We start from the raw sequence: 115,343 nt of genomic DNA, 5'->3' as shown, positions 1-115,343 counted from the left end.
TGAATGAAGCGCTCGATGAGGCGATCAAGCAGGACGATGTGAAGAAGCGTTTCGCCGAGCTCAACATCGGCATCGCAGGTGGTTCGCCCCAGCAGTTCGCTGACTTCATAGCCACCGAAAACGACAAGATGAAACAGCTCGTTGAAGCCTCCGGCGCGACGAAAGACTGACAGGTCTCGGAGTATCATGAAACACACCTATCCGGAGGACAGACCGGCTCGGCCCAATGTCCTCTTCGTGACCGTCGATCAGTGGCCGGGCAATCTGCTTGGCTGCGCGGGCCATCCGGTGATCGAGACGCCGACGCTTGACCATCTCGCTTCCATCGGCACGCGGTTCTCGCGTGCTTACGCGGAATGCCCGATCTGCATTCCGGCTAGACGCTCGATCATGACGGGTACGAGTCCGCGCCGGCACGGCGATCGGGTATTTCAGCCGTCGCTGCGCATGCCGGCCGATCTACCCACACTTGCCGCCACCTTCGGCAGCAACGGTTATCAGACCCAGGCGATCGGCAAGCTCCACGTCTATCCCCAAAGGGACCGTATCGGCTTCGATGACGCCCTGCTAGCGGAAGAAGGGCGAGGCGCTCTTGGCGGCACGGACGACTACGAAATGTTCTTGGCCGACAGAGGACATGCCGGCCGGCAATTCATGCACGGCATGAGCAACAACGAATACAGTTGGCGCACCTGGCATTTGCCGGAAGAGCTGCACGTCACCAACTGGACCACGTGGGCGGCCGCCCGCAGCATCAAGCGGCGCGACCCGACRCGCCCCGCTCTCTGGCATGTTTCCTACACGCCGCCGCATCCGCCCCTGATACCGCTCGCGAGCTACCTCGAACGCTACAGAGCGCGCGATGTCGACGAGCCTTTCGTCGGTGCCTGGGCGGAAGATACAGACACGCTGCCACATCCGCTGAGGCTGACGCGCGAGTACTGGGCAAAGCTGCCGGGGGCTCAGCTCGCCGATATGCGCAGGGCATTCTATGCGCTTTGCACGCATATCGACCACCAGATCCGAATCCTCATCGGGACGCTGCGCGAGGAGCAGATTCTCGACGATACGGTTATCTTGATCACCAGCGATCACGGCGACATGCTGGGCAATCATGGTTTTTACGCCAAGCGCCTGATGTATGAGGGGTCGGCGAACATTCCGATGATCCTCGTCGGGACCGCGGCAGACGCGCGGGTCGGTAGAGGTGCCGTGGATACCCGTCTTGTCGGTCTGCAGGACGTCATGCCGACACTGCTCGCGCTCTGTGATCTGGCGATACCGGATACCTGCGAGGGGCGCCCCATGGTGGGCAACGAGCGCCGCGACTTTCTTTACGCCGAGGCTCTTTCGGGAGCGAAGGCCATGCGGATGGTCCATGACGGTCGCCACAAACTGATCTGGTATCCGGCAGGCTCGCACTTCCAGCTCTTCGACCTCGAAAATGACCCGCGGGAAATGCACGATGTGTTCGAGGACGCTTCCTATGCGGAAGTCGCTTCAGCCCTGCAGCAGCGTTTGCGGGAAGAGCTCTATGGCGATGATCTGCTTGCCGTCGACTTACAGGAATTCAAAGGTGTGCCCATCCCGGCTCATCAGGTGGAGCCGAACCGCGGCCTCTCGGGACAGCGCGGCCTCCACTTTCCGGCGCCGCCTCTGCAGGATCCCTCGAAGGTAGTCGGAGGCGTCTGAAGGGTTCAGTGCTGTCATTGTTTATGGGAGGTTTCGAACATGCACGCCTTTATGGGCATTGACCGTTTGGCGGGGCTGATCTTTATCCTGCTGGGTGTGATCTTCCTCTGGCTCGGACTTGATTTCGGCTTCGGTTCCATGCTGCGCATGGGGCCGGGTTTCTTTCCCGTCATCCTTTCCGGGCTGCTGATCGTGGCCGGTCTCGTGATCTCGGTGAAAAGTTTTGCCGCTGACGAGCCAGTTACGATACCTCGTCTTGGTCCGATGGCGCGAGTGCTCGGTGCGATGATCGTTTTCGCAGCCTTCATGCAGCCTCTGGGCAGTTATCTGACACTGCCCGTCGTCGTAATTTTGGCGGCGTCTGCGAGCCCGGCGTTTCGATGGAGGCCCGCCCTGCTGCTCGCGGCCGGCCTGACGCTCTGTTCCGACCTGATCTTCCGCCTCGCCCTCGGTCTGCCGCTTCATCCGGTCGGCACCTGGATCGGAGGCTGATACAATGGAATTGCTCTCCCACCTGGCCCTTGGTTTCGAAACGGCGCTCACGCCTCTCAATCTCTTTTATTGCTTTGCCGGTGTGCTGATTGGAACCTTGATCGGTGTCCTGCCCGGACTGGGGCCGGCACCGACCGTGGCCATGTTGCTGCCGCTGTCATTCGGCCTGCCGCCGGTTTCCGCTTTCATCATGCTGTCCGGCATATTCTACGGCGCCCAATACGGTGGATCGACCACCGCAATCCTTATCAATACACCTGGAGAGTCCTCCTCCGTTGTCACCGCGCTCGACGGCTATCAAATGGCTCGCAAGGGGCGGGCGGGGGAAGCTCTCGCGATGGCGGCCATGGGATCGTTCGTCGCCGGGACCATCGCCACCTTCATCATCGCCCTGCTTGCCCCGCCTTTGGCGAGAGCTGCACTGCTGTTCGGACCGGCGGAATATTTCTCGCTGATGGTCCTCGGCATCATAGCAGCCATAGCGCTCGCTCACGGCTCCATTGTCAAAGCGATCGCAATGGCGATCCTCGGTCTGCTGTTCGGGCTCGTCGGCACGGATATCACCTCCGGCGTGCGACGGTACACATTCGGAATGCTGGATCTTTATGATGGTATCGCGATCGTGGCTTTGGCTATGGGATTGTTCTCCATAGCCGAAGTCCTGCGCAATCTCGATGACCGCTCCGAACAGGAGGTAGGCGCTGCGCAGATTACTGGCCTGTTGACGGGTTTGGCGCGCTTTCGCGAAGCTCTGGGATCGATCTTGCGAGGCACGGCCATCGGTTCCGTGCTCGGGATTTTACCCGGAGGAGGGGCGACCCTCTCTTCATTTGCTTCCTACGCAATCGAAAAGAAGATTTCCGGTGAGCCGGAAAAGTTTGGCAGCGGGGTGCTGCAGGGACTGGCCGGGCCTGAAGCGGCCAATAATGCCGGCGCCCAGACTTCGTTCATTCCGATGCTCACACTCGGCCTGCCGTCCAATCCGGTCATGGCCTTGATGATCGGCGCTCTGATGATCCATGGCATCCAGCCAGGGCCGAACGTGATCTCGGAACAGCCGGCGCTATTTTGGGGTCTCATCGTTTCGATGTGGATCGGAAACGCCATGCTGGTCGTGCTTAACCTTCCGCTGGTCGGACTGTGGGTGAGGCTCCTCACATTTCCCTATCATCTGCTTTTTCCGACGATCATCGTCATCACTTGCATAGGCGTGTTCAGCTTCTCCAATTCAATGTTCGACGTGTGGATGCTGATCATCTTCGGAGCGGCGGGCTACTGCTTTGTCAAACTGCGATGCGAGCCTGCACCGATGCTGCTCGGTTTCATCCTGGGGCCGATGATGGAAGAGCATCTTCGTCGCGCGCTGCTGTTATCGCGCGGTAATGCGATGGTACTGATTGAAAGGCCGATCAGCGCGGCCATGTTGCTCCTGGCCGCACTGTTGCTGATAGCGCCGGCTCTTTCGATCGTACGCAGAAGACGGGAGGAGATATTCGCGGAAGAAAGTTAGGTCCCTGACGAACAATGCTGGGTCGACCTCGTTCAAGAACTGCGTTCCTTCCGTTTGGAAGATCAGTCGGCTGGCGGTGCAGAACTATGCACAGATGCTTTCGCCTCGCTTCTGATCAGGTAGCACTCCGTTGAGGGCTCACTAGGTCAGTTCCGCGACAAATCAGCGAAAGATTCAGCAGCGCCTGCGTGACCTTTTTCCGACCCCATGCCGCCATCTGGCATGTCGCCTACTTTGAATCAGCCGCCTGCGTGATTTCAAACGGTCACGCCTCGACTTTCAATCAGTCGGCGTCGTAGTTTCAAATGGTCATCAAAGGAATGAAGCTGTGGCGCTGTAGAAAGGCTGTTGAGCGACGCGTTGCCGACGCCATGTCAGACACGCGAGTGGTATTGATCGTAGGTCCTCGACAATCAGGAAAAACCACGTTGGCCAAGAAGATGGCCAACCTGGGGATGGAGTATTACACGCTAGATAATGCGACAACCTTGGACGCAGCGCGACAGGATCCAGCTGGCTTTGTAAGATGTATGGATCGCGCCATTGTCGATGAAATTCAGCGCGCCCCCGAGTTGTTGCTGGCCATCAAGGAAAGCGTGGATACCGTCGATATCGTTATCGAAGACAGAAGAGGGAGAGTTGTCGGTATCGAGATAAAAGCGGCAGCGGCGGCAGCCGATGGCGGCGCTTGCTTCCGCCTGAAGTATGACGGACGGAAATTGCCTTTCCTGCAGACCTTGCGCAATGCCCACGAAGGGATAAACGTGTTCTGCATCGAACCTGCGACCCACGACCGCCTGCCGCGAAAGGAGTTGCGCGAGATGGAAGCCCTGGCATCAACGCCGCGTGGCGGCTCGCACATGTTCCATCTCGAAATGCTTTTCGACAGCGGCAAGTAGCTCTTGTAAGCACAGTTCGCCGGAATGGTAAAGTTCGGAGATATGATGAGCGGATGCTGTTCGGCAATCAGCCGAGACAATGGAAGTGAAGGGGCGGAGAAAACTGCGAAGATTTCATCGCGGGGCAAGGGCGGTGATGTGATCGCGGTCAAGGGTGGCGAAACCTTCGTTGGAACCAACGATCCGGCCCTTGTCATTGATGGCGAAGGCCCGGAACGCAAAGTCAACGTCAACGATTTCTTTCTTGAATCCGAAACCGTCACCGTCTCACGCTTCGCAGAGTTCGTCGAGGCTACGGGATACATCACGGAAGCGGAGAAATTCGGCTACACTGCGGTGTTTGCCGGCCTTCTACAGGATAAGATGCGCGTGGCGGAAAATGTCGCGGGCACGCCCTGGTGGGCGCGCGTTCACGGCGCAATCTGGAATGCGCCGGAGGGCCCTGGGAGTTCCATCGAGGAACGTATGGATCATCCCGTGACCCAGGTTTCATGGAATGACGCCATGGCTTTCGCGCAATGGGTCGGCGGGCGTCTTCCGACGGAGGCTGAATGGGAGCACGCGGCCAGAGGCGGAAACCGCCGCCGGCGCTATCCCTGGGGTGACGAAGAGCCCACCGACGAAAAGGTTTTCTGCAATATCTGGCAAGGCAGGTTTCCCCACGAGAACACGCTGGCGGATGGCTTTTTCGGTACTGCGCCCGCCCGCAGCTTCAAGCCTACCGAAGATGGTTTTTACAATCTTTGCGGCAATGTGTGGGAGTGGACGAGCGAGCCATTCCGAGTGAGATCCCTGTCGCGCCACGCGAAGATCCGCAACGAGCAGGCGAGAAAAAATAGCGACAAGGTGCTCAAGGGTGGCTCGTTCCTTTGCCATAAGAGCTACTGCTATCGATATCGGATTGCTGCCCGCATGGGCCTGTCGCCGGATAGTGCCTCCAACAATACCGGCTTTCGGATCGCCTATGATGTCCGTCCCGATGCGAGCAGCAACTCCGGTATGTGACCGAGGATAGTGCGGAGGCGGGCTTGCATTGCCATCACCAGGGAAGAATCTGACCATTGTAATTGTAGAATGTACCGGTTTGGTGAGGACCGGCTTCGGCAATGACTTCCCGCATGCGGGAGACGCTTGCGCAAGCCGTCAGGCCGGCATCGCCTGCTGTTGCAATATTTCCGGGATGAATGCCGAGTACGCAGATCTGTCGTGGCGCGAGATCGATCGCGAAGCTCTTCATGATCATGTTCAGGCCCGCCTTGCTTGATCGATATGCGTAGGAAATGCCTGTATTGTTGAGGCCGATCGAACCCATGCGGCTGGAAACGAAGGCGATCACCTTGAGGTCACTCCGTGCCACATGCTCGATGAACGCTCTGGAGACGACGAAGGCGCCGATGAGGTTCACCTCGAGCATCCGCCGCCAGAGGCCAAGATCGGTATCGGCAAGGGAAAGATGAGGGCCCGGAATGCCGGCATTGTTGAGTAGGATGTCTATTTTCGCGGAGTGTAGCTCGTTCGCCAATTCCAAAACCGTGTCCGTATCGGTGACGTCGAGTTTCATGACCTTGACGTTCGAGCCGAAGTCATGTCGGGCGAGAAGCTCTTCAGGGTTAAGGCAGGTGGCGATCACGCGATCGCCTCTTGACGCATATTGAAGGGCGAACTCTTCGCCCAGACCGCTGTCGCAGCCGGTAATTAGCACAGTGGCCATAGTTGTTCCTGTTCAAGAACAGTTTCGGAGGAGCGTCCGAACGCCCCAAACGACACGAATTTCCGATCTGCCCGGGTTTGACGAAAAAATCATTTGGTATCGTTTTCAGGAAAACGTCAAGGCGCAATTTAAGATTTGACATTACACTGGTTTACCTCTCTCCTTCAGTTATGAAAACGCTACCATGTGAAACTTAAAAGCCTGCATGAAAAAAGCCATAACCCGCCGTCCGAAAATGGCCGACGTCGCGCGCATGGCGGGCGTCTCGATCACAACCGTTTCGCGTTCCTATAACGAGCCGGATGCCGTTTCCGAGAAGATCCGACTGCGGATCGCGGAGGCGGCGCGATCGCTCTCCTATATCCCCAACGTGATGGCGGGCAGCCTTGCGGCCACCCGCAGCAAGACGGTGGCGGTGGTCGTGCCGACTCTCAACAACTCGGTTTTCGCCTTGACGCTGGAAGAGATGACTGGCGTCCTCAACCGCCGCGGCTATCAGGTCATGGTGTCATCCAGCGACTACGTTCTCGAACGCGAGGAAGAACTCGTCAAATCGCTGCTCTCCTGGTCACCCGCCGGCATCGTGCTGGTTGGCCGGCACCACACCCGCGGCACGCTACGCCTCCTGGTCGAGGACGGCCTGCCGGTGGTGGAGGTCGGCGAATATCTGGAAGGCGCGATCGACAGCAATATCGGTTTCTCGCATCGCGAGGTCGGGCGGCGCATTGGTCGTCATTTCGCGGATCTTGGTATCCGCCGTCTCGGACTTGCCTTGGTGGCATTGCCAGGCGACCACAGGGCCGCGGATCGCGCCGCGGGCTTTCGCGAGGTCGTGCACGAGGCAGGGCTTCACCTGGAGGAATTCGTCCTGTCCGAGCGGGCATCGTCGAAGGGGGGCGCTACGGCATTTGCTGACCTGATGGGGCGGCCGGACCGCCCGCAGGCCATCTTCTTTTCCAATGACATGCTTTGTTTGGGGGCGCTCTTCGAAGCTGGCCGGCTTGGCATTCGTGTCCCCGATGACGTGAAGCTCTGTGGTTATGGAGATTTCGACTTTGCGGCTACCTCATCGCCTTCGCTGAGTTCTGTCCGCCCACCCGACCGGGAGATCGGCCGGCAGGCGGGCGAGCTTCTGCTGGAGAGGTTTCGGGGTGAAGGAGCACCCTTATCAATCAATCTTGGCTTCGAGCATATCGTGCGTGCCTCCGGTTAGGTGGATGCCGGCAATGCTCGAAGCCTTAGGCACGAGAAACAGATGGCAAAATCTCAAAAGCGCCCCAACATCGTCTTCGTCATAACGGACCAGCAGCGTTTCGACACGATCGCTGCCGGCGGTTTCCCCTATATGAAGACGCCAACCTTCGACCGCATGGTCAGAGAAGGAACGTATTTTCGCAAGACCTACGTGACCTCGCCCTCCTGCGCGCCGTCGCGTGCGAGTCTCTTCACAGGCGTTTATCCGCATACCAACGGGGTTTTTCGCAATGACGAGCCCTGGGTGTTCAGCTGGGTACAGCAGCTCGCCGAATCCGGCTACCGCTGCGTCAACGTCGGTAAGATGCATACTTCTCCTTTCGAGGATTCCTTCGGTTTTCACGAACGGCATGTGGTGGAAAACAAGGATCGTGCGACGGCTCGCCTGCCGTTTTTTCTCGACCAATGGGACAAGGCGATCTGGGCACGCGGTTTAGAGAAGCCAACCCGCGTCACCTATCGCAGGCGGGAGGATTACCGATCCTCGCTTGGTGCGTTCGTCTGGCCGCTCCCCGAGGATCTTCATTCGGACAATTTTGTGCCCCACCTCGCTCGGATGTGGCTGGATTCCTATTCTGGCCAGGAGCCGTTTTTCCTGCAGATCGGCATTCCGGGGCCACATCCGCCTTACGATCCGACGCAGGAATATCTCGATCTCTACGCCGATGCCGATCTGCCCGAGCCGATCTTGAGCGAGGAAGATATAGCAGCTCAGCCTTCTGCGCTCCGCAAGCTGCGTGAGCAGCATCTGACGGTCGATCACGACGCTGTCGTGCATCTTGCGCATCCCACCAAAGAACAGCTGCGGCGCCAGCGGCAGCATTATTTTGCGAATGTCTCGATGATCGATGCCCAGATGGCAAAACTGATAGAGGCGGTCGAGCGGCGCGGCGTGCTCGAGGACACGATCTTCATCTTCACGTCCGATCATGGCGACAGTCTCAATGACCATGGCCACAGTCAGAAATGGTCGATGTACGAGCAAAGCGTTCGGGTGCCTGCCATAGTCTGGTCTCCCGGCCGCGTGACGGAGGGCAGGGTGGTCGACGATCTGGTATCGCTCTTCGATTTTGCACCGACCATTCTGGATCTCGCCGGCTTGCCGGTCCCGAACTGGATGGAGGCGCAATCGCTGCTGCCTTATCTCATTGGCGACGAGTGCGAGCCGCGGAAATTCGTGTTTTCGGAGCATGCCGGCGACCGGATTTTCAGCGGCACCGAATTCATGACGATGATCCGCAGCCAGCGCTACAAGCTCGTGCATTTCGTCGACAGCGACGAGGGGCAATTATTCGACATGGATAACGACCCGAAAGAGATCGACAACCTCTGGAACGATCCGGCGCATCAGGCGACCAGGGAAGAACTCATTTCGGAAATTTTGAAATGGCGGATAAGAAGCTCGCTCAAAACGCAGAGCTGGACACTGGCGAGTGTCAAACTGGGGGCGAATTCGGGGCGCACGCCAGCCGGCAATGCCTGGCAGGGCGGCGAATGAGTTTGCAAAAGAGAGGTCGCCAAGACAAAGGCAGTGCCGTTTTGTTGGCAGGTGAGAGAACGACCTGAGGCTCGGGCGAGCTGCTCAGATGGCCTCACCCACCGCCTCGCGACGCCGTCGATCGAGTTCCTCGCTATATCGTCTCAGGGTGTGAGCCTCGCTCAATAGGCCTACGACCCGGCGCTCGATAAGATTGTTGACGACTGCCAGCGCGTCACTGCGTGTTTTGTCAAAGATCGCGGCGGCCTGTTTGGCATTCATCCGCGGCTGGAGGAACTCGTTGCGATAGCGAATGAACTTCTCAAGCGTCGCCTCCTGAACAGTGACTTCCGCGCCGTATACTTCCGCAACGAGGACGATGCCGACATAACGATCATCGTCATCGACCAGGATTGCTCTTTGGGTCGAGCCGAGGGGAAAAGTCTCGCGGAACTGCTGGAGCGAGAGATTTGCATTTGCCTTTTTGACGTCCGGCCTCATCAGCTTGTCGACTGTCAGATTGCGTATCCAGCCGATGTCGTGCGCGCTTCGTATGCTTTCGCCGCGCAGGTGGAAGCGCCACGTGGCGAAGGAGTAGCCGAATGTGGTCCTTACCACCACCGAGGAGCTGATGGTCGCCGCAAGCACCAGCGCGGTGATGGGGAAGTCTCCGGTGATCTCGAGAGCAAGGAATGTCATTGTCAGCGGTCCTCCGATCAGCGCAACCGCCAGCGAACTCATGCCGACGACGGCATAGACAGTCGGCGTCAGTGAGCCGCTCATGATGGAATCAACGGGGAAAGCGAAGATTTTCCCAAGTAGTGCGCCCATGAAAAGGGAGGCGAAAAAGAGGCCGCCGCGGAAGCCTGAACCGATCGACACGGCCGATGCCGTCGCCTTCAGCAGGAAAATCATCGCGAGCGCTATCAGGCTGTTTTGCGTGTCGAGATTTAGATGCAGCGCCCCATGACCGGCCGACAAAACCTGCGGGGTGATCATCGCCAACAACCCGACGACGATACCGCCAAGTGCCGGACGCAGTGCCGGAGGGATGGAACTCTTGCGCGCCAGCTGTTCAGTGAAGGTCACCCCCTTCATGATGGCGATACCTATCATCGCGCACAAGGCTCCGAGCAGGATCGCCGGCAGGAAGTCATGTGGCGCGACAGCGCCGATCTCGCCAACCTCGATCAGGAAGGTATCGCCGGACATTGCTCTGGCGACGAAGGTGGCAAAAATGGCAGCGACCACGACCGGCGCAAGCGCAACGGTGCTGTAGGTACCGATGATCAGTTCGAATGCATAAAAGGCACCGGTCAGCGGCGCATTGAAGGCGGCTGCGATGGCGCCGGCGGCGCCGCAGCCGACAAGGATGCGAAGATCTTCCCTTCGGAAGTTCAGTTTCCCGCCGAGCTTCGATGCAATGCCCGAGGACAGCTGGGTATAGCCGGCTTCCAGGCCGACCGATGCGCCAAAACCGTTGGATACGAGATTCTGGACGGCTACGATAATGCTGTCGGTCAAGGATATACGGCCACCGTAGAGCGCATTCGCCTCGATCGGATCGACGATCGGCCGGTTGCGCCTTTTTCGCAGCAGCAGGAAAACGATGCCCATCATAACGCCACCCGCGATCGGCGCGGCGAAAACCAAAAGCTGGTTGTCAATTGAAGCGGCACTCAGCCACTCRCCATCGGATATGCCGAAGATCAGGTGATGGAGAGCCTTCGAGATCCAGCTCATGCCGCTTACCACGCAGCCCGAGGCGACCCCGACCAGTGCAGCGCAGGCGATCAGTCCAATTTCGCTACCGCGCGCGAGAGCCTTCTTCTTGAAGAGCTTAAAGCGTATTCGAATAGCGTGGAGGAATATGGAGATCGTGGTGGAATGCATGTGTGCAGCACTACTGGGTTGATGGCATCTGCGAAGACCTGGCCGAGATCGACGCTTCACAGGCAGGGGCTTCGGGAAACGACAGTTCGCGGCACGATCGTATTACCCTTTTGATGTCATCGGCGATGTCGAAGGGGTCGCCGAAGTCAAATACAGCCGACATCGCGGAAGTCTAGGCATTCTTCTTATGAGTGCTTTCGCGGGCGACGAGTTCCCATTCGACGATCGTGGTACATGGTTCCGCCCCGTTGATGCGCGCCAGGATCGCCTCGGCGGTCAGTTTGCCGATGCGTTCCCGGTCCGGACGTACGGTTGTCAGCGGCGGGGTAACGCAGCCGGCTGCTTCGTTGTCACCAAACGCAATCACACCAATGTCGTCCGGGACGCGCTTGCCGAGCGTCTTCAGTGCGCGCAGGACGCCAAATGCCACGACATCGCTGTTGCAGGCTATCGCGTCGATTTCGGGGTGGCCTTCGATCAGTTCGAACGCCAGTCGTTCCCCGAGTGCAGGGCTGCCACCCTGTTGTGCAGTGTGCTTTAAAACTTGGGGCAGGCCAGCTACCGCAGCGGCAGCTTCCAATCCGTTCAAGCGTTTCTGGGCGCGCCTGTCGTTCTCGCGAACGCTGCCGATAAAAGCAATCCGCCGGTAGCCTCTGGCAATTAGGTGATCCGCCTGTGCGGCGCCGACGCGCGTATGATCAAAACCAACGGCGGTGTCGATCACCTCGCCATCCGTGTCCCACATTTCGATGATTGGGATAGCTGAGGCCTTGAGGAGTTCCACGACTTTTGGAGGATGATCGACGCCGATGATGGCAATCGCAGCCGGACGCCAGCTGAGGATAGACCGAACAAGCTTCAATTCCTGATCGGCATTGTACCGGGTATTCGCCAGCATGACCTGCAGGCCGCTCTCCAGGAGGGCGGATTGAAGTGTATCGATGATGCTGGCGAATTCTGAGTAATAGAGTGAAGTCACGACGACGCCGACGATATCCGATCTCGTGCCCGAAAGTCCGCCGGCGAGCCGGTTAGGCACGTAATTCAACTCCTCCATGGCCGCGTTGATGCGCCGGCGCAGCTCGGGGCGAACCGTGTTGGGTGCGCGCAGAGCCCGCGAGACGGTGTTGACCGAAACGCCTACCCGCTCTGCGATCGAGGCAAGGGTCGGGACCGGGCGTGCGCCCCTGTCAGTGATTTCCGTTTCCATTTCGAGCCTGTATTTCGCTAAAGTGAGCGTTGCGTTACCGTTAACTTTATGCCATCGTTTCAGATATGAGGCAAGCGAAAGAGGCGGGAATACCGGTCTTTCGCCGGATGGCGAGCTCGAAATCGGCGCCGCGGAGGAGCAGGACATATGGCTGAAAGGCCAAATATCATTTTGATCATGACTGACCAGCAACGCTACGATTCGATCGCAGCGCTTGGATTTCCATATGCGGTGACACCTAATATCGACCAGCTTGTCGAGAAGGGCGTGGCGCTGACCAATTGCCATATCACGGCGCCCAGCTGCGTTCCCTCACGCGCCAGCCTGTTCACCGGTTATTATCCACACACAACCGGCGTTCTGGCCAATGGTCAGAAATGGCAGCGGACCTGGGTCGAGCAGCTTCGTGAAGCGGGTTACCGCTGTGTCAATATCGGCAAGATGCACACGATCCCATACAATTCGGACTCGGGTTTTCACGAACGCTATGTCGTGGAAAACAAGGACCGATACATGGAAGGGCGCTGGTATTTCGACGAGTGGGACAAGGCACTCGCTGCCAACGGCCTTGTCAAGCAGCAGCGCGAAACCTACCGCGAGCGTGACGATTACGCCAAGCGCCTCGGTGCTTTTGATTGGGAGCTGCCGGAGGATCTGCACTCCGATGCCTTCGTCGGCAATATGGCGAAGTGGTGGGTCAACACCTATCCGCCCACCGAGCCATTGTTCCTTCAGGTGGGCTTCCCCGGTCCGCATCCGCCGTTCGATCCGCCGGCCCGTTACTCCGATCCTTATTTGAGGCGCAACGATCTGCCGCTGCCRCAGCCGACGAAGGAGGAATTGCAGTCGCTTCATCAGGAGCTGAAGGACAAGCGCAAGCATGATGTTGAGGTCGATCATGACTCCGTCGTCTGGAGCCTTGATCCGACCCCCGAGCAGATGCAGCGGCTCTGGGCCCATTATCTTGGCAATGTCACGCTGATCGACGAGAAGGTCGGCGAGCTGCTCGAGGCGCTCAAGGCTCGGGGTTACCTGGAAGATGCGATCGTCATCTTCACGTCTGATCATGGCGAATGCCTCGGCGAGCACGGTCTGATCCAGAAATGGTCCATGTATGACATCGTCACACGTGTGCCGACCATCATCTGGTCGACCGCGGGACGGTTTAAGGGTGGACGTTCCATCGACGGTCTGTGCCAGCTCTTCGATCTCGGTCCGACCATTCTCGAATATGCCGGTATCACGCCGCCGGGTTCGTTTGAGGCCAAAAGCCTAAAGCCCGCTTTGGAAGGGGGAGAGTGGACGCCACGCAGCCATGTTTTTTGCGAACAGATCGGCGACGTGGCGATGGCTGGCGGCGTGGAGTTCATGACGGGGGTCAGAAGCGCCAGGTGGAAGCTGGTGCATTTCAAAGGCTCGAAGGATGGTCAGCTATTCGATCTAGAGAACGACCCGCAGGAGGTGAGAAACCTCTGGAGCGATCCGGCCCATGCCGAACAAAAGCGAGAACTCCTGGATGTCATGCGGGACTGGCTGATCGAATCGAACTTCAAGACGCGTGATGTCATGGCGGATGCGCGGTGAGCCGCCGCGGTCGAGAAACAGGCAAGCTTTCGCGGGAGGCATGATCTTGTCAGTTGCAACAACCGAAGAAAAACCCTCGCCGGCGCAACAGCCTTCCAGGCTATCGCGACCGATGGGTATGCTCGCGATCAACATCGCAGCCGTCATCGTCGGCATAATGCTCTGGGCCACGGTGACGGCTCAGGGCATCGTCGGCCTTCCCACACCGCTGGCGGTAACCAAACAGGCTCTTGTCCAGGCCCAAAACGGACTTCTCTGGTCCGATGCACTGGCAAGCCTTGGCCGCGTTTTCACCGGTTTCGCACTTGGCATTGCCGTAGCTATTCCGGTCGGCTTCCTGATGGGCTGGTATCGCATCGCTCGCGCGATTATTGAACCTTATGTGCAGTTCTTCCGCACGATCCCGCCGCTCGCCATCATTCCACTGGCGATTGTTACCATGGGGATCGATGAAACGCCGAAGGTTTTCGTCATCTTCCTGGCCTCCTTTCTGTCCAGCGTCGTTGCGACCTATCAGGGCGTCGTCAATGTGGACAAGACGCTGATCAATGCTGCCCGCGTGCTTGGCGCCAATGACTTCACCATCTTCCGCAGGGTCATCGTTCCCGCGTCGCTGCCCTACATCATGGTCGGGGTGCGTATAGGCCTTGGCTCGTCCTGGGCAACTGTCGTGGCGGCCGAACTGATCGCCGCGCAATCCGGTCTCGGCTTCCGCATGCAGCAGGCGCAACTCTATTACGACCTTCCGACGATATTCGTCAGTCTCATCGCAATCGGCGTCCTCGGTCTCATCATGGATAGGATCGTTATGGCAATCGATGGCGTGCTGACCGCCTGGCAGGAAAAACTATGAACACCAAGATCTCGTTCCAGAACGTTACCAAGACGTTCAATATCGCCGGATCAGCGTCCTTCAACGCACTCCAGGGCCTCAATCTCGATATCGAGGATGGCGAGTTCATCACTGTGGTCGGCCCGTCGGGATGTGGCAAGTCCACTGCTATGAACATCGCGGCCGGGCTTACTGGGCCGACATCCGGCCAGGTTCTGGTCGACAACGTGCCTGTGCGCGGCCCGGGGCCTGAACGCGGTGTGATCTTTCAACAGTATGCGCTTTTCCCTTGGTTGACGGTCCGCCAGAATGTCGAGTTCGGTCTGCAGATAGCCGGGCACCCGAAGGCGGCGCGCCGGAAGATCGCCGATCATTTCATCGGACTTGTAGGCTTGAGTGACTTTGCGGATTCGCTGCCGAAAACACTGTCCGGCGGGATGAAGCAGCGTTGCGCGATTGCCCGAGCTTATGCGGTCAACCCGAAGATCCTGCTGATGGATGAGCCATTTGGCGCGCTCGATGCTTTGACGCGCGTCCAGTTGCAGGATCAGCTTCTTGCGACATGGAGCAAGGAGCGCCGCACGGTGATGTTCATCACCCATGATGTCGATGAAGCCGTCTACCTGGCCAGCCGTGTCGTTGTCATGGCTGCTCGGCCGGGGAGGCTTCATAAAATCGTTCCGGTGAACTTGCCATATCCGCGTACGGAAGAGATGCGTCTTTCACCGGAATTCGCGACCTTACGCAATGAGGTCTGGCGATCGGTCTACCACCCCGCCGCTGCCTGACCCTTTGCTCCCCAACAGCTGTCAAAAGGAGGAATTGTACATGCTGACGAGACGAAATCTCATGAGGACCACAGCGGCCGTGGCTGCTGCCAGCGCCTTTTCGATCGGGGGAAAGGCGGCTGCCCAATCCGCTGAAATGACCATTGGTTACATCGCCGACTTCCCTAACGCGAGCGTGTTGGCGATCGCCCAGGACCAGAAGCTATGGGAAGCCGAAGGCATCACGCCATCGGTGAAAGTCTTTACCAATGGTCCAATCCAGATCCAGGCAATGGGCGCCGGTAGTCTGAACTTTGGCACGATCGGCCCTGGCGCGCTGTGGCTTCCGGCCAGCGGCCGCGCCAAGGTGGTCGGTGTCAATGACATCGGCTTTTCCGACCGCGTCATCGCTCAGRGCAATATCGGTTCGATTGAGGATCTCAAGGGCAGGAAGGTCGGCGTGCCGCAGGGCACATCCGGCGACATGATCCTGCGTATGGCGCTGGCGAAGGCGGGAATGACGATCAACGACATCCAGATGGTTCCAATGGATCCGCCAACCGTTGTCTCGGCCTTTACCTCGAAGCAGATCGACGGGGCGGGCATCTGGTACCCGCTGATCGACACGATCAAGCCTCGTGTTCCGGATATGAAGGAGCTGGCTTCCAACCAGGACTTCTTCCCGCAGACCTCGTTTATCAACACCTTCGTCGCACGCAACGAAATCGTCGAGCAGAACCCGGAGCTGGTTAAGACATTCCTGCGCGTCATGAAGAAGGCAATGGACTATCGTGCCGCGAACCTCGATCGGTCCATTCAGATCACCACGGCCTTCCTCAACGCGCCGGCAGACGCGACCGAAAAGGTCGCCCGCAGCCGCAAGATGCTCACGGCTCAAGAACTGGACGACTTCACCAAGGATGGCACCGTCAACAAGTGGCTGGAGGATTTCAACAAGATGTTCCAGGAATTCGGCACGGTTCAGACGCCGCTGCCGCCCGAGCAGATCTATACCGGTGATCTGTTCACCGGGGCGTAAACCCCATCCGCTCCGCGATAACCATCGGGGAGCGGAAATATGCGCGCCTAGAACGTAGCATCCAGCGCGCCGGCAAATGGATTCTATGGGCTTTCTGGTTCCACGGTTGTCGGCTTATGGGCGCTTCCAGCAGGGTCTGGCATTCTGCATGGGGTCGACGATCCGCCGGATGCGGCGAGGATGCGCCAATGCATTACCGGGGCGAGGGGCAGGGTGCCGGTAAAGCCCGTCGAAGATCACCTGACCTTCGAAGGGGATGGCGAACATAAATATCAGGCAGTTCGAGCAGGGTGTAACTGGCCCAGATGTGATGCTGCCAAGAATAGCTGGTTCGCGTATTGCCGTTTACTCCAAATATCACAAGGTAACCAGCGAGAACGCAATCAGTCCCAATCGCCGCCCGTAAAATCCTTCCATTGACCAAGGGCAATCTGGAACGAGCAAGGGACAAACTTGCCGCACGTCTAGACTATTCGCGTGGCAGTCGCTATTTGCGGCGCTTGTCGCGATTCTGAGCACATCGCGGAAACATCATCACGGTTTCTCCAAGGCTTTTACAGTGAAAAAAGTTCAACGCAGTTTTGCCGTCGAGTACAAATTCAGTCGCCGCAAAGCCGATCCCAAATCGAACTCCATTTGGGGCAATATGGATCTTAGGTCTGTAGCACAAGATGTGCAGGAAGTGGAGATGACACGTCTATCGAAGGAGCCGCGGAGCGGTAAGCCAGGCAGCCAACCGTCTTTATCTGCAGAAGAACAGGCCGGACCGTTGTTGACTCTTCCGACCGGACAGCAGACAACTGCATCGGCTTTACAGGAGATCAAAATGGCCGATGAAAAAGATACGATGACGAATGCTGACCCGGCGGCCGTAGCAGCGTCGGATGTACCTAAGAAACAGCGTAAGCCGCGCGCCAAGAAGGCGACACCCGAAATTGCGTCAGCCGAGGTCGCGGCGGAGCCTGTAGGCGGAAAGCAGAAGAGAGCGCGCAAGCCGAAGTCGACCGGCAATACGGGCAGCGCCAAGCGCACGCCTGTGAGACGCGCTTCAAAGGTTGCCAAGACGGCAACTGTCGTGCCAGCGGCGGCGATTGACGAGATGGCGGACCTTCTGCAGCTGGAAGAGGAAAACCAAAAACTGCGCAAATTGCTTGCTGAAAAACTTCGTGCTGAAAATGCCGATTTGCGAAAGCGGCTGAAGCTCGATTGATAGGCAGCACACGGTCGATCCCGACCGCGTTTCATAATGCCGATCGCGATGTTCAATTCGGCGGTTATTGTTGCCGCCGAAGTCTGAACTCGTATCCTGCATTCCGGTAGAACATGAGGTCAATAAAATGGCGTCTCCATGGAAACTCCTTGCTCGCTGGGTTTCACCGCGACGGGAGCCTAAGGAAGAAAACCGTTCGACCAATGACGTTAAGCCGGACGTGCGGGACGACACCGAGCCACTTGAAACAACCATCCACGACGGATTAGTTTCCACGGAGCTTCGGGTACCGGAGCAGCCCCAACCTCACGATCAGATCGGTACGCCAATAGAGGATCTTGAGCACGCCCGAGAAACGGGAAGCAGAGTTCAGGCGATTGCTGACGTCGAACGCGATACCGGAGTTGAGGCCGCTCACATGGCCTTATCCAAGGCCGGAGGTGCCGGTGCTTCCGATACTTTGAAGGTCACGCGGACGAGTGAAGGCGCAAAGCGCACACGGAGCAAGCGTGGCAAGAAAGCGGAAGCAGTCGAGGTCGCTCCCCTCCAGTCTACCATTTTTGATGACGTAGTAAGCCTTGATGAAGAGATCGGGTTGCTCCGGGACCAGTTGGCTCGCAAGCTTCACCTGCAAAACATGCAACTGCGGACGATGCTGAAGCGCTTCGAACGCTGAACGCACGTGATTTGGACACCCAGGTGGGCCAATTGGCTAAGGGGTGCAGCCGTCGCCCTTACCGAACCGCTCAGTCATCCTTGGTCGCCTGATAGTCGGCAGAATCCTGTTCAAGCTGCGTTAGGAACATATCAGCCAAGTCGCCGGGTATTTCGCCCTGACCATAAGCGCGGCGTGGATCACTCTCCCGCTTGCTCATACGCTCATAAAGTTCTACCGGCATAACGACCACGGAAGCACGACCATGCTTGGTCAAAACGATCGGCTCACGCATAGCCTCATCGTGATAACGTCCGAAGTGCCTAACGAACTCGACAGAAGAAATTGTCCTGTCCTTCATGGTTTTAGCCTTCATCACCTCGTTTTCTGGAAATTCTGTAATACACAGATTTTACAGAAAAATTAAACCTTTTTCGTGGTCTCGCAGGTCAATCACGAATGAATCCCGGTGGCGCGGCTGAGTTAGGGGAGGGGCAAGGAACCCATAAAACTCCGACGCACCAAGCCTCGATATAAGCGTTTGCTGATATATTGCGCAACCTTCCGGTTGCTCACATCTTCACGGCCGCCGCTGAAGGACTTGACGACGCAAGAGATGGCGAGGATGGAGGAGTTGATAGCGGCACAAACGGTGACATCTCGCTCCGCTATTTCGGTTTGGACGAAAACGGCATGATTTAAGTTTGTGGTGAAGCGTTGGGACCGGAGCCGGCGCTTTCTGGCCATCTGGCGCGGTTGAAGGGCTTGCGCTACTTCATGCGTGCGTCAAATTCGATCCAACATTCCGATGCCGGGAAATTTGGCTTGCGAACGTTGATGGCTGGTTTGAACCTCGATAGAGGCGTCTATCGCCTGAACCGACCTCGCATTCCATCCCCTCAGATCATGGCCTTCGAAGTGGGAGGTCGAAGGCATTGGTCCAACGTGCCGTTGCCATTTCGTCCGGAAATCGCTCGCTGCGGAGAACCGAGCAGTTGCCGCCGGGGTCAAACGTGAATGATTATCCAGGTCACGCCCAGCGCCGCACACATGATGAGAAATGGTCACGAAATCCAACCATGTTCGCTGCCATAGATCCTTCATAGCTCCTGGCCCCGCGATCTTCATAGTTTGTGAAACGCTACCCAACGCGAATGAGGCATTTTTTTCCCTCTCGCTAGCCGTGGGGCAGATTTTGGAGCTTTTGGGGGCCGAGCTTTGACGCCGTTTCAGGCCTCGGCCCCGTTGCCGGGGAGCGACAGGGGAGGCTGGAAACTGAGGGCTTCCTTTGGTCGAGCAGACACGTTCACGAAGATCGTACCGGAGATGGGGCCTGGCGGGGGACCCTGCTCCCCTCTCATTCAATTTATCTTCGAGATTCAAAGTCTCCGAAGCCAATTCCTGCCAGAAGCCGGCCTAATTTACCCCGTGAATAGACAAGACCGTGATAGCTCGCCAGTGCAACGCGAGCCCAGGCGAAATACAGTTGGGGCCATTTCAGCCAGCGCGCCAGCCAGAAGACCCTGTGGCTCCAATGGCTGATTGCGTATCGCATGGTGTAGATCGTCTTGCGTTGCACGCTCAAAGCATGGCTGCCCGGCACGACCCGTTTGCGCGGACGAATGCCTAACCGAGGCCAGGTGAGCCGGAAGGACAGACCTTCGCGCCGCTGTCGGAAACCGGCCGCCTGGGTGGCAATGATAAAGCTTGGCTCGACCGGCACCAGAGATAGCTGCTGCGCGTCAATACCAGCTTGAATGAGTCGGAGCAGGGAAGGGGAGCGGACGATGATCACGTTGGTTCCCCTTCCATCGGAAGAATAGGGTTCCTGCCAGGCGTCGCCGAATGCGATGTCGGCAGTCTCGGCCACCACATCATCGCAGAAATTGCAGGCCGGGTTCTGGAAGAAGCCGGCTCCCCAGTCGCCATCGGCCATATGCCACCAATCGAGGGCCGCTGTGCTTCCATCCGTCAGCGTCATCTGCGCCCGATACCAGTTGGCGGGCCGATCAGGGGATTTCGCCCGATAATCGAAATGTTCCGCCTCGCGGAGGTCCCGATGCATTTGCCATGCGAAACTTTCCGCCATGCGGGCGCTTTTCATGTGCCCGCAGAAAAGGCCGAACGTGAAGGAGATCCGCTCCTTCAACAGGGGTTCGGCGGCGCAGGAAAGTCGAACGGCCTTGATGAAGCAGGGTATACCGATAACGGCATATCGGCCGGGGGTCTTGCGGATTTCATCGAGCACTCCCGACAGCTCCACGGGATAGTAGCGGGACTTCGCACCGGCGCGAAGATCCGCAAGCGTCCGCGAAAGCGTGTAGCGAAACAGCGGCTCGTTTGCCTGCGGGTTCATGTTTTCAGTTACGTGTGCCACGCCATCAACCATGCCGCGGATGAGAAGCTCCTTGGCGACCCATGTCACGAGCCCGCCCGAACTTCCGTTTGTCCGATAATCCGCTTCCTCTACATGGCCAACGAAGGCCGTTTCGTAACGGCCAAGCAGCGGGTTCTTATGCGCTGCTGCGGGGAAATGCCGGAGAGCCAGTTCGTCTTCATCGTCGGCGGTCGGAGAGAACGGACAAATAGCGGAGAATTCACGGCTCGGTTGTCGAAGCCATGCGGCAGATCCGGACGGCTTTAACTGGCCATACCGATCGAAGGTCATTTCTTGATCCTCTCGCCCGGAACCGGCCAGGCAGGCGCCGCAGCCGATGCAGAGGCCGGAGCGCAGGATATCTTGGCGGGCGCATGGGCGTCCTTCCATGGGCTTCCGGAGAGCTCTACCGGGTGACATGGAGGAGATAGTCATTCGAATTGCGCCTCAGTGCCGCGATGCGCTCCGAAATCGCCTGTTCGGGCGGATACTCGAGCGCCTTAGGTAAATCCATGGAAGCGTTTTCCTCTGTTACGAGACGGCGATCCGCGCCGATGAGGGTGGTAAGGTCGCGGATCTTGTTGGAGCGGTAGTCGGAAAGCACGCAGGCAAAGGGCCTTCCATGCACGAGGGCGAAGACGCAGCCATGGAAGAAATTGGTTGCGACGGCGCGAGCTCCGGCGATGAAGCCCGCGAATTCTTCAGGCCCGGCATCGATCCATTGCCGATCGGCCCAATCGTTCCTGTAGCCGATGCTGACGAGAGGATATCCCTTTTCCCGCGCCCAGGCCCGCACGGACCTCTGGAACCAGAGTGGAAAACCGTGTCCGTAAAGGGCTATATAATCCCGTTCGGGATCGACTTTTTCCGTCGCGGCGATCACCTGCGGGAACTGAAGGCATGGATCCAGAACAAGCTCCGGCTCATAGCCTAAAAGATCGCGAATGAGCCGTGCGGAATTAAGGTCGCGGACGGATATGTCGGCAAAGCTCAAGAGCTTGTCGGTCCACAAGCCGTCCATGCCGACGGAAGATGTCTGGTTGCCGAAACTCGCGGCATAGGAGGCGAGGCGCGAGGAGCGAAACCCCTCGCCGTAAAAAAGCAGGGAACCTCCGTACCATGGATGCTTGAGATTCCAGACTTCATCGCTGCCGATGAGGACGAGATCGAAATCTTCCGTTCGTGGAGCCGCCTCCAGAGGGAAGGGCTCAGACAAAGGCAATGCGGCAATCGAACGGAAGAATTTCCGGATCTTGGCCCTATAGAGCGCGTGATCGCCATTCTCGTTCGGGACCGGCCGAAGAGCGCATTTCCACTCCGCCCGATCGACGCGGCGGGACTGGTATTCGAGAAGCATGGCATCGTGGCCCATGGAGCCGAGCCCTTCGACAAGGCAGCGCGCCTGCCAATAGGAGCCGTAGTTTATGCATCGATGAAAAGTAAGAACCCCGATCTTGCGCACGGAAATACCCAGACGACACGTGTCGAGCAGTAACCGAATAGAAGCGGCAGAGTTCCATGGTTTTTCGCCTGCAAGACTCATGTCGGCTTGCCGGCATTAAGCCTCGATTCAACGGACTCAGCTGGGTTCTTCGAGCCCAACGACGAGGGCGAAGAGGGTGCGATCACGACCGTGACCTGCGAGAACCCAGGAGGGAAGGGCAATAGTGAATTTCCACGAAGTCTAACCGTCCGGGGAGGCGCTTGAAGAAGCGCTACAGGGTTCGGTGGCCGCGTTGCCGGAGTAGCTCGACGAATTGCTTTCCAGGATAGGCGAGTAGCGCGGGTCAGGAAATTCACCTCGAGGGAACGTCCGCTCTTGGCAAGTGACCCCATTGACCTTCTGGCCGGGTCGGGGCGGTTCTGGACAGGTCGCTTTTGCGCCGTTGGCCGTGAGAACGAACATTCACGGTTTGTCCGTTGAGGGCGGGCTCCCTCGCCGATGTCAGTGTCAATCCGTTAGACGGCACTGAGCCTGCCGCGGAACTCAACCCAGACCGATGGAAAGCATGAAGGTGCCGCCGAAGCTGCTGATTAGACCGCCCGAACCTGCGCCAGCCGCTTGACGGCGTATTCGTCCTTCCAGCAGACGGCGGCCTCCCATGCGGCGTATGCCTGTTCGGCAATGTCCAATGCTTGGGCATCGAGATCAGCGGCATTGTGGGGCAGTTCAAGGTCGAGATCGGGAACGTCGACATGTGACTCGTCCCAGTCGATGAGCGCGACCCGGCCGGCGCTCATGAGGATGTTGCGTGGATTAGCGTCACCGTGGACGACGCATGTCTGACGGCCTGCAAGCCGCGCCCAGGCCGCCCGGCATCGAGCAACGCCTTCGGGTGGCATTGCGGTGAGATCGATGCGCGTCCCCCGGTCAACTTGCAGCAGGTCGGTTGAGGATCGCCAGCCCGGACGCTGYGGCCAGCCCTGCGTGAGCCGGTGCAGTTGACGCAGCGTGTCGGCCACGCGACGCCAGTCGCCCTCTGTCTCAGGCGGTCCGCCCTCTAGGTATCGCATCACCAACAGGCCGTCGACGAACATCCGGCCATCCATCGTCGGGATAGGTAACGGGACCGTCATGCCGTTTCGGTCTAGGTGCTGGAGGAGCTCTGTCTCCCATTCCAGATCGGCGTCGCTGCGGGTGCCAAGGCGGGCGACGGCAAGCTGCCCACCAACCTGCACACTCCAAACCTCATTGGCGACTCCACCAGTGAGCCGTTGCAGGCGGCTAGCGTCTTTGCCCCAATACTCGAGTGCATTCCATCGCATTGGCGACACTTTGAAGGCTTCAGGTCAATTGAGCAAGGATATCGTCGACGATGCTCAAAACGGCGCTGGCCGCGTTGACAATGATCTTGGCGGGTCGGTCTTCGCGGAGACTATGATAGCGGAGTACCAACGCGCTCGTCTGGTTCGAAGTCCGGGTCATCGGCCGCCCATCCAATCGTCCGCTCAATGTCTCGACATCTGTGTCAAGCATGCAACCTTGTTGAAGGGGCCGGGAATTTATGGAAATGGCGAGAGCCACCGCGGAGAGATAATTGGGTGTGCGGTGTGGGCGATCAAGGATCGAACCTTGTCGACTGGCCAAATCCAGTGTGCGTCGCTCCAAACGATGTGGCCCGCGACGCCTTCAGATGGTCCGGGCCAATGTTCGGTTTGTCACAAAGGCGCCGACATAGGCCAAGACCGCGCCGTTTCAGTTCGGCAGCCACGACGTTTCGCCAACAGGCTGCCCTCTAGGTTGACCGATGTGCTTTGGCGGCCCATGCCCGCGCGACAAGGCGGATAGGACCGTCCACTCCGAGAGTGTCAGCGAGACGAGCCTTGAGCGCTGCCCGGTGGTCGTCGGGAAGGCTGACGCAGTAGCCGGGCGCCGGCCCTGTCCCGAGCGTGAACGGCTGCCAGAACGCCTCGAAGTCGGGGAACACGGTCTCGAATTCGATCGGCTCGATGGAAAGCCCCCGCAGCCCGGCTGAGCGGCAGATTTCGGCCAGTCCACTCCGGGTGCAGAACGGAAACTGTTTGCCTTCGTCCAGAGCAGCGGCATGCGGATCGACTTCGGTAGCGGCTTTCCAGAAAGCGTCGATGAAGCCGATGCCGCCGCCGGGATAGTCCCAGACATAGAAGGATAGAAGTCCGTCCGGTTTCAGGACCCGATGCATTTCAGCGAGGGCAGATAACCGGTCGGGGACGAAGTTCAGCACAAGTGCGGAGACGACGACGTCCGCGCTCGCATCCTGCGCCGGGAGCCTTTCCGTGCTTGCCACCTCGAAGCGGGCGCGCCTGTCGCCGATCGCTGCGCGGGCATGCGAAAGGAAAGCTTCCGATGGATCGGTCGCCAGGATCGACTGCGGCGCGCATCTGGCAAGTATGGTCGCCGTCAGGGCACCGGTGCCACAACCGACCTCAATCCAGTCGGCATCGCGCCCGGGCGCCAGCCATTCGAGGAATTGCGTTGCTATCCGCCGGCTCCAGCGACCCATGTACTGTTCGTAGTTTTGTCCCGCGCTCCACGCGTCGAGTTCGGTAGTTTTGCTCATCTTCTTCCTCGCGTGTGATTGGCGGATCGGGGGCATTGTCGTGGTGCATTGCAACGACCCGACGTCAGCAACAATGACGCGGCCCGTTTTGGAAGAGTTCTATTCTCCGACATTGCGGTTGGGCCGCGGGATGATCATTCCCACCTGCTTGCGATAGCGGCGATACTGATCGCCGAACAGGGCGACGAGGTCCCGCTCCTCAAGGAAAATGCCGAGCAGGATATACCCGGTGGTACCGACCGAAAAGAGCAGATGCCCCCAGGTCATCGATGGCGTCGCCCAGAAGGCCAGCAGAAAGCCGACATAGATCGGATGCCGAACCCATTTGTAGAAGAACGGCGTCTTGAAAACGGGAGCCGGCAACTGCCTTTTGCGCAACGCGGCGAAGGCCTGTGCCAAGCCGAACAATTCGAAATGATCGATCAGGTACGTACTGATCAGCAGGATGGCCCAGCCCAGCCAGAACACACCAGTGATCACAGCAATCGAGGCTGGGCTTTCGACTGTCCAGACCGATCCAGGGATCGGCCGCCATTGCCAGTAAAGCAACAAGAGGACAAGGCTCGCCAACAGCACATAGGTGCTGCGCTCAACCGATTTTGGTACGATCCGAGTCCACAGCTGCTTGAAGGCCGGTCGCGCCATGACGCTGTGCTGCACGGCGAAAAGACCGAGCAGCAAGAGGTTGACGATCACCRCCTCGACGGGGTTCCCGACGATGCCGGAGTCGATGGATTTCGGGACGAACAAATTGYCGACAAAGCCGATTGCATAGAGAATCGAACCAAGGAACACGACATATGCGAGGACGCCGTAGAACAGCGCGACGATACCTGCCATTACACCCTCCCATTTTCTAAGACCTGCCCGTCATCGTGATGGTGCAGTTACGGTTGTTCAAAGAGCCTAGGACCTTCATCCCGCCGAACGGGTGGTTATACCCAAGACTTGTGTGCCTGATGGATGCCGGCTGGCATGCCTGCCAACGGTCAAGGCTTCCGTGAAGACTGGCCCACGTTGATCAGGGTCTGATCGCGGTTGATAAATTCGACAATTGCGGGAACCATCTCGGAGACCGCGGAAAATGCGGTGAAGTGATTGCGGCCCTTGATCGCCTGGAACTCTCCTCCCGCCAGCTCGGCGAACCGTTGGACTGCAGCCGAGGCAGGATCGAGGCTTCCGGCAATAGCGAGCAGAGGCGAGTGCAGCCTGCAGACCAGGGCCGAGGAATCCGTCCTGTCCTTGCCGACGCAGGCGCGAAGCGCGTCTAAATCGTTTGCCATGATCCGCTGCCGCGCCTCGGCTGAGAGTTRCAGGCCATTCGCCTCCAATAAGTCGATCCAGCCTCGGATGCCGCCCGAAAGCACTTGGCGGAAGGGTGTCATGTCTTGCGCAAACGGGTGGGCCGCAATCACCACCAGCCGGGAAACTCGATGTGGAAAGAACCCGGCCGTTGCCAGCGCGATCCCCCCACCCATGGAAAAGCCAACGAGGTCTGCCTTCTCAACGCCGACGGCGTCCAGGACCGAGACTACATCTTCGGCGCGGCGGCGCGGTGCATAGGCAGCAGCGTCATGAGGTTTGCCGCTGTCACCATGACCACGGCAATCCATCGAGATTACCTGTCGTCCGGCAGTAAGCAACGGCTCGACGTATCCCATTTCGTGCCAGGAGTGGCGGCTGTCGCTGAGCCCGTGCAAAAAGACGACCGGCCTGCCGGTGCCGATGCATTCATATGCGATGCGCTGCGCATCGCTGGAGATCGCCAGCATGCGGTGCGGCCTGCGGCCTGATGCTTGTGTGGTGTGATGGCTGTCGGACATCGTCAATGGCTCCGGTTGGTTCTGTGCTGGTGGCGCTAGCTGCGTTATAAGCAACTGGTATCCRGCAACCGTCCCCTGTCCGTTCCTTGGCTGAGCCTTCGTTCGATGCGCGTTGAACTTCGTCTATTGGGCTATCCCCGGTTGGAAATCGACGGTCGTGAGGTCGACTTCCGCCTCCAGAAGGGGCTGGCGTTGATTGCCTTCGTTGCGCAAGCGCGCGCGCCGATTGCGCGCGATGCGGTCTCGGCACTGTTATGGCCTGATCTCGATGAGGATGCCGCGCGTGGCCGATTGCGGCGTACCCTTCACGGGATTCGGCAGGCCTTCGGGACGGGGCTCATCGCCGCCGATAGAATATCCCTGCGACTCGATCCCGGGGTGCGGTTCTCGATAGACGCCGCCGCCTTCGAAGCGGCCTGTGATGAGGGTAGGTTTACCGCGGCGGTCCAGTTGTACCACGGTGACTTCCTGTCGGGCCTGTCGCTCGCAAGCTGCGAAGAATTCGAAGAATGGGCTTTCTTTCGCCGGGAAGCGCTTCGCAGCCAGCTCGTTCAGGCACTGGAGCGTTTGGTCGAAAGAAGTCTTGCGGCAGGCGATGCTCGTGCGGCACTCTCCTCCGCAATCCGCTTGGCGGGACTCGACCCCTTTTCAGAGGCCGCACATCRCCACATCATCCGGGCGCACCTGATGGCCGGGGATCGCTCTGCCGCCGAGCGCCAGTACGAGGCCTGCCGCAAGTTGCTTGCCGAAGAGCTCGGCGTATCTGTGAATTTCGAAACGACGGCACTGCTTGCTGCTCCCAGCCCGGGGGCGGCCGCGGCCCCCGCTCGGACTCGATATGCCGCCCGTCACGGAATTCATCTCGCCTATCAAACGGTGGGGAATGGTTCATTCGACATTGTGTTCGTGCCGGGTTTTCTGTCGCATGTCGAACGCGGCTGGGATGAGCCGCGCTGCCGGCAATTCCTGACGAAGCTTTCCAAGTTCGGCCGGCTCGTCATTTTCGACCGGCGTGGCGTCGGCCTCTCGGATCGAATCGGCGCTCCACCGACCGTTGAGGCGACAGCCGAGGATATTCTGGCCGTTCTTGACGCGATCGGCAGCCGCAGCGCCCTTCTTATTGGTGCCTCGGAAGGAGGGCCTGGTTGCATCCGCTTCGCCGCGGCATGGCCGGAGCGCCTTATCGGCCTTGTTCTCTACGGTTCACTGGCGCGGGGCAGTTGGTCCGAAGACTATCCCTTCGTACTGACGTCAACCCAATATGATGCTTGGCTGAGGCGGCTCATCGCGCAATGGGGCGGGCCGTCGGAGATCGAGACATTTGCCCCGAGCCTGACTGATGACCGGCAGGCACGAAGCTGGTGGGCCGGCCTACTGCGTGCAGCCTCGAGCCCGGGCGCAATCAAAGTTGTGCTGGAGGCGTTACGCGACACCGATGTTCGCGCGATGCTACCTTCGATCCAGGTGCCGACACTGGTCGTTCATCGGCGCGGCGATCGCGCTGTGCGTGTCGAAGCCGGCCGCCACTTAGCTGGCGCCATCCCCATGGCGCGTTTGATCGAACTAGAGGGAGACGACCATTGGGCCTGGGCCGGCGATCAGGATGCTCTGGTCGAACAGATCCGCTCGTTTGCTGCACAGTTGTGATAGGGCTGTCTTTTCCAAAGTAATCCGCTCGGCCTGGATCCATCGGACGTTTCTGATTTTGTGGAATGCTTGAATGAATTCGGCGAACCGGTCACCAGAGGCATCGAAGCTGGCACGGCCACGCAGTGCCCCGACCTAGGGCTTGGTAAAGGCTCGGCAAGTCATTGCAGCTCCTTCTCTGCACGACCGCCCTCAATGCCTAAGTTGATAACCGGCTCGAGAACAACATAGCTGGAACAGGAGGCCTGGCAGCTCCTCCTCCGCCAGGCCTCGAGGCTGCAAAGAACATGCTTCGGGGCGCTATAGGGTTCGCGGCCTCGCACCATAGAACAGAGAAGGGTGCGATGGTAGAAAACCACCCCGGAACGGTTCCGGCAGCGATCATGTAGTCGCCCGTCGCCAACCGGCGGCGGTAGCTTCGTCTTCCGAGCAGAACCATCTTTCGCCTCGCCACCATCGCACGTCGGTAGCCCTATAAAATTCCTGCCCAGGTAAATGATAAATGCGCTCGCCCGTAAGCCAGCTGATGTTTCCCTTAATTCGGCACTTGGCCGTCGCCGAAAAGCTGCCCGAGTAAACCCCAACCATTGCCGCTAAGCAGACTGCTCCAAAAGCGAAAAGCCCTGCATTCCGACGAAGCCGCAAGAGACGAGGCTATGGCGGCGCTTTGGCATAAAACCATCGTGGCGGTCACTGATTGAGCTTCCGTTTCGAAGACCGATCAAATCTTAGCAAACCGAGAGGATTATTTGCGATCACCGCCGCACAGATGAACGCTTCCAATGGCGCGTAAAGGACCGGCAAGTTGGACGCCTGCCGGTCCCACGGTCGCGGAGGAGGTCGTTTGATGATGGCGAACCGCGACCATCTCAAATCCTCTTGTGTGGAAGAAGTTCCTGTCTCGCCGGGGTAGAGCATAGGGCCGGCGCCCCCAGCATCGCGCCGGCCCTACAGTCACGGCTGTGTTCGGGTCAATTTGCCGCAACGGGGGCCAACGGGAATGCGCAACCGCGAGTTCCTACCACCTTTGGGGAATAGGGACTGTTGAGAGGTCCGCAAGCGGGCTGGTGGATCTTGCGGGACCGCTCTCCACCGCGGCGGGATGGGTTGCCGTGGCAATCGAGATGTGGAGCCCTACCGGAGCCTGGCAAACCAATCGATCGGATTAGCTAGGACATGAAAAAGGCCTGGTGGCTTCCACTCCACCAGGCCTCCTGGCTGCGATGTATATGATCGGGGGACAACGGACGTCGCAGCCTCGCACCGTTCGGGGAGGTCTAGGGCGGTGCGATGGCAGATAAACTGAGCATCCCCTGAAACAGTTCCCAAAAACCAGCTTCTCGATCGCTGTCGGTATGAGAATGCGCCGCGATCGCCTGCACTCTGCAAGCGCAGGGCACATCAATTCGGCCGGAGGACAACTGCGAGTCTTACGGCGAAGGTCCGGCATGACGCGTTCTCGCTCGGGCCGATGCCTTTGGTCCTGCTTAGGCTTCAAGGGCGTGATGCGCGGCGGATGTCCCATTGCTATAAGCCGAGTTCTTGATCGTTCTCGTTAGAATGGACTGGCCGAATATCCATAAATTTGATATTCGGATATCCATAAAGGAGATATCCAGATGCCGCTCTATGTTCGTGATGATGAGGTATTGTCTCTCGCCGTGGAATTRCAAAAACTTACTAATGCACCGAGCAAGACTGAGGCGGTCCGGCGGGCCCTGCGCCATGAGATTGAGCGCACCCGGAACGCCATGCCAATTCGCGAAARGCTCGCCCGCGCGCGCGCCAAGGCGCAAGAGATTGGCCTTGGCGATCCCGATTTCGACATGAAGAAATACACCGACGAAATGTGGGGTGATATATGATGTTCATCGACGCCTCAGCTATCGTCGCTATTCTGAAGCCAGAAGCGGATGCGGATGAGCTGCTGGACAGGCTCGAGAAAAGCGACGGCCCCTTTTTTGTTTCGCCGTTGGTTCGCTACGAGGCGACTGTGTCGCTTGCTCGTGCCCGGACGCAACAGGCAAAGAAGTCGACCGCCCCCACCCCGGAGATGCTCGAGATCGCCCGGGAGGCGGTCGACCTATTCGTGCAAGACCTTGAAGCGCGCGAGATCGCGATTTCCAGCGACATTGGGGAACGCGCTCTCGATGCGGCCACAATCTACGGAAAGGCAATTGGCCATCCGGCAGCTCTAAATTTTGGAGATTGCTTTGCGTACGCCTGCGCCAAAGCGTATCGGCTCAAGCTGCTGTACAAAGGCGACGATTTCGCAAAAACCGACCTCGCGCTCGTTTAGCGGATGCATTCACGCCAGAGCACATAGATGTAGCCGCTTGCCAACATAACGCCCGCAATGCCTGGATGACGACCGAACACATGAACTTAGCCATGAATTCTCCCTTGCCTGGGAGTGAGACTCACGGTTCACTCTCCGGGAAAGGGCAAGGGGTAAACGGCAGATGGCTTACATCGACCAGATCATCATGTTCTGCGCCGGTATCTGGATGACGGCGGCAGGCCTTGGCTACATGCAGGTCAATACTCAAGTTCCGTGGGTCGCTAAAGTCACGCGGCATTTCAAATGGATGGGACCGTTGTTGACCGTCCTGTCCATTTTACTGTTGTTTGAACCGCGCTAATTTTCCAATTGACACCATTGGCGATGATGCCGTGGAACTTTGTACGGCAATGCGGACGCCGCTTGGAAGAAGCGGCGTCGCGAAGGATTATCTTAGAACGAGGTACTGGTCAGACTGCTCTGACGTTTTCCGCTTTCGACTTCCCGGTCTTGCGGTCCTGACCCAGCTCGTAGCTGACTTTCTGACCGTCTCTAAGCGGTCCCGAATCCTGCACCGCCGACACATGGACGAACACATCTGCTCCACCATTGTCGGGCGTGATAAAGCCAAAACCCTTGTCCTGATTGAAAAACTTAACCGTGCCGGTAGCCATAAATATCCTCGTGAGCTGAGCGGCATTCGTGCCGCCGGGGGAGCTTATTCATCGCGACGCTTGTCTGCAATCCCTTCTTGTCCAGTTCGGTGATGCAAGCTCTCCTAAACGGTAAGAGCCCTGCGCGACCGCAGTCGTGCAGAGCTCTCCCGGAGGTAGGCAGAAGGAATATCCTTATCGGGTGGCGACTAGCGGATCAGATATTGGYAAGCAGGTCGTTGATCCGGCTTTCTGCGCCGGAAAGCGCATCCTCGATCGACTTGTCGCCGTTCACGGCCGCGCCGATTTCGTCGCCGATAATGTCCTGAATGGCGAATTGGCGCTGGACAGCGGCGGGCAGCGAGYGGCCGGTCTCGGCGATTTCCGCGATATTCTCACGATGCGGCAGGCTCTTGAACTCCGGCATGTCGAACACGGCCTTCACGGCGGGCAGGTGGCCGGTGCGTGCCCATTGGAAGTCGTTGTCGGCCAGGAACTTGAACAGCTTGCCGATCGCCACGGCCTGCTCGGGGGAGCGGTCCTTCTTCGGCATGACCCAGCTGTGGCCATCGGCATAGGTGCTGTCTTGCGCAGGGAACAGTTGCGGCACCGGGTAGACGGTATAACCGCCGGAAAGCGGGGTATCCGCCTTTTCCGATTGGGCAACATAGTCGCCGATCAGCCAGGTGCCGTTAATCGAGATGCCACCATCCCCATTGGCAAAGGCGGAAACCGCCGCCGCATAATCGAGCCCCAGCGTGGTAATTCCCTCGTCCTTGGTGCGCTTGATCAATTCGACCACGGCCTTGGCTTCAGGCGTGTTCAACTTGATCTTGGTCGGGTCGGCGAAGAAATCGGCCTTCTGCTGCTGCAGCAGGGTATAGAGCATGCGAGCATAGGAAGCCGTCTCGTTTGCAAGGATCTGCACGAGATAGGGCTTGCCGGTCTTTTCCTTGAACTGCTTGCCCTGGGCGATCAGCTCGTCGGCGGAGGTAGGCAGGATCGGCGTGCCATCCGCGTTAACGAGGCCCGCCTCTTTCATGAGGTTGAGGTTGACATGGAACAGCATGGTCCAATTGTCGAAGGGAAGCCCGAATATCTGCCCCTCTTTGGTCACGCCATCGCGCGCCGCATCGGTGAAGCTGTCAGCCGAGATGCCCTGGCTTGCGAGAACCTCATCAATCGGCTCGATCAGGCCCCGAGACTGATAGTCGGAGATCGCCGAATAATGCATCGAGACGATGTCGGGGGCCGCCCCCGAGGCGAGCTGCGCGTTCAATTGATCGTAGCCCGGCCATTCGACGGTCGTGACATTCACATCTATATCCGGATTGTCAGCCTCGAACTTATTGATCAACGCGGTGATGATACCGCACTCACCGACCGCCGAGGACACGTCCGTGACATTGCCGTAATCGGCGTCGCATGCGCCAAAGAAGCGCTGGAGTTCGATTGTCGTATTTGCCTGGGCCGCGGAGCCATATGTGAGGGCAATCAGTGCTGCAGTGCTTAAAAGGATGCGTCTCATGGCAGTCTCTCTCCCTTCGGTTTCAGGCGCTCAGGCCCGTGGATTGAAACTGGCGCGGCCGAACTCCTCCCGGCCGCGCCAGGGCTACTTCACAGCACCGCCCGACACGGCGGTGACGATGTGGCGCTGGAAAATCAGGTAGACGACAAGCACCGGCAGACTTGCGAACACAGCTTGCGATGCTAGGAAGCCCAATCCCTCGCTTTGCGCGAAATTCGTCTGGGACGATGCGATGCCCACCGTCAGTGTGAACATGTCTTTCTTGGTCGCCGAAATTAGCGGCCACCAATAGTCGTTCCATCCGTGCAGAAAGGTGAAAATGCCGAGCGTGGCCTGCGCGGGCAGGGTAAGCGGCAGCATGATCTTCCAGAAGATGCGAAACTGGGAAGCGTTGTCGAGCAGCGCCGCCTCGTCGATCTCCTTCGGAATGGCGCGGAAGAACTGCGTCATCAGGAAGACGCCGAAGRCCGACGACATTCCCGGTAGCATGAGGCCGAGATAGGTGTTGTGCAGCCCGAACCAGTTAAACATCTGGTGGCGCGCGATGATCACCGCCTGTTCGGGGACAGCAAGCCCGAACAGCACGATGATGAACAGCGTGCGGCGAAACGGAAATTCCAGCCGGGCGAAGKCATAGCCCGCCAGCGAGGAGAGCACCAGGACACCGAGGGTCTGGCCGCTCGCCACGACGAGGCTGTTGAAGAACCAGCCGAACACCCGCGAGGTTTGCAGGATGTTGAGGTAGTTGACGGCGGTATAGGGAAACCGGAACACGGAATCCGTACCCAACATCAGTTCCTGGTTGTTCTTGATCGACAGTCCGACCAGCCAGGCCACCGGGGCCATCATGACCACCGAAAGCGCACCGGCAATCCATAGCAGCTTGGCGTTGGCAGTCAGCGCGTCGGGTTTGTAAGTCCTGTTGTCCGCCGCCATGATCAATTCTCCGTCTTGCGCGTCGAGACGACGTATTGGGCCATGGCCGCGCACAGGATGATGAGGAACAGGATTTGCGAGGCTGCCGCGCCCTTGCCGATATCCCAGCGCACGAACCCGGCTTCATAAATGTACATGACAAGCGGGCGGGAGGTGCCGTTGGGGCCGCCATTGGTCATCAATTGTGCCTGGCCGAACAGCTGGAACTGCATGACGATCTGGATGATCGTCACGAGCATGATGGTGCGGGCGATGGATGGCAGGGTGATGCGTGTCAGCACCCGCCACGGGCTGGCATTGTCGAGCGCCGCGGCTTCGTAAAGATCCGCCGGTATTTGCTGGAGCGCGGCAAGAAACAGCATCATCGGCAGGCCGAGGCACCACCAGACGGTCGCCACGCCGACCGAAAACAGCGACCATCCGCTGGTCGACAGGAAGTGGATCGGCTCTGCCCCCAAATATTTGAAGATCACCGACATCAGGCCGTCGCCCGGAATGAACACGAAGCGCCAGATCAATGTCACGATGGTGACCGACAGGACGGAAGACGAGAAGAACAGCCCGCGGAAGAAAGAAGTCGTGCGGGTCGTCCTGTTGAGCGCAAGCGCGAGGAAAAGCCCGAGCGCGACCAGCGATGGAACGCTGAGGGCCACGAAGACGATAGTGTTGCGAAGTGCCTGGAGGAAGACCGGATCGGCGAACACCCGGACATAGTTGGCCAATCCCACGAAACGACCGGGGCCGAAAAGATCCACTTTGTGCAGGCTGAGCCATATACCCCAGAACAGCGGAAAGACGAGCAGCAGGGCAAATGCCGTAAGATAGGGCAGAATGAATAGTCCGTGGCTCCACCGGCTGCGGCTATAGGATTTTGCCATCAGTCGCCCTCCGTGCGGTGGGCGTGGCCGCTTGCATCGAAGAGGTGGAGGGTGGYTGGATCGAAGCCGATATGGAGCCGGTCTCCGATGGCAAGYGCGCTGCGACCGTCTGCCTCAACGGTCAGTTTCGTGCCGTCTTCGAGCACGCCATAGACGAGTGATCTATCCCCCAGCCGCTCGATGACTTCCGCCTTGAGCGGTGTGCCGGTTTGACCCTGCGGCAGCACCACGATGTCTTCGGCGCGAATGCCGAGAGTGGCACCCTGTGGAGAGAACCCGGGCTGGGAATSGATTGCGGTTTGCAGCGTGCCGATGCCGGCTGCCGTAACGGCGAGCCCTCCCGGATTGCTCTGCAAGGCTGTGACAGGCAGGAAGTTCATGGCGGGCGAACCGATGAAGCCCGCCACGAACCGCGTCGCCGGCTTCTGGTAAACCTCCATCGGCGTGCCGATCTGCTCGATCTTGCGGTCGTGCATGATGACGATGCGGTCGGCAAGCGTCATTGCCTCGACCTGATCATGCGTGACGAAGATCATGGTGCTGCCAAGACGGGCATGAAGCTGGGCGAGCTCCAATCGAGTGCGGCCGCGAAGCGCCGCATCGAGATTGGAGAGCGGTTCGTCGAAAAGGAAGGCTTTCGGCTCCTTGACGATGGCGCGTCCGATGGCGACACGCTGGCGCTGGCCGCCCGACAATTTCTGCGGCTTGCGCTCCAGAAGGTGGCCGATCTCCAGGGTTTCGGCCGCCGCCTTGACCCGGCGCTTTATCTCCTCCTTCGGCATCTTGATGTTCTCGAGCCCAAAGGACATGTTCTGTGCCACCGTCATATGCGGATAAAGCGCATAGGACTGGAAGACCATGGCAACGCCCCGCTGTCCGGGAGGAAGCGTGTCTACCCGTGCACCTCCGACCGAGATCGTTCCCTTAGAAACGTCCTCGAGCCCCGCGATCATGCGGAGCAGGGTCGACTTGCCGCAGCCGGAGGGGCCAAGAAAGACGACGAACTCTCCCGCCCGGATGGCCAGCGATATGTCATCGAGTACGGTCAATGCGCCGTAGTGCTTGGTGACATTGCTGATTTCGATCGATGCCGACATGGTTCCTCCTCCCTGCCGTGGCCGCGTCAGGCGCCGAGCCGGATCATCCGATAGCTGAGAGGCGAAATTCTTGCCCGCAACCGGCCGTCTGAAACGTCGGCTCCGGCGCCGTCTCGCGGTACGACTGCTTGGATTCCAGGACCGTTCGTCGCGCGCAGACCGTGCCCTTCGATCACCTTGTCCATCACCACCTGCCGCTCACCGAAGCCTTCCAGCGAGAGGTCGAGATCGATGCTTTCGCCTTGGTGGCGGTTGACGATGAAGAAGGTCAATGCGCCATCCGTCTCCGTCTCCACGGCGGAAATGTCGAGATAGGCGACATTGTCGGCGAAATCCGTCGCATAGCCGGGGCAATCCAGCGCCAGCTGCAGCGCCTTGCCGCGCCCGTACCGCGAGGCGAAGAGGTAGGGATAATAGGTCGTCTGGCGCCAGGCCGGACCACCCGGGACGGTCATGATCGGGGCGATCACGTTGACGAGCTGGGCAAGGCAGCCGACCTTCACCACATCCGACCGGCGGATGAAGGTATTGAGGATGCAGCCGACCTGCAGCACGTCCTCGAAATTGTAGATGTCTTCCAGAAGCGCCGGGGCGTGCGGCCAGCCGTCCTTGCCCTCCAGAACCTTCCGGTCCTGCTCGCGCGAGTGATACCAGACGTTCCACTCGTCGAAGCTGATATAGACATCCTTCTTCGAGCGCTTCTTCGCTTTGGTGAAGGCGATGACACCGGCGATGGTGGCGATGTAATCGTCGAGCCGTGCGTTCTGCGCGAGATAGGCGGCCGTGTCGCCCGCGTGATTGTCGAAATACATGTGCAGGCTGATGTAGTCGACGGAATCGTAGGTGTAATCGAGCACAGTCGCTTCCCATGCCGGATAGGTTGGCATCTTCGGCGAGGACGAGYCGCACACGACAAGCTCGACCGACTTGTCGAAGGCCCGCATGGCTTTTGCGGTTTCAAAGGCCAGCCGGCCATATTCGTCCGCCGTCTTCTGGCCGATCTGCCAGGGACCGTCCATTTCGTTGCCGAGGCACCACATCTTGACGCCCCAGGGCTCCTCGCGGCCGTTCTTACGCCGCAGGTCCGACCAGTAGCTACCGCCGGGATGATTGACGTATTCGAGGAAGGCCCGCGCCTGGTCCAGCCCGCGGGAGCCGAGATTGACCGCCAGCATCATCTCAGTGCCGGCGGCTTTCGCCCAGTCGGCGAATTCATGGATGCCCACATGATTGCTTTCCGAGCTGTGCCAGGCGAGATCGAGGCGCACGGGGCGCTCTTCGCGCGRCCCGATGCCGTCTTCCCAGTTATAGGCGGAGACGAAATTGCCGCCGGGATRGCGCACGATCGGCACGTCCAGTTCGCGCACCAGGTCGATGACGTCGCGGCGCATGCCGTTCTCGTCTGCGGTCGGGTGATCGGGCTCATAGATGCCGCTGTAGACCGCGCGGCYGAGATGCTCGATGAACGAGCCGTAAAGTCGCGCGTCGATCGTGCTGACCACATAACCGCTGTGGACGGTCCCGGCTGCCCGCATTCTATTCCTCCCATGTATATCGTAATATCAGATATATATCTGAATTAAGGATAAGATACACGGGTCCGGTCGGGCGTCAAGCCGGCTGCCGGAATTTTGCGGACGTGATGTCGTTCAGGTCTTCAGGCGCAGGACGATGTCCTGGTCGTAATTGCCGAAGCCGCGGCCGAAGATGTTGATGCCGCCGGGATGTTCCGCCGTCTCGGGCACTTCTATGCGCAGCCGGATCGAGCGGTGCTCCAGTAAGGCCAGATCGCCAAGGCAGGTGTCGGAAACCCGCACGCCGTCGATGAAGGTGCCGCTCGGCGTGACGCGAAAACTCTTCAGCACGCCATATTGGCTGCCGCGCAGCTTCCACCAATCCGGGGTGTACTTGCCGCGTCGGTCGCCGAAATCGCCGGGCGAAGTCCAGGTGGCAACCGACTTTCCATTGATCGAGATGGTGATATCCGACGGCCAGTTGTCGGATGTTCCGGGCACTTCCGACGACAGTTCCAGGAGCAGTTCGAGTTCCCGGATTTCCGCGCCCTTGATCCTGGCATTGTTGGGAAACTGGTAGTCCACATAGCCTCGAGTGAACCACAGGAGGCCCGCCTTCATGCGGTCCGGTGCCAGGAAGGTATCGGGATTGTCGAGATAGCCGATAATGCCCTCCTGCGAGCACATGCCGCAGGGCGCAAACACGTCATACCCGCTGTAAAGACCGACCGGCATGGCCACCTCTATTGCCTCGTCCGCCGTCTCCTTCGGGCTGGAAAAGCTTATGACGATCTCGTCGTGGACGGCACGGCAGATCTTCTGGCTGCCCTTGCGCGCCTTCTGGACCTCGGTCCGGATCAGCCCGGCCTCTTCCATCTGGTTCAGATGCGTCGACGTGGTGGATTGCGGCAGGTCGAGCTTTTCGGCGATATCGTTCACATTGAGTGGACCATTCGCATGCAGCAGCTCCAGTATGGAGAGYCGGGCGGGAGCTGCGAGACATTTGAGCACCTCTTTGCCGTCTTCAGGCGTGATCATCAGAAATCGACTGCTCAAAATGTGCTCCCTCGATGTATTCCTGATTTGTATCTGATTTACTGATCTAATCAAGGTGAAAGAGGTGCTTACGTCGTGAGGTACATTGTGGGTTGGCTGTCATATCGGCCGATATGGCAGCGATGGGAGAAAATCTGAACGGCCATCCGGTTTGGCGATGCGGGAACTCCCCGGTGCTTTGCGGGTTTGCAGAGACAACCTGCGGAGATTCACATGGGCAAGCGCACCATTCTACTGGCGAGCATTGTCGTCCTGGTTCTGATCGCCATGCTGGCGTCAAGACCGTTCATGGCCTCGGTAGACCAGGAAAACGGGCCAGCGTCACCGCATGCCATCGACCAGTAAGCGTCAGAATCATCGGTTGAGCGGCAACGATCTTATTCGTGGCCCAATGGAGGCCGCGGCATTGGCGACGGCGGCGCCGGCCGGCCCTTGCGCGGCTTCTCCGACACCCAGCGGCGGCTGACCCGGCCGGTCGATCAGATTCACCTCGACCTCCGGCGCCTCGGTGATACGCAGAATGGGATAGGCATCCCAGTCGGCGCTCGTGACGCGGGTCCGGTCAAAATCGACCTTTTCCATGAGCACCCAGCTTGCCGCCTGCACGATCCCACCCTCGATCTGGTTGCGGACGCCGTCGGGGCTGACGACTTCGCCGCAATCGACCGCCGCCACCGCGCGGATGATCTCGAATCGGCCGTTCGCATCCCGCTCCATCTCCACGGCAACCGCGACATAGGCTCCGTAATTGTTGAGGCGAGCAAATCCAAAACCCTTTCCACGGCCAGCCTGTTCGGTGAATCTCGACCAGCCGAAGTGGTCGGCAACGGTCTCGATGACAAGCCGAGCCCGAGGATCGGAAAGGTGGTCAAGCCGGAACGTCACCGGATCGATCCCGGCTTCCGCCGCCAACTCGTCCATGAAACTCTCGATCGCAAAGACATTGGCGAAGGCGCCAAGTCCTCGCAACGCCGAGGAGCGCAAGGGTGCGCGTCGCACGAAGCGGACATCCACCTGGGCTGGAATATCGTAATAGGGCTCGGCATTGTAGCTGCCGCCGCCGGCCCATTGGGTAAACCCCGCCAGGAAGGAGGGCGCGATCGGAGGTTCGACATGGCGGGCGGCCAGCAGCCGCGTGGCTCCGCCTGGTCGTGAGGAATGGGCAGGGCTCGCCACTATGTAGCCCCAATCGCGGATACGCCCGTTTTCCACGCGTCCAGAGACCTGGGCCACCATCGCCGGGCCATAAGGCTCCCAGAGATGTTCGTCCTCGCGCATCCATTGCAAGCGTATGGCGCGGCCGGGAATGGCGCGGGCGATCAGGGCCGCATCGGCTGCGGCATCATCCGCTCCGTTATGGCCGTAGCAACCAGCGCCCTCCATATGGATGCAGCGGATGTGCTCCTGGGGCAGATCGACAAGGTCGGCAAGCGAGGAACGCAGCGGATACATGCCCTGCGCATGGCTCCATACCGTGAGATTTCCATCCTCGAAAAAGGCGATCGCGCAACTCGGTCCGATGGAGCCATGCATGCGGTAAGGCACTTCGTAGGTCGCCGAAAGACGAGCCCGTGAACTGGAAGGCGAGAGTTCCGGCACATTCGCCTCGCGCCTCAGATAGGCGTAGAGATCACCCGGTTCCGGCATGGTCTCGCTCTCGCGCCACGTCGCCGAGCTCCGCAATCTTTCGAGTGCTCGAACGGCCTCCTCTTCGCACTCGGCGACCACCGCCAGGAAGCTGCCATTGCGGATCAGGCGGACGTCCGGCATGGCGGAGAGGAGAGCGCTGTCGAGGCTCGCCAACCTGGCCTCGTAGCTGGGCGGGCGAAGCACGCGGGCATGCAGCATGCCGGGCAGACGAAGATCATGGAGGAAGACGGCCTTGCCCATGACCTTGGCCGGCAAATCGATACGGGGCATGTCGTGGCCGACCAGGCGACGGTCGGCCGTGGCTTTCAATCTAGGAGGGGCGGTTGTGACCAGGGAACCTTCCGCGACCAATGCCCAGTAGCTGATACTGCCCGTGGCTGAACGGACGGTGCCGTCATCCACGCGCAATGTTGAAAGCGGCGCCGATAGCCTCCGGGCCGCTGTCCCCAGGAGCATGGCGCGAGCTTCGGCGGCGGCACGGCGCACCGCCATGCCGGACGATCGGATCGAGGCGCTGGAATCGGTGAAGCCCTCATTGGGTGAGATGGCGGTATCGACCGGCAGGATTCGGATGCGCGCGATATCCACATCGAGTTCCTCCGCCGCCAGTTGGGCCATGGCGGAATTAAATCCCTGTCCCATCTCGATGCGCCCGACACGGAGGCGGATCGTACCGTCTGCATGGATTTCGATCCGCTCGTTGAGCGACTGCCTTGCCCGGGCAGGGGCGCTGCCGAGCATGCTGATCGCAACGGCCAAGGCACCGGACCCGAGCATGAAGACGCGGCGGGAAAGATCACTCATCGCGCCATCTCGCGCGCGGCCCGGCGGACGGCTCTGATGATGCGGTGATAGGTGCCGCAACGGCACAGATTGCGCTCCAGCGCCTCACGGATTTCGTTGTCGGATGGATCGCGGTTCCGATCGAGCAGCGCTTTTGCCGCCATGATCATGCCGGCGGTACAATACCCGCATTGCGCCGCCTGCTCGGCAAGGAACGCCTCTTGCAGGGGATGCAATCGCCCGGGCGTGCCGATCCCCTCCAGGGTCTCGATGGTTTTCCCCGCGACCGAGGCCAGGGTGATGCTACAGGATGGAGCCACATCCCCATCCACGATGACCCTGCAGGAGCCACACTGGGCGAGGCCGCAGCCGTATTTCGGGCTGTTGAGCCCCATGTCGTTGCGCAGGATATAGAGAAGCGGGGTGTCATCATCCGCTTCCGCTGTCACCTCCGCCCCGTTCAACCGAAACGCGGTCTCCAATCTGGCTCTCCGTCACGCCAGGCCGGCCAAGAGCTTGTCGAGCGTGATGGGGAATTCCCGCACCCGCACGCCAGTCGCGTTGTAGATCGCGTTTGCCACGGCGGCGCCCGTTCCGCAGACGCCCAGCTCTCCGATGCCCTTGCTGCCGAGCACGTTCGCCTTGTCGTCATGCTCCTCCAGAAAGACGACGTCGAGGGACGGCACGTCCGCATTCACCGGCACGTGATATTCCGCCAGGTCGTGGTTGACGAAGTGCCCGTAGCGCGGATCAAGCACGCTTTCCTCCATCAAGGCGGCGCCGATGCCCCAGACCATGCCGCCGATGACCTGCGAGCGGGCGGTCTTCTGATTGAGGATCCGGCCCGCGCCGATCGTGCTCAACATGCGGCGTATCCTGATTTCGCCGGTGTCCATGTCGACGCCGGCTTCCACGAAATGAGCGCCATAGGAATGCTGGGAGAAATTGCGGTAGTCGTCTCCCCGCTCCACCTGGCCCTCCGCCTCGATGCCGGAAGGCGCAAGCCGACCGACGAGTTGACCGAGCGGTTCTCCCCGTCCGGCCCAGCGGATTTCGCCATTGGCAAAGATCGCATCTTCAGCTTTGAGGGATGGATCCGCTCGCCGGGCTTCGGCGACGATCCGGTCGCGAAGGACGAGACAGGCATTGTGAACCGCCGAGCCGGAACTTGCAGCCCCCCATGAACCGCCGGATCCGGCGGTGCGGGGAAAATTGCTGTCGCCCAGTTCGACCGTGATCGCCGAGGGTGGCAGGCCGGTGGCATCGGCCGCGATCTGCGTCAGGATCGTATAGGTGCCGGTACCGATATCGGTCATGTCGGCCTGAACGGTGAGTTGACCGTTTCCGCTAAGGCGCACTCTGGCGCGCGTCGTGCCGATATAGTTCGGCCGCATGGCGGCGGCCATCCCGTAGCCGACCAGAAACCGGCCGTCCCGCATGGCGCGCGGCTGAGAGCTGCGCTTTTCCCAGCCGAAGCGCATCGCCCCTTCCTGCATGCAGGCGACGAGGTTGCGGGTGGAGAAGGGCACGTCCCGTTCCGGGTCACGCGTGGGCTCGTTGCGGATACGGAATTCGATCGGGTCGAGGCCGAGCTGCTCCGCCATCTCATCGATCGCGCATTCGAAGGCAAGCATGCCCGGCGCCTCGCCCGGCGAACGCATCCACTCACCGCGATTGGTGTCGAGGCCGATCAGGCGATGGCGCGTGCGCCGGGTTTCGGAGGCATAAAGCGCGCGCACGAAGACGGCGGTCTGTTCGCAGAACTCCTCGAAGCCCGAAGTCGCCGAGAAGACATCGTGAGAGGTGGCGACGAGCCTGCCGCTCCTGTCGGCGCCGAGGCGGACGTCATGCTTCATCTTCGCCCGATGCCCGGCATTGGCGAACATCTGCTGGCGCGTCAGGGCGATCTTGACCGGCCGCCCCACGACCCTCGCTGCCAGTGCGGCAAGAACGGTGTCGGCATGAACGATGAGCTTGGCGCCGAAGCCGCCCCCGATGAATGGGCTTACGATTCGCACCCTTTCGAGCGGAAGTTGAAGCGTGTTGGCGATGCCGGCACGGAAATTGGCGATCGTTTGTGCTCCGGTATAGATGGTGAGGTTATCGCCCGACCAGACGGCCGTGGTCGCGTGCGGCTCCATTGGATTGTGATGCTGGTAGGGCGTCGTGTAGGAGACGTCGAGCTTAACTTCGGCGGCGGCGAATGCGCCTTCGAAATCGCCGATGGCGCTGTCGGTCTCGAAGCCCGCATTGGTGCGCGGCGGCGCGTAGGCCTCGGCGAGGTGAGCCTCCATGTCGTATCGGCCGGGCTCCGTCTCGTAACGAATTTGGATGAGGCTAGCCGCTGCCCTTGCCGCCTCGAAGGTTTCCGCCACGATCAGGGCTACCGGCTCGTCATAGAACCGCACCCGGTCGTCAGAAAGCATCGGCCGCGCCCGAGTAAACACTTCCGGCACGGTCGGGGTCACCGGCGGACCGAAATCCGGCTGGGCCGGCGCATTGCGATGGGTCATCACATGGAGCACGCCCGGCGCGTTTTCCGCCTCTGCCGTGTCGATCCTGGCGATGCGGCCCTTCGCGATAGCGGCCCCCAGGATATAGCCGTGGACCGTATTGGGAATTTCGACATGCTCATGCGCATAGGTCGCGCCACCGGTGACCTTCAGCCGTCCGTCCACCCGGTCGAGGGGCCGGCCTACGTAAGTTGCGTTCGTTGGATTTTCCGACATGGTGTCCCTCATGCAGATCGGGTTGCGGCGGCAAGCGTGGCGCGGAGCGTTCGCCTGGCGAGCATTATCTTGAAGTCGTTGCTGCCCGAGCCTCTTGCCTCAGCGAAGTCGGCTTCGCCCACCCGCTCGAAGGTCTCCTCRGAAGGTTCCGCTCCGCTCAACAGCCGCTCGGCCTCGGATAGCCGCCAAGGCTTCGGCGCGATACCTCCCATCGCGATGCGGGCGCTCGATACGCGACCCGCCCCGGCATCGACTATGGCTGCGACGGAAACGAGCGCGAAGGCATAGGAAGCCCTGTCGCGCACCTTGCGGTAGATCTGTCGGCCGGGCGGTGGGGACGGCAGGACGACCGCCGTTATCATCTCRCCATGCCGAAGCGCCGTTTCCACGTCCGGCGTCTCGCCCGGCAGGCTGTGAAGATCGCTGATCGGAATAACCCGCGTTTCGCCTTCCGGTGTGACGGTTTCGATTTGAGCGTCCAGTGCAGCCATGGCGACGGCCATATCGGAGGGATGCACCGCGATGCAGGTCGAACTCGTGCCGAGGATGGCGTGCATGCGATTGAAGCCTTCAAGCGCGGAGCAACCGGAGCCCGGCTGACGCTTGTTGCAGGGCATACTGGGATCGTAGAAGAAATAGCACCGCGTGCGCTRCAGAAGGTTGCCCGCCGTCGAGGCCTTGTTCCTGATCTGCGCCGATGCGCCGGCAAGCAGCGCCTGCGTCAGCACCGGATAGCGGGTCCGCACCCGAAGATCGGCGGCGAGATCGCTGTTGCGCACCTCGGCGCCGATCCTTAGTCCTCCATCCGGAGTGTTCTCTATTTCGGCCAGCGGCAGCCGGCTGATGTCGACGAGATGCGACGGATGCTCGATCCCGAGCTTCATCAGGTCGAGGAGGTTGGTTCCGCCGGCGATGAATTTGGCGTCCCGGTTGGCGGCAACTATGGAGGCTGCCTCTTGTGGACTGGTTGCCCGCTGATAGGTGAAAGATCTCATGCCTCAAGCCTCTTTACTGACATCGCGGATTGCCGCGACAATGTTCGGGTAGGCGGCGCACCGGCAGATATTGCCGCTCATGCGCTCACGGATCTCCGTTTCCGTCAGTTYGACCGTCTCGGCCGCTACGTTCTCGCTGGCATGGCTCGGCCAGCCGGCCGCCGCCTCCTGCAGCATGCCGACGGCGGAACAGATCTGGCCGGGTGTGCAGTAGCCGCACTGGAAGCCGTCCCTTTCGACGAAAGCTGCCTGCATCGGGTGCAGCTCGCCTTCCTCGGCCAGACCTTCGATCGTGGTGATCTCATCTCCCTCATGCATGACGGCAAGCGTCAGGCAGGAATTGATCCGCCGCCCGTTGACGAGCACCGTGCAGGCGCCACACTGGCCGTGGTCGCAGCCCTTTTTCGAGCCGGTCAGCCCGAGGCTGTTACGAAAAGTATCGAGCAGCGTTGCCCGAGGATCGAGATCGACGGTGAAGTCGCGCGCATTGATGCGCAAGGTCAGGGGAACGGTCTCTACCGGAGTTGAGGCGGTTACCGCCATCGCCGCCGGCTGCGGCTGGGCCCTCGCGGGCAATCCCGTCACGAGGAAAAAGCCCATTGCGGTCCCGGTTTCGAGAACGGTTCGCCTGGTGACGCCAGGCTGTCTGTCATCTGTCATCGGATCGTCTCCGTATTCGGCGACAAGGGCATGATTGCCGCGTTCGCCGTCCTTCAGAACGATCCTAGTATGGGAATTCGAGCCGGGCGGTTCTTCCACGATCCCGGTGGAACTGTCACGATCCGGGAAGAAATTCGGCGCGATAGGCTCTTGGCGTCGTGCCTTTCAGGCGGCGGAAGGTCGAGGTGAAATGGCTCTGGCTGGAAAAGCCGAGCGCAAGCGCGAGATTGCCAATCGGTGAACAGGTCGTCTTCAGTAGCATCTCGGCACGGGCGACGCGCCGTTCGAGGACATATGCATAGGGCGCCATCCCAGTCGCCGCCTTGAAACGACGCGCGAACGTATCCGCCGGCATGTTGGCTGCGACTGCAAGGTCGCGAAGGGAAATGTCCCCCTGAAGATGCGCGTCGATGAACTCGTCCACCCGCGCCAGTGTAGGCCGGCTAAGAGGGGCCGGACGGTTGACGGAGAGAGCGTTTCCGTCGAGCACGGCGATGCGCATGGCAAGGAGAGCGGCCAGATGCTCCACATAGGCGGTATCGGGCCGGATGCCGCCGGCCAGATCCATGCAGAGCGAGGATAGGAGCGTGGCCATGACCGGGTCGCTGCCGTTCACTGTCGTCGGCATTTGCGCCAGCCGGTCGATGCCGGGGATCTCCGCCGAAGGGTCTATCCAGACCGCCGAGTAGTTGAGGTCGGCCTCGCGGTAGATGCCGTGGCGCTCGACGCCGGCGGGAACGAAAGTCACGGCGCCCGGCCGGTCCTGCCCGTCATATACGAGGGTACTGCCGGATGAGACGCGCGTTCGTGCGGTACGCCCACGTTCCGTCAGCACGATCACATGGCGCGGCGCATTCCAGCAAAGCTCCACGTCCTTGCAGACCCAGTGCCGGTGGTCGAAGGTGACGGCGCCATCGAGCCAGGAGGCTTGGTGGAGCCCTTGGGAACGATCGTCCCGCGTATGGATACGGCCCTCGCCGAAAAGCGGCTCGCTCGACATGGATGAAACCTCGCTGGGACGGTGTTCGACGCCAATATAGGGAGGATCGCTCCGCCGTCTGATAATAACCGCGTGTGATCGCCGTGAGAGCGATCAACAGGATGTGAGGCTGCGGCCGATACGAGGTTCGGGTGAAGGCCGGATGATACCGCGGGCGGCATRGAAGAGGGGCGGCGCAACGTTTCTTAACGCGATGACACACCGATAGACTGCGCGATCGCTACGGTCTGATCCGGTCATCTGGAATGCAAACTCCAGATCAAGCGGAAGGTCGTTTTATGGCTGGGATAGCCCAATCACCAACATCGTATGCACGCCTGGCATTCGGCGTGGTTTTCCTTTGGTTCGCTTTTCTAGCTGCAGCTCAGGCGCAGGACCAGATGCCGGTCACGGTTGTTGTTGCCAGACAGACCGACGTGACGGAGCGGCTTCCTGTCGTAGGGTCGCTCGCCGCCAGGGAGGAGGTACAGGTTTACTCCTCCGTCCAGGGGCAGGCGATAGAGCAGATACTGGTGGAGGTGGGGCAGCATGTCGCAAAGGGAGAGGCACTGGCCGTGCTCGATATGACAGTCGCCCGCATGCTGCTTGACAAGAATTCGGTCAGCATCATGAGGGCCAAGACCGCCGTCTCAGTGGAAGCCAGCCGGCTCGATGTGGCGCTGGTGAGCGAAGCCGAAGCCAGAAAGATACTGGAACGCAGCCGCGCACTGCAGCCTAAGGGCGCAGTCTCGCAGCAGGTCCTTGATGAACACCAAAACGCGCATGCGCGAGCGGTTGCAGAACTCGGCCTTGCTCGACAGTCGCTTGCTCTTGCCGAAGCGGACGCGGAGCTTGTCGCCCGCGAGCGCAAGGAAATCGAGTTGACGATCGAGCGGAGCACGGTCAGGGCACCCGAGGCCGGACTGGTCTTGAAGCGGACGGCGCGCATCGGCGCCATGACGTCCGGCTCGGCCGATCCTCTCTTCGTCATCGCCAGGGATGCCGTGATGGAGTTCGTCGCCCAGGTGACCGAAACGAGTTTCGTGCGCCTTCAGGAAGGCATGCGCGCGGTGGTCACGCTGCCCGGCCGCGACCGGCCGATAGGCGGTACGCTCAGGCTGAGTGCGGCGCAGCTCGACCCGGCGACGCGAAGCGGCGAGGTACGTATCGAACTCGACGACGATCAGGGTTTGCGTCCCGGCGTCTTCGCTCGTGGCAGCATCAACGCATCCTCGCGCAACAACATTCTTCTGCCCGGCAGTGCGGTGAAGACGTCGAGCGGTCAAAATAGCGTCTTCATCGTCAAGGACGGGGTGGTGGGCGTCCGCAAGGTGACCGTCGGTGCGCGCCAGGACGGCTTTGTGGAGATCGTCGGCGGCGTCAGCGACGGCGAGATGATCGTCCTCAAATCCGGCGGCTTCCTCAAGACGCAGGAGAGGGTGCGGCCGGTCATCACCGCGTCCGACCGGCCTTTGGCAGGCAACATGGCAGCGCACCTTCAGACGACGGATCACGAGGGAACGCTACAGTGAAGAACGGTAACATCTCGGCCTGGGCTATCCGCAATCCCCTGCCGTCCCTCCTGCTTTTCGTGGTGCTGATGGTCGTCGGGCTCTACAGTTTCTCCCGGCTTCCCATCACCTATTTCCCGACCATCGTCACGCCCGCCGTCAAGGTCACCGTTGAGCAGTCGGGTGCGGCGCCGGTCGAACTCGAGACCGAAGTCACACGGCCGATCGAGAACGCGATTGCATCCCTGCCTGACATCAAGGAACTCTCGTCGACGATTGACGAAGGACGCTCGGTGACGACCGTCGAATTCGAGCTGGGCCTCATCTCCCCGGACCGCRCGATGAACGACGTGCGGGATGCGGTAGCCAGAATCCGAGGCGACCTGCCGGGCACGATCGACGAGCCGGTGATCGAGCGGATCGAAGAGGAAGCGCAATCCGTCGTCACCTATGCGGTTTCCAGCCAGGACATGACGGCGGCGGAGCTCTCCTGGTTCGTCGACGACATCGTTACCCGTGATCTGCAGGGGCTTGCCGGGGTCGGTCGCGTCGAGAGGATCGGCGGCGCCGACCGGGAAATCCATATCGAAATCGACGCCGACCGGCTGCAGGCGCTGTCGCTCTCCGTCAGCGCGGTGAACGAGACGATCATGCAGACCCAGCTCGATCGCTCCGGCGGGCGAAGCGACATCGACGGCGGCGAGCAGGTGCTGACCACCGCGGCGGCGGCAAGAACCGTGATGGAACTCGCCGACCAGCGTCTTGCACTCGCGGGCGAGAATACCGTGCGGCTGGCGGATGTCGCGGATGTCCGCGATACGGTTGCCGAACCGCGCACCTTCGCGACCCTGAATGGCACCGATATCGTCGGCTTCGCCGTTTATCGCTCCCAAGGCGCAAGCGATGTCACGGTTGCCGAAACAGTCGCTGAGGCCGTCGAAAGACTGGGAGCAACCCATTCCGATCTCCGCTTCAGCCTCGTCGACGACACCGTATCCTATACGGCCGGCAACTATCACTCCGCGATGGACACCCTGCTTGAGGGTGCTGTTCTATCGATCGTCGTTGTCTTCCTCTTCCTGCGCGACTGGCGGGCAACCGTCGTCGCTGCCGTCGCCCTGCCGCTCGCCATCATACCGACATTCTTCGCGATCGACCTTCTCGGTTTTTCACTCAACATTCTCAGCCTGCTCGCCATCACGCTGGTGACCGGCATCCTCGTCGATGATGCCATCGTCGAAATCGAGAATGTCGTGCGCCATCGTAACATGGGGAAATCGGCGTACCGGGCGGCACTCGATGCTTCGGACGAGATCGGTCTCGCGGTCATTGCGATCTCCGCCACGATCATCGCCATCTTCGCGCCGGTCGGCCTAATGAGTGGCGTCGTCGGCCTGTATTTCCGCGAGTTCGGACTGACGGTTGCGATTGCGGTGTTCTTCTCCCTCCTGGTCGCGCGGCTGATCACGCCGATCATGGCCGCCTATTTCATGACCGGCCGGCCACCGGCCGAACAGCGGAAGCGGCGACTGTCAGTCGCCTACGAAACCTTGTTACGGACCACACTGCGCTGGAAATCCGTGACGACAATGTCCGCCTTCGGCCTGTTCGCTCTTGCCGTTGTTTCGCTGATGTCGATGCCGACCACGTTCCTCCCCGCGGAAGATACCGGACGCCTCATATTGACCGTCGAACTGCCCCCCGGCACGAAGCTCGATGAAACCCGCTTGGTGACGGATAAGATTTCTGCAGAGATCAAGACCTTCGATGAGGTCGAAGGCGTCCTCGTCCGCGCCGGGTCGAGCATGACCGGCCGGCAGGACGTGCGCCATGCCATCGTCTATGTCGATCTAAAACACAAGACAGAGCGGGATCGGTCGTCCTTCGCCRTGGAGGCGGAACTTGAAACGGCGCTGGCCGATATTCCCGACGTCCGTCTGCTCTTTCTCAACGACCGTGGTGGCCGTGACATATCCTTCTCCGTGCTAGGCAGCGACGGTGAGGCGGTACAGCAGGCAACTGACCATATCCTGCGCGAGATGATTACCGAAGGGAGCTTCGTCGATCCGGCAAGCGACAACCTTGCCATGCGTCCGGAACTCAGGATGACGGTGGACACCGACAAGGCGTCGACGCTCGGTGTTTCTGCCGCGGTGATTGCCAGCACGATGCGCATCTCGACGATCGGCGACGTGGATTCGCGGCTGGYGAATTTCATTGAAGACACCCGGCAGATCCCGATCCGCGTTGTTCTCGATCGTGAAGCGCGGGGCCGATTGCCGATCTTCGAAACCCTCACCCTGCCGCCCACCAATGGGACGCAGGTGCCTCTCTCGGCGGTCGTCAGGATCGGCTTCGACGAGACAGTCGCCGCGATCGACCGCTTCGACCGCCAGCGTCGGATCGAGATCGGTGCCGACATGGCTGGAGGCCTGACGTCGGGGCAGGGACTGGAAAGATTGCTGCAGTTGGACAGCGTGAAGAACCTGCCGGATGGCGTGCGAATACAGGCCACCGGGGACTCCGATACGGAAGCCGAGGTATTCGAGAGTTTCGCCGCCGCAATGGGGGCAGGCATCATGCTCGTCCTGATCGTGCTGATCCTTTTGTTTAGGAGTGTGCTGGCTCCCTGGACAATCCTCGCTTCCCTTCCGCTGTCGATCGGCGGCGTGGCGGCTGGCCTTGTCCTGAGTGGCAACGCGATATCGCTTCCCGTGGTGATCGGCATACTGATGCTGATGGGTATCGTGACCAAGAATGCCATCATGCTCGTCGACTTTGCCATCGAGCGTGAAACACACGGACTTGGCAGAACCGAGGCCATCGTGGAGGCGTGTCTCGAGCGCGCACGACCGATCATCATGACGACCTTGGCGATGATCGGCGGGATGCTGCCGTCTGCTTTTGGCGTCGGCGACGGCGGTGAATTTCGGGCTCCGATGGCCATATCCGTCATCGGTGGACTTTTCGTGTCCACGGTACTGTCGCTGGTCGTGATCCCCTCGTTGCACCTCATTCTGTCGGGTTTCGGCGACCGCCTGAGCCGGCTCTTCAGCCCTTTCCTCCAGTCGGCGGATGCAAACCTCGAGCGGCGTTGATGACAGGGGGATCAGTCTGATTGATCCCCCTGTCATGTTTCTCAGCAGGTCTTAACAGGCGGAAACATATCATTAAGCGAGGCCAGCCTCGGCTGTGACAAGAAACCATAAGATCCTTCGAGATGAGGTTTCAACGCATCATGGGCAATATCCAGGCTCCGTTTCGGCAGCGCTATCGTATCAATGCACTTCGGGGGGCCGGCGGCCTCGCGTTATGCCTGCTTGCAGTCACCTCGGCGCCGCCGGCACCACCCTTGGTGAGGGTTATTTTTGAGGTCATGGGAACGCTGGCGATCTTTATCGCGATTGCCGGTCGAGGTTGGTCGCTATTTTACATCGGCGACCGCAAGAATTCGGAACTCGTCACCTATGGCGCCTATTCGATCACGCGCCATCCGCTCTATTTCTTCAGCCTGATCGGCATCGCCGGAGTTGCGGCACAAACCGGCAGCCTATTGCTTATCGGCGTCATCACGCTGACGGCATATCTGGCGTTCGACATGGCCATGCGAGGCGAGGAGGCCTACCTGGCTAGCCGCTACGGCCAACGCTTCCACGAATACCGGAGGGCGACCCCGAAGCTTTGGCCGGACCTTTCCCTGTGGCGGGAATGCGATGATACGCTCCTTCGCTCGGCGAAGGCCCTTAGCAGTTTGAGGGATGGAGTAGTCTTCCTTGCCGCATGGGTTGGTGTAGAGCTTATCGAACTCGGCCAGTCGGCCGGCCTTTTGCCAGTATTCTGGACCCTGCCGATCTAGGAGTGCGCGGTACGGCCGGTCAGGGACCTGCTAGCCTTTCCAATCCTCGCAACAAATCTTAATAAGGCGAAACATTTGCAGTCTGCATCACATGCATTATGCGCGAGTTGAGGCAAGGAAGACGAAATGCAATCGGGCTCCGCGAACGCGAAAATTCTTATCGTGGAAGACGATCCGGAGATCGGCAAACTTCTCGCGCTCGCGGTGCAGGAAAATGGAATGATCCCCACCGTCGCTGAAGACGGTCACATGATGCAGTCCTTGCTACGCAACAACGAGTTCGACCTCATCATTTTGGATGTTATGTTGCCGGGCGAAGATGGCCTGAGCATCTGCAGGCGGATTCGCTCCCAAGAGACGACGCCGATCATTCTCCTGACGGCGCTCGGGGAGGAGGTCGACCGCATCGTTGGACTGGAAGTCGGCGCAGACGACTACGTGACCAAGCCGTTCAGCCCCCGTGAGGTCGTGGCCCGCATCCGCAGCCTCCTTAGGCGTGCATCCTACGGGCTGGTCAATACAGCGGCCCAGCGGAAGCTACGCTTCGAGGGATGGCAGATCGACCCGCTGCGTCGGCAGTTGCACGATCCAAGCCACGCTCGGGTCGCGCTGACGACGACGGAATTCGACTTGCTGCTTGCCTTCTGCCGCAATCCCGGCCGCGTCATCACCCGCGAGGAGCTACTTTCGCTCACCCATACTGGCCTTGCAGGGCCGATTGAACGCAGCGTCGACGTGCATATCAGTCGGCTGCGCCAGAAGATCGAAGCGGATTCGAAAAACCCGGTTCTGCTGCAGACGGTCAGGCTTGGCGGGTATATGTTCACCGCTAATGTCGAGCAGGGCTGACCGCTGCAACAAAAAAAGCCAGGTGTTTGCCTGGCTTTTCTCGTTGTCGCATTCTTCCGGTTCAGAACTTGTAACCTACAAACACAGAGGTGGAGGGCTGCAGCTTCTCCTCTACGATCGGGCTGTCGGCGGCATCGCCCGTCAGGATGCCAAGGCTCGCTTCGCCGCGGATCAACCAGCTCTCGCTCAGCATATAGGTGGCGGAGGCTGAGACGTTGACGCGCTTGAGACCAGCGTCCGGCTTGTATTCGGAGAGACCGGATCGTGCCGCTTGCGCAGCGTTCACACCGAAATAGGCTTCCATGTGCTTGCTGTTGGCTAGGACAGCTTCGACACCGGCGCCAAGGATCAGGCGCTCGGTGACGGGTGCCTGATACTCGGCACCGAAGGTTCCGATCAGACTCTCGCTGCCATCGATCGTCTGGTCGACGCTGGCATAGAACTCGAAGCCTTTCCAGCTATAGGAGGCCTTGGCGCCGATTGTTGCGGCGAAGTCGATGTCGCCCAGTCCATCGAGACGGTCCGCGTCGTCCTCGTCCCTCCCGCCTTCGTAGCCGACCTTGGCGGCGAGCGCGAACCCGTCATTCTGGAACGCGGTCACGGTTAGACCTCTTGGATCGATCTGCAACCATTCACCGTAGGTGAACACGATGAACGGTAGGGCCTGGACTTCAAACTCGTCGCCGCCTTCATATTCCGGTTCGTAAATTGCGCCGGCGCCCACGATAAGGCTCCAGTTGCGTTGCGGATACTCGTTGTTGAACCGCTCCTGATCGAATGGCGGTTCCGGGGGCTGTCCTGCAAGTGTCGGGTCGGCGGCGAGTGCACTCGACGCCGTGCCGGCGAGCACGAAGGTGAGGCCTAGGGCGCTTGATCGAAGTCGCCGATCGGTCCATTGGATAAAAGACATGGGTGCTCCAGTGATCTGACACGGAAGCCGTCGGCACGCGCCTAGGACCGTGTTTGCTACACCTTCGTCCTGCCATGGGCCGAGCCTGGCCGGCGTGTCTTTGTGTTACGCTTTGTTGCGGGCAGACCTGGCGGGGCACGGTTCCTGTGGGCATTTGCGGYCGATCGACACAAAACTTAATCTCGGATTTCCGCGGAACGCCTTATTCTCCGTCGGATCGGGTCTGCCATGGAGCCGTTCAAGTCAACCACCGGGCATGGAGCCCAAGGAGGCGTTTTGGGATTTCGGATATCCCGGTTGATCTCGACCATTCACGGCCAGATCACCGCCGTCATTTTCGCCTGCCTGATCATTGCCTTCGTCATAGGTTCGACCCTGGAAGCCTGGGTGCGGGACGAATATAGCGCGCCTGATCTCGAAGGTATGTCTGCCCGTATTTCTGCGATTGCCTCGGTCTTGGCAACGGCTACGTCCGAGGAGAGAAGCTCGGTCCTGGCGGCGGCCAATCGCGGTGGGCAGCGTTTCGTCCTGCGCCCGCTCTCATATTTCGACGATTTCACCACGACTTCGCCGGACGAGCCCTTCATCCAGGTTGTGATCGATCGGCTCCTGCCTCCTGAAGACCGACCCATACCATTCGGAGGCTGGAGAACCTTCGTTGGCGGTAAACGCGTCCTCGCCGCAAAGATCGATGACGAAACGCTGCTCGTCATGGAACTGCTGCCCGAAAGCTTTCTTCGCAACGATGCGCTGCGATTTGGCTCGAACTACCTAGTGGCGACGGTTACGCTGATCATCCTGTTCTCCATGTTTGCCGTCTGGGCGATCACCCGTCCGCTGCGCCGGATTGCCTCTGCGGCGATGAAGGCGGATATTTCTCTCGGCGCAGCACCGTTCGAGGAGCGCGGCAGCGTCGAGATCGTGACGCTTGCGCGGGCTCTCAACGGGATGCAGCGACGCATTTCGACCATGGTCGAGGCCCGCACCCGCATGCTTCGCGGCATAAGCCATGATCTGCGAACCCCACTGACGCGATTGAGGCTTCGCGCCGAGAGAGTGAACGAAAACGAAGTCCGAGAAGCCTTGCTCACCGATGTAGAACGAATAGACCGGCTCTTGAAGGAAAGCTTGAGCTATCTACGGGACAATCACCAGAGCGAGGCATTCCAGCGTGCCGATCTCGGCTCGATATTGCAAACGGTGTGCAATGAGTTTGCGGATATGGGGCATGAAATCACCTATCGCGGTCCCTCGCGGTTGGTCGCAAGCTTCAAGCCACTTGCCATAACGCGCGCGGTGACAAATCTGTGCGACAATGCGACGAAATTCGGAAGGCGCGTCCAGGTGGAGCTGCGGGCGGCTGCGGGTGAAGCCATCATTGATGTCAGTGACGATGGCCCGGGGATTCCCGCTGAGCATCGCACCCGAGTACTCGAGCCATTCTTTAAGGCCAATCCGGCTCGGGGAGGTCCAGATACTGGTTTCGGTCTGGGGTTGTCCATCGTCGCCGAGATTGTGCAGTCGCATCACGGGAAACTGGAGCTGAAGGACCGCGATCCGCAGGGATTGACCGCCAGGCTGGTGATACCTCAGGAGCAAAGTGCGGCCGATTTAAGCTAGGTGATCGACCTATTGAGTACTCGTACAGGAATTACGACACATGAGGCTTTGGTAGCCGCTTGGCGCGTGCAGCTTCTGGCGCGCTCGGAGGCTCTTTTAAGCGAAATCTCACAAGCTAATGCCTTAAGATCGAACTCATCGCGCCGCACGCCGAAAATGCACGAGTAGTTGAAGGCGACCGAAGGGGAGCGGATGTCCAAAGTCACGAAGAGCGCCACTTGACCTACTGTCGGCTTCCTCCATTTCGTGTGAGCCTGGACCTGTTTTTCCCTTTCCGGCTGATCGTCTTTTAAGTGCGAGCTTCGGCGGCGCGACTGGCTTCGCAAGGTGCCACGGCGCCGACGACTTCCTCAACAATCAGCAGTGTAGTCAATATCAGCGATGCCGAAAATAAACCCCCACGTCAGGTGGTCGAGCTGTTTCCGGTGACCAACAAGTAAAGCTTGTGCTCCTCTTGTACGCCATGCTGGTAGAGGTTGATGACCTGGACCGCCAAGTCGACAGCAAGGTCACTTCCTTTTTGAATGAGCTTCGCTTCACAGGCACGATCAAAAACCCGCTGCAAAAGGCGCAGTTCATCGGGGTYGATCGTTTGAAGCAAACGAGCATGATCTTTAAGCATTGACGGTTAATAGCCCCACTGTCCGTCGACTGACGGTTTCGATGCTACTTATCGTATTTTCAGGGCCCGTTATCGAAATGTCCGCCAGCGTACCAATCACCGATAATTTGGTCCCGCGTCCGCAATAGCTTCGTCCCCGAATGGTGGAGCAGTTATTCTCCCGAGCGGTCAGTGCCCTGATGCTAACGATGGGCGCAGAAGCGATGATCCTTCATGGTCAAGCTACAACAAACCTTCGCCTGCTTTCCGATCGTCTTGGTGCTCGTCTAGCAATTCTCTCGCCATCTCCTCTGGGATCAAAAAAGGTCTTTCATGAGGCGTCGGTATTCTTGCTCCGGCTTGCCATAGGCATCTTGAGCAAACTCCTCCAAAGCTCGTCTGTTTCGGATTGTGATATTGCCCCGATCAGCCTTGATGAACCCGTTGGCTTCTAAAATGTGCAGCGAGGTTGTCACACTCGGTCGGCGAACGGCGAGCATGATAGAAATGTAGTCGTGTGTCAGGTGGATTTCGTTGCCGGTAGAACGGTCGTGGCACATCAGCAGCCATCGCGCCAAGCGTTCATTGACATCATGAACTGCGTTGGAGGTCGCCGTATAGGCAATCTGCACCGAAAAAGCTTCAACAGATCGTATCATGATCCTGGAAAAGCTCTTGTTGCTGTCCATCCAGGTGCGGAACGCCTCGTACTTCATTTGCCAGGCTTCGGCATCCACCTGCACCGTGACATCGTGCGGAGCSAGTTCCGTTCCGACCATCGCCGAGGTCGGAACATAGCCGTCGAAACCGAACAGACCTGCCTCAGTGCGGTGTCCCTCGGGCGTGGTCACCACGACGGAGCCTATCCCTGACGTCAAAAAGTAGATGTGGTCGATCTGTTGCCCCGATTTGGCGAGGCTGGTGCCATGCGGGAGATGGATATGGGTGAGATCGGGCGCGACTTTGTTGTAATCGTCTGCCGGAAGCATGCTTAGAAGCTTGTTCTGGATGGTGGATTGTCGAGGAGCCGACATGCGCTCTTCCTCCTATTGGGGCAAGAGCACGTAGAAACCCTCAGCCATTCGCGCTCTGTTCAGTCTGAGACGATGTCAGTAGCATACTCCCGTGGCGACCGGTTACAAGCTCTGTCGGCGGCCCTGCTTCCTCGCGTTTCGGCAATAGCACCAGTTCACCATCGGGCAGGGAACTTTGCAGTCCAAGCTCGGGCGCCAGCCCCGTGCAATACCTCCTCAAGCGCGTTGCGAGCCTCTTCTTTTTCCTGCTGTCTCGTAGACACGACGTCTCCTTCGCGCCGCAGCGGGTTATAAATTTTGAAGGGAGCGCCGCGGCATCCCGGCTCCGATCATGTTCTAGTCCAAGGATGAGTCAACGGCGTCCGGTAAGGTCCCCGATGGGCGATTGACAAGACAGCGACGCCGTCTTCTGCGGCGCTTTGGAAAAAGCGGTCCGGCATCCCTGCCGACCGCTCTGCCTCCATCATCGCGGGACAGAACTGTGGGCGTCCCAGTATCTGTCACACTCGTCGATAGACCATATCAATAGCGACGAGGGAGCCGCTTCTTCAGTGCTTGAAATCATCCGATAGCCGCCGCGACAGTCTTCTTTGAATGGGACTGGCCTATTCCAATGGCCGCGCCTCATCCGAGCCTCCTCCGCTCTATCAATGCCTGTAGGTCAGGAGGCTCCGCAAGCGAAAGGATGTGCTCGCCTACTCACTGCACCCATCAATTTTGACAGATAGCGGCCGAGGTAAATTTGACCTAGCAATCAAGTAAGTTGCAATGAGAGGGCGTCTCACATGGAGGTTGTCGTTTACGCTTGCCAGATCATTTCGRGCGACGATGAAGAACTGCATTTCRCCGCCACATTTGAGGAGTGCTTGCAGCACGCCTCTGAAATTTTGGATGACCTTCGCCAGGATCCGGATATCGACATTGACGAGCTCGGGCCAAGGGCTGTCTACAAATGCACCTTGCGGCCGCCCGACACAGCAACTCTCATCGCTGTGCTCAACAAGAACCCCGACGCCATCGAAGCGTGTGTGATCGATCGCAGGCTAGTTGCTGTCGTGGATTCCTAGCGATTTGCTTATTCCGACTTCCGCTGACGCTGCCGCGACACAGTCAGCGGACGAACGAGACTGGAATCGTGGGAATTCCATGCCATTGGCGGGGTTGTGAGCTCGATGAACGAAGCTACACCGGTCTTCCCAGTCGATGCGCCTCGTGAGGCTTCCGCAAAGGCGGGCACCCCCAACTACATCATCGCCGTCGTGAAAAAGCTTGGGGCCTAGCACCGCTTGGCGCATTCTTTTGAAAGACCATACGCGTCGCCAGGCTCAATGTGATTTCTGTCGGAGAAGCCGGATGGTGTCAACGATTATCCGCCCAACGGCTACTCATCGTGATGCTTTGTAGAGTTTCTCGGCGATTTCGAACATCTCCTCGGGAGCATAATCCGGTGTAAAAACGGATGGAACGCCTACAAGCTGATGGATTTTACCGCCTTCCGGCATGCCGTCCACGACCTCCAGTTCGCCGGGCGGATCATCTGGGAGGGCCACTTCACCATTGGCCCAGATGCCCGCCATTTCCTTGTAGTCATCGGGGCTGAACGTATAGAGGCGCCGGTGCAATCCCTCGTCGAGATACTTCTGCGACTCCGGGATATTGGCGAGAGGAATATTGGGGACGGGCAGGAATTTCTCGATCTCCACTCCGGTTATCTTTTTCAGCGCGAGCGCGTACGAATGGGCATGGACGGAGCCCCGCACCAGTAGATAACCGCAGACCTCGCGGCCGGTCGGATCCGACAAAGTTTCGTAGACCCTGAGCTTGTGTAGCCGGGCGCCACATTCCAGATGGAAGTTATGAAGCAGGTCGAGAATGACGTTGCCGGTGGTTGTAATGAAGTCGTTGTTCCACGTGGCTCCATTGCTGTTGATCGGCATGGCGCCGCCACCACCGGAGAGGAAGCTGGCGGCGAGACGTATATCTTTCATGTCCTCGAAAGGGGCAGCGGAGATGTCGCCACCATCGCCCGCATCTCCGTCAGGCACGTCTGGGCCATTTGCCAGCATTGCAACGCCGTTGCTGACCAGTTCGACGTGGCCAAGTTCTTCGGCGGTTATGCTCGCAACAAGGCTGTAGAAAGGTCGCAACTTTTCTTTGGATCTAAAATTGAAACTCTGAAACATGTAGTTTCCGAGCGTCGACATCTCCCCGTATTTGCCGCCAAGGAGTTCTTGAAGTGCAGCGGCCGCATTGGGGTCCGCTCTGGCAGGAGCAGGTAAATCCACCTGCAATTTATCTACTCTCAGAAACATGGGAGGATCCTTTCCTTGAAAGAAGCCTCCCAAACAATCTGCGACTCGGATGGTTCCAAGATGGCCAAGCTATCTCGCTCAGACCTTGGCCGTTTCGCCCGCCTCCTTAAGCGAGGCAAACTTTATGGTGACTGGACGGAGATTGTCCTCTAACCACTTAGCCATTGAAACCTCCTCATCGAGATTAGACTTCAGCGGAGCGACGAGGGCGGGAAAACCACCCAGTTCAGCAATTGTGATCAGTGATTTGTAAGCCGCGATTTCATAGTTCTCGAACGCAAAATTGGCCAAGGAGTTCTTGATGATTTCGTCTCCGGCTACCGTATGACCCATAGCGGCCATGGTGCCGGTGAATGACAATGCAACATCTTTAAGCATTGACCGGTCTTCWTCTAGGTTTTCGAGCACTTCCTCCAATCGGGATATTTGGCCTTCCGTTTCACGAATATGCTGTTCCAGCCGGCTGGCGACCTCCGGGTAATTCTCGATACGTTTCACTTGCGGCTTCATGATGGAGAGGGCTTGGTTCTCCATTGCGTGAGCATTTTTGAGGCCGGTGATGAAGAGCGAGCGGGTTTCGGTTTCGTCCATTGCGGGTACTCCCTTATTGAGACATACTAACCGTGCGACACGTAAATTGTTCCGGACCTCGATCGAGCGGGCTCGATAAGCGCCTTGCCGCGGCAGTCGCCGCGATCATCATCGGCTTGACCATCTAAGGCTTCTATCGGAAGGTGAGGGCGTAATGACTACTACGCCCCGCATCCTTGGTGCCTTCGGTATCCTCCTCATTCTCGTGCTCATCGCCGGCTGGTTCTGGAAGCAGGCCGGTGACGAGGTTCGTCTATCGATCGAAAGGCAGAATAGTGAGGCCGTGGACGCTTCGGATCGGGCTCGTCGTGATTTCGACGCTTGCCCTGACGGTTTGTGGAATTACGCGACCGGCAAATGTCGATGGTCTGCGCCGCGTAGCCGATACTGACATCATAGAGGCTCGTGGAGCCACGCCGGCCGATCAGCGTAAGGATACAGGACGCTGGTCGACATTTGCGCTGCTGATGTCCCGAGCCGCTAGGAGCGTGCGCGTCACAGGGCTCGTCGTCTCGCGACTGATTGCTCATCTGGTTCCGTTTCGCCAGCGAAAGCATCAAGCGGAACAGCGACCGACCGAGATTGCCGTCGCCTAGTACATCCAGGTCGCTCAACGCGCACCGAATGGGCTCAGCGAGCAATCCTTGCCCTTCTTCCGAGGCAGAGAACCGTTTCGCCCATTGCAAGAGCATCGGACGAATCTCCGGATAGGATTCACGCACGTTTGATCTGGGACGCATAGTGCTGCCCTCCGTTTGCAGGCGGGAGCACGTAATAACTCTCAGTCGCCAGCGCCTACATGATCGGTTACCAGCGATGTGTCGATGGTACACCTAGGCGGCGTAGTGAGTCTACTCACGCCAACCAACGGCGGTTACGGGAAATTCTTGGTACCTGAGAGCATTGCCAGGAGTTGCTGCTTATTGCGGATGCCGTGCTGGAACAGATCCAGCAGATCGACCGCGATCCGTGACGCAGCGTCAGTGCCTTTGGCGATGCCTCGTCGCGTTAGGATTTCTTCCAGGACACTTTCCAGCATTGCCAGGTCAGCGGGAGTGATTGCGATCGCGTGTTGGACTAGGTGCTTGATCATGGCGCGCTAGATAGGCTTCATTTTCAAAAGGCAATCCCTGACTGTCAATCGATAAACACGTGGACGCTGTTGCCGCCCGACCGCCAATGCGTGAACCGAACCCTATTTTAAAATACGCATTCTGTGAGGGCCGGGGAATTGACCGACAGGAGCATTGAGATGGAAACGGCTGACATTCGGTCGTGGATCGTTGCCTGGAGCGAGGCGTCGGCGCGTCAATCTCGAAGGCTAAACGGATAATTGCCGGATCTGTTGTCGCCTTCGTCGTTATGCAATGAAAGGCCCCGCTGCTGAGATCGGGTTTCGAGCACACAACCACGTTACGAATTCGTGTCCGACAAGCGGCTGCAAGTGCCAAAATCGCTCACCGATCCGAGGCTCAGCCGGCTGATGTGGTTGCGACGCGGTTGTAGGCACTTGGAGAGCGCCGCTTGACCTAACGGCAGTCTTCTCCATTTTCATATTCCATGGACCCGTTTTCCTTCTTCATGCTGATCGTCTTTTTGAGTGCAAGCTTTGGCGCCGCGGCGCCCGGCGTCATCTTCCGCCCCGGCGAATGGTATAAGCAGCTTGATAAGCCGCGCTGGCGACCGCCGGATTGGCTATTCGCACCCGTGTGGACGGTACTCTATGCGATGATCGCAGTGTCCGGCTGGCTGGTCTGGCGTGAGGCAGGATTGGCGGGAGCCGCAGTGCCGCTCGGCGTCTATGTGGCTCAGCTCATTCTCAACGCGACCTGGTCTCCGATCTTCTTCGGGTTGCGCCRCCCTGACTTGGCGGTGGTAGAGATTGCGGTGCTCTGGGCCTCGATTCTTGTTGTGATCATGCTTTTCCACCCGATCAGCCCGCTCGCAGCCTGGCTGCTCATCCCCTACCTGGCATGGGTGAGCTTCGCCTCGGTACTCAATCTGTCCGTCTGGAGGCGCAACCCAATGCAGCATGGACGAAGGCACGTGCGATGACGCCGCGGCGGATATTCGTGAACGACCGGATGCAGCAGTATTATAGCTATGTTCTTGATGCACCGATGGGCCGCGACTTCCATCCTGAATTCCACCCCGATCTGACGCCTGCGGAAATGTTGGCGCTTGGCGTGTTCGGCGGCAAATACATGACCGACTGCGGCGGGGAATTCCCCAAAGAGTGGTTCGCCGAGGCACGACTGTCACCGGAGCGGCGCGACCCCTCGCTCAACTGGTTCGGCGTGGATGCAAGCCAACCACTCAGGGTCTGGCGGGCAAAGGGATGGATCCATCCAGACGACCCACGTGGCTGGTTCCAGTGGTACTGCCGCTACTACCACGGGCGCAGAATGCCCGGTGAGGATGAGCGGCAGATCGGCCGCTGGAAAGCCATGCGTCGCCATGTCGTACAATTGCGCCGCGCCTGCGAGCCTGGTGACCGATGGTGTCGCCCGCGCCAGCGTCAGGCGCTTCTGCACTGGGCATATGATTGCCGCGGGCTGTGAACCGTGCAGTGACGCCGGAGCAGGCGCGGCTTCAACAAGGTCCACCTTCTTCCAAATTATCGAATCTTCAACGTCTACCCAGAAGCGATGGAGCAGAGGTAATCGTCCTCTGTGAAGCTGAGTTGGAGATGACGACGGGGCGTTGGCGTACGTCTCACCTTCGAACGTGCGAGAGGATCCAAGACTGGTCAAATGTGCATTGGGTACCGCCGGCTTGGCGAGTGCCGCAAAGCATCAACAAAATTGTTCGACGCTATAACCGCAGCACGATAGGTGCAATCGCGCTAGCGTGGTAGGTGCGGTTATGACTCGCAATGCATCACCCGGCTTCTTGTTTCTGCTGATATCGTTCGGCACCATTCTCGGCATCGCCGGAACTGATCTGGTCCTGCCTGCCGTCCCGACGATGCCGCGCGAATTAGGCGGGACGCCAGCCTTGGCCCAGATGGTGCTCGCAGCCTACGCCGCAGGCACGCTTGTGGGCTTACTGACTTTCGGGGAACTCGGAGCAAGATATTCTCCCCGTAAGCTTCTGGTCTGGTCGCTAGGTCTGTTGGCGACCACATCTATTTTGTCTGCGTTTGCACCGAATCTTCAGTGGCTTATCGCGTTGCGCTTTGCGCAGGGCGCATTCGGCTCCGGCCCGGCGGTGTTCGCGCCTGGTTTCATTCAAGGCCTCTATACTGGTGAAAAAGCTGCCGGAATGTTCGGAAGACTTGGGTCGATCGAGTCCCTGACACCCGCACTTGCTCCTTTGGCTGGGGCATTTCTACTCAAAGTGGGTGGATGGGAGGCTTCTTTTCTTGTTCTTGGTGGTTGTGCTGCCTTCTGCTCCATTGCCAGCAGGGCCTACAGCCGTTCACTTCCGGATCGGCCGGGCGCTCTTGAAGTGCACCGGAGCTATTTCTCGATCTTGCAAAATGCTGATTTCCTTCGGCACGCCTTAAGTCAGGCCTTTTCCTTGGCAGGTATCCTTATCTTTGTCTTTGGCGCACCGGCGGTGATGACAGAGGTTTTGGGGGGAGGGATCCAGGATTTCATCGTTCTCCAGATTTGCGGCATAGCCAATTTCATCCTGGCATCGAACCTATCAAACATGCTTGCCCAAAAATTCGGTGTCGAGCGCATGATCTTCATCGGAACAGCCGGTTTGTCTGTGGGATTCCTGCTGATTCTTGCCTACGTTGGAATTGGCGGAGAAAGTCTTATCATACTCGTGCCGCTGTGGGTTTTGACGAACGGCGCATTTGGAATCCGTGGTCCAGTCGGTTTCCACCAGGCGATCATAGCCTCGAAGGGTGATCACTCTCGCGGTGCTGCATTGATTGTAGCGGCGATCCTTGGTGTCACGGCTGCAGGGACGGCTGGCGCAGCTCCCTTCCTCATTATGGGTTGGTGGCCGCTCGCTTTGACAAGCTGCCTGACTGCGCTTTCTGCGCTCCTATCTCTAACGCTCATTCCGAGAAGCCGCAGTCGGCCCTGAGAGGCGGTTCCAGCCTTCAGGCCAGTTCATGAACGGACCCTAGATCAACTACGGGGTCCCACGGGCTGCCATTTCCAAGGCTTGGTCAAGTGCCTTTCGTCCGTTTCCCGCAAGCCAGGCGCGGAAAGAGAGGAGTTCCGGATTGATCTCCCGCATTGCATTCAGATCGACACGCTCTGCCAGTGGGCCATCTTCTAGGCTCCTGGCCATGTGCGCCAGGTCCGCATTGGCTGCGAGAACCTCATCTGGAAAACGGGCATAGGTGATTGGGCGACCCGTGACTTCGCTGAAAGCGGCTTCCAGCTCGTGGCCCGTAACCCTGTCGCTCGCGATCGTCAAAGTTGCCCCGCCGAACCGGACCGTGTCGGCGAACATTGCCGCGACGAACTTCCCGATGTCCTCCACGGCGGTCAGCTGGATCGAATGATCTGGCCTGATAAGAGATAGCAACCGCCCTTCATCCAATCCGAATCCGGGTCGCACAAGCATTTCCATGAAGATCATGGGCCTGACGATGGTTGCCGTGACAGGCAATTTGCGAATGTGGGCCTCGATGCGGGGTTTGGCGTCGAAACGCGCCACGCCTGTCAGCGTGTCCCCGACGCTGGCACCCGAGGAATAGATAAGATGAGAGACACCGCTTTCGACGGCCAGGTTCGCGATCGAAGTCCCGTAGCGTTCTTCCTCCTCTGCCCCTAGATTACCCGGCAGCACGCTGAAGACGCCGTAAGTACCTTTCATCGCTGCGCGGATCACATCCGTGTCCTCGAACGATCCGGGCAGCAGTTCGACGSCTGCTTCTCGCAAGGCGATCGACGCTGGTTTCATGGGATCCGTTACAAGTGCGCGAATTGGCCGATTTGCTTTCAGCAAGGCTTTCACAACCGATCCGCCCTGTCGACCGGTGGCGCCGAAAGCCAGGATTGGACGTGTGTCATCGAACATTGGAAAACCCTCGTGTCGAACCAGTGGCATCCATATATACGAATGAAAAGTCGACGGAAGACGGCACATTTTGCAGCATCAGGCACAAGGATGATACGCATGGACAATTCCATCCGGGTCGGCTCGCAGCAGGGGCAAGCGGATAGCCCGCAGTTTAGGCCCATCCCATCGAACGGTATTTGCACACGGCTAGGCGATAAATGGACCGTTCATGTTCTGTGGCGCCTCTCCCTCGCAAATGAGTGCCGGCTCCGCTTTTCAACGCTCAAAAAGGAACTCGACGGGGTCACACAGCGAATGCTGACGCTGACACTGCGTAATCTGGAGCGCGATGGCTTGGTCACACGTCATTACTTTCCCGAGGTGCCGCCACGGGTCGAATATGAATTGACACAAATGGGAGCCGGCGTGCTGCGCGCCCTTGAGGGACTGAATTATTGGGTCCGGGAAAATTTGCCTGCCATTGAGGAGCATCGTCGCATCTTCGACGAGGCCAAGCAGTAAACTCGGACCGCAATCGCTCTCGACATCGCGCTTCACACGGTGAATGCGGCGCCGATGAGCGCTTTGGTATAGGAGTCAGCCGGATTTTCAAACACCGCGTCGGTCGTGCCCTCTTCAACGATCTTGCCGCTCTTCATAACGATCACATAGTCGGAAAGAGCCTTCACGACCGACAGGTCGTGGCTGATGAAGATGTAGGAGAGCCCATGGTTGTCCTGCAACTGCCGTAGAAGGTCGATGACCTGGCCTTGTACGGAACGGTCGAGTGCAGAGGTCGGCTCGTCAAGGATGACAACTTGCGGTTTGAGGATCATCGCACGTGCGATGGCGATGCGCTGCCGCTGGCCGCCCGAGAATTCATGAGGATAGCGGTTGCGCGTACGGGGATCGAGGCCGACCTCTTCGAGCGCGGCGACCGCGCGTGCATCGCGCTCAGGCTTCGTCAAACCCGGATTGTGTACCAGAAGACCTTCGGTGATGATCTCACCGACTGTTTGGCGCGGCGACAGAGAGCCATAGGGATCCTGAAAAACGAGCTGCATCTCCTTGCGCAGCGGCCGCATCCGTTTCCTGTCATATCCGGAGATGTCGACCGCGCCGAAGCGATAATGGCCGTCACTGTGGATCAAGCGCAGGAGTGCACGACCGAGCGTCGATTTCCCCGATCCGGATTCTCCGACAATGCCGATCGTCTGACCTTCCCGCAATCGCACGTTCACGTTATCGACCGCGCGGAAATGCTTCGATCCTCCTGAGAATAAGCCACCGATCTCGAAGTCGACGCAGACCCTGCGGCCTTCGAGAATGATTGGCGCGCTATCTTGAGGCGGCAGTTTGCGGCCGTGCGGTTCAGCGTCGAGCAACATTCTCGTATAGTCCGACGAGGGGCGTTCGAAGATGTCCGCGGTCTGTCCTTTTTCGACCAGTTCACCCCGGCGCATGACTGCCACCCGCGTGGCGAAATGCCTGACAATGCCAAGGTCATGGGTGATCAGCACGATTGCCATGCCGAAACGCTGCTGGAGCTGGCGAAGGAGTGAAAGGATCTGCGCCTGGATGGTGACATCCAGTGCCGTGGTCGGCTCGTCGGCAATCAATATGTCCGGCTCGTTTGCGAGCGCCATGGCGATCATGACACGCTGGCGTTGGCCACCCGAAAGCTCATGCGGATAGCTGTCGATCCGCCGAGCGGGTTCGGGGATTCCCACCAGCTCAAGGAGTTCCAGTACCCGTTTGCGGGCATCCTTGTGGCTGCCCCCGCGATGGTGGACGATCGGTTCCGCGATTTGCCGTCCGATCGTATAAAGCGGATCGAGCGATGTCATCGGCTCCTGGAAAATCATCGTGACCTTCGAGCCGCGGACCTTGTTCAGTTCCGTGATCGGAAGTCCGATAAGCTCTTTGCCACGGTATTTCGCAGATCCGGTCACCGTGCCGTTCTTTGCCAGGAGGCCCATAAGGGCCATCATCGTCTGGCTCTTGCCGGACCCGGACTCGCCAACGACTGCGAGCGTTTCTCCGGCGCGAACCTCAAGATCGATGCCCTTTACGGCATTCACTATTCCGTCCGGCGTCGTGAAGCTCACTTTCAGGTTTTTGACCTCGAGAATGGTTGATTTGGCATCTTCCATGTTATCGGTCCTTGGGGTCGAGAGCGTCACGCAGGCCGTCGCCGATGAAGTTCAGCGAGAAGAGTGTTGCGACGAAGAAGATTGAAGGGAAGATGAGAAGCCAGGGCGCGGATTGGATGTTGTTTGCGCCTTCCGAGATAAGCGCTCCCCAACTGGTCAATGGAGCCTGTACGCCAAGCCCGAGGAACGACAGAAAGCTCTCAAGCAGAATGACTTTCGGCACGACCACCGTCACGAAGACGATGACGGGGCCGATCGTGTTGGGGATGATATGACGGCGGATGATCTGCCAATCACTCAACCCGAGCGCCTGTGCGGCTCCGACGAACTCACGGCGCTTCAATGCGAGTGTCTGGCCACGAACGATGCGTGCCATGTCGARCCATTCGACGGCGCCGATCACAAGGAAGATCAGGATGAAGCTGCGGCCGAAGAAGACGACCAGCACGACGACCAGGAACACGAAGGGGAGTGAATAGAGGATCTCCACCAATCGCATCATGACATTGTCGACGCGGCCGCCGAGATATCCCGAAGTGGCGCCATAGATCACGCCGATGCCGAGCGAGACGAGACTTGCCAGCAAACCAACCGCTATCGAAATCTGTCCGCCAAGCATTACCCGCGCAAGAAGGTCGCGGCCGTTGGGATCGGTGCCAAACAGGAAATATTCCCTGCTCACTTGTCCAGTGAGCTTCAGAACACGCCCTTCGTTTTCCGAGCTGGCCACCTGGGTGTCGCGAAACTCGTTCGCCCGGTCGAAATAACGGGTCGTTCGCGGGTCGATCGGATCATCGGCGCTAACGGTAGCTGTGAAGGTCTGTCCCTCCACATCGAAACTCTCGAGTTTCACACGTGCTCGGGTCGCGACGCTTTCCATTGCGGATTGAAGTGACGCTTCGTTGGGCCTTGCTTCGAGGCTCGGAGGGACCGTTACATAGGACGTAAACACCTGGTCGTAGCTATGCGGAATGAACAGAGGGCCCAGGAAGGAGAATGCCGCGATAAACAGCAACAGGAAACATCCGGCCATCGCCGCTTTGTTWCGCCGAAAGCGGATCAGCGCGAGCTGGAATAAGCTGCGGCTTGGCGTGCCCGACGTCTCAGATCGTGGTGACATAATGGCATCAGTCATGGCGGACCCTCGGATCGAGAAGGCCGTATAGAAGATCGACCAGCAGATTGAAGACGATGACGAAAATCGCGATGAGGACCACTGTGCCCATCACAAGCGTATAGTCGCGGTTGAGCGCGCCGAGTACGAAGTACCTGCCCACGCCGGGAATGGTGAAAATTGTCTCCACGACCGCCGAGYCCGTCATCAGCGCCGCCGCACAAGGCGCCAGGTAGGATACGACCGGAAGAAGGRCCCCCCGCATCGCATGCGTTACCACCACCACCCGAGACGGTAAGCCATAGGCACGGGCCGTGCGAATGTGGTCGCCGTGAAGTGCCTCGATCATCGAGCCACGGGTGAGACGTGCGAACACAGCCAGTTGCGGCAGCGCCAGCGCGATCATCGGAAGGATCAGGAATGACAGCGACCCATCGCCCCAGCCGCCTGCCGGCAGAAGGGACAGCCCGATGGCAAAGACCAGCGTCAAGACGGGGCCGACAACGAAATTGGGGATCGTCGTACCCACTGTCGCCAGCGACATGATCAAGAAATCAAGCAGGCTGTTTTGCCGAAGCGCAGCTACGGTGCCTGTTAAGACACCGCCGATCAGCGCCAGGAGCAGCGCGTAAAAGCCGAGCTCGACCGAATAGGGCAGGCCTTTGCCGATCAGCTCGGCGACGGTATTGTCCTTGTATATGTAACTGGGGCCAAAATCACCTGTCACGGCATTGGAGATATAGGTGACGTATTGACGCCAGAGCGGCTGATCGAGCTGATAGGTCCGCATCAGGTTTTCCATCGTCGCGGGAGGCAATGGACGTTCGAGATTGAACGGGCCACCGGGGGCGAAACGCATGAGAAAAAAGGAAATCGTGACGACGATGAACAGTGTCGGCACGGCGCTCGCCAGACGGCGCAGAACAAAGGACAGCATACCGGTTCTCCTGCCAAATGGCGCGCCGGAAGCGGCGCGCCATTTGTCCGTCTGATTATTCGGAAACGCTGAGGAAGCGGCTGAGATGCTCGTTTACTGCATTGTCGTGCCAGCCCTTGATCCGGTCGGAGACAAGCCACAGATCGGCCTGCGTAAGAAGCGGGGCGACCGGCTGGTCGCGCATCACGAGGGCTTCAGCCTCATGAAGAAGCTTTGATCGCTTGGCCTGATCTCGCTCCTCGTAAGACCTTTTCATCAGGTCGTCGAATTCGGGATTTTTATACTGGCCGTAGTTGAACGTCTCATTGGTGCTGAGGCTGAGGGCGAGGAAGTTTTCCGCGTCGGCATAGTCTGCCACCCAGCCGGCGCGAGCGACGTTGAACTTTCCGTCCTCCTGCAGATATGCGTAGTGAGACGACACATCGAGGTTTACCAGCGAGACGCTGGCGCCAAAGGTGTTCTTCCACATATCCGCAACCGCGGTAGCCACGCGCTCGTGGTTCGGGTTCGTGTTGTAGCGGATTTCGATATTGAGCGGCTTGCCGCCTTCGCCATACCCCGCCTCTTTCATGAGTTCGATTGCCTTGTCCTCACGGTCGAGCTGGGACATTTCCGCAAAATCAGCCTTGGACGGCTCGCCATAGGTCTCCATGCCAGGGGGAACCATCGAGTAGGCCGGGATCTGCGAGCCGCTGTAGATCTCCTTGGCGAGGAAGTCCCGGTCGACAGCCATGGACAGGGCACGGCGGACGCGCACGTCGCTGTACGGTTCCTGACGGCTGTCGAAGGCGTAGTAATATGTCGCCAAGGTCGGCGATATGTGAACCTGGTCGCCATAGGAGGTTCGAAGACGTTCGATCTGATCGGCGGAGAAATTGTAGACCAGGTCCATTTCCTTGGCCTCGAACCGGCGCACGGAAGCGGCCTGGTCGTCAATCGGGTAGAAGATCACCTTGTCGAGCTTGGTGTTGGCCGCGTCCCAGTGATTGGTGTTCTTCTCAACCACCAGGCTGTCGTTCGGCACATGGCTCACGAGCTTGAACGCCCCGTTGGAAACCATCACGCCAGGTTTTACGAAATCGGCTCCGTTCTTCTCGACGCTTGCCTTGGAGACGGGAAGGGCCGTCTGATGCGCGAGGAGCTCCAGAATGAATGGTGTTGGCCGTTCCAAGGTGATTTCTAGCGTCTTGGCATCGACGGCCTTCACGCCAAGCTCGCTGGTCGCGAGTTCACCCTTGTTGATCTTTTCCGCGTTTTTGATTGGATAGAGAATGTTCGCGTAACCCGCAGCCGTTTTCGGATCTTCTATTCGCTGGAAGGAGAACACGAAATCCTCCGCCGTGACGGGTGAGCCGTCCGACCAGTTCGCATTCTCGCGCAGCTTGAACGTATAGGTCGTCCCATCTTCCGACACGGTCCAGGATTCGGCGGCTCCCGGTACGATCTTGCCGGCAGCATCATAGATCGTCAGGCCTTCGTAAAGATCCTTCAGAATGAATTCTTCGATGTTGATCGACGTATGCGCCTGATCGAGTGTCTGCGGTTCGCCGGCGTTTCCGCGATGGAGAACTGCCTCTGCAAAGGCTGACGTGGCGCCAAGTAGCACGCTGCCAATCAGCGCGGCCGTTCGGAGGTTCAAGATTCGTGATGACATTTTTTATGCTCCTTCCCAGTTTGTGTTCATCAGGCGGTGAAGTGAATGTGAGAAAAGCCTCGAATGCAACTCAGTTTGCATTGTTCCCACTGAGGGACTTCTCCTTCACCCCTGGTCTTGCAGCCGAGGGTTGCGGCTATTCCGAGGCGGGTTTTGGTAAGGCTCCGGCAGGCGCCGGTGTCCCGCAAGCCGGTGGGCGAAAGATTCGAGACGCCTGACCGGCACCTTACGTAATATGTGCAATTGCGGAGAGGCCTCCCCATCCCAGCTATTTTTGGGGAAGAGTTCCAGCTGTCGGATGTTACGTGCGTCATCTTGCACCTTCACAGCGCAATTGCGGATCAAAGAAGACTCAATCTATGATGGAAACCATGCTGTGGATAACTCGGCAGGCAGAGTTCCGGAAAAGACTTCCATGGCGGGTGTGAGCCTGGTGACCTGTCCTTATCGGGCCATTCAACCAGGGCCGGCGCGCGAGGCCGCCCGGCTGCTGTAAGGATCCGATGGCTTCCTGAAATGCTACGGCTCCCGGTCGGCGAGACCCCGGCGAGCCCGGTGCTGCCGCCGTGGATGCGGATGGGTTATCGACGACAATAACGCGGCAAGCGTCAACGTCGAACTGCCGACCTTCCTGACAGAAGGCGCAGATGCCGAAGAGGCATCCATCGAGGGGGGGAGGACGATGGCGCGCGTCTCGAAGCGGCAGAATAGTCCATTCAGACCAGCCTCCACCGGAGGCCCTGCCATGGTGTCCGGCTTTCCGATTTATGAAGATGGAGCCAAGCATGTTTTACGGGGAAGGGACGGCTGCGGTCGGCGGGTTGAGGAAGAGAGGGGCCGGAGGAGGGTTGAAGCCGGACGATGGAGAGAGGGTTGTCTGGCCGGAACTCTGTCGCCTCTCTGGAGATAAAATCGATGCCGACATCCATGATTGCGCGCCAAAGCGCCACCGTCGTCCCCGAAGAGCGTCGCCAGGAATTTCTGCCTACTTTGTTCGGCCGCTCGCGCCTGATCGTTGCTGAAAACGCGGTCTACACCTCCATGGGTTGGCTGAGCCCGCTCGACTATGGCGGCGGCTTCTGGGATTTCTATGAACACGAGGGCAAACCGCTATTCCTGGCTCCTAAATCCAGATCGCGGTTTCGGATCACCGGCGAGATCACCGGATTTCAGGGGGAGGTGTCCGCTGAGGCCGCCGGCATCATCGCCACACTGTTCGCCTTCTCCCACCTCTCCTTCCATTATCAGTCCGAACATCTCTCTAAGGGCTACGGTCGTCTCTACGCCTATTCAACCGACCATCCAGAAGCTGCCGAGATCTTCCAGGCGATCGATTGAGAGCCAATAAGCGCCGCTTTTGGGGTGGCGCGCCTTAGCATCCCGCCTGCTTGCCACGTCGGACAGGCACTCCCGGTGGCAAGCCATCTTCCACCACGCCAGCCCGGCTGTCACGAAAGCGGTCAGGCGGGCTTCTTCGTTTCAGGAGATTTCAGCATGAGTACCATGATTTTCGGCTCGCGGCCGGTCTCGTCCGGTATCAGGGAAGTGGAGGGATATCGCTCTCGGCCACTCTCCAGACCCAAGGCGTAATCTCCGGTCTCAGGTCGATCATATTGGTGAGCGCCTGCTCGTAATCATCTCCGGCACCTGCCGGTACGATAAACATCGCGACGGGGGCAGGCTTCTGTTCCGGCAATGTCACCGACACGATTGGCACATCACGGCCCAGGTTGAAACGCAGGCCCTTAACGCTCTTTCGCTTGAAATGGCTGAGTTTCTCCAGCAGCCGCAGCTCGTGGATGTTCTCGAATGGCAGCCAATGCTCGTTGGTCACCATCAGGGCAACCTCTTCAATAGACGCGATGCCAGCGGTCGAGACGCCGAAAGTCGCGATGACGATCAGATGGAACGCCTCGCTCGAGCGCCAGAGTTCCAGTTCGGTCTCATAGCGTGCTGCGAGACGCCCCCATGCGCCATCGTCGATCATCAGCGGGAAGGGCAGGTGCCGTACGACAATCTTGTGACCTCCGCGGGCGGTGGAAAACTCCTTCACCTCGGCCACGATCATCATAAGTTTTCGCGGCCCCGAACCAGTCGCCTGTATATTCTTGAGCGCGGCGGCACGCCGGGCAGCAATCCCGTCCTTGTCGTCCGGATGAAACACCTCGGGAACGAAGAGCATGTCGCTTAGCGAACCGCCCCTTGCGGTCATCTGCGAGGCCGCATTGATGAGGCTCGTACGCACCCGGCCCCAGCCGCGCCGGCCCGCCCATGTCGAGCGCCATTCCGTCAATTCACCAGCCTCCCAGAGATAATGCAGCATCGCCCTGAGCGACAGTTTCCTGGGCTCACTGCGGATGGCCGGCTCAGCTGTCTCAGCCGATGCGCCCGGCGTCGTTCGTGGCCCGCGTTTTGTCAGGGAAAAATCCAGCTTCAGGTCTGCCTTGTCGCTGGCATCGATCTGGATCGCATTGCCGATCAGCGGCCCGAGGCCGGAAAGCTCGTAGGGAGGCTCATAGGAGGGGCACGCAGGATCGTGATCGCGCCCCGAAAGCGGAATGCGCTTGATGAGATACCGATCCTCCAGGCGCGTAATATACATCGCAACCGGGGGCTCCTTGCACATGCACATCGGGCGAAGCCTTTGCTCATAGGCGTGCGGAAGCAGTAGCCGAAACTCGGGCGAGGATTCGTCCACTGTCTGATCGCCGATCGTGAAGTTCCGCACCTTGGTTCTCCTCTTGCTCCGGCCGAAGGTATATGCCTGGCATCTATTTTACTATCGAAAAACAGATAGTAAAATGCTGTGCATGGTAGATCTGCGCCTTCGGGTTCCGATCGAGACGTCGGGGCGAGCGCCATCGTCGGTCGGGATCCTGCCGTCTGTGCTTGCCTGAGGCTAGGCGACTCCAAAGAAGACCTGCGCCGACCCGGATCCGACCGGCACACTGGACGTTTGACAGTCCAGCTCGCGCCGGAAGATGCCCAGGCGTTCTTTCCTATCTGGTGCTGCTGGACGGGACGGTGGGGGCGCGGCGTAGCAGGAAAGGCCGGTCCATGATGCCCCATTCGGTTAGAGGGCGCCCGCGGGCCTGCCGAGAGCGACCCTTGCCATACGGATGTCGGGCCTTCAGCGGGTCAGTCGGGTTTCTTCCCCGCGCCGGCACTTGCTTGGCGCATCGGCTGTTCCGAAAACCGGTTCCCATTTTTCGGGCCAATGCTGAAGCCGGCGCTCCTCGCGGGTCAAGAAACCCTTCTTTCGCCGCCCGGCGCTTCGCTGGGCCGCGGCGTGAAGCGCCGCGGTTCCGGCTCGCCTGCCGCATGGAAGGGATCGTCGTCAGGCCGCGAGAGGCGCGGTCAAAACCGACGGAGATCATCATGAACCTGACCCTTCCAATCGACGCTCTCGAACCCCATCACGTGTCTTCCCCGACCGACCGCTTCATCTACGAAATGCAGCTTTGCGGTCATCGCCCCCTCCAGGACGAACCCGACCCGCGGCCGTTGCCCGGGGAGCGGGTGGTCCAGTCGGCGCTAACGGCGGTCTTCGACGCCATGTTCGAGATGCTCTGTGACACGCGGCTGGAACCCGATCTCGAAGACCTGCTCTGGTCGACGGTCAATCTTTTCCACCGGGCCGGCGAGCGCATCCAGCGCGAGCTTCAGCGCAACGAGGATGCACAGCGCATCGGCCAGCGCGAACAGGACGGCTCGGAGGTGAAGAGCGTTGAGTTGGAGCGCCTGGTCGCCGAAGGCATCACGCTTCTTGAGCGCCGCAACGCCTTCGAGTTCATGCGCGACCATGCGGCCGACCTCTTCGAGGCTGAGACCGGCTCGGCATGGCGTCCGCGCACCGGCTCGAAGGTCAACCACGCCAACATGACCGCGGCGGTGATCGACAGCCGAGACTTCCTCTCCGCCCGTCGCCGTACCGAGACCGAGGTGCTGATCCCAGCCGGTACGAAGATCGCCTTCGGCGGTGGCATGGACTACAACGATCACGAGCGAATATGGGCAGCTCTCGACAAGGTTTACGCCAAGCACTCCGACATGGTGTTGCTGCACGGCGGCTCCCCGAAAGGTGCAGAACGCATCGCCGCCTGCTGGGCCGATGCCCGCAAGGTGACGCAGATCGCTTTCAAGCCGAACTGGAACCGGCACGCCAAGGCTGCCCCCTTCCGGCGCAACGACGAAATGCTCTCGGTCATGCCGGCGGGCGTCATCATCTTCCCCGGTTCCGGCATTACCGAGAACTTGCGCGACAAGGCCCGCCGCTTCGGTATCAATGTCTGGGAAATCAAGGGAGGCGGCGCGTGAGCGCCGTTTTCTTGCAAATCTGGAAATTTGATGGAGCCGACGAAGGAGTTTGGCGGCTTCTTTGCTTGCGCAAACGAAGCTGCAATCCCTCCCCGATCAAGCGCATGAGCGTAATACCCTTGCGCCGCGAAGGCCTTCGCCTCACTCAGCAGAGCGTTCAGGTCGAGCGTTGTTTCAGTTGGGTGTCGCTCCATACAGATTCCGTATCGTATTGTTCATAAACGCCATGCGCAACCTGGGCCTGCATCGAAAGGCCTTATCCGGTCGGAAGTCCTCGACTGGATTCAGGAAGGGATAAAGGCGAGGGCCGTCTAACCACTACCGAAATTTCGGCGGACGGTCCTTCACGTTGATCGAAAGCTCGTGAATCGCCGCTCGTTTGCCCAATAGCCTCAGCATCCGATGCGTTTCTTTTGGGCTTATTCCAGCCTTGCCACATGAACTTTCCACGCAGTGATCGCGTGGCGGGCCAGGTACCCGTACTTGCCTGTTATCGACGTGTTTCATCGGCAGCTCCTCCTTATTAGGAAACTCTAATGCAGAGGCGAGGTTTCCGATAGGAGTAAAATCGAGCGGCATCGCCGGTCGTGACCATCCATCATCTAATTAGCCGCCTGGCTCGCGCCGGCGTGCGCCACCTACGACACCGCTAAGGGGGCCGCGGACTTCCTGCACGAGTTCCTCTTCCCGCACGCGCTAGCATTTTACCAGAACGTCCTTGGGCTGTCGGATCGGTATAACGCTGTCGTGGCGATAGCAGGGTGGATCCTGTCCCACCAGCCCAGCGAGATTACGGTGCGCGATGCCCGCCGAGGTGATCGGATTATGCGTGAGTTGGACGTCGACCAGGCCGAGGAGGTGCTTCGGAAGCTCAATGCGATGTCGTGGATCGAGCCATTTCCTTCCGTTCGGCGGGATTCGGTGAAGTACACCGCAAATCCCGATGTCTACCGCGAGGTTGATCACCGAGCGGTTAGGGAACGGGAGAGGAGAGAGCGGGTGTGCGAGTTGATTGCATCACATTAGCCAATTCAAGTGTCACCAACTGTCCCTTGCGCGCGCAGCAACACGATAGGAATTCAGCTCTTTTTCTTATTAAGGAACTGTGCTTCTGACGCACTCTGCAAGGGCCACTTGCGGCCAGTTGGCTATCAAGACTGTCGTGACTGCTTACCTGATCGACCCTGTCAAGACGGGGTCGACTGTGTCGAGGCGATCCCAGGCGAGGGATGCGCCAAATAATAGAATAGCAATAAGCGGAATCGTCAAAAGAACCGCGCCACTGTGGATACGCATGCTACAAACTCCAGCGAGCTTAGGGGTTTTGAGAGACCATGCGGCGCTCAAGTTAACGGAGGATTAATGTGTGCCAGTTCTGCACAAGATCAAAATGCCGCATGAGAACAGCGACCATGTGGGCGCGGAGATCGCCTCTTTTTTGTCTGCGTTTGTTCTCATCTTATTCGATGAGTCAATGGTGAGTGCGTCAAACGGAGGCGCCACGGGTACGAGGCGATACACGTGAAGGATTTCGCCGACTTCCGCTCCCGATGCGATCTTTGCGGCGTCCTCTATCTGAGCTTTGCTCTCAAGGGATCTGCCGAACGTGGTTTGACGCATACAGGTGTTTTTCTCGCGGAAGTCGCCGTTTTGATTGGCGTTCGACATACTTTCCCTGGTGCGTCGTTAAGAAACCCACCGCACAGGGAACGGCGGGTTCAAGTCTCAGTAAGCGAACCTAACGGGTAACGATGTAGGCTGCCTCGTCGTCGTCGCGCTGTCGCCCTCCCAAGGCAGCGGCCGCAGAAGCAATGAATGCACCGACAAGGAGCGAAAGTGCTCCAAGAAGGGCGGTTGTGGCTGCAGTTTCGCGGGCTTCATCGGCTTTCTGCTGCACAGCAACCTTGGCATCTTGAGCCTGCTTAAGAACACCATCCACCCGGGCACGTGCTTCTTCCGGCGTTATGCCGGCACGAGAAGCGACGATGGCCGCGAGATAGGCCTTGTCATCCTCTGGAACCTCCCCCCTGACGGCGCCGTTCATCAAGATGCGGGAAACCTCTGCTGTAGTCGCCGATGGATCGGTTTCAGCTCTTGCCCTTAGATCTTGAGGACGAAGAAGGGCGTCGGTGAAGTAACTGGTGCTGAGATCGGGGTTCTCACCACCTGTTGACGCAGCACCACCGGTTACAGCTGCCGTGGATGCCGCGGAGCCGAATGCCTGCACGCCATTCCCCACCAGAGAAGTGAAGGCAGAGCCGGCAAGCCCAGCGACGACTACCGTTGCGAGAGCCCAACTGAGGAATCCATGAGCGGTGTCGCGGAAGAATACTTCATCGGTATGGATTCCGGCCCATTTCGTCCGAAGGCGCCCGGTAAGATAGCCACCAAGAGCAGAAGAAAGCCACTGGACGACAACAAACCAAATGGCCGCCGTCACACCCACGGTTGCCGCGGATGCGCTTTCCCCAGACCAAGGTGAGACCATCGTTAAACCGACACCCGAACCGAGCAGAAGGAGAATCAGGGTTGTCGCTGAAGCAGCTACAGCGCCACCGATGACAGGTCCCCAGGCAAGAGCAGGGGTCGAAGACTCGACGCCAATGTCAGAGACCCCAGATTGATATAGAGGCATGCCGGCCTCCTACCGCAGGAACAAGACGAGGAGAATTACAATGGGCAATGGAATGCCTAGGAGCCAGAGTAAAATACCGCGACCCATGATGATTCCTCCGGTGCTGAAGATGAGGCGGGTGCCTCAGCGCCGACTCAACGTCAACCTTTGGAAAATGTTCCCTTGGAGCGTCACGGGGAAGTGATGGCGGGGTGAGGTGCTGACTTCGGAGCTTATTGTTCGGCCGCGCCCCGACAGCACGAAAGCCGGCCCCCTTGCGGGACCGAGCCATTCCGCGTCGATCCGCAGGATGAAGCCGTTGTCACCGCCCCGGGCGACCGCTAGCGACGTTGCCGAAAATGATGCCGTCCGCGAAACCCGCCATCAGCCCGAAGCGTATATCCGATCGCCGCGCAGCGGATCGTAAAGGGCCCGCAGCAGACCTCGCGGTGGGACGTTTGCCGAAGAATGAGCGGGGCGGAATGCCTGCGTGGGCATGCCGGTGCCCGCTGAAGAACGGCGCCGAGCAGGTGATGCAGAGCAACGCTATGGCGCCCCTGTGAGCGTGGCATGTGGCGGTAAGGGCTGCGGTCGGGTAGCCTGAAGTGCGTCGCCATCGGTCGCATCCTGTCCATTCCCTTGTTATGTCGACTTGTGGAGGGCCGCCTGCTTACTGCGGTCAACCTCGTTGGGGTACAGCCGACAAAATTTCTGGAAAATTCTTTTTAGGTTTGCCTGCGGGGACTTTCGTCCCCGGGTTTCGGCAAAAGAATTTTCCAGAAATTGTGCCGGCCTGACCGCAGCAGGACGGCCCTCTCCATCGCCGCCATCGGGAATGGACCCGATACAACCGAAGGAGAAGTACAATGGCATCCCAAATCGCAACCCTCACCACCAAGGCCGACGGCTCGATGGAAGGCGTCTTCGCAACGCTCCGGGTGAACGCCCCGATCGCCGTCCTGCCGAACGCCAACAAGTCCCGCGACGACGCTCCGGACTACCGCATCGTCAACAAGCGCACCGGTTTTGAAATCGGCGCGGGCTGGTACCGGATCTCGCCACGCACCGGCGCTGAATACCTCTCGGTGAAGCTCGAGGCCCCTGAGATCGGAGTCATCTTCGGCAACGTCGCTACAGCCCCCGGCGGAGACGAAAGCAAGAAAGTCATCCTCTGGAACGATCCGAACTGAATAGCAAGCGAGCGACCCCGAGCAGTCGGGGCCGCTTTCGCCGTCAAGCTCGTTGATCGTTGCGCGCAGTATTGGGAGGAAACACGGGGTTTGACCCCGCTTTTGCTCCTCCTGCTTTGCCGCAGTAGGCGAGAGCCGGTCTGCCATGAGGGCTCGCGCCGCTTTAAGAGCAGCAAGAACAGCAACGATTTTACCAGCGGCTGATGAAGCAGTCGGATCGGCGCACCGTTGGGACTATCGAAATGATGCCTGATGAACTGTTTGCTGAGTTTGAAAACGCCGTCGATGCCTATGCCGGCGAGGACGAGGCGGACCGATCATGAGCTACGAACTGATTCAGACCGCAAGTGTCATACGCTATCCCTACCTTTGGGCACGGGAAGCCGGACGTGGAGAGACGGAAGGACGCAAGGAGCGGCCGGTCGCCGTCGGTGTGAGAATGCCGCGGCCAGACGGTGATTGGTTCTCTTCTTCCCCATCACCACCAAGCAGCCAGAGGCGTCGCGGTTCGCCGTGGAAGTTCCGGCGATTGAAAAGCTCCGCGCCGGACTCGATACCGATCGCAGGCTTTGGATCCTCTTCGATGAGTTCAATACCGACATTGTCGGAAATTCGTTCTATCTAGAGCCTGAGCCGCCAACCGGCCGCTTCAGCAAGGCCTTCTTCCTACCGCTGCTGCGCGAATTTATCAGTCGCCGCACGTCTGCCACGGAGATCAGTCGGTTTCGCTGAGCTTGGGTTTCGCAATAGTCTTGTCGCTACTGCACCGCTTTGACGAAGCGGTTCGGCTTGGTCGTCGCATTCATCTCCTTCCGTCGGAAGTAGATCGCGCGCCCGCAGCGGATCGGAATGTGGCCTTGGACGATGATGATCTGCTCGTCCTTTCGCATTGACTGGGTGATTTCGTGGGGCATGATCAGCGGCCGGCGCTGAAAATTGATGCTCTCCGATTTGCGCGATGTGCTGTTCTTCGTGTCCCAGCCGATATTGCGGGAACGTCCCTTTACCTCCACCGTCATCTCACCGCATTGCGCCGAAACATAGCGCGCCGTGTCGAGCGCCTTGATCGCGGCAAAGCTTGCGAAGGCGCAACCATCGATCCACGACGTTGCGCCATCCTTCCCGAAATGCCGTTCCAACTGGCCCACTGACTGGTACATCAGCATCATGGAGATGCCGTACTTGCGGCCGCGATCGCGTGCCTCCTCCAGCACCCRCATATAGCCGAGCAGATCGACCTCATCCAACATGAACAGCGCCCTACGCCCGTAGCCGCCATCGGCCTGCACCATAGCGTTGATCAGCGAGCCGATGATTACGCGGCCGATGCCTGGATAGGAGCGCAGGATAGATGCCGGGAAATTGAGGAAAACGTCCTTCCTACCCGAAACGATGTCGCTCGACCTGAACGCGTTGCCGCAGACGAGCGCGGAATAGCTGTCGAGCGACAGCCACTGCGTGTCTTTGGAAGCAGTCGAATACACTCCGCTGAAGGTCTGTTCCGTCATGTTTGTGAAGACACCGAGYGTTTCGCGGATGAAGGCTGATTGGGAGTGTTCCCGAATATCGCGCAACATAGCGAGCACGGACGGCTCAGGTTCCGAGACGATCTGTCGAAGACTGCGTAAGGTCCGCCGTTCCTCATATTCCGGTGAGAGCATCACATGCGCGAGCAGCCCAGTCAGCAGATTGTGCGCCTGGTTCTGAAAGTAGGATCCGGTCGAGGATTCGAAGCGCGCACTTTCGGATAACAGCRTGTGGGCGATGCTGACAATGTCCTCCTCTTGTCTAGCCGAGGTCGCGATCCCGTCGAGCACATTGAAGCCCATGACGGGGTTTGTCGGATCGAGCACCATAACCTCGCGGTCGAGCACCTTGGTTCGGTGCTCGACCACCATCGGCGCGACCTCGGTCGAGGGATCGAGGCAGACGAGCGGACCAGTATAACGCAGCGCCGTCGGCACCACATTGCTTGTGGTCTTGTACCCGCCCGACCCAGCGAAGAAGAGCATATGGGTGGAATCGAAGTCCTGCCTGTACGTCAGTAACGGGACTTTGCCGCCTTTCCCCCATGTATCCGGATCGTTCGGATCGAACGGCAGCTCATGGACGATGTTCTTGTCGACGCGGTAGCGCTCGCCGACCACGATTTCGCCGTCCGGCGGAAACAGTTTTCCCGCCGCCGACATCGGCAGCCAGTCCGCGTCTCCAAAGGTTCCGCGCTTGGCGCGCTTTACCGGTTCGGGCACGACGGTGGAAATGCGCGCGGAGACAGCTACGGCCATAAAGCCGATGACCCCGCCGACGACAGCGACCATATCGAGATAGGACAAAGCCCGGTCCCATGACAGCACGCCGCTTTCCACGAACGGGGATAGCCGGCCGAATTCACGTAACGCGTAGAAACCGGAGACGGTCAAAAAGCATGCGAGGCTCATCATCGCAACCGGCCTTCGCCGGTGCAATGGCAACGCCCAAACGGCCAACAGGCCGGTGAGCGGTCCGCACAAAAGCGCCGGCACCGGCGATGCCCGCAGGAACCAATACGCAGTCTCGCCCGACAGGCCGGCGGCGAGCTCCGGCCAGCGGCAGTCGACCACATAGGCGGCAAAAGCAGTCACAGCGACGGGCACCAGAATGACCACTAGCGTTGGATGCGGTTTTGCTGGCCAACTCATTCAATTGCCTCCGATGCGTCGGGATTCGCCATCGACCGTGCGCGTCTTGAACGCCTCCTCGCCAATTTCGCGCATGCGCCGATATTCCGATGAGCTCGGGGTGATCTTTGCTAGTTCGAGAAAACCGCCAAGCAAAAATGCTCGGTCGGCCTTTGAAAGACCGGCCCTGACGACGATGCCGCCGAGCAGGATTTTCTCGCGGGTTCGGTGCTTGCGATCAGCTGTCATGAGAAACCTCCGTCGGCGTTCCAGTCTCGCCAACTGCTGGTCGACGCGGGGAAGCAGTTGCGCCAGCAGTTTCCTTTTTCTCCCCTTTCCGAAATCGCGCGGCGATCTCCTCGACGATGCGATCGACCTCCTCGTCAGCGATTTCCATTTCCGCCAATCCCGATTTCGTTGCCGCTCGCGCAAAGCGCTCGGCGGACTTTGCGATCATCGAACGTCTGCGCTCACGCAGCTTCTCGATTTGGGCGTCGATGTCGGTGATCGATGACTTTATGGCCATTCCGGCGTCCTTTCTCTATCGGAGCAATCTGAGCTATGGTGATTATACTATCGTATTTCTGATAGTAAAATAGGTTAAGTTGCGTTATTCCGCAAACGTTGCAGCCGAAATTCCGGCCGATTGCCGGCTTCCGGAGAAGCGGCATCTGCCCTTCGGTCCGATCGGCTTGAGGGCGCAATATACGTCGCTGTCGCGACGTGCTCGGAGATGTCTGGAGACGATCGTGGCGATCATGTTCGTCAGAGCGCAGGTGATCAGCAGGGGAGCGGGGCGAAGTATCGTCTCCGCCGCCGCCTACCGCCATCGAGCTCAGATGATGGACGAGCAGGCCGGAACCTCGTTCAGCTACCGCGGTGGCGCCTCCGAACTCGTGCATGAGGAACTGGCGCTGCCGGACGATATTCCCGCTTGGTTGCGGGCGGCGATAGACGGGCAACCGGTCGCCAAGTCGAGTGAGGCATTCTGGAACGCGGTTGATGCCTTTGAGACGCGGGCAGACGCGCAGCTTGCCCGGGAGCTGATCATCGCTTTGCCGGAAGAGCTGACACGGGCGGAGAACATTGCGTTGATGCACGAGTTCGTCCGGGACAATTTCACGTCCAAAGGCATGGTCGCTGACTGGGTGTTTCACGACAAGGACGGCAATCCGCACATCCATTTGATGACTACACTGAGGCCCATGACGGAGGAGGGCTTCGGGCCGAAGAAGGTTCCGGTGCTTGGCGAAGACGGCGAGCCGCTGCGTGTCGTCACGCCGGACAGGCCGAACGRCAAGATCGTCTACAAGCTTTGGGCCGGCGACAAGGAAACTATGAAGGCATGGAAGATCGCCTGGGCGGAAACCGCCAACCGGCATCTGGCGCGTGCCGGACATGACATCCAACTCGATGGCCGCTCCTATGTCGAGCAGGGACTCGACGGCATTGTACAGAAACATCTTGGGCCAGAAAAGGCGGCGCTCGCGCGCAAGGGCGTCGAGATGTATTTCGCACCGGCCGACCTTGCCCGCCGGCAGGAAATGGCGGACCGGCTGATCGCCGAGCCTAAGCTTCTGCTGAAGCAGCTCGGCAATGAACGCTCTACTTTCGACGAAAGGGATATCGCCAAGGCGATACATCGCTATATCGACGATCCCCTCGATTTCGCCAACGTAAGAGCACGGCTAATGGCGGCAGACGATCTGGTACTGCTGAAGCCGCAGGAGATCGATGGTGAGACCGGCAGGGCGAAGGAGCCGGCGGTCTTTACCACGCGGGAGATCCTGCGCATCGAATACGACATGGCGCGATTGGCTGAGACACTGTCGGAGCGCAAAGGCTTTGGCGTCTCTTGCGCCAAAGTCGCCGCAGCCATCCAAAGTGTCGAGACGGCTGATCCGGAAAAGCCATTCCGGCTCGATCCAGAGCAGGCCGATGCGGTTCGTCATGTCACGCGTGACAACGGCATTGCCGCTGTGGTTGGTCTGGCCGGCGCCGGCAAGTCAACGTTGCTGGCCGCAGCCCGCATTGCCTGGGAAAGCGACGGCCGACGGGTGATCGGCGCAGCCCTAGCAGGCAAGGCAGCGGAAGGGCTGGAGGACAGTTCCGGCATCACGTCGCGAACGTTGGCATCGTGGGAATTGGCCTGGGCAAATGGGCGCGAGACGCTCCAGCGAGGGGATGTGCTTGTTGTCGACGAGGCCGGGATGGTCTCTTCACCGCAGATGGCGCGCGTCCTCAAAGCCGTCGAGGACGCCGGCGCAAAAGCCGTTTTGGTCGGCGACGCGATGCAGTTGCAGCCGATCCAGGCCGGCGCGGCGTTCAGGGCAATCACTGAACGGATCGGGTTTGCGGAACTTGCCGGCGTGCGCCGCCAGCGCGATGAGTGGGCGCGTGATGCATCCCGTCTCCTCGCCCGCGGAAAGGTTGACGGGGGCCTCGATGCCTATGCGCAGCAGGGCCGCATTGTCGAGACCGAGACCCGGGCCGAAATCATCGACCGCATCGTTGCCGATTGGTCGGATGCCCGCCGTGACTTGCTTCAGAAATCCATCGCTGATGAGCAAACGCCTCGGCTTCGGGGTGACGAACTACTTGTACTCGCCCATACCAACAGAGACGTCAAACGGCTGAACGATGCGTTACGCCAAGTGGTGGCCGACGAGGGTGCGCTCAGCAATAGCCGCATCTTCGCGACCGCCCGAGGGGCAAGGGAATTTGCCGTCAGCGACCGCATCATCTTCCTAGAGAATGCTCGTTTCGTGGAGCCGCGCGCACAGCGTCTTGGCCCGCAAAATGTAAAGAACGGCATGCTCGGAACGGTTTTTTCCACCGGCGACAAACACGGTGAAGCGCTGTTGACGGTGCGCCTCGACAATGGCCGCGACGTTGTCATCAGCGAGGATAGTTATCGCAATATCGATCATGGCTATGCCGCGACCATCCACAAGTCCCAAGGCTCGACCGTCGACCGGACTTTCGTGCTTGCCACCGGCATGATGGACCAGCATCTGACCTATGTGGCAATGACCCGTCATCGCGACCGTGCCGATCTTTATGCAGCAAAGGAGGATTTTGAGCCGAGGTGGAAATGGGGGCGCAAGCCGCGCGTCGATCATGCCGCCGGCGTCACCGGAGAGCTTGTGGAAGTAGGACAAGCCAAGTTCCGGCCCGATAACGAGGATGCAGACAAGAGCCCCTATGCCGACGTGAAGACGGATGACGGAACCGTCCATCGGCTTTGGGGCGTAAGCCTGCCTAAGGCGCTCGAAGAGGGTGGCGTCTCCGAAGGCGACACGGTCACCCTTCGCAAGGACGGCGTGGAAAGGGTCAAGGTTCGGGTTCGTACTGTCGACGAGAAAACCGGCCGGAAGCACTTCGAGGAAAGAGAGGTCGATCGTAACGTCTGGACGGCCAAGCAGATCGAAACTGCCACTGCAYGCCAAGAGAGGAGCGACCGGGAAAGCCACCGGCCGGGTGTGTTCAGTGAGCTTGTCGGGCGCCTTGGACGATCCGGCGCCAAGACGACGACGCTCGACTTCGAAAGCGAGGAGGGCTATCAGGCGCGCGCCCGCGATTTCGCGCGGCGGCGCGGTATCGACACGCTCGCCGCGTCCGCAGCGAAAATAGAGGAGGATGTTTCCCGGCGGCTGGTGTGGATTGGGAAGAAGCGGGAGTTCGTGGCCAAGCTCTGGGAGCGGGCGAGCGTTGCGCTCGGCTTTGCGATCGAGCGGGAACGGCGCGTCTCCTATAACGAGGAACGAACCAAAACCCTCTCAAACGGAATCGCATCGGGTGGGAAATATCTGATCCCGCCCACCATCGCGTTCACCCGCCGTGTCGAGGAGGATGCACGTCTTGCTCACCTTTCCTCGGAGCGGTGGATTGAGCGCGAGGCGATCCTACGGCCGGTGCTGGCGAAAATCTATCGCGACCCGGATTGCGCACTGTCGGCGCTGAACGCACTGGCGTCTGATTCCGCCATAGAGCCGCGCAAGCTCGCCGAGGATCTCGGTCTTGCGCCAGACCGGCTTGCCCGACTGCGGGGATCTGTTCTTATGGTCGATGGCCGCGCCGCGCGCGACGAACGCACCGCGGCCACGGCTGCGCTGTCGGAATTGTTGCCTCTAGCGCGCGCTCATGCGACCGAGTTTCGCAGGCAGGCGAAGCGCTTTGTTATGCGCGAGCAGCAGCGGCGCACGCATATGTCATTGTCGATTCCCGCGCTTTCGAAAACGGCGATGGCGCGCCTTGTGGAGATCGAAGCCGTGCGCAAGCAGGGCGGCGACGATGCTTACAGGACGGCCTTTGCCTATGCCGTCGAAGACCGCTTGCTGGTTCAGGAGGTCAAGGCTGTCAACGAGGCGCTGACCGCGCGCTTTGGCTGGAGCGCCTTCACGGTGAAGGCGGACGCCACTGCCGAGCGCAATATGAGTGAACGCATGCCGGAGGATATTACCCCCGAACGTCGCGAGAAACTCGGCCACCTGTTTGCCGCCGTGAGGCGCTTTGCCGAGGAACAGCATCTTGTCGAGAGACGAGACGGGTCGAAGATCGTTGCCGGCGCCAGTGTCGAATTGGGTAAGGAGACGATGGTCGTGCTGCCGATGCTTGCCGCTGTGATGGAATTCAAGGCGACGGTGGCGGATGAAGCGAGGGAGCGAACGCTTGCCGCTCCTCACCACGGCCGCCACCGCGCAGCCCTTGTTGAAGCTGCAACGCGCGTCTGGCGCGATCCGGCGGACGCAGTCGGCAAAATCGAGGATCTGATCGTCAAGGGGTTTRCCGTCGAGCGGATCGCGGCGGCGGTCCGCGACGATCCCGCCGCCTATGGTGCTCTGCGCGGTTCCGACCGCATTATGGACAAGTTAATTGCCACAGGACGCGAGCGGAAAGAGGCATTGCAGGCAGTGCCAGACGTGACAAGTCGCATCCGCTCTCTAGGCCAGTCTTATGCCAGTGTCCTCGACGCGGAAACTAGAGATATCACCGAAGAGCGTCGGCGGATGGCGGTTGCGATTCCCGGTCTGTCGCAAGCCGCCGAGGAAGCGCTCAAGCGGCTGGCTGCGGAAATCAAGAAGAAGGGCGGCAAGCTCGACGTCGCCGCGAGTTCGCTCGATCCGCGTATCGCTCGAGAGTTCGCCGCAGTTAGCCACGCTCTCGATGAGCGCTTCGGCAGAAATGCCATGCTGCGCGGCGAGAAGGAGGTCATCAATCGCGTGTCGCTGGCGCAGCGCCATGCTTTCGAGGCGATGCGGGATCGGCTGCAGGTCTTGCAGCAGACGGTTCGCTTGCAGAGCAGCCAGGAGATCATTTCGGAGCGGCAGCGGCGCGTCGTCGATCGCGCCCGCGGTGTTACCCGATGAGCGTATTGAAGAAAGGGACCGGCACGATGTTCGACGCTGACTGTCTGCAGCCCAAAGACCGACAATATACGAGCGGGCTATCTTTCTCTCGACTAGTTCTGCGGATTTATGAGACGCTCTCGGATCGCGCTGAAGGGCACGTTGCCCGCGGGCCGCCATTCCACGGCTGCTTCCCGATTTGTCGTGATGGTGGCCAGAATTCCTTGCAACAATGTGCGGATGCCATAGAAGATGATGGGGTTCTGCGCTTCGACCCGAAAGTGCAGCCCTTCATCCGTCGGTCTCAGGATCGCACGTGCGTCGCCGAAGTCGAGCAAAGCATCAGCGCCCGTGGCGCCGAAACAGCGGCAATAATTGCGGTAACGGGTGCAGACCTTCACCGCGAAGGAGTCCGGATGCGGGATCGGCACGAAAGCTTCAGCGATGTGCTTGTGCATCGAAATCGTCGCCTCCAATTCGCGCCCATCACCGCCTCGACTTTGGGAACCGGGGCCGGCTCTGCGCCTCGTTGCTGCTGGTTCACCTCTATTTTGGCGCCTCCGAATGCCCTGCCGAAGGGAGCCGAACACACTAGCGCGGGGTTGTCCAGCAGCGGTTCGCTCGGCGCCGAACAACTCATAATTGCGACACTCCTGCACGCTTCAGTCGAGAATTCGACTATTAACTCTACTAGTCGCCCGAGCGCCAAAACTCGTGTCCATTAGCCTGCTAACGAGATTTCCTGGGAGGCTTGGTGATGGAGATATTGGCTGTACCGGCTGCGGCACGCGAAGAATTCGCTGACCTGATCGATTCGATGCACCGTCTGCGTGCCTGTGTCTTTGGCAACAGACTGGGTTGGGACGTAGACATCAGGGATGGTCGTGAAGTCGATGCCTACGATCAATTCAATCCAACCTATATCCTAGCCGTCTCCGCCACACGCTCCGTGGCGGGTTGCGCGAGGCTTCTGCCAGCCACCGGGCCGACAATGCTCGCCAATACCTTCCCGCAGTTGCTCTCAACGTGCGATTTGGACGCTCATTCCGGCATGGTCGAAAGCTCGCGCTTTTGTGTCGACACCTCGCTGGGCGAGGGCAGATCACGGGGGCTCCTCCACAGGACGACGCTGATGATGTTCGCGGGCATCATAGAGTGGTCGATGACGAATGGTTATCACGAGATCGTCACAGCGACGGACCTGCGTTTCGAGCGCATTTTGAAACGCGCCGGGTGGCCGATGCAGCGCCTCGGCACGCCGTGCCCTATTGGCAATACTATGGCTGTTGCCGGGACTCTACCTGCGGATGCCGGAAGTTTTAATCGGCTTCGGGCCGCTGCTTTAGGACCAGATTCCTCCGCCGCGACCCAATTGCTTGGTGTGACAGAGAGGCGAGGCGGAATGGCGTCGCTACCCGGTCGAGCGAACGCTATCGGGTAGGAACACAGAAGACGGCGCAAGAACTCGCTTGGGATCGAACCAAAACAGACAGGAGTTAGAGGGGGGAAGAGGTCTTTGAATTCAACGCCGCCCGAGATCCTGATTGGCTCAACCGACGCAGATTATTATTTGCTGCTCGTCCACATCCTGGAAGCTGAGGGGTATCGGATTATTCTCAGTTCCGGGGTCGAGGAGACCATACATCTCGCAAGCGAGAACGATGTCAGAGCGATCCTCCTTGATTGCCGATCTGGAGAAGATTGGACTTCTGTAGCTTGTGTAAAACTCAAGCAGGACCCACGGACATTTGGGATCACCACGATCGGCTTGATTGGACCGGGTGCCGAAAGCCGGTTTATTGATCTGCTTAAGGCCGGCGTTGACGAGAACTTTGTGAGACCGGTCGCTCCTTCAAAATTGCTTGGCTTCCTACGCGACCAAATTTTGTATCCGCTGGGCTCAGAATCAGTGGCAGCCGACAGATATATTCTCGCTTACGCAGGCATTGAACTGAACATCAACAGGCATAGCATCAAGCGTTTTGGCATCAATATTAGACTCGGGCCGATCCAATTCCGGCTGCTGCAGTTCCTGATGGAGAACCGTGAGCAGACGTGCAGCCGCGCACAACTGATCGAGGCTGGATGGCCCGAGCAACGTTTCGTCGACCCAAAAACGGTTAATGTCCACATCGGTCGATTGCGCAAGGCACTAAACGTCGGCGACGGTGCTGATGTGATCCGGACAGTGCGTTCGTCCGGCTACATGCTGGACGCCTCCAAACAGGAGCAATCGCCTCCAGCCGCGGACGACCCACCCAACAGTTAGAGCCGCATCTGCCGCAAGGAGCAGGTAAGATGGATATCGTCATCCGAAATGGCAGCCTCATCACCGGGGATGGCAAGACCTTTCATAAACAATCGGCCGTTTACGTCCGGCAAGGACGGATCGCGGGTGTTGACACCGGAGAGGCTGCCGCAGGCACTGAAATCGCGGCGCGAGAAACCATCGATGCAGCCGGCGGCACCGTAATACCCGGCATTATCAATGCACATGCACATGGATGTATTCGGGGGCCGTCCATGCCGAGCGGCTCTGAGCCATTTGAAGGCGATGATATTTCCTATTTCCGAAACCGTCATCTTCTTGAGGGGACAACGACCCTTCTCAACGTTTGCGGATTGGCAACGCCTGACGAAGTCCAGGTTGCTGAGGCAGAGCCTTGTGCCATGGATATCCGCGTCTCCACGGCGCACACTCCAAACAACATCCAAGCGGCGCTTGTGGTCGACGGCAAAGGGCTGTCGATGCGGCATCTGAGCGCGACGATCGATGAAATGCTTGCTGCCGGCGCAGTCGCACTGGGGGAGGCAGGCGGCGGCCAGACATTGGGTGGCGGCGCGCAGGAATACAGATTCATCCCGCAAGCGATCTATCGGGAGCTCGGGCTCGAGGTGACGCCGGCTGGCGCGCGGCGCTTGAAGAACGCCGTCCTTGGTCGCTTTCTTGATCCGGCGGACGGCGTATCCGACTTAAGGCTGGAGAAAGAACTGGAGCATTGCGGTCTTTCCGGCGTCATCGGCGCGGATTGTATTCGCGATATTATTACGCGATCCGTAATGCCATCGGTTGGACTCTCACTTGCCGGCTTCGATGAAATCGCTCGCGAAGCCGAGCGGGTCGGCTATCCCGCCATTTTCCACAACGCGGCGCCCTCTGCGAAACGTTTGATCGCTTCTGTCGAGAAGCATCCGCAAGCGTGCCTCGTGGCCGGCCACAGCAATCACCCGAGTTTCCTCCCGGACGAGGCAGTCGCGATTGCCCAGGACCTGAGGAGAAAGGGGGCCGTTATAGATGTCTCAACTTTGGACTGCATCGAGACGTGCTGGCGCAATGATCCGGCCAACCTGGACGCACTGATCGAAGGGGGCTGTGTTGATACGATTTCAACCGATTTTGCGGGCGGGCACTGGGATGGAATTCTCGAGGCACTCCAGCGTATGGTCAGAAAGAAGCAATTATCCGCTGCGGCGGCCGTAGCGCTTGCAACGGGGAATGTCGCACGCGTCTTTCCTCAAATGGCTGGCGACCGAGGTCTGATTGAGGAAGGCAAGCGTGCCGATCTGATCGTTGTCGACCAAGTTAATCTGAGCCGAGTTAGGCATGTCGTGATTGCAGGTCGCATCGTCGTCAGGAATGGCCGACTGGTCTGATAGCGCCACACCATCGCGCTCGATAGCTGCCGTTGGTGCCGGCCTGCAACTCGTTTCAGGGTCGAAAATCCGTTTGCGTGAAATTGGCCGCAGCCGTGTCTCCGACCGGATTGGGGCGCGTTGTCGACTGGCAGCACGGCGCCGGGAGCAAGGAGCAGTCCGTCAACTTTTGGGAAAATACTATCAATGAGCGGCCGGTCTGTTCGTGGCAAGTTGCTACCCTGGCCGTCTATCAGTTCAACGACTAAACGGCCTCCGGCTCGTCGTTCACAGCATCGGCGAACCTGCGCATGAGGCGTACGAGTTCATCGACGTCGTGCTGGTCCCAAGATTTAAAGACCGAGCGAGCGAGCCTCTCTCGCGCTGCGTCGATCTTGTCGGTCATCGCCTTGCCCTTCGTCGTGACGACGACCTCATTGACCCGTTTGTCTGTGGAACTCTGCCTGCGCTCGACTAAATCGAGACTTTCCAGCTTGGTTACCTGACGGCTGACGGTGCTGTAATCGCGCCCCGTTCCTTCAGCAAGTTCAACTATACCGATCGGGCCACGTCGCTCGATTCCCACCAGCAGCGGAAACAGCGCCCGGTCGAGCGCGATTCCGGCCTCTCTTACCATCTGCTCGTCGCGCTGGGGACGGTTCATCAGAGTAACGATATCGATCAGCGCATTATGGAGTTCGCGTATTTGGTGACTTTCGATATGTGTATTTTTCACATTCTTCATTGACGGCTTCCGGTTTGTCGATTATGTGCATAATACACGCAAGGAGGTCGACATGACAAATGATTTTGCGGCAGATGTGCTCATCTGCGGCGCGGGAGCGGCTGGCCTGACGCTAGGGATCGAGCTTGCGCGGCGCGGTGTCTCTTTCCGGCTGATCGAGAAGATGACCGAACCGTTTCCCGGCTCGCGCGGGAAGGGGATACAGCCTAGGACACAGGAGATTTTCGAGGACATTGGAATCCTCGACAAGGTGGTTGCCGCCGGGGGCCTCTATCCGCCTTTGCGCGAGTATCTGGACAACGGCACGTATGTGGAAAAGAACCCGGTAGAGGGGACGGACCCGACGCCTGCAGAGCCCTACCACATTCCGCTGATGGTCCCGCAGTTTCTCACGGAAAGGATTTTGCGAGAAAGGTTGAGTGAGCTCGGGCATCAGGTCGCGTTCGGGTTTCGGTTGTGCAGCTTTGAACAAAACCAGGAAGGGGTCGTTGCGCTGATCGCTGGGCCAGACGGCGAGAAGACAGTTCGTACTCGCTATCTTATCGGAGCGGACGGAGGCCGAAGCTTCGTGCGTGGCGCGTTGGATATCAATTTTCCGGGCAAGACGTTGGGCGCGCGTGCGGTGGTGGCAGATGTCGTGCTGACGGGGCTTGGCCGCGACGCCTGGCATCAGTTCAATCATGGGGACATGGCAAGAATGGTCCATGTCTGCCCGCTTGCTGGAACCGATCTTTTCCAGATTCAGGCGCCCATTCCGCTGGAGGGAGAATTCGACCTCTCGGCAGACGGGCTCGGAAGAATGATCAGCGAGCGGACAGGCCGCGACGATGTTCAGGTGCACTCCGTGACCTGGGTATCTGCCTATATGATGAATGCCCGGCTTGCYGACCGGTACMGGGTTGGCAGGGTGTTCCTTGTTGGCGATGCCGCGCATGTCCATCCGCCGACGGGTGGGCAAGGACTGAACACCAGCGTTCAGGATGCTTATAATCTAGGATGGAAGCTGGCCGCGGTACTTGATGGTGCGCCGGATCGGCTGCTCGACAGCTACGAAGATGAGAGGCGACCGGTCGCAGAAGCGGTACTTGGTCTGTCCAGTCGTCTGTTCAATGCGCAAAAACAAGGTGAGATGCGGCGCGGCCGCGAAGTGCACCAGCTCGATATTGGCTATACAGGATCTCTTCTCTCCGGTGAGATCAGCGCACGCAGCGGGAGCCTCCGTGCGGGAGATCGTGCGCCGGACGCCCCGTTCAAAGGTGCGGCGGGCCAGCCGGGGCGGCTGTTCCAGCTTTTCCAGGGGTCGCATTGGACACTGCTCGTCCACGGGGCACGACCTGGGGGCATCCCTCCACGTCCGGGGCTTCGCATTCACTGCGTTGGTCCTCAAGGCGATGTCATCGACCAGTGGGGACACATACGCGGCGCCTACGAAATGGAACCGGGGGAATGCGTGCTGGTCCGTCCGGACGGCTATGTGGGTGCAACCTTCTGCGCCACCCATGCTGCGAAGCTGGAGATTTATCTGGATCGCGTCGGCCTGAGCAGTATCGAGGAATAGTCTGATGAGCGTCGAAAGGAGCTCTGGGAGCAACGTCACGATGCAGGATAGGCTGGACTTGCGCTTGATGTTACCGCTGTCGGCTATTGTGGCACTCTATGCTGCTGGCGTTGGGGCAGTTCTGCCAGTCCTGCCATTCTACCTACGTGAGATGGGGGCCAGCCCATTCGTCTTCGGCCTTGTCCTTTCCACTGAAGCGCTCAGTCAGTCCGCGGCATCGCCTTTGCTGGGCCAGCTTTCTGACCGATTTGGTCGCAAGCGGATTCTAATGGCGAGCCAGACGGTGGCCATGGTCAGCCTTTTGCTCCTTGCTCTTGCGCAAAGTATCTTTATCGTTGTTTTGGCTCGCTTTCTGTTCGGTCTGACGGCTGGAAACTTCTCGGCAGCAGCCGCCTACGCAGCAGACAACAGTTCGGTGTCGACGCGAAGACAGGCGATCGGCGTCGTAAGCGCCAGTCTCGGTCTCGGGGCAATTGTCGGCGCAGGCATCTCGAGTGTTTTGTCTGAAACGTCGTTGACCGCCCCGATTTATATGGCTTTGGCTCTGGCTGCTTCCGGTCTCCTTGTGACTATCGTCTGCCTGAGAGAACCCAAGGCTGTAGAACGGGACGCAGCAAAGGTCGATAGAGAGAAAATCTCGTTGCGCGCCATTACAAGCTCACCTGTGATGCGTGTGCTTTTCATTATTATGCTGTGCCACTTCTTCGCTTACGGAATGTAWGTCTCGCAGCTGCCGAATTTCCTTGCCGACAGGTTCGTTTGGGATGGACATCCTCTCGGAGCACGGGAGTTCAGCTATCTCATAGCGGCTGACGGCGCGATTAACATTCTCGTTCAGCTTTTTCTCCTAGGGTGGCTTGGCCGGTCTTTGTCTGAGCGCCAACTGATCATCCTGATTTTTGGTCTCATCGCTACCGGCGTCGTGGCTGCTGGGATGGCGAGCGCAATCCCCATTCTGGCCTTTGCCGTGATGTGCGTCAGCATAGGCGATGCTCTTGCGAAGCCCACCTATCTCGCGGCTCTGTCTGTCCACGTCCCCTCTGAACGGCAAGGAATTGTTATGGGTACAGGGCAAGCCCTGGTAGCAGTAACGGATATCGTGTCGCCTGCTTTTGCTGGTTTGATTCTTGGTTGGGGCTTTTACGGGGCGTGGATCGGAACTGTGGTGGCGATCGCAATAATGGGAGCTATAATCGCCGCTATCCGCCTTCCCAGGCTTACACCAGCAAAGTCAGCACACCGAGGATAGGGAACGTATCCGCGCGGTAGTTGCGGGGGGTAATGATGGCGCCGGCGTCTGTTGGGGGCGCAATCAGCGGGTACGATGGCCTGTCTAGAAGACAAACATGTAAAGCAGGATGATCACAAAGATAGGAACGCCCATCGCCCACAATACGATACCCTTGAGCATCTTCTTTCTCCTCTGTTTCCGACACTCAACGCGTTGCCAATGCCGCGGTTCCTGCACGCAGTGACGATGGGATTTCGGGATGACGATGGCTTGCTTCGGGTCGTCAGCAGAGCTTGGCTTCAAAGGCGTTGCCTGACTGCAGGCTCGTCGCGGGTGCGGCGGATGCGCGTCCTCGACGGCCGTTAACTCGCCCTCCGCGACCAGATCCGACTTGTTGAGAATGATGGTGTCCGCGAATGCCAACTGCTCCTGAGCCTCATGCGCGTCGTCGATCTCGCCGAGAAGATGTGTCGCGGCGACAACAGTGATGATCGAATCCGGCCGTGGTTTAGTGCGCACGTCCTCGTCGACAAGGAAGGTTTGGGCCACAGGAGCCGGATCGGCAGGGCCCGTGGCTTCGATCAATATGCCGTCGAATCGGTCCTGGGCGCATCAAGCCTTCAATGATTCGGATAAGGTCGCCGCGCACCGGCAAATACAACCATTGTTCATCTCAAAAACGTCCTCGTCGGACTCAACGATGAAGTCGTTATCGATGCCAACCTCGCCGAACTCGTTGACGATCACGGCGAACTTTTTGCCATGCGGCTCGGTGAGAATGGGGTTGAGAAGCGTCGTTTTCCCAGCGCCAAGATATCTCGCAAGAACGGCGACCGGCGTGGGCTTCGGCCTGCTGTGACATCGCTTTTCCTCGCGGTTGAATGAGCTGCGGCGCTCTTTAGTAGACACCCTGCCAGTCCTCGGTCAGATCGCCAGAATACGTTATTACATTACTTTTCGTTTGACGAACGTAATAACGTTACATATGCAGACGCTGTCAATCTCCGAGGACGCGATGAGCGACATTTGCTTAGAATTCATCAATCTCACGCTCGACCATCAAGGCCATGCCGCCATTCACCACCTCTCGGGCCGTCGATCAGGAATCCTTGACGGCGGTCGTCGGTGCAGAAGCCGGATTGTGCCTTGGCGGTACCCGTTACTCGGATGCCTTGTCTCCGGTCGACGGACCAGCGCCGAGCTACATCGACATGATGCGTCACAACGTCAAGACACTCATCTCAGCCATCAACCCAAGCTGAGGCCCAAAGATCAGCCGGCATAAGCTGCCCTGCAATGTTATGTAATATCATAAAGGAGAGAGAAATATGAAACGACTAATCTTGGGCGCATCAGCCCTTGCCTTGTTGGCGAGCATGGTCGGACCCGCGGCGTTCGCCGACGAGGAGGGTGATGACATCACACTGTACCGCGTGTTCGTTGGCGATCATGAAGCAGGGAAAGTCACGGCATTCGATCTCGACAAGTCGGAAAACCGGTGGACGTTTGAGACCAAGGGCCAGAATAAGCTCTACAGCGTGAACGAAGGCGCGGCCATCGTATCAGTCCAGTCCGATGACGACGCCGTCAACTTCATCAACAGCGGCATATCGCTGCATTCTCACGGCGACCACTCAGACATCGAAATTGAAGACCCGAATGCCGTCAAGGAGGCGTTAACCGGACCTCGGCCGTTCCACGTTATCGACCATGACGGCAAGGTTGTGATTAACTTCGACAAGGGCGGCTACGCCGAGATCGTTGACGCGCATGAGTTGTCGCACGGAAAAATCGAGTCCATTCGCCTGAAGCAGGCACGGGCTCATCACGGCTTTGCAGCACCGGTCGGTAACGGATGGGTGACGACCGTTGCCTCCGATGCTCCGATTGAAGGCGACGCGGCTCCTACGCGCGTCGGTCTGCGAGCCGTCAAGGAAGACGGGACACCGGCCGGTGATGTTGCCACCTGCACCGGAATTCATGGTGAAGCTTTCTCCGGCGCCTATCTCGCAGCAGGATGCAAGGAAGGCATTTTGACCGTGACTGCGGGTAAGGATGGCCCAGTCACGAAGATGCTCACCTATCCTGCCGACCTGCCGAGCGGTGAGACCACTGGCACATTGCTGGGTGCCAAGAGCATGCAGGTCTTCCTCGGCAACTATGGGGCCAAGGGTCTGGTCATTGTCGATCCGGTCGACGCGCCAAACTTCCGCTATATCGAGTTGCCGTTCCGCCGGGTTGATTTCGTGCTCGATTCGGCCAACCCTCGCTTCGGCTACGTCATCACTGAAGACGGTTCACTCCATCAAATCGACGTCCTCGACGGCAAGCTGTCGAAGTCCGCCAAGGTGACCGAGCCCTATTCCATGGATGGTCACTGGAACGACCCGCGTCCGCGTATGGCAATGGCTGGTGACGAAGTGGTTGTGAGCGACCCGAATGCCGGACTGGTGCGTCGCATCTCCAAGACAGAACTCAAGGAAGTCGGCACGATCGAGGTTGAGGGCAAGCCGTATAACATCGCGGTAGCCGGAGGCAGCGGCAAGATCCACGAAGGTGAAGGGCATGGTCACGACGGTCATGATCACGCTCACAGCCACGGGGACCCCAAGATCTATGCCGGCTATTTCGAAGACAGCCAAGTCAAAGATCGTCCGCTATCCGACTATGCTGGTGATTGGCAGTCAGTTTACCCGTACCTTCAGGACGGCACGCTTGATCCTGTCTGGAAGCACAAGGCCGAAAAAGGCACATCCAGTGTTGAAGCGATCCGTGCTGAATATGAAGTAGGGTATAAGACTGACGTCGAGCGCATCACCATCGAAGGAGACGTCGTCACCTTCTACAAAAATGGCAATCCCACAAAGGGCAGCTACGTCTATGACGGCAAGGAAATCCTGACCTACAAGAAGGGAAACCGTGGCGTCCGGTTCATATTCAAGAAGACCGAAGGCGATGCGGATGCGCCGCAGTTTATCCAGTTCAGCGACCACAAGATCGCTCCGGAAAAGACTGATCACTACCATCTCTACTGGGGCAATGATCGCGCTGCCCTRCTGAATGAAGTCACCAATTGGCCCACCTACTATCCTTCTTCGCTGACGCCGGAGCAGATCGTGGGCGAGATGAAGGCCCATTGATGTGACGCGTAAAATGGCGCCGGGCGACGTCTGCCTGGCGCCATTGTGAGCTGCGGGCAGGTAAGCAGCCTGTTGGGAGCTTGCAGGGATATGCGAACATCGCCAGAGCTTAATTACCAAAGGGCTGACCCGCCCCTCCAGCATATGTCAAACTACCGCTCTTGACCCGGCCGTCGGAACCGACTTATCTGATCGCGACGGTTCCCCGACCCGAGAGGTGAGGGGAATAAAAGGGAACACGGTGCGGACGACCCGCAAGCGACCAATGCCGTGGCTGCCCCCGCAACTGTAAGCGGATTGCCGTCCATCCTCGTGGCGCGGAGCGCCATGCCACTGTGCCAACAGCACGGGAAGGTAGATGGAACGCAGATATCCGCGAGCCAGGAGACCTGCCGTCACATATGGATCCATCGTCACGGGCGGGGATGCCCGGAACCGGAGTATGCAATGAATTTCACCAGCGTCTGCCAGCGCCGACTGATCCTACCTGTCCCCAAACCTGACGCTCGCTCAAGCCAACGAGCGTCCTGACCGTCCGTCGTTATCCCGCCGGCTCAAGCGGCTTCCAATTCGTATTCGGGGATACATCATGACATCGTTTTTCAAGACACCGTCGCGCGCGAGTTTCCTTGTCGCATCAATGGTGACCGGTACATTTTGCACTGCCGCAAAGGCGACCGAGACCAATTATCCGCTGACGTTGGAAAACTGCGGCCACCAGATCACCATTGAGAAGGCGCCGACACGGACCGTTTCGGTGGGGCAGAGCAGCACGGAGATTCTCTACCTCTTAGGGCTGGCCGACAAGGTCGTGGGTACCGCCCTATGGGTCGGGCCAGTGTTGAAGGACTATGAGGACGTCAATGCCAAGATTGACCGCTTGGCAGACAACGATCCGAGTTTCGAAAGCGTCCTTGCGAAGAAACCGGACATCGTTACCGTCCAGTTCCAGTGGCAGATTGGTCCGGAAGGGGTAGTGGCCAAGCCGGAGCAGTTCGAAGAGCTCGGTATTCCGGTATACATCTCGCCGTCCGATTGCGTGGGCAAGGAGAATTCCGCCGCCAGCGATGGCGTCCGCCGCCAGGTCTTCACCATGGATCTCGTCTATCAGGAGGTTCGTGAACTCGCGAAAATCTACAACGTTCAGGACAAGGGTGAGGAAGTCGTTGCAGATTTGAAGAAGCGTGAGGAAGCGGCCCGCGCCAAGGTCTCGTCAGCCGAGGGCAAGCTGTCGGCCGTCTTCTGGTTCTCGAGTGCTGCCGATGCCGACCCTTATGTCGCGGGCAAAAATGGTGCGCCCGGATACATCATGTCGGCGCTCGGCATTGAGAACATCATCAAGACCGATGACGAGTGGCCGGCGGTCGGCTGGGAAACCATCGCCAAGGCGAACCCGACGATGATCGTCGCCGGATCGATGGAGCGACGGCGCTATCCGCTCGACAGCCTTGAGGCGAAGCTCGAGTTCCTCAAGACGGACCCCGTGACGAACCTGATGCCGGCCGTTGCCAACGGCTACGTGTTCGACATGGACGCACAGGCCATGAACCCGACAATCCGCACGATCGAGGGCATTGAACGGCTAGCCGACAGCATCGCTAAAGCCGGCCTCGCCCAGTGAACCGGGCAGTCACATCGATCGGACGCACGGGCGCGGCTTTCGCCGCGCTCGTCGTTCTCCTCACCGTGCTCTGGTTTGGTGCGGCGATCGGAGAAACGGCGATCCCGTTTTCGGCCGTTGCACAGACGGTTGCAAATCGTCTCTGGGATGCCGGATATCCTCTGGATCCGCTCGACGAGGGCATCATCTGGAGCTACCGGCTGAGTCGCGCCGTGGTAGCAGCGTCCTGCGGCGCAGCGCTTGCGCTCTCCGGCGCCGTGCTGCAATCGCTGCTGCGCAATCCGCTGGCCGATCCCTATATCTTGGGCATCTCTGCTGGAGCCTCGACCGGTGCTGTCAGCTTTGCCATTCTCGGGTTCGGCGCTGGGATGTTGACCATGCCGCTCGGTGCCTTCTTCGGAGCGCTCATTGCCTTCATGCTGGTCAGTCTGCTGGCGGTGAAGGCAGGGCGCGGCACGGCGGCGATCATTCTAGCAGGCGTCGCCGGCTCGCAGCTCTTCAATGCACTCACGTCATTCATCGTAACGAAGGCGGCGACGGCGGAGCAAGCGCGGGGGATCATGTTCTGGCTGCTCGGCAATCTTTCCGGCGTGCGCTGGCCGGATGCCTGGCTGGCCGTTCCGGCCGCTCTGGCCGGCCTTGTGATCTGCCTCCTTCATGCGCGCGCGCTCGACGCCTTCACTTTCGGTTCCGCATCGGCAGCCTCTCTCGGTGTGTCCGTGCGCCGGACCTATCTACTCCTCGTCGGCGCTGCCGCGATCATGACGGCCGCCATGGTCTCGATCGTGGGATCGATCGGGTTCGTCGGTCTCGTCATTCCGCACGCGGCGCGAATGCTCGTCGGCGTTCGTCACGGCGTCCTGCTTCCTGCCTCAGCCCTGATTGGCGCCGTCTTCATGATTGTTGCCGACATTCTGTCGCGCACGCTCATTCCCGGACAGGTTCTGCCTATCGGCGTCATCACCGCGCTCGTCGGCGCTCCCGCTTTCGCTCTTATTCTCAGCCAAAAGAGGGCGCGCGCATGACACTTTCAGCCACCAGCGTTTCCTGGGCCGCCGGAGGGATCGAAATCCTCACAGACGTCTCACTGACGGTGGAGACGGGCGAGTTCCTCGGCATCATCGGTCCCAATGGTTCCGGTAAGACGAGCCTGATGTCGCTGCTTGCCGGCATTCGGACGCCGAAATCGGGCTCCGTTCTGCTTGATGGCGCGCCGATTGCGTCGCTTGGTAGGCGCACCGTTGCGCAGCGCCTCGCCTTCGTCGAGCAGCAGTCGGAGACCGTCGAGCGCATCACGGCACGGCAAGCCGTCGAACTTGGCCGTACACCCTATCTCGGCGCGCTGTCGCCGTGGTCGCTCGAAGACGACCGGATTGTCGATGGAGCGCTCGATAGCGTCGATATGGGCCATCTGGCGGCGCGGTCCTGGCATACGCTGTCCGGCGGCGAGCGGCAGCGGCTCCATATTGCCCGTGCGCTGGCACAACAGCCGGAGATCCTGCTGCTCGACGAGCCGACCAACCATCTCGATATAGGCCACCAGATCAGCCTGCTCGATCTCGTGCATCAGCAGAACTTGACCGTTATTGCGGCTCTACACGATCTCAATCATGCCGCCCTGTTCTGCGACCGGATCGCGGTGATGCAGGAGGGCCGTCTCGTGGCGCTCGGCGAGCCGCGCGACGTATTGACGGAGGAACGTATCCGCACGGTATTCGGCGTCGATGTCGAGATCGAGCAGGATGATGGCGGCATCTGCCACATCCGCTTCCTGACGCGGCGGGCGCAGAGGCCCGCACCGGAAGGACAACGAAGAAATCTATCCCTAATGGGAGCCTGAGCCGATGGATATGCGCAATCATGATCTGAAGGAAGACATTCGGGAGTATTGGTCGCGGCGCTCGGCGACCTTCGACCTCGCCTTCGGCCACCGCATCCCCCCGGGGCCGGAACTGGACGCCTGGGCGTCTGCCGTACGCGAGGCGATCGGGCCGGCCCCGCAGAAGGTGCTGGAACTCGCTTGCGGTACTGGCGAGGTGACCAATGTGCTGCTTTCACTCGGCCATGATGTCACAGCGCTCGATTTTTCCGAGGCAATGCTCGGCGTGGCGCGCGCCAAACATGCCGGCGATGAGCGCGTTCACTTTATCCTGGCCGATGCTGAGCGGACAATGGAACCCGATCAGACCTACGATGCGGTGGTCTGCCGCCATCTCGTCTGGACGCTGACGGAGCCGGAGCAGGCACTCTCAGACTGGTTTCGCGTGCTGAAACCGGGAGGAAAGCTGCTTGTCTTCGATGGTGACTGGACGAAGCCGACGCCCGTCGGGCGGATTGCAAGCCTCGCGGTCCGTGCAATCGAGTGCTTCATCGGACATGATCCCTACTACGACGGAGCCATGAGCGAGAAACATGCGAATATCATGACTCGCTTGCCGTACAGTAACGGGCTCACTGCCGAAGGTCTGAAACCACTCGTCGAGGCCGCCGGCTTCTCCAATGTCCATTTTCCTTCCCACCTGCCGATTGCCGTTGCGCAGCGCCKCACCGCTGACCTGAGGAACAGGTTGCGGACGCGGTTCTACCGCCGCTTTGTCCTAACGGCATCTCGTCCCGAGGACGCGGCGTGGGCAGGTCTGGACGCAAAATGCATGCTTTGACCTAAAGGACCTCGTCTTGAACAGCGCTGAGGGACTCGTTTTGGGGCGTTTGCCGCTTCCGTTGCAATCTTCTGGCATCCGCCGGCAGGCGCTGCCCAAAAGACCCGGTATCCGTTGTCGATCGAGAATTGCGGCCGGACGCTTACTTTTGACAAGGCGCCGTCGCGGGCGTTTGCCGATGGCCAGAACTCTGCGGAGGTTTTCTATCTGCTTGGTCTTGGGAACAAGTAGTTGGTTCTGCCCTCTGGATCGGCCCGGTACTGGAAGGCTTCGAGGAGGTGGATGCCAGCGTTCCGTGCATTGCCGAACTTGATCCGAGTTTTGAGGGCATCTTGGCGACAAAACCGGATTYCGTCGCGACGCAGTTTCAATGGCAGATCGGCCCGGAGCGCGTTGTGGCCACGGTCGAACAGTTCGAGGACTGGATATCCCGGTCGACACAGCACCGGCTGATTACCATTTAAAGGGCAAGAAGGCGGATGGCGACGAACCGACAAGGCGCAGGATTCGGCAATCGGCATCGTGTTCCCACACGCCGCCCACACCTGCGGGTATGATGTCGATGTCGCCCGGCTTCTGGGCCCAGCGCATCCGCCTTCCTCAGCATGAACAGTCAGCAATAACCGGAGGGCCGAAAATGCATGCCGAGACTGTGCGTCTCGCCCCCTGGTATCCGTGAGACACCCTTCGGGACATGGAGGTAATCCGCCTTGATCCTTCTCCGGGCTCTGCCGTAGCTGGTCAAAAGGATCTGTGAGGATGGTGGAGAAGACGTCAGCATGATGGGAAACTGCACCATAAGGCAGGACTCTCGCTTGTACAAACGCTGATCATGCCTGCACCCGTTCAGTCGTTCCTCTGTTTCGGTGGCTTTACGATCATTGGGCGAGTCGTGTTGATCGGCCGAAGAGGAGCTTTCAGATTCTGTGGGTCGCTATTGGTTTCAAATCGGGGCATTGAGAAGGGCGCCAACTTGGACTTGGTCCTCAACCGCGGGCGAATTTAATGAGCGGAACGATGTCATGGTTGTCGGCGGCGCGTAGTGCCACGACGTAGCGTGCCCGCAATTCGCCAACATTGGCCAGGCTCCCGCCGCCCCAAGTGAAAGGCTCGCCGCCGAGACGCTCGATCAGGAGGTCCGCCGCTAGCCGTGCGTGGCGGCCGTTTCCATTCGGGAACGGGTGGATGGCGACGAGGCGGTGATGGAATCTGATCGCGATCTCATCCGGCGGGAATGTCTTGTGCTCAATCCAGTATCGAACGTCGTCCAACAAGCTCGTGAGCTCAGTTCCGATGCGATAAGCCCGAATGCCGATGTTGCGCTCTGTGGCGCGGAACGTGCCGGCCCACCGCCAGACGTCACCGAACATTTGCCTATGAAGCGTCCGCATGAAGTCTTCACTGAGGATCCGCTCGAGCGGCAAGCGCCGCCGGACACGTGYCCAGGCGGCACCCTCAAGGATGTTTTCTTCTTCCGCTTCGTTGAGGTCGCGGCGGTGAGTGATCCATGTCTGAAGCAGACCCTCTCGCTCCTGCGGCTCTAGCGGTGTCGCATCTTCAGGTTCTTGGAAGAGATCAGTCATGCCTCGTCCCAAAGATCACGCTCAGAAAGCTTGTTGCGGATGTAGGCCTGGACACGAGATTCGAAATCCGCGTTGTCCGTGCCTTGGGCCTCCAATCRCATCGTATGCGCGACGCGGTGGAGTTCCCGTATTGCGATCTTGCGCGCCCGGGCATCGACAGCAGCCTCAAGCGAATTGTTTGGGACGAGAGCATAGACGAGCGTGCAATCAAGTGCCTCAGCGGCGCGACGCAGGGTATTGAGCTGGATTGTTCCCGCTGCTTCCGATTTCTCGATTGATTCAATCGTCTGCGGTCGCACTCCAACTCGCGCACCGAGTTGCGCGCCTGTCATGCCGAGCGCATCACGTAGCGCTCGTATCCACCCTTTCGGCGGTGCACGAAATCGGTCAATTGGATGGAGCACTCGAAGTCTTTCGTCGAGGCGCCCCCGCGCTTTTTTGCGAGTATCGCTTTTCATTGTCAGCCTACAACATGATAATGGAGCGAATTTTATCAGGTCAAGAGCTGATCTACAAATGCATTTCGTCAGCAAGCAGGCTGATTATTTCCATAAATGCAGCAGCCCCTGATCTGATCTCACGTCTTACATATCAGTCTATAGCCTGTAAGGAGCGCGGCGCTTTAGCTAAAGGATTATTGGAAAAACTTACTAAAGCGTTGATCGCGAGCTGCAGGAACTCGCATGAGCTGGCTCAGGTCGGAACTATTTTCATCCTTGAGCGGGTCCGCGCGTAGAAAAATGATCCGGTCGGGCGTAGCGGCTTCGATATCAGGTGAACGAAAAGCCTTCTTTCTTGTGCAGCGTCGAGCCAGAGAAAGATCGTGTCGAACGGATGAACCGGACACTGCAAGAGCGGCTGGAGCTGCGATGGCTCGTGTCGGCACCATGGAGCGCTCCAATTGCCACAGCACAATGCGGAGCGCTTTAGTTGATCAATCGCATCCGTAGGCATCGGAAGAGGGGAGCAGTGTCCCCCGCTTTTAGCGCCTGAAGAGCCTGCAGAATGAGTTTTTGTGCGTTCCAGGAAAGCTTGTTTCGCGTGGCCTTGCAGAATTTTTCAACGAGATCTGACCAGACCAAAGGACACACGTTGTCGCCGCGCGGTGAAGTCACCTCCGAGGTAACCAACCTGCCGTCGGTCGTTTGCAGACATAATTTTGCAAGCGTCTCTGCCGGAAACCGCCCGTCAATCTCGCGGTTGACCGAGATATGAACCTTCCGGGCGAAWTCGCAGAGATCGGGTCTGCCGAGTTGCGCAAGTCCAACTGGTGCTAGTGCAGCAGGTCCGTCAAGAACGGCAATCGTCACGCAATAGGGCAGGCTGTATTGGATCTCCGTCAAGGTCTTGGGAGACACGCTGTTTGAGAGCCGCTGCGCCCATTGAAACGTCTGCACTTCGATGGCCGCGATCTGCTCGGGTCCGATGTCAGCATCCCCCAAAAGTGCTGCCAAGGCGTCAAGCGCAGGGTGAATGTATCGGCAGCACGAATAGAGCTTAAAATAGACTCTCGAGATCTCAGTTGGCGCACCCAAATCCGTGACAATGCGCTGGTAGTTGAAGTGTGACGCGTGATCGAGCAAGTCTTGTGGTCCGGTAAATCCCAGCTCCGCGAGGCGCAAGGCCGTCAGGCCTGTAACAATACTCCAGGGAATACCCTCCTTGACGTCGTTCCCGGTGAGGTCGGCATAGCCGGAGCTCCCATTTGCCTCCTGGTTCGGTGCGAGAACGCCGGCCACTGCAAGTGCGTGTGCAAGTGCCGCCGGCTGGAGTTTGTAAAGGCGGCCGGCGGTAGCGACGGCAGCATAGCCGGTCCACCGTCCCGATTGTCGGCTCTTAATCGCTTCCGGATTCTGCGCGACGGCAATGCGAAGTCCAGTCTCGTATCCGAGAGCGACTGCGGTCAGCAGATCGTCGGCGGACGCATCGATCGCAGAGGCCACGGAGAGGGCTACGGGTATTACGGCAGCACCGGGGTGACCGCGCGCACCGCGGTGACCGTCGTCGAAATCGAGCGCAGACGCTGACGCAGCATTACAAAATGCCGCAGCAGTTACACCAAGTTCTTCCCCCGTAAACCAGATCGGTGCTCGGCTGGGTCCAAACTCGTGCTGGGCGATCCTACGGGTTGCGCGCACGCTCGCAATATCGTGGCCGACGACGGCGGCGGTGATTGCGTCCAGAATGCAGCAGACGGCACGTTCCCCGAGATCAGGCGGCAGGGAGTCGGAAGGATAGTTCGTCAGATATTCTGCAAGGACTTCGGTGGCATACATCCGCTCCTCCGAGGCAACTTTAGCGCCTGTGCTGGCGCTCAGGCCATGCTAGACGAATGAGGGGATGATGCCGTGTGGGGATCCGGCAAAAACCAGGTTTCGTACACCTGCGCGGCAACGTAGAGGTCCAGCATCGGCAGGCCCACGCAAGTAATGAGGATCGGGCGTTCCGATGCGGCGCTCGCATCACGGAAGTCTGCTAAGTTGGACACACCAAGCATCGGACCGACTTGTTCCAAGGTGGACCCCATGCGCGAGAAGTAAAGCGCCAGGCTTTGTGAGTTTCGCCGAGACACCATGGAAATGTCGTCACAGAGAGCTATTCCCGATCGAAGAACGTTCTGGATGTAGGAGGCCGACGTCTCGTCTCCACCGAGATGGAGGACAATGGCATTCGGGTAAATTTCTGTCGTCTCAAAGACTGGTGCATCGGCATTGGAAGCCGTGATGACGAGCCGACAGTCACAAAGCTTCTTATTATCGGCGACAGCTTCAAGCCGAATTCCAAGCGCTTTTCCTTGTCTCTCGACGAGCTGGTGTGCGGAAATACCTGACCGGCTGCGCACATAAATGTTCGAAATAATGCCGGAGCCGAAATGGCCGAGCACCTTGATGATCTGCTCGGCAATCGGCCCCGCCCCGAAAAGGAAGACCGAGAGATTTTCTGCCTTGGAAAAGAAGAGCTCGAGCACCACAGAGGCGTAGGTCGCGGTTCTCGCCGCAGAGATCTCTGTCCCGTCCATCACGCAAAGAGGGCGCAGTGTGAAGCCGTCGAGCAGAACAATCGTCGAGGTCGAACGGGACTGGCCCATTAGGCGATTTATCGCATTGGCTCCGACGACCTTGACTGCCGCGTAACGAGCCCCGACGCTGGACAGCGCGGAGAGTTTCCACCCTAACCGCTCGCCGTGCAGCTCGTTTCGATAAGCTTCGAATTGTGGCTGGCTCCACAGATCAGCTTCGTGGAAGGACAGGACGGATTTCAGACCACGGGCCCGACCCAAGCGGATATCGGACCAAGCCTCCTTCGCGGCGTTATGAAGTGCATCTGCTTCGAGCTGGACTCCGAGGCGCTTCATTTCAGCAAGTGAAATATATATAGGCGTGCTTTCCATCACCGTCCTCCGCGGAGTTTCCGATGTTATGCGACGGTAAGCAATCTCACATCCTCAACAGGTGAATTAAAGGAAAGATTGGGATACATTTTTGTCTTCTCCAAGCGAACGACTTCGCTGAGAGGAACCGTCGCGACAGCCGTTGCCGGATTGTTGCGCTCGTTGACAGACGAGTGGACGATTCCGCCGCGCGGTGCTGACCACCTCAGGCTTGTCTTTCCGCCGTGTCACAAACAGAAATTGGAGTCCCGGAGGCTTGTGCGCGCGAGGTGCATGATGCGCATTGGCTGCAGGTTGCGGTGCCGCAGCTTCGTTGCTCGCGTGCCAGATCGCTGAAAGAAACCCTATGCAAAGCGGAAGGAATGAGCTGCCGGATGGCCGCCACACGAGCGTGATCGAGGTGTGTTGAAACAATGCCGACCTGATCGACGGCTCGAGCTATGACCTGTCCCCAAGGATCGCAGACAAGAGAGTTGCCGTAGGTGAAACGGCGGTCTCCATCCGCTGCACTATAGCTTCCCCACTGTCCGCAAGCGACGAAATAGACCTGATGCTCGATCGCACGCGCACGGCAGAGCACCTCCCAATGGTCCTTGCCGGTCTGCAACGTGAAGGCCGCAGGCAGAATGATGACATCAACATCCGCGTTTGCGAGTGCGTCAAAAAGTCTGGAAAAGCGGAGATCATAACAGATGGCACACCCGATCCTGAAACCGTGCGCTTCGTAGACAAACAGGCCTTCTCCAGGCATCACGGTTTCCGACTCCCGATAGATCTTGCCATCGGGTGCCTCGATGTCAAACAGGTGAACCTTGCGGTAGCGGCCGACCTCGTTGCCTTCTGGATCGAAGACCACCGTCGTATTGTAGATCTTTGAACTTTCCTCAGTCCTTTCGAGCAGGCTGCCGCCATGGATCCAGACCTTGTGTCGAGCGGCGAATGACTGCAGCATGCAATAGGCCTCGCCGCCCGGCATATGATCAGCTGCGGCGCGTTTCTCCGCGGGGGTACCTCCGGACCAGTCGAAATGTTCCGGAAGAACGATAAGATCGGGCGCGTCCCTTGCGACCGCCTGCAGCATCAGGCTCTCGGCCGCACGCAAGTTGCCGTCGCGATCGGGCTGAGAGTTCATCTGGACGAGGGAAATCTTCATGGCACGATCCGATCCAGTTCAAAGATAGAATGCCCCGCCTCGAGATGAGGCCGGAGCGCGAGGGACCGCTGTTGTCGCTTGAGGGCAATTTCGCCAATGCGGTGCATATCGGAGGGCTCGGCGACAAAGACGCCCTCGGTATCTGCCAGGACCGCGTAGCCAGGGAGAACGGCCGCACCACCGCAGGCGATCGGGACATTGATCGCGCCGCCGATCTGATGTCGGCGGCTGGTCGTCTTGGACGAGACGCCGCAGCACCAGACTGGAAATTGGCTGTCGCGAATTTCCTCGATATCGGTGCAAGGTCCATCAACGATGATGGCCATGGCGCCACGGGCTCGGGTAGCCGCGACGACCCCGCCGCCGACGCAGGCAATGTCGTCCCGGTCGACCCGGGAGATGACGAGAACATCTCCCGGGCGGAGCAGATCGATGGCCTTATAGATGACGGCTCCATCGCGGCCAGGCGCGGCCACGGTGATCGCCGTTCCGATCGCCTTGCTTGGAAATACCGGTGCAATGTCTGCCCCGGCAAATCCGGAATATTCGAAATGGCCGATGGTTGCAGTCTCGACACCCTCCAGGAGGGTTCGCAGCGCTTCTGGAATTGCTTCAGGCTGCTCTTTGATCCTGTATGGCTCAGTCATCCGACGGAAGCTCCGATCTGCTCTGTTATCTTGGCTCAAACCGGACGTTCGCCGGACGTCGTGGTGCGGTGCATGATCCGGATCGTGTTGGGATCGAAGGAGTCGCGCCGGTGCATCGTGCACCGGTTGTCCCACATGACGATGTCGCCAACGTTCCACTTCTGGACGAAGACATCAGGCGTGCCGGTGGTGTGATCCCAAAGCCTTGCTATCAGGTCGTTGCTCTCATCGAGCGGCATGCCGACGATCCATGAGCCTTCCGGCGTCCCACCAAGATAGAGCGCTTTACGGCCCGTTTCGCTATGGGTTCTGACCAGCGGATGGACGACACCGTTCCATTCGCGGAAATCTGCACTTCTCGGTTCGGATTTCCCGAGGCGCAGTTTCCCCGTTTTGTCGTAGACGTTCTGGAAGAAGATTTGCCGCCCCTCAACGGCCTTGTGCAATTCTTCGGGGAGCGTCTCGTAGGCATGATAGGTCGACAGGAAATAGGTGTCGCCGCCGGAAGGAGGAACCTCGATCGCTCTGAGAATGGCGCCAGCCGGCGGGCGCTCGTAGAACCATGTGTCCGTGTGCCAGGTCGCCTCGCTGTTGCCGAGCGCGCCGCTCGGCTTGCCGTTCGTCATCACATTGCTGATCACCAGGATCTCGCGATGGGTGGGATGTCCACCTTCCTGCAATTGCTTGGGATGGATGACGAAATCGCCGAAATGGCGGGAGAAATCGACCTGCTGCTGGTCTGTGATATTGGCTGTGCGAAAGCGGATGACTCCGTATTGCAGCCAATAGGATCGAACTGCGGCAATATCCGCAGCGTCGTAGTCGGAGAAATCGAAGCCGACAATGTCGGCGCAGACATTGCTGCCGTTTTGAACTGCTGAGACCTTCGTTTTCATGGGTATCTTTCGCCTCCTAGTAGTAGATCCCGGCTTGGGATCACATTGAGCTTAGTGGAGGTCCTTATGGAGTTTCCAATATCAATTCACATTCATTGATAAMTATGTGAAATGAATAAGCACTACTGCTCCAGCAGCTGGACAGCGGAATGGGCGATGGCAAGGTCTACGCGGGAACCCGTCGAGAGCCTGTCGAGGCGCGTCGAGCGGATCATCGCCTTCAATGTGATCTGGCCATCTACAAGCATCCACGTTTCGAGATAGGCGCCAAGGTTGACGACCTTCTGGACGGTGCCCGTCAACCGGTTCACCGGTTCATCGAGGGCGCCCGCCGCATCGGCGAGCCTAACCGCCTCCGGACGGATGCAACAGAAACGCACACTGTCGGGAGTGACGTCCGGTGTCCGGGCAGCGGTGATCGGTATCTTTGCCGCGCCCAGGTACAGCTTCAGATTTTGATCGGATCCGCCGGCTGCGGAGACCGGCAGGATGTTGGACTTGCCGACGAAATCCGCCACAAAAGACGTTTTCGGGCGGTTGTAGATCTCGGCCGGCGCTCCTTCCTGAGCCACGACACCGCCTTGCATGACGATGATCCGGTCTGACATCGCCATTGCCTCCTCCTGATCATGGGTGACGTAGATGAAGGTCATGCCAAGCGCTTCCTGGATCTCCTTCAACTCAACGCGCATTGCCTCTCGGAGCTTGAGGTCGAGATTGGAGAGCGGTTCATCGAGAAGCAGTACAGAGGGGGAGGGTGCAATGGCGCGGGCCACCGCGACCCGCTGCTGTTGGCCGCCAGACAACTCCTTTGGATAGCGGCTCTCGAAGCCTTCGAGATGAACGCTTTTCAAGGTGCGCGTGACTTCATCCGCGACTTCCTCCCGCGGACGGCCCTGCATTCTAAGGCCGAACCCGACATTCTGTGCGACCGTCATATGCGGGAAAAGAGCGTAATTCTGGARGACCAGCCCGATCTTTCGGGCTTCCGGYGGAATGCCCGTCTGGTCGCGACCACGGATGCGGATCTGTCCGCTCGATGGCTCTTCGAACCCGGCGATCATGTTCAGGGTCGTGGTCTTGCCGCATCCGGAGGGCCCTAAGATGCTGACGAATTGTCCCTTCGGAATCGCAAGGCTGACATCCTGGACGATCCTGTTCGAACCGAACTGTTTGCTCACAGAGTGGAGCTCGATATCGATTGTGTTCATTTGCTACCTCCGTGGAAATGGGCGGAAAATCCGCCGATCTTTTCGAAAAGGATGATGGTGCCCAGGATGAAGAGAAGCGACGCGACGTTCACCGCCGCGAGCACTGGATCCAGGCTGTATTCGAGATGATTGATGACGGTGATGGGAAGCGTCGTCTGTCCAGGCCTGACCAGGAAGACAGAAAGTGGGATGTTGTTGAAAGAAATGATGAAGGCGAAGGTCATTCCGGAAAAGAGGCCGGAGCGGATCAGCGGCAAGAGGACATATCGGATCCGGTCCGCGGCACCGGCACCCAGGATACGCRCCGCCCGATCCAGCCGCTTGTCGAAATTGAACATCGCCGTCGCCGCCATGCGCACCACATAGGGCAGGGTCAGGATGATGTGAGCCATGATGAGGCCTGGTGTCCCGAGCAGATCGTAGAGGCCGACGGAGGACAGGAACAGGACGATCGCCACGCCTTTGACGATTTGCGGAACCGACATGGGCGACAGGAGGAACGACATGATGGCGGTGTGCCCCGGACACTTCGCGTAGGCGACGCTGTAGGCGCCAAGCACCCCGAGCAATCCGCTTGTCACGGACACGATGGCTGCCAATTCGACGCTGAGTAGAAACGGATCGAGCCATCGGCGGTCCCAAAGCGCTTCATACCATTGCAGCGTCCATTGGCTCGGCTGGAACGTTACGGCTGACGTGGGGCTGAAAGAAGCTGCAATGACGACGACAAGCGGAAGCGTGATGAAGGCAAGAATGGCGGCGAGCGACATCCTGAAGAGGAAGGTGAGCAAGCGGTTCATAGGAGCCTCCCGCAGTTAAAGGTGAAGTTTTCTATGAAGACGTGACTCGAGCTTGGATCCGAGGAAGGCCGCAGCCAGCATCAGGATAAGCAGAACGTTCGCCATCACCGCCGCGAAAGGCCAGTCCAGATAGAAGAGCACCTGCTCATAAACCATTGTGGCCATGACCTTGAAACCGGCGCCCCCAAGGAGGGCTGGGGTTGCATAGGCGCTTGCGGCCATGGTGAAGCCAATCAGGAGCGAGCTGACGATCCCCGGCACGGACAGCGGCAGGATGATGTGCCTTATGACGGCAAGCCGTGAGGCGCCGAGAACCTGGGCCGAACGCTCCAGATTGGGATTGATGCCCTGGATGCTGGTCAGCAGCGAGAGGACGCCAAAGGGAAGGATGACGTGGGTCAGCCCGACCACCACCCCAAACAGGTTCCTCGACAGTGGCAAGGGTTCCGAGATCAATCCGATCCATATCAACGCGGAATTGATGAAGCCACGATCCTCAAGAATAATCAGCCAGCCATAAGTTCGAAGTACGACGCCTGCGAGTTCCGGTGCGATGGCCAGCGCGAAGACAATCGTTCGCCATCGCGAGGTCGAGCGCGCCAGGTAATAGGCCAGCGGATAGGCCAGCACTGTTACGCAAAGCGCAACGAGGCCAGACATCACGATCGTACGGACCAGGCCGGTAAGAACCAAATCGTTGCTGAAGAAGCGGCTGTAGCTCGCAAGCGTTGGTCCGTCCGCGGCGGGGCCTTGAAAGCTGATCCCGATCATCATGCCCATTGGTATCGCGAAGAAGAGCAAGAGGACGAGCGAGGGGGCCGTCAGTGGCAGAACCCCCCTGACGGGGACGAGGATGGCAAGGGATTTTCTCGGGGTCGATAGGGCGATGTCAGTCATGATCGATCTCACTTGACCGCCGTGACGACATCACGTTCCCAGCGCTCACCCCAGGCAGAAAGCCGGGATGCGACTGCTGCGAGGTCCGGCAGCAGGAGCGCTTTCATATCCGCCTCGGTGGTGATTTGCTTGGCGCGGATATCAGCGGGCACATCAATGTCGGTTCGGGCGCTTCCGACCTTGTAGCCAGTGACCCATGCCTCCTGGCTGGCCTTCTCGAGAAAGAAGTTGACGAACTTGAGGGCCGCATCCCTGTYGGCGGCATGTTTCGGCACGTTGAGGGTTGCGACCAGTGGGATCGAGCCTTCCTGCGGCAGGACATAGTCGACCGGCAGGCCGCTATCGACGAGCAACTGCGCACGGCCGTTCCAAAAGGGCATGGCCCAGACTTCACCGCCCTTGATATACGTCTCCATGACGGAGGAGGACTGCTCGAAACCGATCGACTGTTCGGYGAGTTTGGCCATCGCGGCAAACCCGGGGTCAACATTGTCGAGAAGATCGCCGCCATTGGCGACTGAGAAGATCTCCATCAGGTAGGCGGCCATGACGTTCTGGAACGTGGGCAGGATGATCTTGCCCTTGAGGCGATCGTCGAGAAGCGAATTCCAGGAGTCCAGCTGCTCCGGCAGCTTGTCCTTCCGGTAGAGAAGCGAGAGATACTGCACTTCGTGAACGGCGCCACAGGGGCCAGCGACGCCGGCGATCGCTGGCGACAAATGCTCAAGATTGGGAACCTCCTCTGGTGAAAATTCCGCCAGCAAGCCCTCCTTGCATCCTTCGAGCGACTGCGAGGCGGTCATCACGACCACATCGAAGCCGGGCCTTCCGTTGGTCGCCTTGATCTTGGCATAGTCTTGGGAGGCCGAACCGACGGCGTCATAGAGGACGTGGATGCCGAATTTGGCTTCAAAGGGTTCGATGATCCTTTCGCGGATGATCGTTTCGTATGGTCCGCCGTAGCTGTTGACGATGAGCGTTTCGGCATGACCGCTCGCGGCCGAACCCATTGTTACAAGCGCACTTGCGCACAGCGCAGAAAACCTCATGACGATCCCCTTGTTGGTGTTGTCGGTTTGGTGACATTGCGCCGGCCAGTCTCACGATCTCCAATATTGATTTTGCAATATTGATAGGGAAACGATATTAATCGCATTATGCTTCAGCCGGCCTAACGATGAGCGTCAGGCTTGGTCGACCGGCTCCGAAGGCATGAGCCGGGCAGCCTGGACTTTTGCGGGCTGCCCAGGCTTTGCCGGGGGCGGCTTCATCGCCCTGAATGGCAGATTTCGTTGATCAGGCTTGGCTGGGATTTCAGGGATTTGAAGACATGCAGCCAGAATTGGTAATGGCTCGCACGGTTGAGGTCCCTGGCCTCGACCGCACGCTTTGCCGCGGCCGTTACCGCGTCGCAGCCGTAAAACTCCATCGCGAGTTCCACGGCCGCCGCGACCGCGACGTCATGTTGCACACCCGCCTCGTTTGGCGGTTCCGTGACATTCTTCAATGGCTTCGACATGGCGACTCTCCTTCGAGAGTCCGGCGCGGGAAATGTGGCCGGACGGTCTCACAGCGAAGATCGCGTCGTCCGGAAGCACAGGCGCCACCCATGTCAAGCAGGTTGAATCTTAAATGATTTCTCGCCGCAGGTGAAGTCAAAATTCTCCCCCAGCCAAGGCCAGCGACGGGGCGGCAGAGGTCTCGCAGATCGCAATGGAGGAGGAGGTCTGAACCCTTGAAGCCTTGTGCGCTGAAAGAAGCATTGCGGGCTTCATAGAACTGTCATCAAACCCCGACATATCTTTATCGGTTTCCGATATCGTTATCCGAGGGGGCTTACGATGCAGAACGGGACTTACCGCGTACTCTTCCTGTCACGTCGCAATTCCGCACGCAGCGTGATGGCGGAGGCCATTTTGAATAAAATCGGCAAGGGGCGTTTCGAGGCGGTCAGCGCGGCCGTCGATCCTGCGCCGGTGATCGAGCCGGCTGTGCTGGAACTGCTCCGGAGTTCCGATTATCCTATAGAAGAACTGACGCCGCGCCATTTTGGGGTGCTTGCTGAGGCCGGGGCCGCCGAACTGGATTTCGTCTTTACGCTCAGTGACACTGCCGCTGGCGAAGCACTTCCGGAATGGCCGGGCCTGCCGATCACATCACATTGGCGTTGCCCGGATCCGATTCTCGTCGAGGGTGAAACCTGGGAACGCAAGCAGGCCTTCATGCAGGTGCTGTCCGGCCTGGAACGTCGCCTTAACATCTTCATCAATCTGCCGTTTGCTTCGTTAGATCGCATGAGCCTCCAGAATCAAGTCAGAGAAATCGGCGAGGCGCAGGACGCCTAGCCATTCGGTTGATTGGAAGAGCGTTCGATACCCATCCATCCGGTGACCAGCGACCGGCCTCCAGCAAGGACGGCGTCACTGGCTCTGGCTGCAAAGAACGCAACCTTTAATCCTGCGCCGATCGCCATGCATCACGTTATGCCGTCCCAGAGTAAAGATAAGAGTGCGAGACCGGGCAGCATGTTGCCGAAGGGAATCGGTAAGGCGATAAGGCAGGCCATCATGAAGATGATCAGCCCAAGTGCCGGTTTTAACCTGGCCAGCGAAAGTGACCTGTCGCCCGCTATGATGTGCCGCTCCAGCCAAACGAGGAATGGAACGCCTGCATGGCGGAGTGCTCAATAAATGAGCTTGGCACGTCCATGGCCGACAATCGCGTCGACCATAGAACGCGTGTCAGACGGACAAGCTGGGTTGGGAATTGACCAGTGCTGTCGGGTTTCTGAAAACCATGGCAAGATATCGCACTCCAGTTCCGGGAGCGCTTCATGGTCTGGCGACGCGCATCCCAATTCTTGCTTATCGGATGACCGGTTCACCATGGTAGCGTCGCTTCGACGGTTTTGATACGCCAAATCCGACTTCCATCATAAGCCGCGGTGTCTGCCTGGCCAGGCTCCCCATATGGAAACCGAAAGGGTCCTCGACAAAGCCGGTACCGGCCGGACCGGTTAACGTCATGGCACTGTCTGCGCCATAGTAGTCCAAAATCTCCTCTGCTGGATGACCAACCAGCATCGTCAATTGGTGTTTCAACCGTCGGCGCTGATGGCTGCCACGGACATAGACGTGTGGACCAGCATTCTCGTCGACATCGGAGAGATAGAAGAAGAACTTCAGCATGCGCCAGTCGTCGAGGTCGAAGTGGTATTTGAACGAGGCGCGGCTGAGATCGGCCTCGGAAGCCGCCTTCGTCGGAAAACTCCACCAGGTCCGGGTTGTGATCAGCTTGGCCTCACCTCCAAGATAATGCCTCGCCACCTCCAAGAGGAGCGGGTCATTTTGTACGGCAACCGCTGCTTTACAGTCGAGGACCCTTTCATAGTGGTGGCCGCTTAGGATGGAGCGGCCGAACCGACGTTCGGCCTCTTCATGCTCCTCGGCGAGAAACTCGAGCTTGCGTTCGAAATTTCCGAAACAGGGCGTTTGTTTTGCAAAGCGGGCAATCTCGCGGTGAATGTCGTCTGGCAATGTCAAGCCGACAAAGATTCCCGTTCTTTTCAACTCTGCCGCGATCGTTTGCCCGTCCAAGGTTCCAAACATGGATGGTGCGGTTATTTTTACTGCGGGGATCGGCTTGGCCAAGAGCCAATGGGCCCGCCGAAATGGCATGGTTCGCGCCAGAAGAAACATCGGCAGCCATGTCGGCTTCTCGCGCACATCGGCGAGGTAAGTCGGTATGCGGGCTGTGATACGACGGAACGTTCCACCGGAACGAGCGATTGCTTCAAGGTCTTTCGACTTCGATTTTGGGGTAGCAAGCATCAGACGTCCTTTGCAAAATCATATCCCAACATAATGACGGCGGACTTCACGGGGCTGCGGGCTGAAGCTATCCATGATGCATCGATATTGCAACGCAACATCGAACCGACTTCGCTAGATATGCACCTTTCCAGTCTGGGCATCAGAAGGCTCTACAGATGGCAGGCGAGCCATAGCAACCATTGAAGACACCAACGAGAAATTGCCACCAGAGCGGTGCCGTTATGATGACGCCTGCTGCGCCGGGGCTTGTGGTG

Annotated in this window: 98 protein-coding genes, 5 pseudogenes and 1 riboswitch (1 of these 104 only partly in view); of the genes and pseudogenes, 47 read left to right on the top strand and 56 right to left on the bottom strand. The window is 59.1% G+C overall.

Going from position 1 to position 115,343, the window contains the following annotated elements; genetic code table 11:
- The 6 genes and pseudogenes from LCM4573_RS21790 to LCM4573_RS21765 form a co-directional block, all read left to right on the top strand.
- On the top strand, positions 1 to 170 hold the 3' end of the coding sequence (locus tag LCM4573_RS21790; RefSeq protein WP_071008485.1) for a tripartite tricarboxylate transporter substrate binding protein. The gene continues 802 nt to the left of window position 1, outside the view; 170 of the gene's 972 nt are visible here — the last part of the coding sequence; the start codon falls outside the window, past its left edge; the stop codon is at positions 168 to 170.
- Between the two features lie 16 nt (positions 171 to 186).
- Positions 187 to 1,692, top strand: a complete 1,506-nt coding sequence (locus tag LCM4573_RS21785; protein WP_071008484.1) for a sulfatase-like hydrolase/transferase — start codon at positions 187 to 189, stop codon at positions 1,690 to 1,692.
- Between the two features lie 39 nt (positions 1,693 to 1,731).
- The gene (locus LCM4573_RS21780; protein WP_071008483.1) at positions 1,732 to 2,184 is read left to right on the top strand and encodes a tripartite tricarboxylate transporter TctB family protein; all 453 of its coding nucleotides are present in this window, start codon (positions 1,732 to 1,734) and stop codon (positions 2,182 to 2,184) included.
- 4 nt (positions 2,185 to 2,188) lie between these two features.
- Complete coding sequence (locus LCM4573_RS21775) at positions 2,189 to 3,694, top strand: tripartite tricarboxylate transporter permease (protein WP_071008482.1); 1,506 nt, start codon at positions 2,189 to 2,191, stop codon at positions 3,692 to 3,694.
- A gap of 320 nt (positions 3,695 to 4,014) precedes the next feature.
- Positions 4,015 to 4,299: pseudogene (locus tag LCM4573_RS28735) on the top strand (AAA family ATPase); the annotation flags it as partial.
- A 432-nt stretch (positions 4,300 to 4,731) separates the two neighbouring features.
- Positions 4,732 to 5,598, top strand: a complete 867-nt coding sequence (locus tag LCM4573_RS21765; protein ID WP_244505387.1) for a formylglycine-generating enzyme family protein — start codon at positions 4,732 to 4,734, stop codon at positions 5,596 to 5,598.
- Positions 5,599 to 5,632: 34 nt separating this feature from the next.
- Here the strand turns inward: LCM4573_RS21765 and LCM4573_RS21760 are convergent, their stop codons facing one another.
- A complete protein-coding gene (locus tag LCM4573_RS21760; RefSeq protein ID WP_071008479.1) occupies positions 5,633 to 6,304 on the bottom strand; it encodes an SDR family oxidoreductase in 672 nt (223 codons plus the stop codon).
- Between the two features lie 205 nt (positions 6,305 to 6,509).
- Between LCM4573_RS21760 and LCM4573_RS21755 the strand changes: the two genes are divergently transcribed.
- Both LCM4573_RS21755 and LCM4573_RS21750 read left to right on the top strand, forming a co-directional pair.
- The gene (locus tag LCM4573_RS21755; RefSeq protein WP_244505386.1) at positions 6,510 to 7,517 is read left to right on the top strand and encodes a LacI family DNA-binding transcriptional regulator; all 1,008 of its coding nucleotides are present in this window, start codon (positions 6,510 to 6,512) and stop codon (positions 7,515 to 7,517) included.
- A 42-nt stretch (positions 7,518 to 7,559) separates the two neighbouring features.
- The gene (locus LCM4573_RS21750) at positions 7,560 to 9,056 is read left to right on the top strand and encodes a sulfatase (RefSeq protein ID WP_071008478.1); all 1,497 of its coding nucleotides are present in this window, start codon (positions 7,560 to 7,562) and stop codon (positions 9,054 to 9,056) included.
- 84 nt (positions 9,057 to 9,140) lie between these two features.
- Here LCM4573_RS21750 and LCM4573_RS21745 read toward each other — a convergent pair whose 3' ends face one another.
- Entirely contained in the window at positions 9,141 to 10,928 is a 1,788-nt protein-coding gene (locus tag LCM4573_RS21745; protein ID WP_071008477.1) for a chloride channel protein, read from the bottom strand.
- Positions 10,929 to 11,100: 172 nt separating this feature from the next.
- The gene (locus LCM4573_RS21740) at positions 11,101 to 12,138 is read right to left on the bottom strand and encodes a LacI family DNA-binding transcriptional regulator (protein ID WP_071008476.1); all 1,038 of its coding nucleotides are present in this window, start codon (positions 12,136 to 12,138) and stop codon (positions 11,101 to 11,103) included.
- Positions 12,139 to 12,285: 147 nt separating this feature from the next.
- On the opposite strand from LCM4573_RS21740, the gene LCM4573_RS21735 reads away from it, so the two are divergent.
- The 6 genes from LCM4573_RS21735 to LCM4573_RS21710 all read left to right on the top strand — a co-directional run bounded on the left by LCM4573_RS21735 (position 12,286) and on the right by LCM4573_RS21710 (position 18,246).
- Positions 12,286 to 13,722, top strand: a complete 1,437-nt coding sequence (locus tag LCM4573_RS21735; RefSeq protein ID WP_071008475.1) for a sulfatase — start codon at positions 12,286 to 12,288, stop codon at positions 13,720 to 13,722.
- A 112-nt stretch (positions 13,723 to 13,834) separates the two neighbouring features.
- The gene (locus LCM4573_RS21730) at positions 13,835 to 14,575 is read left to right on the top strand and encodes an ABC transporter permease (RefSeq protein WP_198539769.1); all 741 of its coding nucleotides are present in this window, start codon (positions 13,835 to 13,837) and stop codon (positions 14,573 to 14,575) included.
- Positions 14,572 to 15,342, top strand: coding sequence for an ABC transporter ATP-binding protein (locus tag LCM4573_RS21725; protein ID WP_071008473.1), 771 nt, complete (start codon positions 14,572 to 14,574; stop codon positions 15,340 to 15,342). Before LCM4573_RS21730 ends, LCM4573_RS21725 begins: the two co-directional genes overlap by 4 nt.
- Before the next feature lie 61 nt (positions 15,343 to 15,403).
- Positions 15,404 to 16,360 carry an aliphatic sulfonate ABC transporter substrate-binding protein gene (locus LCM4573_RS21720; RefSeq protein ID WP_244505385.1) on the top strand — a complete coding sequence of 319 codons (957 nt, stop codon included), beginning with the start codon at positions 15,404 to 15,406 and terminating at the stop codon, positions 16,358 to 16,360.
- Positions 16,361 to 16,919: 559 nt separating this feature from the next.
- Positions 16,920 to 17,570 carry a transcriptional regulator gene (locus tag LCM4573_RS21715; RefSeq protein WP_071008471.1) on the top strand — a complete coding sequence of 217 codons (651 nt, stop codon included), beginning with the start codon at positions 16,920 to 16,922 and terminating at the stop codon, positions 17,568 to 17,570.
- Between the two features lie 70 nt (positions 17,571 to 17,640).
- Positions 17,641 to 18,246 carry a hypothetical protein gene (locus LCM4573_RS21710; RefSeq protein WP_244505384.1) on the top strand — a complete coding sequence of 202 codons (606 nt, stop codon included), beginning with the start codon at positions 17,641 to 17,643 and terminating at the stop codon, positions 18,244 to 18,246.
- Positions 18,247 to 18,316: 70 nt separating this feature from the next.
- Here LCM4573_RS21710 and LCM4573_RS21705 read toward each other — a convergent pair whose 3' ends face one another.
- The 7 genes from LCM4573_RS21705 to LCM4573_RS21675 form a co-directional block, all read right to left on the bottom strand.
- Positions 18,317 to 18,601, bottom strand: coding sequence for a type II toxin-antitoxin system prevent-host-death family antitoxin (locus LCM4573_RS21705; RefSeq protein ID WP_244505383.1), 285 nt, complete (start codon positions 18,599 to 18,601; stop codon positions 18,317 to 18,319).
- Positions 18,602 to 19,591: 990 nt separating this feature from the next.
- Complete coding sequence (locus LCM4573_RS21700; protein ID WP_071008545.1) at positions 19,592 to 20,893, bottom strand: Coenzyme F420 hydrogenase/dehydrogenase, beta subunit C-terminal domain; 1,302 nt, start codon at positions 20,891 to 20,893, stop codon at positions 19,592 to 19,594.
- Positions 20,894 to 21,008: 115 nt separating this feature from the next.
- A complete protein-coding gene (locus LCM4573_RS21695; protein WP_071008469.1) occupies positions 21,009 to 22,064 on the bottom strand; it encodes a polysaccharide pyruvyl transferase family protein in 1,056 nt (351 codons plus the stop codon).
- Between the two features lie 572 nt (positions 22,065 to 22,636).
- Positions 22,637 to 23,368 (bottom strand): phosphotransferase, encoded by a 732-nt coding sequence (locus tag LCM4573_RS21690; RefSeq protein WP_071008468.1) that lies wholly within the window; start codon positions 23,366 to 23,368, stop codon positions 22,637 to 22,639.
- A gap of 470 nt (positions 23,369 to 23,838) precedes the next feature.
- Positions 23,839 to 24,642 (bottom strand): class I SAM-dependent methyltransferase, encoded by an 804-nt coding sequence (locus LCM4573_RS21685; protein WP_071008467.1) that lies wholly within the window; start codon positions 24,640 to 24,642, stop codon positions 23,839 to 23,841.
- Between the two features lie 99 nt (positions 24,643 to 24,741).
- Positions 24,742 to 25,482 carry a methanethiol S-methyltransferase gene (gene mddA, locus LCM4573_RS21680; RefSeq protein WP_071008466.1) on the bottom strand — a complete coding sequence of 247 codons (741 nt, stop codon included), beginning with the start codon at positions 25,480 to 25,482 and terminating at the stop codon, positions 24,742 to 24,744.
- Between the two features lie 149 nt (positions 25,483 to 25,631).
- Positions 25,632 to 26,465, bottom strand: coding sequence for an alpha/beta fold hydrolase (locus LCM4573_RS21675; RefSeq protein ID WP_083347582.1), 834 nt, complete (start codon positions 26,463 to 26,465; stop codon positions 25,632 to 25,634).
- Positions 26,466 to 26,570: 105 nt separating this feature from the next.
- Here LCM4573_RS21675 and LCM4573_RS21670 point away from each other — a divergent pair, with 105 nt between their 5' ends.
- From LCM4573_RS21670 to LCM4573_RS21655, 4 genes are all read left to right on the top strand, one after another.
- Positions 26,571 to 28,112 carry an alpha/beta hydrolase gene (locus LCM4573_RS21670; protein ID WP_071008464.1) on the top strand — a complete coding sequence of 514 codons (1,542 nt, stop codon included), beginning with the start codon at positions 26,571 to 26,573 and terminating at the stop codon, positions 28,110 to 28,112.
- 1,619 nt (positions 28,113 to 29,731) lie between these two features.
- On the top strand, positions 29,732 to 29,977 hold the full coding sequence (locus LCM4573_RS21665) for a type II toxin-antitoxin system VapB family antitoxin (RefSeq protein ID WP_071008463.1): 246 nt from the start codon (positions 29,732 to 29,734) through the stop codon (positions 29,975 to 29,977).
- A complete protein-coding gene (locus tag LCM4573_RS21660) occupies positions 29,974 to 30,411 on the top strand; it encodes a type II toxin-antitoxin system VapC family toxin (RefSeq protein WP_198539768.1) in 438 nt (145 codons plus the stop codon). Before LCM4573_RS21665 ends, LCM4573_RS21660 begins: the two co-directional genes overlap by 4 nt.
- A 163-nt stretch (positions 30,412 to 30,574) precedes the next feature.
- Positions 30,575 to 30,754 carry a hypothetical protein gene (locus LCM4573_RS21655; RefSeq protein ID WP_071008462.1) on the top strand — a complete coding sequence of 60 codons (180 nt, stop codon included), beginning with the start codon at positions 30,575 to 30,577 and terminating at the stop codon, positions 30,752 to 30,754.
- A gap of 109 nt (positions 30,755 to 30,863) precedes the next feature.
- On the opposite strand, the gene LCM4573_RS21650 is transcribed toward LCM4573_RS21655, so the two are convergent.
- The 7 genes from LCM4573_RS21650 to LCM4573_RS21620 form a co-directional block, all read right to left on the bottom strand.
- Positions 30,864 to 31,067 carry a cold-shock protein gene (locus tag LCM4573_RS21650; RefSeq protein ID WP_071008461.1) on the bottom strand — a complete coding sequence of 68 codons (204 nt, stop codon included), beginning with the start codon at positions 31,065 to 31,067 and terminating at the stop codon, positions 30,864 to 30,866.
- Positions 31,068 to 31,263: 196 nt separating this feature from the next.
- Positions 31,264 to 32,574, bottom strand: a complete 1,311-nt coding sequence (locus tag LCM4573_RS21645; RefSeq protein WP_071008460.1) for an extracellular solute-binding protein — start codon at positions 32,572 to 32,574, stop codon at positions 31,264 to 31,266.
- A gap of 84 nt (positions 32,575 to 32,658) precedes the next feature.
- Positions 32,659 to 33,510: a carbohydrate ABC transporter permease gene (locus LCM4573_RS21640; protein WP_071008459.1), complete on the bottom strand. Its 852-nt coding sequence runs from the start codon at positions 33,508 to 33,510 to the stop codon at positions 32,659 to 32,661.
- A 2-nt stretch (positions 33,511 to 33,512) separates the two neighbouring features.
- On the bottom strand, positions 33,513 to 34,388 hold the full coding sequence (locus LCM4573_RS21635; protein WP_071008458.1) for a carbohydrate ABC transporter permease: 876 nt from the start codon (positions 34,386 to 34,388) through the stop codon (positions 33,513 to 33,515).
- Positions 34,388 to 35,485 (bottom strand): ABC transporter ATP-binding protein, encoded by a 1,098-nt coding sequence (locus tag LCM4573_RS21630; protein ID WP_071008457.1) that lies wholly within the window; start codon positions 35,483 to 35,485, stop codon positions 34,388 to 34,390. The genes LCM4573_RS21635 and LCM4573_RS21630 overlap by 1 nt, the downstream gene beginning before the upstream one ends.
- A gap of 26 nt (positions 35,486 to 35,511) precedes the next feature.
- Complete coding sequence (locus LCM4573_RS21625) at positions 35,512 to 37,020, bottom strand: alpha-N-arabinofuranosidase (protein WP_071008456.1); 1,509 nt, start codon at positions 37,018 to 37,020, stop codon at positions 35,512 to 35,514.
- 114 nt (positions 37,021 to 37,134) lie between these two features.
- On the bottom strand, positions 37,135 to 38,055 hold the full coding sequence (locus LCM4573_RS21620) for a transcriptional regulator (protein WP_071008455.1): 921 nt from the start codon (positions 38,053 to 38,055) through the stop codon (positions 37,135 to 37,137).
- Positions 38,056 to 38,268: 213 nt separating this feature from the next.
- On the opposite strand from LCM4573_RS21620, the gene LCM4573_RS28825 reads away from it, so the two are divergent.
- Entirely contained in the window at positions 38,269 to 38,400 is a 132-nt protein-coding gene (locus LCM4573_RS28825; RefSeq protein WP_274534862.1) for a hypothetical protein, read from the top strand.
- A 9-nt stretch (positions 38,401 to 38,409) separates the two neighbouring features.
- Here LCM4573_RS28825 and LCM4573_RS21615 read toward each other — a convergent pair whose 3' ends face one another.
- The 6 genes from LCM4573_RS21615 to LCM4573_RS21590 form a co-directional block, all read right to left on the bottom strand.
- The gene (locus LCM4573_RS21615; protein ID WP_071008454.1) at positions 38,410 to 40,509 is read right to left on the bottom strand and encodes a molybdopterin cofactor-binding domain-containing protein; all 2,100 of its coding nucleotides are present in this window, start codon (positions 40,507 to 40,509) and stop codon (positions 38,410 to 38,412) included.
- Positions 40,506 to 40,970, bottom strand: a complete 465-nt coding sequence (locus LCM4573_RS21610; RefSeq protein WP_071008453.1) for a (2Fe-2S)-binding protein — start codon at positions 40,968 to 40,970, stop codon at positions 40,506 to 40,508. Before LCM4573_RS21610 ends, LCM4573_RS21615 begins: the two co-directional genes overlap by 4 nt.
- Before the next feature lie 12 nt (positions 40,971 to 40,982).
- Positions 40,983 to 43,229, bottom strand: a complete 2,247-nt coding sequence (locus tag LCM4573_RS21605; RefSeq protein ID WP_071008452.1) for a xanthine dehydrogenase family protein molybdopterin-binding subunit — start codon at positions 43,227 to 43,229, stop codon at positions 40,983 to 40,985.
- Positions 43,226 to 44,212: a xanthine dehydrogenase family protein subunit M gene (locus tag LCM4573_RS21600; protein ID WP_071008451.1), complete on the bottom strand. Its 987-nt coding sequence runs from the start codon at positions 44,210 to 44,212 to the stop codon at positions 43,226 to 43,228. The genes LCM4573_RS21605 and LCM4573_RS21600 overlap by 4 nt, the downstream gene beginning before the upstream one ends.
- Positions 44,213 to 44,215: 3 nt before the next feature.
- A complete protein-coding gene (locus tag LCM4573_RS21595) occupies positions 44,216 to 44,872 on the bottom strand; it encodes a 2Fe-2S iron-sulfur cluster-binding protein (protein WP_071008543.1) in 657 nt (218 codons plus the stop codon).
- Positions 44,873 to 44,987: 115 nt separating this feature from the next.
- Complete coding sequence (locus LCM4573_RS21590; RefSeq protein WP_071008450.1) at positions 44,988 to 45,872, bottom strand: helix-turn-helix domain-containing protein; 885 nt, start codon at positions 45,870 to 45,872, stop codon at positions 44,988 to 44,990.
- Between the two features lie 380 nt (positions 45,873 to 46,252).
- Here LCM4573_RS21590 and LCM4573_RS21585 point away from each other — a divergent pair, with 380 nt between their 5' ends.
- The 4 genes from LCM4573_RS21585 (at position 46,253) to LCM4573_RS21570 (ending at position 52,067) form a co-directional block, all read left to right on the top strand.
- Entirely contained in the window at positions 46,253 to 47,383 is a 1,131-nt protein-coding gene (locus LCM4573_RS21585) for an efflux RND transporter periplasmic adaptor subunit (RefSeq protein WP_071008449.1), read from the top strand.
- A complete protein-coding gene (locus LCM4573_RS21580) occupies positions 47,380 to 50,460 on the top strand; it encodes an efflux RND transporter permease subunit (protein ID WP_071008448.1) in 3,081 nt (1,026 codons plus the stop codon). The genes LCM4573_RS21585 and LCM4573_RS21580 overlap by 4 nt, the downstream gene beginning before the upstream one ends.
- A gap of 122 nt (positions 50,461 to 50,582) precedes the next feature.
- Positions 50,583 to 51,218, top strand: a complete 636-nt coding sequence (locus tag LCM4573_RS21575; protein ID WP_083347580.1) for an isoprenylcysteine carboxylmethyltransferase family protein — start codon at positions 50,583 to 50,585, stop codon at positions 51,216 to 51,218.
- A gap of 126 nt (positions 51,219 to 51,344) precedes the next feature.
- Positions 51,345 to 52,067 (top strand): response regulator transcription factor, encoded by a 723-nt coding sequence (locus LCM4573_RS21570; RefSeq protein ID WP_071008446.1) that lies wholly within the window; start codon positions 51,345 to 51,347, stop codon positions 52,065 to 52,067.
- Between the two features lie 61 nt (positions 52,068 to 52,128).
- On the opposite strand, the gene LCM4573_RS21565 is transcribed toward LCM4573_RS21570, so the two are convergent.
- Positions 52,129 to 52,977 (bottom strand): MipA/OmpV family protein, encoded by an 849-nt coding sequence (locus LCM4573_RS21565; RefSeq protein WP_071008445.1) that lies wholly within the window; start codon positions 52,975 to 52,977, stop codon positions 52,129 to 52,131.
- Positions 52,978 to 53,274: 297 nt separating this feature from the next.
- On the opposite strand from LCM4573_RS21565, the gene LCM4573_RS21560 reads away from it, so the two are divergent.
- On the top strand, positions 53,275 to 54,597 hold the full coding sequence (locus LCM4573_RS21560) for an ATP-binding protein (protein ID WP_244505381.1): 1,323 nt from the start codon (positions 53,275 to 53,277) through the stop codon (positions 54,595 to 54,597).
- A gap of 403 nt (positions 54,598 to 55,000) precedes the next feature.
- On the opposite strand, the gene LCM4573_RS27980 is transcribed toward LCM4573_RS21560, so the two are convergent.
- Together LCM4573_RS27980 and LCM4573_RS21550 are read right to left on the bottom strand one after the other, a co-directional pair.
- Positions 55,001 to 55,219: a hypothetical protein gene (locus tag LCM4573_RS27980; protein ID WP_131819004.1), complete on the bottom strand. Its 219-nt coding sequence runs from the start codon at positions 55,217 to 55,219 to the stop codon at positions 55,001 to 55,003.
- 296 nt (positions 55,220 to 55,515) lie between these two features.
- Positions 55,516 to 56,232, bottom strand: coding sequence for a Crp/Fnr family transcriptional regulator (locus tag LCM4573_RS21550; protein WP_071008442.1), 717 nt, complete (start codon positions 56,230 to 56,232; stop codon positions 55,516 to 55,518).
- Between the two features lie 785 nt (positions 56,233 to 57,017).
- Here LCM4573_RS21550 and LCM4573_RS21545 point away from each other — a divergent pair.
- The gene (locus tag LCM4573_RS21545; RefSeq protein ID WP_071008441.1) at positions 57,018 to 57,299 is read left to right on the top strand and encodes a hypothetical protein; all 282 of its coding nucleotides are present in this window, start codon (positions 57,018 to 57,020) and stop codon (positions 57,297 to 57,299) included.
- Positions 57,300 to 57,617: 318 nt separating this feature from the next.
- On the opposite strand, the gene LCM4573_RS21540 is transcribed toward LCM4573_RS21545, so the two are convergent.
- Positions 57,618 to 58,544: a manganese catalase family protein gene (locus tag LCM4573_RS21540; RefSeq protein ID WP_071008440.1), complete on the bottom strand. Its 927-nt coding sequence runs from the start codon at positions 58,542 to 58,544 to the stop codon at positions 57,618 to 57,620.
- A 78-nt stretch (positions 58,545 to 58,622) separates the two neighbouring features.
- Positions 58,623 to 59,135, bottom strand: coding sequence for a ferritin-like domain-containing protein (locus tag LCM4573_RS21535; protein WP_071008439.1), 513 nt, complete (start codon positions 59,133 to 59,135; stop codon positions 58,623 to 58,625).
- 154 nt (positions 59,136 to 59,289) lie between these two features.
- Between LCM4573_RS21535 and LCM4573_RS28155 the strand changes: the two genes are divergently transcribed.
- On the top strand, positions 59,290 to 59,526 hold the full coding sequence (locus LCM4573_RS28155) for a hypothetical protein (RefSeq protein ID WP_071008438.1): 237 nt from the start codon (positions 59,290 to 59,292) through the stop codon (positions 59,524 to 59,526).
- Positions 59,527 to 60,009: 483 nt separating this feature from the next.
- Here the strand turns inward: LCM4573_RS28155 and LCM4573_RS21525 are convergent, their stop codons facing one another.
- Positions 60,010 to 60,228 (bottom strand): hypothetical protein, encoded by a 219-nt coding sequence (locus tag LCM4573_RS21525; protein WP_071008437.1) that lies wholly within the window; start codon positions 60,226 to 60,228, stop codon positions 60,010 to 60,012.
- A 467-nt stretch (positions 60,229 to 60,695) separates the two neighbouring features.
- On the opposite strand from LCM4573_RS21525, the gene LCM4573_RS21520 reads away from it, so the two are divergent.
- The 3 genes from LCM4573_RS21520 to LCM4573_RS21510 all read left to right on the top strand — a co-directional run bounded on the left by LCM4573_RS21520 (position 60,696) and on the right by LCM4573_RS21510 (position 63,179).
- Complete coding sequence (locus LCM4573_RS21520) at positions 60,696 to 61,190, top strand: TspO/MBR family protein (protein WP_071008436.1); 495 nt, start codon at positions 60,696 to 60,698, stop codon at positions 61,188 to 61,190.
- A 29-nt stretch (positions 61,191 to 61,219) separates the two neighbouring features.
- A complete protein-coding gene (locus LCM4573_RS21515; RefSeq protein ID WP_407071760.1) occupies positions 61,220 to 61,696 on the top strand; it encodes a hypothetical protein in 477 nt (158 codons plus the stop codon).
- A 289-nt stretch (positions 61,697 to 61,985) separates the two neighbouring features.
- Positions 61,986 to 63,179, top strand: coding sequence for an MFS transporter (locus tag LCM4573_RS21510; RefSeq protein WP_071008434.1), 1,194 nt, complete (start codon positions 61,986 to 61,988; stop codon positions 63,177 to 63,179).
- A gap of 48 nt (positions 63,180 to 63,227) precedes the next feature.
- Here LCM4573_RS21510 and LCM4573_RS21505 read toward each other — a convergent pair whose 3' ends face one another.
- Positions 63,228 to 64,124 (bottom strand): NmrA/HSCARG family protein, encoded by an 897-nt coding sequence (locus LCM4573_RS21505; RefSeq protein WP_071008433.1) that lies wholly within the window; start codon positions 64,122 to 64,124, stop codon positions 63,228 to 63,230.
- 90 nt (positions 64,125 to 64,214) lie between these two features.
- Here LCM4573_RS21505 and LCM4573_RS21500 point away from each other — a divergent pair, with 90 nt between their 5' ends.
- Positions 64,215 to 64,628, top strand: a complete 414-nt coding sequence (locus LCM4573_RS21500; protein WP_083347578.1) for a helix-turn-helix domain-containing protein — start codon at positions 64,215 to 64,217, stop codon at positions 64,626 to 64,628.
- Between the two features lie 32 nt (positions 64,629 to 64,660).
- On the opposite strand, the gene LCM4573_RS21495 is transcribed toward LCM4573_RS21500, so the two are convergent.
- The 4 genes from LCM4573_RS21495 to LCM4573_RS21480 are packed head-to-tail and all read right to left on the bottom strand — an operon-like array spanning position 64,661 to position 69,964.
- On the bottom strand, positions 64,661 to 66,259 hold the full coding sequence (locus tag LCM4573_RS21495; protein ID WP_071008432.1) for an ABC transporter ATP-binding protein: 1,599 nt from the start codon (positions 66,257 to 66,259) through the stop codon (positions 64,661 to 64,663).
- Position 66,260: 1 nt separating this feature from the next.
- A complete protein-coding gene (locus tag LCM4573_RS21490; RefSeq protein ID WP_244505396.1) occupies positions 66,261 to 67,379 on the bottom strand; it encodes an ABC transporter permease in 1,119 nt (372 codons plus the stop codon).
- A 7-nt stretch (positions 67,380 to 67,386) separates the two neighbouring features.
- Positions 67,387 to 68,310 (bottom strand): ABC transporter permease subunit, encoded by a 924-nt coding sequence (locus LCM4573_RS21485; RefSeq protein ID WP_071008429.1) that lies wholly within the window; start codon positions 68,308 to 68,310, stop codon positions 67,387 to 67,389.
- 55 nt (positions 68,311 to 68,365) lie between these two features.
- Positions 68,366 to 69,964 carry a peptide ABC transporter substrate-binding protein gene (locus tag LCM4573_RS21480; protein WP_071008428.1) on the bottom strand — a complete coding sequence of 533 codons (1,599 nt, stop codon included), beginning with the start codon at positions 69,962 to 69,964 and terminating at the stop codon, positions 68,366 to 68,368.
- 915 nt (positions 69,965 to 70,879) lie between these two features.
- Between LCM4573_RS21480 and LCM4573_RS21475 the strand changes: the two genes are divergently transcribed.
- Positions 70,880 to 71,302, top strand: coding sequence for an antirestriction protein (locus LCM4573_RS21475; RefSeq protein WP_071008426.1), 423 nt, complete (start codon positions 70,880 to 70,882; stop codon positions 71,300 to 71,302).
- Positions 71,303 to 71,501: 199 nt separating this feature from the next.
- On the opposite strand, the gene LCM4573_RS21470 is transcribed toward LCM4573_RS21475, so the two are convergent.
- Positions 71,502 to 72,692, bottom strand: coding sequence for a DUF1173 domain-containing protein (locus LCM4573_RS21470; RefSeq protein WP_071008424.1), 1,191 nt, complete (start codon positions 72,690 to 72,692; stop codon positions 71,502 to 71,504).
- 650 nt (positions 72,693 to 73,342) lie between these two features.
- On the opposite strand from LCM4573_RS21470, the gene LCM4573_RS21465 reads away from it, so the two are divergent.
- Positions 73,343 to 74,281, top strand: coding sequence for a DUF2493 domain-containing protein (locus LCM4573_RS21465; RefSeq protein ID WP_071008541.1), 939 nt, complete (start codon positions 73,343 to 73,345; stop codon positions 74,279 to 74,281).
- Between the two features lie 1,738 nt (positions 74,282 to 76,019).
- On the opposite strand, the gene LCM4573_RS21450 is transcribed toward LCM4573_RS21465, so the two are convergent.
- A complete protein-coding gene (locus tag LCM4573_RS21450; RefSeq protein ID WP_071008419.1) occupies positions 76,020 to 76,916 on the bottom strand; it encodes a hypothetical protein in 897 nt (298 codons plus the stop codon).
- An 845-nt stretch (positions 76,917 to 77,761) separates the two neighbouring features.
- On the opposite strand from LCM4573_RS21450, the gene LCM4573_RS21440 reads away from it, so the two are divergent.
- From LCM4573_RS21440 to LCM4573_RS21430, 3 genes and pseudogenes are all read left to right on the top strand, one after another.
- Positions 77,762 to 78,085 (top strand): DUF736 family protein, encoded by a 324-nt coding sequence (locus LCM4573_RS21440; protein ID WP_071008414.1) that lies wholly within the window; start codon positions 77,762 to 77,764, stop codon positions 78,083 to 78,085.
- Positions 78,086 to 78,276: 191 nt separating this feature from the next.
- A pseudogene (locus LCM4573_RS21435) lies at positions 78,277 to 78,408 on the top strand (prevent-host-death family protein); the annotation flags it as partial.
- Positions 78,405 to 78,817: pseudogene (locus LCM4573_RS21430) on the top strand (hypothetical protein). The pseudogenes LCM4573_RS21435 and LCM4573_RS21430, both read left to right, overlap by 4 nt.
- A gap of 26 nt (positions 78,818 to 78,843) precedes the next feature.
- On the opposite strand, the gene traG reads toward LCM4573_RS21430, so the two are convergent.
- The 3 genes from traG to LCM4573_RS21415 are packed head-to-tail and all read right to left on the bottom strand — an operon-like array spanning position 78,844 to position 81,268.
- On the bottom strand, positions 78,844 to 80,763 hold the full coding sequence (gene traG / locus LCM4573_RS21425) for a Ti-type conjugative transfer system protein TraG (protein ID WP_071008413.1): 1,920 nt from the start codon (positions 80,761 to 80,763) through the stop codon (positions 78,844 to 78,846).
- Positions 80,764 to 80,991, bottom strand: coding sequence for a conjugal transfer protein TraD (locus LCM4573_RS21420; protein ID WP_071008411.1), 228 nt, complete (start codon positions 80,989 to 80,991; stop codon positions 80,764 to 80,766).
- Positions 80,981 to 81,268: a TraC family protein gene (locus tag LCM4573_RS21415; protein WP_071008409.1), complete on the bottom strand. Its 288-nt coding sequence runs from the start codon at positions 81,266 to 81,268 to the stop codon at positions 80,981 to 80,983. The genes LCM4573_RS21420 and LCM4573_RS21415 overlap by 11 nt, the downstream gene beginning before the upstream one ends.
- Positions 81,269 to 81,491: 223 nt before the next feature.
- Here LCM4573_RS21415 and traA point away from each other — a divergent pair, with 223 nt between their 5' ends.
- Positions 81,492 to 86,111, top strand: a complete 4,620-nt coding sequence (gene traA / locus LCM4573_RS21410) for a Ti-type conjugative transfer relaxase TraA (RefSeq protein WP_071008540.1) — start codon at positions 81,492 to 81,494, stop codon at positions 86,109 to 86,111.
- Positions 86,112 to 86,203: 92 nt separating this feature from the next.
- On the opposite strand, the gene LCM4573_RS21405 is transcribed toward traA, so the two are convergent.
- Positions 86,204 to 86,548 carry a hypothetical protein gene (locus LCM4573_RS21405; RefSeq protein WP_071008408.1) on the bottom strand — a complete coding sequence of 115 codons (345 nt, stop codon included), beginning with the start codon at positions 86,546 to 86,548 and terminating at the stop codon, positions 86,204 to 86,206.
- Positions 86,549 to 86,847: 299 nt separating this feature from the next.
- Here LCM4573_RS21405 and traI point away from each other — a divergent pair, with 299 nt between their 5' ends.
- The 3 genes from traI (at position 86,848) to LCM4573_RS21390 (ending at position 89,744) form a co-directional block, all read left to right on the top strand.
- Positions 86,848 to 87,531: an acyl-homoserine-lactone synthase TraI gene (gene traI, locus LCM4573_RS21400; protein ID WP_083347576.1), complete on the top strand. Its 684-nt coding sequence runs from the start codon at positions 86,848 to 86,850 to the stop codon at positions 87,529 to 87,531.
- 75 nt (positions 87,532 to 87,606) lie between these two features.
- Entirely contained in the window at positions 87,607 to 88,359 is a 753-nt protein-coding gene (locus LCM4573_RS21395) for a response regulator transcription factor (RefSeq protein WP_071008405.1), read from the top strand.
- 29 nt (positions 88,360 to 88,388) lie between these two features.
- Positions 88,389 to 89,744, top strand: a complete 1,356-nt coding sequence (locus LCM4573_RS21390; protein ID WP_071008404.1) for an amidohydrolase family protein — start codon at positions 88,389 to 88,391, stop codon at positions 89,742 to 89,744.
- A gap of 244 nt (positions 89,745 to 89,988) precedes the next feature.
- Here LCM4573_RS21390 and LCM4573_RS21385 read toward each other — a convergent pair whose 3' ends face one another.
- Positions 89,989 to 90,468, bottom strand: a complete 480-nt coding sequence (locus tag LCM4573_RS21385; RefSeq protein ID WP_071008402.1) for a MarR family winged helix-turn-helix transcriptional regulator — start codon at positions 90,466 to 90,468, stop codon at positions 89,989 to 89,991.
- Positions 90,469 to 90,520: 52 nt separating this feature from the next.
- On the opposite strand from LCM4573_RS21385, the gene LCM4573_RS21380 reads away from it, so the two are divergent.
- On the top strand, positions 90,521 to 92,026 hold the full coding sequence (locus LCM4573_RS21380; RefSeq protein WP_071008400.1) for an FAD-dependent oxidoreductase: 1,506 nt from the start codon (positions 90,521 to 90,523) through the stop codon (positions 92,024 to 92,026).
- Between the two features lie 4 nt (positions 92,027 to 92,030).
- Positions 92,031 to 93,275, top strand: a complete 1,245-nt coding sequence (locus LCM4573_RS21375) for an MFS transporter (protein WP_071008398.1) — start codon at positions 92,031 to 92,033, stop codon at positions 93,273 to 93,275.
- 84 nt (positions 93,276 to 93,359) lie between these two features.
- Here the strand turns inward: LCM4573_RS21375 and LCM4573_RS21370 are convergent.
- Positions 93,360 to 94,166: pseudogene (locus tag LCM4573_RS21370) on the bottom strand (CobW family GTP-binding protein).
- A gap of 1,550 nt (positions 94,167 to 95,716) precedes the next feature.
- Here LCM4573_RS21370 and LCM4573_RS28890 point away from each other — a divergent pair.
- The 5 genes from LCM4573_RS28890 to LCM4573_RS21345 all read left to right on the top strand — a co-directional run bounded on the left by LCM4573_RS28890 (position 95,717) and on the right by LCM4573_RS21345 (position 100,678).
- A complete protein-coding gene (locus LCM4573_RS28890) occupies positions 95,717 to 96,397 on the top strand; it encodes a ZinT family metal-binding protein (RefSeq protein ID WP_407071759.1) in 681 nt (226 codons plus the stop codon).
- Between the two features lie 181 nt (positions 96,398 to 96,578).
- Positions 96,579 to 96,809: riboswitch (cobalamin riboswitch) on the top strand.
- 177 nt (positions 96,810 to 96,986) lie between these two features.
- On the top strand, positions 96,987 to 98,018 hold the full coding sequence (locus tag LCM4573_RS21360; protein ID WP_083347573.1) for an ABC transporter substrate-binding protein: 1,032 nt from the start codon (positions 96,987 to 96,989) through the stop codon (positions 98,016 to 98,018).
- Positions 98,015 to 99,043, top strand: a complete 1,029-nt coding sequence (locus LCM4573_RS21355; RefSeq protein WP_071008396.1) for an iron ABC transporter permease — start codon at positions 98,015 to 98,017, stop codon at positions 99,041 to 99,043. The genes LCM4573_RS21360 and LCM4573_RS21355 overlap by 4 nt, the downstream gene beginning before the upstream one ends.
- Positions 99,040 to 99,858: an ABC transporter ATP-binding protein gene (locus tag LCM4573_RS21350; RefSeq protein WP_071008394.1), complete on the top strand. Its 819-nt coding sequence runs from the start codon at positions 99,040 to 99,042 to the stop codon at positions 99,856 to 99,858. Before LCM4573_RS21355 ends, LCM4573_RS21350 begins: the two co-directional genes overlap by 4 nt.
- A 4-nt stretch (positions 99,859 to 99,862) precedes the next feature.
- Positions 99,863 to 100,678: a class I SAM-dependent methyltransferase gene (locus LCM4573_RS21345; RefSeq protein WP_071008392.1), complete on the top strand. Its 816-nt coding sequence runs from the start codon at positions 99,863 to 99,865 to the stop codon at positions 100,676 to 100,678.
- Between the two features lie 986 nt (positions 100,679 to 101,664).
- Here the strand turns inward: LCM4573_RS21345 and LCM4573_RS21335 are convergent.
- The 12 genes from LCM4573_RS21335 to LCM4573_RS21280 form a co-directional block, all read right to left on the bottom strand.
- The gene (locus LCM4573_RS21335) at positions 101,665 to 102,261 is read right to left on the bottom strand and encodes a mobile mystery protein B (protein ID WP_071008390.1); all 597 of its coding nucleotides are present in this window, start codon (positions 102,259 to 102,261) and stop codon (positions 101,665 to 101,667) included.
- Positions 102,258 to 102,719 carry a mobile mystery protein A gene (locus LCM4573_RS21330; RefSeq protein ID WP_071008388.1) on the bottom strand — a complete coding sequence of 154 codons (462 nt, stop codon included), beginning with the start codon at positions 102,717 to 102,719 and terminating at the stop codon, positions 102,258 to 102,260. The genes LCM4573_RS21335 and LCM4573_RS21330 overlap by 4 nt, the downstream gene beginning before the upstream one ends.
- 468 nt (positions 102,720 to 103,187) lie before the next feature.
- Positions 103,188 to 104,537: an MmgE/PrpD family protein gene (locus tag LCM4573_RS21325; protein WP_071008386.1), complete on the bottom strand. Its 1,350-nt coding sequence runs from the start codon at positions 104,535 to 104,537 to the stop codon at positions 103,188 to 103,190.
- Between the two features lie 38 nt (positions 104,538 to 104,575).
- Positions 104,576 to 105,652 carry a hypothetical protein gene (locus tag LCM4573_RS21320; RefSeq protein ID WP_071008385.1) on the bottom strand — a complete coding sequence of 359 codons (1,077 nt, stop codon included), beginning with the start codon at positions 105,650 to 105,652 and terminating at the stop codon, positions 104,576 to 104,578.
- Between the two features lie 205 nt (positions 105,653 to 105,857).
- Complete coding sequence (locus LCM4573_RS21315) at positions 105,858 to 106,805, bottom strand: carbon-nitrogen hydrolase family protein (protein ID WP_083347572.1); 948 nt, start codon at positions 106,803 to 106,805, stop codon at positions 105,858 to 105,860.
- Complete coding sequence (locus LCM4573_RS21310; protein ID WP_071008384.1) at positions 106,802 to 107,452, bottom strand: RraA family protein; 651 nt, start codon at positions 107,450 to 107,452, stop codon at positions 106,802 to 106,804. The genes LCM4573_RS21315 and LCM4573_RS21310 overlap by 4 nt, the downstream gene beginning before the upstream one ends.
- 35 nt (positions 107,453 to 107,487) lie before the next feature.
- A complete protein-coding gene (locus tag LCM4573_RS21305; RefSeq protein ID WP_071008383.1) occupies positions 107,488 to 108,348 on the bottom strand; it encodes a TauD/TfdA family dioxygenase in 861 nt (286 codons plus the stop codon).
- A 122-nt stretch (positions 108,349 to 108,470) separates the two neighbouring features.
- Complete coding sequence (locus tag LCM4573_RS21300) at positions 108,471 to 109,559, bottom strand: ABC transporter ATP-binding protein (protein WP_071008382.1); 1,089 nt, start codon at positions 109,557 to 109,559, stop codon at positions 108,471 to 108,473.
- Complete coding sequence (locus tag LCM4573_RS21295) at positions 109,556 to 110,359, bottom strand: ABC transporter permease (RefSeq protein ID WP_071008380.1); 804 nt, start codon at positions 110,357 to 110,359, stop codon at positions 109,556 to 109,558. The genes LCM4573_RS21300 and LCM4573_RS21295 overlap by 4 nt, the downstream gene beginning before the upstream one ends.
- A gap of 15 nt (positions 110,360 to 110,374) precedes the next feature.
- Positions 110,375 to 111,256: an ABC transporter permease gene (locus tag LCM4573_RS21290; protein ID WP_071008378.1), complete on the bottom strand. Its 882-nt coding sequence runs from the start codon at positions 111,254 to 111,256 to the stop codon at positions 110,375 to 110,377.
- Between the two features lie 8 nt (positions 111,257 to 111,264).
- Positions 111,265 to 112,305 carry an ABC transporter substrate-binding protein gene (locus LCM4573_RS21285; RefSeq protein WP_071008377.1) on the bottom strand — a complete coding sequence of 347 codons (1,041 nt, stop codon included), beginning with the start codon at positions 112,303 to 112,305 and terminating at the stop codon, positions 111,265 to 111,267.
- A 218-nt stretch (positions 112,306 to 112,523) separates the two neighbouring features.
- Positions 112,524 to 112,775 carry a hypothetical protein gene (locus LCM4573_RS21280; RefSeq protein ID WP_071008375.1) on the bottom strand — a complete coding sequence of 84 codons (252 nt, stop codon included), beginning with the start codon at positions 112,773 to 112,775 and terminating at the stop codon, positions 112,524 to 112,526.
- Positions 112,776 to 113,097: 322 nt separating this feature from the next.
- On the opposite strand from LCM4573_RS21280, the gene LCM4573_RS21275 reads away from it, so the two are divergent.
- Positions 113,098 to 113,601 carry a hypothetical protein gene (locus LCM4573_RS21275; RefSeq protein ID WP_071008373.1) on the top strand — a complete coding sequence of 168 codons (504 nt, stop codon included), beginning with the start codon at positions 113,098 to 113,100 and terminating at the stop codon, positions 113,599 to 113,601.
- Positions 113,602 to 113,732: 131 nt separating this feature from the next.
- On the opposite strand, the pseudogene LCM4573_RS28970 reads toward LCM4573_RS21275, so the two are convergent.
- Positions 113,733 to 113,918: pseudogene (locus LCM4573_RS28970) on the bottom strand (exopolysaccharide biosynthesis protein); the annotation flags it as partial.
- A 202-nt stretch (positions 113,919 to 114,120) separates the two neighbouring features.
- Positions 114,121 to 115,086, bottom strand: a complete 966-nt coding sequence (locus LCM4573_RS21270; RefSeq protein ID WP_071008371.1) for a hypothetical protein — start codon at positions 115,084 to 115,086, stop codon at positions 114,121 to 114,123.
- Positions 115,087 to 115,343: the final 257 nt, after the last annotated feature.

It is taken from the genome of Rhizobium sp. LCM 4573, from assembly GCF_001854865.1.
In the GTDB taxonomy this organism is placed as follows: domain Bacteria; phylum Pseudomonadota; class Alphaproteobacteria; order Rhizobiales; family Rhizobiaceae; genus Neorhizobium.
The sequence above is the reverse complement of the archived record's forward strand: the minus strand, read 5'-3'. Positions and strand labels throughout refer to the sequence as shown.

Bases quoted from the DNA above. Each gene is read 5' to 3' on its own strand.
- LCM4573_RS21780 (WP_071008483.1), top strand. From the start codon at position 1,732: ATGCACGCCTTTATGGGCATTGACCGTTTGGCGGGGCTGATCTTTATC.
- LCM4573_RS21775 (WP_071008482.1), top strand. From the start codon at position 2,189: ATGGAATTGCTCTCCCACCTGGCCCTTGGTTTCGAAACGGCGCTCACG.
- LCM4573_RS21760 (WP_071008479.1), bottom strand. From the start codon at position 6,304: ATGGCCACTGTGCTAATTACCGGCTGCGACAGCGGTCTGGGCGAAGAG.
- LCM4573_RS21755 (WP_244505386.1), top strand. From the start codon at position 6,510: ATGAAAAAAGCCATAACCCGCCGTCCGAAAATGGCCGACGTCGCGCGC.
- LCM4573_RS21750 (WP_071008478.1), top strand. From the start codon at position 7,560: ATGGCAAAATCTCAAAAGCGCCCCAACATCGTCTTCGTCATAACGGAC.
- LCM4573_RS21740 (WP_071008476.1), bottom strand. From the start codon at position 12,138: ATGGAAACGGAAATCACTGACAGGGGCGCACGCCCGGTCCCGACCCTT.
- LCM4573_RS21730 (WP_198539769.1), top strand. From the start codon at position 13,835: ATGGGTATGCTCGCGATCAACATCGCAGCCGTCATCGTCGGCATAATG.
- LCM4573_RS21725 (WP_071008473.1), top strand. From the start codon at position 14,572: ATGAACACCAAGATCTCGTTCCAGAACGTTACCAAGACGTTCAATATC.
- LCM4573_RS21705 (WP_244505383.1), bottom strand. From the start codon at position 18,601: ATGAAGGCTAAAACCATGAAGGACAGGACAATTTCTTCTGTCGAGTTC.
- LCM4573_RS21700 (WP_071008545.1), bottom strand. From the start codon at position 20,893: ATGACCTTCGATCGGTATGGCCAGTTAAAGCCGTCCGGATCTGCCGCA.
- LCM4573_RS21685 (WP_071008467.1), bottom strand. From the start codon at position 24,642: ATGAGCAAAACTACCGAACTCGACGCGTGGAGCGCGGGACAAAACTAC.
- LCM4573_RS21660 (WP_198539768.1), top strand. From the start codon at position 29,974: ATGATGTTCATCGACGCCTCAGCTATCGTCGCTATTCTGAAGCCAGAA.
- LCM4573_RS21655 (WP_071008462.1), top strand. From the start codon at position 30,575: ATGGCTTACATCGACCAGATCATCATGTTCTGCGCCGGTATCTGGATG.
- LCM4573_RS21650 (WP_071008461.1), bottom strand. From the start codon at position 31,067: ATGGCTACCGGCACGGTTAAGTTTTTCAATCAGGACAAGGGTTTTGGC.
- LCM4573_RS21635 (WP_071008458.1), bottom strand. From the start codon at position 34,388: ATGGCAAAATCCTATAGCCGCAGCCGGTGGAGCCACGGACTATTCATT.
- LCM4573_RS28825 (WP_274534862.1), top strand. From the start codon at position 38,269: ATGGGCAAGCGCACCATTCTACTGGCGAGCATTGTCGTCCTGGTTCTG.
- LCM4573_RS21615 (WP_071008454.1), bottom strand. From the start codon at position 40,509: ATGAGTGATCTTTCCCGCCGCGTCTTCATGCTCGGGTCCGGTGCCTTG.
- LCM4573_RS21605 (WP_071008452.1), bottom strand. From the start codon at position 43,229: ATGAGGGACACCATGTCGGAAAATCCAACGAACGCAACTTACGTAGGC.
- LCM4573_RS21590 (WP_071008450.1), bottom strand. From the start codon at position 45,872: ATGTCGAGCGAGCCGCTTTTCGGCGAGGGCCGTATCCATACGCGGGAC.
- LCM4573_RS21585 (WP_071008449.1), top strand. From the start codon at position 46,253: ATGCCGGTCACGGTTGTTGTTGCCAGACAGACCGACGTGACGGAGCGG.
- LCM4573_RS21575 (WP_083347580.1), top strand. From the start codon at position 50,583: ATGAGGTTTCAACGCATCATGGGCAATATCCAGGCTCCGTTTCGGCAG.
- LCM4573_RS21570 (WP_071008446.1), top strand. From the start codon at position 51,345: ATGCAATCGGGCTCCGCGAACGCGAAAATTCTTATCGTGGAAGACGAT.
- LCM4573_RS21565 (WP_071008445.1), bottom strand. From the start codon at position 52,977: ATGTCTTTTATCCAATGGACCGATCGGCGACTTCGATCAAGCGCCCTA.
- LCM4573_RS21540 (WP_071008440.1), bottom strand. From the start codon at position 58,544: ATGTTTCTGAGAGTAGATAAATTGCAGGTGGATTTACCTGCTCCTGCC.
- LCM4573_RS28155 (WP_071008438.1), top strand. From the start codon at position 59,290: ATGACTACTACGCCCCGCATCCTTGGTGCCTTCGGTATCCTCCTCATT.
- LCM4573_RS21525 (WP_071008437.1), bottom strand. From the start codon at position 60,228: ATGATCAAGCACCTAGTCCAACACGCGATCGCAATCACTCCCGCTGAC.
- LCM4573_RS21515 (WP_407071760.1), top strand. From the start codon at position 61,220: ATGCAGCAGTATTATAGCTATGTTCTTGATGCACCGATGGGCCGCGAC.
- LCM4573_RS21500 (WP_083347578.1), top strand. From the start codon at position 64,215: ATGATACGCATGGACAATTCCATCCGGGTCGGCTCGCAGCAGGGGCAA.
- LCM4573_RS21495 (WP_071008432.1), bottom strand. From the start codon at position 66,259: ATGGAAGATGCCAAATCAACCATTCTCGAGGTCAAAAACCTGAAAGTG.
- LCM4573_RS21480 (WP_071008428.1), bottom strand. From the start codon at position 69,964: ATGTCATCACGAATCTTGAACCTCCGAACGGCCGCGCTGATTGGCAGC.
- LCM4573_RS21475 (WP_071008426.1), top strand. From the start codon at position 70,880: ATGCCGACATCCATGATTGCGCGCCAAAGCGCCACCGTCGTCCCCGAA.
- LCM4573_RS21465 (WP_071008541.1), top strand. From the start codon at position 73,343: ATGAACCTGACCCTTCCAATCGACGCTCTCGAACCCCATCACGTGTCT.
- LCM4573_RS21450 (WP_071008419.1), bottom strand. From the start codon at position 76,916: ATGCCTCTATATCAATCTGGGGTCTCTGACATTGGCGTCGAGTCTTCG.
- LCM4573_RS21440 (WP_071008414.1), top strand. From the start codon at position 77,762: ATGGCATCCCAAATCGCAACCCTCACCACCAAGGCCGACGGCTCGATG.
- LCM4573_RS21420 (WP_071008411.1), bottom strand. From the start codon at position 80,991: ATGACAGCTGATCGCAAGCACCGAACCCGCGAGAAAATCCTGCTCGGC.
- LCM4573_RS21415 (WP_071008409.1), bottom strand. From the start codon at position 81,268: ATGGCCATAAAGTCATCGATCACCGACATCGACGCCCAAATCGAGAAG.
- LCM4573_RS21405 (WP_071008408.1), bottom strand. From the start codon at position 86,548: ATGCACAAGCACATCGCTGAAGCTTTCGTGCCGATCCCGCATCCGGAC.
- traI (WP_083347576.1), top strand. From the start codon at position 86,848: ATGGAGATATTGGCTGTACCGGCTGCGGCACGCGAAGAATTCGCTGAC.
- LCM4573_RS21390 (WP_071008404.1), top strand. From the start codon at position 88,389: ATGGATATCGTCATCCGAAATGGCAGCCTCATCACCGGGGATGGCAAG.
- LCM4573_RS21385 (WP_071008402.1), bottom strand. From the start codon at position 90,468: ATGAAGAATGTGAAAAATACACATATCGAAAGTCACCAAATACGCGAA.
- LCM4573_RS21360 (WP_083347573.1), top strand. From the start codon at position 96,987: ATGACATCGTTTTTCAAGACACCGTCGCGCGCGAGTTTCCTTGTCGCA.
- LCM4573_RS21350 (WP_071008394.1), top strand. From the start codon at position 99,040: ATGACACTTTCAGCCACCAGCGTTTCCTGGGCCGCCGGAGGGATCGAA.
- LCM4573_RS21320 (WP_071008385.1), bottom strand. From the start codon at position 105,652: ATGGAAAGCACGCCTATATATATTTCACTTGCTGAAATGAAGCGCCTC.
- LCM4573_RS21315 (WP_083347572.1), bottom strand. From the start codon at position 106,805: ATGAAGATTTCCCTCGTCCAGATGAACTCTCAGCCCGATCGCGACGGC.
- LCM4573_RS21310 (WP_071008384.1), bottom strand. From the start codon at position 107,452: ATGACTGAGCCATACAGGATCAAAGAGCAGCCTGAAGCAATTCCAGAA.
- LCM4573_RS21305 (WP_071008383.1), bottom strand. From the start codon at position 108,348: ATGAAAACGAAGGTCTCAGCAGTTCAAAACGGCAGCAATGTCTGCGCC.
- LCM4573_RS21290 (WP_071008378.1), bottom strand. From the start codon at position 111,256: ATGACTGACATCGCCCTATCGACCCCGAGAAAATCCCTTGCCATCCTC.
- LCM4573_RS21280 (WP_071008375.1), bottom strand. From the start codon at position 112,775: ATGTCGAAGCCATTGAAGAATGTCACGGAACCGCCAAACGAGGCGGGT.
- LCM4573_RS21275 (WP_071008373.1), top strand. From the start codon at position 113,098: ATGCAGAACGGGACTTACCGCGTACTCTTCCTGTCACGTCGCAATTCC.
- LCM4573_RS21270 (WP_071008371.1), bottom strand. From the start codon at position 115,086: ATGCTTGCTACCCCAAAATCGAAGTCGAAAGACCTTGAAGCAATCGCT.